The organism is Hymenobacter aquaticus, from assembly GCF_004765605.1.
GTDB classification, from domain to species: domain Bacteria; phylum Bacteroidota; class Bacteroidia; order Cytophagales; family Hymenobacteraceae; genus Hymenobacter; species Hymenobacter aquaticus.
On sequence record NZ_SRLC01000001.1, the window covers coordinates 1 to 114,674 of the forward strand.

97 protein-coding genes (1 of these 97 running past the window's edge) are annotated in these 114,674 nt (G+C 63.1%); 43 read left to right on the forward strand and 54 right to left on the reverse strand.

Features of this window, described 5'->3' with window-relative positions:
* Positions 1-265 precede the first annotated feature (265 nt).
* The 7 genes from E5K00_RS00005 to E5K00_RS00035 all read left to right on the forward strand — a co-directional run bounded on the left by E5K00_RS00005 (position 266) and on the right by E5K00_RS00035 (position 7,454).
* Positions 266-1,393, forward strand: coding sequence for an LLM class flavin-dependent oxidoreductase (locus tag E5K00_RS00005; RefSeq protein WP_394346309.1), 1,128 nt, complete (start codon positions 266-268; stop codon positions 1,391-1,393).
* Positions 1,394-1,501: 108 nt separating this feature from the next.
* On the forward strand, positions 1,502-3,562 hold the full coding sequence (locus E5K00_RS00010; protein WP_135460555.1) for a BatA domain-containing protein: 2,061 nt from the start codon (positions 1,502-1,504) through the stop codon (positions 3,560-3,562).
* An 83-nt stretch (positions 3,563-3,645) separates the two neighbouring features.
* Complete coding sequence (locus E5K00_RS22685) at positions 3,646-4,146, forward strand: DUF4199 family protein (protein ID WP_167856678.1); 501 nt, start codon at positions 3,646-3,648, stop codon at positions 4,144-4,146.
* 42 nt (positions 4,147-4,188) lie between these two features.
* Positions 4,189-4,725, forward strand: a complete 537-nt coding sequence (locus E5K00_RS00020) for a DUF4199 domain-containing protein (protein WP_135460557.1) — start codon at positions 4,189-4,191, stop codon at positions 4,723-4,725.
* Positions 4,718-5,704 (forward strand): glycosyltransferase family 2 protein, encoded by a 987-nt coding sequence (locus E5K00_RS00025; protein ID WP_135460558.1) that lies wholly within the window; start codon positions 4,718-4,720, stop codon positions 5,702-5,704. Before E5K00_RS00020 ends, E5K00_RS00025 begins: the two co-directional genes overlap by 8 nt.
* A 147-nt stretch (positions 5,705-5,851) precedes the next feature.
* Positions 5,852-6,976 carry a glycosyltransferase gene (locus tag E5K00_RS00030; RefSeq protein ID WP_135460559.1) on the forward strand — a complete coding sequence of 375 codons (1,125 nt, stop codon included), beginning with the start codon at positions 5,852-5,854 and terminating at the stop codon, positions 6,974-6,976.
* Positions 6,977-7,040: 64 nt separating this feature from the next.
* Positions 7,041-7,454 (forward strand): DUF1801 domain-containing protein, encoded by a 414-nt coding sequence (locus tag E5K00_RS00035; RefSeq protein WP_135460560.1) that lies wholly within the window; start codon positions 7,041-7,043, stop codon positions 7,452-7,454.
* Between the two features lie 77 nt (positions 7,455-7,531).
* Here the strand turns inward: E5K00_RS00035 and E5K00_RS00040 are convergent, their stop codons facing one another.
* A complete protein-coding gene (locus tag E5K00_RS00040; protein ID WP_135460561.1) occupies positions 7,532-8,629 on the reverse strand; it encodes a glycosyltransferase family 9 protein in 1,098 nt (365 codons plus the stop codon).
* Between the two features lie 177 nt (positions 8,630-8,806).
* Between E5K00_RS00040 and E5K00_RS00045 the strand changes: the two genes are divergently transcribed.
* Positions 8,807-9,385, forward strand: a complete 579-nt coding sequence (locus tag E5K00_RS00045) for a hypothetical protein (protein WP_135460562.1) — start codon at positions 8,807-8,809, stop codon at positions 9,383-9,385.
* Here the strand turns inward: E5K00_RS00045 and E5K00_RS00050 are convergent.
* From E5K00_RS00050 to purB, 4 genes are all read right to left on the reverse strand, one after another.
* The gene (locus E5K00_RS00050) at positions 9,372-10,040 is read right to left on the reverse strand and encodes a response regulator transcription factor (protein ID WP_210114261.1); all 669 of its coding nucleotides are present in this window, start codon (positions 10,038-10,040) and stop codon (positions 9,372-9,374) included. The genes E5K00_RS00045 and E5K00_RS00050 overlap by 14 nt on opposite strands.
* A gap of 205 nt (positions 10,041-10,245) precedes the next feature.
* Positions 10,246-12,000, reverse strand: a complete 1,755-nt coding sequence (locus E5K00_RS00055) for a hypothetical protein (protein ID WP_135460563.1) — start codon at positions 11,998-12,000, stop codon at positions 10,246-10,248.
* 94 nt (positions 12,001-12,094) lie between these two features.
* Positions 12,095-12,826, reverse strand: coding sequence for a response regulator transcription factor (locus E5K00_RS23240; protein WP_317128861.1), 732 nt, complete (start codon positions 12,824-12,826; stop codon positions 12,095-12,097).
* A gap of 84 nt (positions 12,827-12,910) precedes the next feature.
* Complete coding sequence (gene purB / locus E5K00_RS00065; RefSeq protein WP_135460564.1) at positions 12,911-14,275, reverse strand: adenylosuccinate lyase; 1,365 nt, start codon at positions 14,273-14,275, stop codon at positions 12,911-12,913.
* A gap of 160 nt (positions 14,276-14,435) precedes the next feature.
* Between purB and E5K00_RS00070 the strand changes: the two genes are divergently transcribed.
* Entirely contained in the window at positions 14,436-16,580 is a 2,145-nt protein-coding gene (locus tag E5K00_RS00070; protein ID WP_135460565.1) for a transglycosylase domain-containing protein, read from the forward strand.
* Between the two features lie 91 nt (positions 16,581-16,671).
* Here the strand turns inward: E5K00_RS00070 and E5K00_RS00075 are convergent, their stop codons facing one another.
* The 3 genes from E5K00_RS00075 to hemG are packed head-to-tail and all read right to left on the reverse strand — an operon-like array spanning position 16,672 to position 19,817.
* Positions 16,672-17,625, reverse strand: a complete 954-nt coding sequence (locus E5K00_RS00075) for a TerC family protein (protein WP_135460566.1) — start codon at positions 17,623-17,625, stop codon at positions 16,672-16,674.
* A 42-nt stretch (positions 17,626-17,667) separates the two neighbouring features.
* The gene (locus E5K00_RS00080; protein ID WP_135460567.1) at positions 17,668-18,465 is read right to left on the reverse strand and encodes a polyprenol monophosphomannose synthase; all 798 of its coding nucleotides are present in this window, start codon (positions 18,463-18,465) and stop codon (positions 17,668-17,670) included.
* Between the two features lie 20 nt (positions 18,466-18,485).
* Positions 18,486-19,817 carry a protoporphyrinogen oxidase gene (hemG, locus tag E5K00_RS00085; protein WP_135460568.1) on the reverse strand — a complete coding sequence of 444 codons (1,332 nt, stop codon included), beginning with the start codon at positions 19,815-19,817 and terminating at the stop codon, positions 18,486-18,488.
* Positions 19,818-19,896: 79 nt separating this feature from the next.
* On the opposite strand from hemG, the gene E5K00_RS00090 reads away from it, so the two are divergent.
* Positions 19,897-20,442 carry a D-glycero-alpha-D-manno-heptose-1,7-bisphosphate 7-phosphatase gene (locus tag E5K00_RS00090; protein ID WP_245328171.1) on the forward strand — a complete coding sequence of 182 codons (546 nt, stop codon included), beginning with the start codon at positions 19,897-19,899 and terminating at the stop codon, positions 20,440-20,442.
* A gap of 182 nt (positions 20,443-20,624) precedes the next feature.
* Here the strand turns inward: E5K00_RS00090 and E5K00_RS22690 are convergent, their stop codons facing one another.
* Entirely contained in the window at positions 20,625-20,777 is a 153-nt protein-coding gene (locus E5K00_RS22690; RefSeq protein ID WP_167856214.1) for a hypothetical protein, read from the reverse strand.
* A gap of 102 nt (positions 20,778-20,879) precedes the next feature.
* The gene (locus E5K00_RS00095; protein ID WP_135460569.1) at positions 20,880-22,280 is read right to left on the reverse strand and encodes a type III PLP-dependent enzyme domain-containing protein; all 1,401 of its coding nucleotides are present in this window, start codon (positions 22,278-22,280) and stop codon (positions 20,880-20,882) included.
* A 317-nt stretch (positions 22,281-22,597) separates the two neighbouring features.
* Here E5K00_RS00095 and E5K00_RS00100 point away from each other — a divergent pair, with 317 nt between their 5' ends.
* From E5K00_RS00100 to E5K00_RS00130, 7 genes are all read left to right on the forward strand, one after another.
* Positions 22,598-23,572, forward strand: a complete 975-nt coding sequence (locus tag E5K00_RS00100) for an arginase (RefSeq protein ID WP_135460570.1) — start codon at positions 22,598-22,600, stop codon at positions 23,570-23,572.
* Positions 23,573-24,094: 522 nt separating this feature from the next.
* Positions 24,095-25,888, forward strand: a complete 1,794-nt coding sequence (argS, locus tag E5K00_RS00105) for an arginine--tRNA ligase (protein ID WP_135460571.1) — start codon at positions 24,095-24,097, stop codon at positions 25,886-25,888.
* Between the two features lie 75 nt (positions 25,889-25,963).
* A complete protein-coding gene (locus E5K00_RS00110; RefSeq protein ID WP_135460572.1) occupies positions 25,964-26,545 on the forward strand; it encodes an LOG family protein in 582 nt (193 codons plus the stop codon).
* A 118-nt stretch (positions 26,546-26,663) separates the two neighbouring features.
* Positions 26,664-27,275, forward strand: a complete 612-nt coding sequence (locus tag E5K00_RS00115; RefSeq protein ID WP_135460573.1) for a glutathione peroxidase — start codon at positions 26,664-26,666, stop codon at positions 27,273-27,275.
* Between the two features lie 141 nt (positions 27,276-27,416).
* Positions 27,417-28,355: a 1,4-dihydroxy-2-naphthoate polyprenyltransferase gene (locus tag E5K00_RS00120; protein ID WP_135460574.1), complete on the forward strand. Its 939-nt coding sequence runs from the start codon at positions 27,417-27,419 to the stop codon at positions 28,353-28,355.
* 341 nt (positions 28,356-28,696) lie between these two features.
* Entirely contained in the window at positions 28,697-29,296 is a 600-nt protein-coding gene (locus E5K00_RS00125) for a glutathione peroxidase (RefSeq protein WP_135460575.1), read from the forward strand.
* Positions 29,297-29,774: 478 nt separating this feature from the next.
* Positions 29,775-32,297 (forward strand): DUF5686 and carboxypeptidase-like regulatory domain-containing protein, encoded by a 2,523-nt coding sequence (locus tag E5K00_RS00130; protein ID WP_135460576.1) that lies wholly within the window; start codon positions 29,775-29,777, stop codon positions 32,295-32,297.
* Positions 32,298-32,838: 541 nt separating this feature from the next.
* Here E5K00_RS00130 and E5K00_RS00135 read toward each other — a convergent pair.
* A complete protein-coding gene (locus tag E5K00_RS00135; RefSeq protein ID WP_135460577.1) occupies positions 32,839-33,948 on the reverse strand; it encodes a catalase family protein in 1,110 nt (369 codons plus the stop codon).
* A gap of 233 nt (positions 33,949-34,181) precedes the next feature.
* On the opposite strand from E5K00_RS00135, the gene E5K00_RS00140 reads away from it, so the two are divergent.
* Genes E5K00_RS00140 through E5K00_RS00150 form a run of 3 tightly spaced genes read left to right on the forward strand, consistent with a single transcriptional unit; the run spans position 34,182 to position 39,792 of the window.
* Positions 34,182-35,231, forward strand: a complete 1,050-nt coding sequence (locus E5K00_RS00140; protein WP_135460578.1) for an efflux RND transporter periplasmic adaptor subunit — start codon at positions 34,182-34,184, stop codon at positions 35,229-35,231.
* Positions 35,228-38,401, forward strand: coding sequence for an efflux RND transporter permease subunit (locus E5K00_RS00145; protein ID WP_135460579.1), 3,174 nt, complete (start codon positions 35,228-35,230; stop codon positions 38,399-38,401). The genes E5K00_RS00140 and E5K00_RS00145 overlap by 4 nt, the downstream gene beginning before the upstream one ends.
* Before the next feature lie 2 nt (positions 38,402-38,403).
* Positions 38,404-39,792, forward strand: coding sequence for a TolC family protein (locus tag E5K00_RS00150; protein WP_135460580.1), 1,389 nt, complete (start codon positions 38,404-38,406; stop codon positions 39,790-39,792).
* A gap of 317 nt (positions 39,793-40,109) precedes the next feature.
* Here E5K00_RS00150 and E5K00_RS00155 read toward each other — a convergent pair whose 3' ends face one another.
* A complete protein-coding gene (locus tag E5K00_RS00155; protein ID WP_394346322.1) occupies positions 40,110-41,663 on the reverse strand; it encodes a DEAD/DEAH box helicase in 1,554 nt (517 codons plus the stop codon).
* 276 nt (positions 41,664-41,939) lie between these two features.
* On the opposite strand from E5K00_RS00155, the gene E5K00_RS00160 reads away from it, so the two are divergent.
* Positions 41,940-43,121, forward strand: coding sequence for a CaiB/BaiF CoA transferase family protein (locus E5K00_RS00160; RefSeq protein WP_245328172.1), 1,182 nt, complete (start codon positions 41,940-41,942; stop codon positions 43,119-43,121).
* Positions 43,122-43,272: 151 nt separating this feature from the next.
* Positions 43,273-44,136: a hypothetical protein gene (locus E5K00_RS00165; RefSeq protein WP_245328173.1), complete on the forward strand. Its 864-nt coding sequence runs from the start codon at positions 43,273-43,275 to the stop codon at positions 44,134-44,136.
* Positions 44,137-44,395: 259 nt separating this feature from the next.
* Here E5K00_RS00165 and trpS read toward each other — a convergent pair whose 3' ends face one another.
* The 8 genes from trpS to E5K00_RS00205 all read right to left on the reverse strand — a co-directional run bounded on the left by trpS (position 44,396) and on the right by E5K00_RS00205 (position 53,473).
* Complete coding sequence (trpS, locus tag E5K00_RS00170) at positions 44,396-45,373, reverse strand: tryptophan--tRNA ligase (RefSeq protein WP_135460582.1); 978 nt, start codon at positions 45,371-45,373, stop codon at positions 44,396-44,398.
* Between the two features lie 14 nt (positions 45,374-45,387).
* On the reverse strand, positions 45,388-46,020 hold the full coding sequence (locus E5K00_RS00175) for a hypothetical protein (protein WP_135460583.1): 633 nt from the start codon (positions 46,018-46,020) through the stop codon (positions 45,388-45,390).
* 188 nt (positions 46,021-46,208) lie between these two features.
* Positions 46,209-46,955: a queuosine precursor transporter gene (locus tag E5K00_RS00180; RefSeq protein WP_135460584.1), complete on the reverse strand. Its 747-nt coding sequence runs from the start codon at positions 46,953-46,955 to the stop codon at positions 46,209-46,211.
* A 103-nt stretch (positions 46,956-47,058) separates the two neighbouring features.
* Complete coding sequence (locus tag E5K00_RS00185) at positions 47,059-47,976, reverse strand: ribonuclease Z (protein ID WP_135460585.1); 918 nt, start codon at positions 47,974-47,976, stop codon at positions 47,059-47,061.
* Between the two features lie 129 nt (positions 47,977-48,105).
* Positions 48,106-48,480, reverse strand: a complete 375-nt coding sequence (locus tag E5K00_RS00190) for an STAS domain-containing protein (RefSeq protein ID WP_045687338.1) — start codon at positions 48,478-48,480, stop codon at positions 48,106-48,108.
* 99 nt (positions 48,481-48,579) lie between these two features.
* Positions 48,580-49,410 (reverse strand): DUF4198 domain-containing protein, encoded by an 831-nt coding sequence (locus tag E5K00_RS00195; protein ID WP_135460586.1) that lies wholly within the window; start codon positions 49,408-49,410, stop codon positions 48,580-48,582.
* Between the two features lie 258 nt (positions 49,411-49,668).
* Positions 49,669-51,513, reverse strand: coding sequence for a glycosyltransferase (locus tag E5K00_RS00200; protein WP_135460587.1), 1,845 nt, complete (start codon positions 51,511-51,513; stop codon positions 49,669-49,671).
* A gap of 142 nt (positions 51,514-51,655) precedes the next feature.
* Positions 51,656-53,473 carry an alpha-amylase family glycosyl hydrolase gene (locus E5K00_RS00205; protein ID WP_245328174.1) on the reverse strand — a complete coding sequence of 606 codons (1,818 nt, stop codon included), beginning with the start codon at positions 53,471-53,473 and terminating at the stop codon, positions 51,656-51,658.
* 174 nt (positions 53,474-53,647) lie between these two features.
* On the opposite strand from E5K00_RS00205, the gene E5K00_RS00210 reads away from it, so the two are divergent.
* On the forward strand, positions 53,648-54,331 hold the full coding sequence (locus E5K00_RS00210) for a hypothetical protein (protein ID WP_135460588.1): 684 nt from the start codon (positions 53,648-53,650) through the stop codon (positions 54,329-54,331).
* Between the two features lie 241 nt (positions 54,332-54,572).
* On the forward strand, positions 54,573-54,974 hold the full coding sequence (locus E5K00_RS00215; protein ID WP_135460589.1) for a DUF6960 family protein: 402 nt from the start codon (positions 54,573-54,575) through the stop codon (positions 54,972-54,974).
* Between the two features lie 440 nt (positions 54,975-55,414).
* Here E5K00_RS00215 and E5K00_RS00220 read toward each other — a convergent pair whose 3' ends face one another.
* Positions 55,415-56,761 (reverse strand): YfcC family protein, encoded by a 1,347-nt coding sequence (locus E5K00_RS00220; RefSeq protein WP_135460590.1) that lies wholly within the window; start codon positions 56,759-56,761, stop codon positions 55,415-55,417.
* A 133-nt stretch (positions 56,762-56,894) separates the two neighbouring features.
* On the opposite strand from E5K00_RS00220, the gene E5K00_RS00225 reads away from it, so the two are divergent.
* Positions 56,895-57,137 (forward strand): hypothetical protein, encoded by a 243-nt coding sequence (locus tag E5K00_RS00225; protein WP_135460591.1) that lies wholly within the window; start codon positions 56,895-56,897, stop codon positions 57,135-57,137.
* A 222-nt stretch (positions 57,138-57,359) separates the two neighbouring features.
* Here the strand turns inward: E5K00_RS00225 and E5K00_RS00230 are convergent, their stop codons facing one another.
* Positions 57,360-59,033: a M28 family peptidase gene (locus E5K00_RS00230; protein ID WP_245328175.1), complete on the reverse strand. Its 1,674-nt coding sequence runs from the start codon at positions 59,031-59,033 to the stop codon at positions 57,360-57,362.
* Between the two features lie 311 nt (positions 59,034-59,344).
* Here E5K00_RS00230 and E5K00_RS00235 point away from each other — a divergent pair, with 311 nt between their 5' ends.
* Complete coding sequence (locus E5K00_RS00235; RefSeq protein ID WP_135460592.1) at positions 59,345-59,932, forward strand: GNAT family N-acetyltransferase; 588 nt, start codon at positions 59,345-59,347, stop codon at positions 59,930-59,932.
* Here E5K00_RS00235 and E5K00_RS00240 read toward each other — a convergent pair.
* From E5K00_RS00240 to E5K00_RS00265, 6 genes are all read right to left on the reverse strand, one after another.
* The gene (locus E5K00_RS00240; protein WP_135460593.1) at positions 59,917-60,732 is read right to left on the reverse strand and encodes a hypothetical protein; all 816 of its coding nucleotides are present in this window, start codon (positions 60,730-60,732) and stop codon (positions 59,917-59,919) included. The two genes, E5K00_RS00235 and E5K00_RS00240, sit on opposite strands and share 16 nt — an antisense overlap.
* Before the next feature lie 100 nt (positions 60,733-60,832).
* Positions 60,833-61,282 (reverse strand): GNAT family N-acetyltransferase, encoded by a 450-nt coding sequence (locus E5K00_RS00245; RefSeq protein ID WP_135460594.1) that lies wholly within the window; start codon positions 61,280-61,282, stop codon positions 60,833-60,835.
* A gap of 47 nt (positions 61,283-61,329) precedes the next feature.
* Positions 61,330-62,361, reverse strand: a complete 1,032-nt coding sequence (locus E5K00_RS00250) for a S41 family peptidase (protein ID WP_135460595.1) — start codon at positions 62,359-62,361, stop codon at positions 61,330-61,332.
* Between the two features lie 133 nt (positions 62,362-62,494).
* Positions 62,495-62,857: a histidine kinase gene (locus tag E5K00_RS00255; protein ID WP_135460596.1), complete on the reverse strand. Its 363-nt coding sequence runs from the start codon at positions 62,855-62,857 to the stop codon at positions 62,495-62,497.
* Between the two features lie 48 nt (positions 62,858-62,905).
* A complete protein-coding gene (locus E5K00_RS00260; protein ID WP_135460597.1) occupies positions 62,906-64,213 on the reverse strand; it encodes a PAS domain-containing protein in 1,308 nt (435 codons plus the stop codon).
* A 305-nt stretch (positions 64,214-64,518) separates the two neighbouring features.
* Positions 64,519-64,731: a hypothetical protein gene (locus E5K00_RS00265; RefSeq protein WP_135460598.1), complete on the reverse strand. Its 213-nt coding sequence runs from the start codon at positions 64,729-64,731 to the stop codon at positions 64,519-64,521.
* A 456-nt stretch (positions 64,732-65,187) separates the two neighbouring features.
* Between E5K00_RS00265 and E5K00_RS23020 the strand changes: the two genes are divergently transcribed.
* Both E5K00_RS23020 and E5K00_RS00275 read left to right on the forward strand, forming a co-directional pair.
* Positions 65,188-67,116: a tetratricopeptide repeat-containing sensor histidine kinase gene (locus E5K00_RS23020; protein ID WP_135460599.1), complete on the forward strand. Its 1,929-nt coding sequence runs from the start codon at positions 65,188-65,190 to the stop codon at positions 67,114-67,116.
* Positions 67,117-67,454: 338 nt separating this feature from the next.
* Positions 67,455-68,600 (forward strand): glycoside hydrolase family 43 protein, encoded by a 1,146-nt coding sequence (locus E5K00_RS00275; protein ID WP_135460600.1) that lies wholly within the window; start codon positions 67,455-67,457, stop codon positions 68,598-68,600.
* Between the two features lie 101 nt (positions 68,601-68,701).
* On the opposite strand, the gene E5K00_RS00280 is transcribed toward E5K00_RS00275, so the two are convergent.
* The 4 genes from E5K00_RS00280 to E5K00_RS00295 form a co-directional block, all read right to left on the reverse strand.
* On the reverse strand, positions 68,702-69,904 hold the full coding sequence (locus E5K00_RS00280) for a Gfo/Idh/MocA family protein (protein WP_135460601.1): 1,203 nt from the start codon (positions 69,902-69,904) through the stop codon (positions 68,702-68,704).
* A gap of 71 nt (positions 69,905-69,975) precedes the next feature.
* On the reverse strand, positions 69,976-70,305 hold the full coding sequence (locus tag E5K00_RS00285) for an aldo/keto reductase (RefSeq protein WP_135460602.1): 330 nt from the start codon (positions 70,303-70,305) through the stop codon (positions 69,976-69,978).
* Between the two features lie 12 nt (positions 70,306-70,317).
* A complete protein-coding gene (locus E5K00_RS00290) occupies positions 70,318-71,190 on the reverse strand; it encodes a pirin family protein (RefSeq protein ID WP_167856679.1) in 873 nt (290 codons plus the stop codon).
* A gap of 264 nt (positions 71,191-71,454) precedes the next feature.
* Complete coding sequence (locus tag E5K00_RS00295) at positions 71,455-72,753, reverse strand: PAS domain-containing protein (protein ID WP_135460604.1); 1,299 nt, start codon at positions 72,751-72,753, stop codon at positions 71,455-71,457.
* Positions 72,754-72,979: 226 nt separating this feature from the next.
* Here E5K00_RS00295 and E5K00_RS00300 point away from each other — a divergent pair, with 226 nt between their 5' ends.
* The 5 genes from E5K00_RS00300 to E5K00_RS00320 all read left to right on the forward strand — a co-directional run bounded on the left by E5K00_RS00300 (position 72,980) and on the right by E5K00_RS00320 (position 79,417).
* Complete coding sequence (locus E5K00_RS00300; RefSeq protein WP_135460605.1) at positions 72,980-73,462, forward strand: hypothetical protein; 483 nt, start codon at positions 72,980-72,982, stop codon at positions 73,460-73,462.
* 608 nt (positions 73,463-74,070) lie between these two features.
* Positions 74,071-76,320 (forward strand): TonB-dependent receptor, encoded by a 2,250-nt coding sequence (locus tag E5K00_RS00305; protein WP_135460606.1) that lies wholly within the window; start codon positions 74,071-74,073, stop codon positions 76,318-76,320.
* Positions 76,321-76,476: 156 nt separating this feature from the next.
* On the forward strand, positions 76,477-77,199 hold the full coding sequence (locus E5K00_RS00310) for a hypothetical protein (RefSeq protein WP_135460607.1): 723 nt from the start codon (positions 76,477-76,479) through the stop codon (positions 77,197-77,199).
* A 163-nt stretch (positions 77,200-77,362) separates the two neighbouring features.
* On the forward strand, positions 77,363-78,427 hold the full coding sequence (locus E5K00_RS00315; RefSeq protein WP_135460608.1) for a sensor histidine kinase: 1,065 nt from the start codon (positions 77,363-77,365) through the stop codon (positions 78,425-78,427).
* 210 nt (positions 78,428-78,637) lie between these two features.
* Positions 78,638-79,417, forward strand: coding sequence for a LytR/AlgR family response regulator transcription factor (locus E5K00_RS00320; protein ID WP_135460609.1), 780 nt, complete (start codon positions 78,638-78,640; stop codon positions 79,415-79,417).
* Positions 79,418-79,719: 302 nt separating this feature from the next.
* Here E5K00_RS00320 and E5K00_RS00325 read toward each other — a convergent pair whose 3' ends face one another.
* The 5 genes from E5K00_RS00325 to E5K00_RS00350 form a co-directional block, all read right to left on the reverse strand.
* A complete protein-coding gene (locus tag E5K00_RS00325) occupies positions 79,720-80,478 on the reverse strand; it encodes a LytR/AlgR family response regulator transcription factor (RefSeq protein WP_135460610.1) in 759 nt (252 codons plus the stop codon).
* A gap of 83 nt (positions 80,479-80,561) precedes the next feature.
* The gene (locus tag E5K00_RS00335) at positions 80,562-81,593 is read right to left on the reverse strand and encodes a sensor histidine kinase (protein ID WP_135460612.1); all 1,032 of its coding nucleotides are present in this window, start codon (positions 81,591-81,593) and stop codon (positions 80,562-80,564) included.
* A 51-nt stretch (positions 81,594-81,644) separates the two neighbouring features.
* On the reverse strand, positions 81,645-82,160 hold the full coding sequence (locus E5K00_RS00340; RefSeq protein WP_135460613.1) for a DUF2867 domain-containing protein: 516 nt from the start codon (positions 82,158-82,160) through the stop codon (positions 81,645-81,647).
* A 23-nt stretch (positions 82,161-82,183) separates the two neighbouring features.
* On the reverse strand, positions 82,184-83,056 hold the full coding sequence (locus E5K00_RS00345) for a hypothetical protein (protein WP_135460614.1): 873 nt from the start codon (positions 83,054-83,056) through the stop codon (positions 82,184-82,186).
* Between the two features lie 30 nt (positions 83,057-83,086).
* Positions 83,087-83,548, reverse strand: a complete 462-nt coding sequence (locus E5K00_RS00350; RefSeq protein ID WP_135460615.1) for an ABA4-like family protein — start codon at positions 83,546-83,548, stop codon at positions 83,087-83,089.
* Positions 83,549-83,727: 179 nt separating this feature from the next.
* Here E5K00_RS00350 and E5K00_RS00355 point away from each other — a divergent pair, with 179 nt between their 5' ends.
* A complete protein-coding gene (locus tag E5K00_RS00355) occupies positions 83,728-84,414 on the forward strand; it encodes a hypothetical protein (protein ID WP_135460616.1) in 687 nt (228 codons plus the stop codon).
* A gap of 119 nt (positions 84,415-84,533) precedes the next feature.
* Here the strand turns inward: E5K00_RS00355 and E5K00_RS00360 are convergent, their stop codons facing one another.
* From E5K00_RS00360 to E5K00_RS00375, 4 genes are all read right to left on the reverse strand, one after another.
* Positions 84,534-84,923, reverse strand: a complete 390-nt coding sequence (locus tag E5K00_RS00360) for a hypothetical protein (protein ID WP_135460617.1) — start codon at positions 84,921-84,923, stop codon at positions 84,534-84,536.
* 30 nt (positions 84,924-84,953) lie between these two features.
* Entirely contained in the window at positions 84,954-87,137 is a 2,184-nt protein-coding gene (locus tag E5K00_RS00365; protein ID WP_135460618.1) for a dipeptidyl-peptidase 3 family protein, read from the reverse strand.
* Between the two features lie 138 nt (positions 87,138-87,275).
* On the reverse strand, positions 87,276-88,427 hold the full coding sequence (locus E5K00_RS00370; RefSeq protein WP_135460619.1) for an AMP-binding protein: 1,152 nt from the start codon (positions 88,425-88,427) through the stop codon (positions 87,276-87,278).
* Positions 88,428-88,559: 132 nt separating this feature from the next.
* Positions 88,560-89,270 (reverse strand): M949_RS01915 family surface polysaccharide biosynthesis protein, encoded by a 711-nt coding sequence (locus E5K00_RS00375; RefSeq protein ID WP_135460620.1) that lies wholly within the window; start codon positions 89,268-89,270, stop codon positions 88,560-88,562.
* Positions 89,271-89,433: 163 nt separating this feature from the next.
* On the opposite strand from E5K00_RS00375, the gene E5K00_RS00380 reads away from it, so the two are divergent.
* A complete protein-coding gene (locus E5K00_RS00380; RefSeq protein WP_135460621.1) occupies positions 89,434-89,652 on the forward strand; it encodes a hypothetical protein in 219 nt (72 codons plus the stop codon).
* Positions 89,653-89,723: 71 nt separating this feature from the next.
* On the opposite strand, the gene E5K00_RS00385 is transcribed toward E5K00_RS00380, so the two are convergent.
* The 8 genes from E5K00_RS00385 to E5K00_RS00420 all read right to left on the reverse strand — a co-directional run bounded on the left by E5K00_RS00385 (position 89,724) and on the right by E5K00_RS00420 (position 98,159).
* Positions 89,724-90,731, reverse strand: coding sequence for a hypothetical protein (locus E5K00_RS00385; protein WP_135460622.1), 1,008 nt, complete (start codon positions 90,729-90,731; stop codon positions 89,724-89,726).
* Between the two features lie 78 nt (positions 90,732-90,809).
* Entirely contained in the window at positions 90,810-91,331 is a 522-nt protein-coding gene (locus tag E5K00_RS00390) for a hypothetical protein (RefSeq protein WP_135460623.1), read from the reverse strand.
* 57 nt (positions 91,332-91,388) lie between these two features.
* Positions 91,389-91,754, reverse strand: coding sequence for a DUF6370 family protein (locus E5K00_RS00395; RefSeq protein ID WP_135460624.1), 366 nt, complete (start codon positions 91,752-91,754; stop codon positions 91,389-91,391).
* A 182-nt stretch (positions 91,755-91,936) separates the two neighbouring features.
* Positions 91,937-93,427 carry a P-loop ATPase, Sll1717 family gene (locus E5K00_RS00400; protein WP_135460625.1) on the reverse strand — a complete coding sequence of 497 codons (1,491 nt, stop codon included), beginning with the start codon at positions 93,425-93,427 and terminating at the stop codon, positions 91,937-91,939.
* Positions 93,428-93,529: 102 nt separating this feature from the next.
* Positions 93,530-94,354 carry a 1,4-dihydroxy-2-naphthoyl-CoA synthase gene (gene menB / locus E5K00_RS00405; protein ID WP_135460626.1) on the reverse strand — a complete coding sequence of 275 codons (825 nt, stop codon included), beginning with the start codon at positions 94,352-94,354 and terminating at the stop codon, positions 93,530-93,532.
* A gap of 123 nt (positions 94,355-94,477) precedes the next feature.
* Positions 94,478-96,376: a 2-succinyl-5-enolpyruvyl-6-hydroxy-3-cyclohexene-1-carboxylic-acid synthase gene (gene menD, locus E5K00_RS00410; RefSeq protein WP_135460627.1), complete on the reverse strand. Its 1,899-nt coding sequence runs from the start codon at positions 96,374-96,376 to the stop codon at positions 94,478-94,480.
* A 110-nt stretch (positions 96,377-96,486) separates the two neighbouring features.
* Complete coding sequence (locus E5K00_RS00415) at positions 96,487-97,719, reverse strand: chorismate-binding protein (protein ID WP_135460628.1); 1,233 nt, start codon at positions 97,717-97,719, stop codon at positions 96,487-96,489.
* A complete protein-coding gene (locus E5K00_RS00420; RefSeq protein ID WP_135460629.1) occupies positions 97,716-98,159 on the reverse strand; it encodes a hotdog fold thioesterase in 444 nt (147 codons plus the stop codon). Before E5K00_RS00420 ends, E5K00_RS00415 begins: the two co-directional genes overlap by 4 nt.
* A gap of 77 nt (positions 98,160-98,236) precedes the next feature.
* On the opposite strand from E5K00_RS00420, the gene E5K00_RS00425 reads away from it, so the two are divergent.
* The 7 genes from E5K00_RS00425 (at position 98,237) to E5K00_RS22695 (ending at position 109,522) form a co-directional block, all read left to right on the forward strand.
* Positions 98,237-98,857 carry a histidine phosphatase family protein gene (locus E5K00_RS00425; RefSeq protein ID WP_135460630.1) on the forward strand — a complete coding sequence of 207 codons (621 nt, stop codon included), beginning with the start codon at positions 98,237-98,239 and terminating at the stop codon, positions 98,855-98,857.
* A 206-nt stretch (positions 98,858-99,063) separates the two neighbouring features.
* Positions 99,064-100,815 carry a pyruvate dehydrogenase complex dihydrolipoamide acetyltransferase gene (locus E5K00_RS00430; RefSeq protein WP_135460631.1) on the forward strand — a complete coding sequence of 584 codons (1,752 nt, stop codon included), beginning with the start codon at positions 99,064-99,066 and terminating at the stop codon, positions 100,813-100,815.
* Positions 100,816-100,974: 159 nt separating this feature from the next.
* On the forward strand, positions 100,975-103,542 hold the full coding sequence (locus E5K00_RS00435) for a TonB-dependent receptor (protein ID WP_135460632.1): 2,568 nt from the start codon (positions 100,975-100,977) through the stop codon (positions 103,540-103,542).
* A 168-nt stretch (positions 103,543-103,710) separates the two neighbouring features.
* Positions 103,711-104,247 (forward strand): ATP-dependent protease subunit HslV, encoded by a 537-nt coding sequence (gene hslV / locus E5K00_RS00440; RefSeq protein WP_135460633.1) that lies wholly within the window; start codon positions 103,711-103,713, stop codon positions 104,245-104,247.
* 150 nt (positions 104,248-104,397) lie between these two features.
* Complete coding sequence (locus E5K00_RS00445) at positions 104,398-105,369, forward strand: deoxyhypusine synthase family protein (protein WP_044016978.1); 972 nt, start codon at positions 104,398-104,400, stop codon at positions 105,367-105,369.
* 437 nt (positions 105,370-105,806) lie between these two features.
* On the forward strand, positions 105,807-109,199 hold the full coding sequence (locus E5K00_RS00450; RefSeq protein ID WP_167856680.1) for an FG-GAP-like repeat-containing protein: 3,393 nt from the start codon (positions 105,807-105,809) through the stop codon (positions 109,197-109,199).
* A 152-nt stretch (positions 109,200-109,351) separates the two neighbouring features.
* A complete protein-coding gene (locus E5K00_RS22695) occupies positions 109,352-109,522 on the forward strand; it encodes a hypothetical protein (RefSeq protein WP_167856681.1) in 171 nt (56 codons plus the stop codon).
* A gap of 91 nt (positions 109,523-109,613) precedes the next feature.
* On the opposite strand, the gene E5K00_RS00455 is transcribed toward E5K00_RS22695, so the two are convergent.
* From E5K00_RS00455 to E5K00_RS00470, 4 genes are all read right to left on the reverse strand, one after another.
* On the reverse strand, positions 109,614-110,552 hold the full coding sequence (locus E5K00_RS00455; protein ID WP_135460635.1) for a DUF3667 domain-containing protein: 939 nt from the start codon (positions 110,550-110,552) through the stop codon (positions 109,614-109,616).
* A 111-nt stretch (positions 110,553-110,663) separates the two neighbouring features.
* Positions 110,664-111,062 (reverse strand): hypothetical protein, encoded by a 399-nt coding sequence (locus E5K00_RS00460; RefSeq protein WP_135460636.1) that lies wholly within the window; start codon positions 111,060-111,062, stop codon positions 110,664-110,666.
* A 45-nt stretch (positions 111,063-111,107) separates the two neighbouring features.
* Entirely contained in the window at positions 111,108-112,418 is a 1,311-nt protein-coding gene (locus E5K00_RS00465) for a cystathionine gamma-synthase family protein (protein ID WP_135460637.1), read from the reverse strand.
* A gap of 256 nt (positions 112,419-112,674) precedes the next feature.
* Complete coding sequence (locus E5K00_RS00470) at positions 112,675-113,370, reverse strand: hypothetical protein (RefSeq protein WP_135460638.1); 696 nt, start codon at positions 113,368-113,370, stop codon at positions 112,675-112,677.
* A gap of 271 nt (positions 113,371-113,641) precedes the next feature.
* Here E5K00_RS00470 and E5K00_RS00475 point away from each other — a divergent pair, with 271 nt between their 5' ends.
* Positions 113,642-114,226, forward strand: a complete 585-nt coding sequence (locus E5K00_RS00475) for a hypothetical protein (protein WP_135460639.1) — start codon at positions 113,642-113,644, stop codon at positions 114,224-114,226.
* Positions 114,227-114,455: 229 nt separating this feature from the next.
* Here E5K00_RS00475 and E5K00_RS00480 read toward each other — a convergent pair whose 3' ends face one another.
* Positions 114,456-114,674: the 3' end of an N-acetylmuramoyl-L-alanine amidase family protein gene (locus E5K00_RS00480; protein WP_245328176.1), read on the reverse strand. Its footprint extends 849 nt past the window's final position; only the last 219 of its 1,068 coding nucleotides appear in the window; its start codon lies off the right edge, out of view; its stop codon occupies positions 114,456-114,458.

Sequence of the window (114,674 nt, forward strand, 5' to 3'; positions counted from 1 at the left end):
GAACAGAGCAGTTAAGCCCCGTAGCGCCTATGGTACTGCCTTCACCGGCGGGAGAGTCGGTCGCCGCCAACCTTTTCAAGCCCTGCCCCCCGCGACTTCGTGCTGCGGGGGGCAGTCGCGTTTTACGCCCTGCCCCCCGCCCCACCCCACCCGGATCCGGCTGGCGCCTCATACCGACGTTTTGGCCTTTAGCAAATACCTGCTATACGGTGATTTTTACAACGTTGTGAAGGGGTAGCTTAGAATTGTTCAGGCCCAAGGCTTAATGAATAAGTGGGGCATCTTATTTTTACAGCTGTATTTTTTATACCAACTGACATCTTCCCCCGCCTTAGCGCTGCTATTAAAAACTATTCGAGTTGGTGAGCTGTTGTTACTGCTTATGCAACTTGATTCAAAAATTACATCGACGGTGCCGGTTTCTGTCCTGGATCTGGCAGCAATTCTTGATGGATTCACTCCAGGAGACACTTTTCGCAATAGCCTGGACTTGGCTCAACAGGCGGAGAAGTGGGGCTACACTCGCTATTGGCTAGCTGAGCACCACAATATGGCCAGTATTGCCAGTTCGGCCACTGTGGTTTTGATTGGTCACATTGCTAATGGGACTTCTTCCATTCGAGTGGGCTCGGGGGGAATAATGCTGCCCAACCACGCGCCTTTGGTGGTAGCGGAGCAGTTTGGCACGCTGGCTTCGTTGTATCCGGGGAGAATTGATTTGGGGCTGGGCCGGGCACCGGGAACTGACCCACTAACAGCTCGTGCTTTGCGGCGGGATGGAAGCAATGGGACTGATTTTCCGCAGCAGGTGCAGGAGTTGCAGGGATATTTGTCGGCGGCAAACAGTGCGAATAAAGTGCGTGCAATACCTGGGGAAGGATTGGATATTCCTGTTTGGCTGCTGGGCTCAAGCACCTATAGCGCACAGCTGGCGGGGTACTTGGGCTTGCCATTCGCGTTTGCCAGCCACTTTGCGCCTACCTATCTGCAGGCTGCTTTAGAAATATACCGCTCCTCTTTTCGGCCGTCAGCATACTTGGATAAGCCGTACGCGGCGGCCTGCGTCAACGTTATCGCCGCCGACTCGGATGAGCAGGCTGAGCATCTGGCAACATCCTTTTACCAGTTTGCCCTGAATATCATTCGGGGCACTTCTAAGCCTTTGCAACCACCGGTGAGTAGCATGCAGGGAGTGTGGCACGAGCTGGAGGAGGAAGCAGTACGGCAGATGATGACGTATTCCTTTATCGGAGGCCCGCAGACGGTGCAGAACCAGCTGCGTTACTTTCTGCAGGTTACCCAGGTTGACGAGCTGATTGCGGTTTCCCACATCTACGACCATACCGCCCGATTACGCTCCTACGAGCTATTGGCATCGGTTAGCAAGTGGTAGGCCTGGCCTGGTTTCTCTCCGGATTCCGGCCAGACCACGCAAAATCATGCGTCTTTGAATAAGTAAGGTGTCTTTGGTTGTTACCTTCACAGACTTATTCTGTTTCAGATGACGCTGACGTATCCCTGGTTCCTGCTCGGACTGCTTGCCATAGCTATTCCCATTGCAATTCACTTTTTCGAGTTGCGCCGGCCGCAACGGTTGCTGTTTACCAACGTTGGCTTTATCCGGGAAATAAAGCTGGTCACGGCCCGGCAGCGTAAGCTCAAGCACTTATTGGTGCTGGCGGCCCGGATCGGGTTTATTGCTTTCCTGGTTTTGTTGTTCTGCCAGCCCTTCATTCCGGCTCCCGAACAAAGCCGGGCCAATGAGGGTGGAATCGTGGCCAGTGTAGTGGATTCGTCGCCCAGCATGGTAGTGGAAGGCGACAAAAACCTGCCGCTGTTCGAGCAGGCGGTGGAAGAAACCCGGGAACTGCCCTCGGCATATCCGGCTTCGGCCCGCTACATGCTGCCGACCGTATCGAATGCCGTGCTGACTCCGACGGCCTTTCAGGCGGCAGTGGAGGGGCTTGCTATTTCCGGGCGCGCCAAAAGCCTGACGACAAGCCTGGAGCGCGCGAAAAATGCCGCTAATGCCCGGCAGGTGTTTGTTTTCTCCGACTTCCAGAAAAACAGCCTGAACCCCCGGCTGCTGCGGGCCGACAGCATTACGCAGCTCTACCTGGTGCCACTGCCGGGCCGGCAAACCGCCAACGTGTATGTCGACAGCGTGCTGCTGGATGACGCCTTCGTGCGGACCGGGGCCGACCTGGGGCTGCGGGTGAGGCTGCGCAACGGCGGCGCGCTGGCGGCCCCGGATTGCCAGGTCAAGGTATTTGTCGGTAACCGGCAGGTGGCGGCGTATCGGGTGGCCGTGAATGCCCACGAAACGGCAGTTTCTGCGGTTCGGGTGCGGTTGGAGGATGGGGCCGCCCAGCAGTGTCGGGTAGAGGTGGAAGATCAGCCGGTGACGTTCGACAACACCTACTACTTCACCCTGCAGGCTTCCCCGCAGATTAGCATTCTGAACGTAACCGGCGCGCAAAGTACCGCCGTTAGCCGGGTCTACAACAACGAGTCGATGTTTGCCTACAATGGCAGCGCGGCGTCGCGGCTGGACTACAGTCGCCTTAATGCGGCCAGCCTGCTGGTGCTGGAGGAAGTGCCCAAGCTGGATAATGCCCTGCGCGAAAACCTGCGGCGGGCCGTAGCCCAGGGCGCCACGCTGGTCATCGTACCGCCGGCGGGCAATGCGGCGACGCAGGAAGAGTACGCGCGCCTGTTTCGGGAGCTGGGCCTCGGCGGAATCCAGTGGCAGGCGCAGGCCGCCGCGCCGGTATTGCAGGAGGTAGCCGCGCCCGATATGCAGAGCCCGTTTTTCCAGGACGTCTTCACGGCTTCCAACCAGCGGGCGGTGATGCCCAAGGTGGCCCCGCTGCTGCGCTGGTCCCGCTCAAGCACAGAAGTGCTCAAAATGCGCAATGGGGACGGATTCCTGGCCGGGTTTCCCAGCGGCAAAGGCATGGTCTACCTGTTTGCCGCTCCTTTCCAGCCGACGTACTCCGACTTCACGCAGCACGCCCTGTTTGTGCCCGTCATGTACCGCCTCGCCATGCTCAGCTACCAGAGCACGCAGCGCATTGCTTACCGGCTCAACCAGAATACCATTGCGCTCCGGCTGGCGGCCCAGACCAAAAACCAGCGGGATGAGCCCGTCGTCAGTCTGCGCAAAGACAGCCTGACGGTTATTCCGGCCCAGCGCTGGGAGGCCGGCACGCTGCGGCTCACGCTTCCGGCGGCCGTGCACGAGCCGGGCTTTTACCAGGTCGTTTATAACGGCAAGGCCGTGGCGACGCTGGCCCTGAACATCGACAAGGCCGAATCGGAGCTGGCTTATTACTCGGCCAACGACCTGCGCCAGCTCATTGGTCGCAACCGGCCCAACGTGCAGGTCTACGAAAGTGCGACCAACCGCTCGGTGGCGGCCCACTACAAAGCCCTGCGCGTGGGTACGCCGCTGTGGCGCTACTGCCTGCTGCTGGCCCTGGGCTGCTTACTGGCCGAAGTGCTGCTGCTACGCTTCCTGGGGCGGCCCAAGTCGGTGCCGGCCGCGGCGGTGGCGGCCTGAGTGCCTACTTTGCCCAAAGTCCTCTATCTTTCCGCTTCACTTGCCAATTATCCGTGCCCGCTGAAGTTTCCCCTGCTCCATCCGTGTTGCGTACGGCCCTGCGCTTTGGCGTCGGGGCCGGCCTGCTCTGTACCCTTTGGCTGGTTGGCCTGCTGCTGACCGGCAACGACCCGTTTGGCCCCAAGCGGCTGATGGTGATTTTCCTGCCCCCGCTGGCCGTAGTCGTCAGCCAGTGGATGCTGCGCCGCATTTCGGCCCCCGAAGGCCCGGGGCTGAAGCGGGCCTTGGCCGTCGGCGCCCTGACGGCGCTGCTGGCCGCTACTACTTCTGCTATGGGCGTGTATGGCGTGGCGCAGCTGGCCGGCGCCGAGCAGATCGAGAAAAGCAAAGCCGCCATGCTGAAAATTGCCGAAGGCTCCCGCGCCGACTACCTGCGGCAGCCGGGGGGCAAGGAGCAGTACGAGCGCACGATTGAGGGCCTGAAAAGCGTGACGGCCCAGGGGCTGGCCACCGACGACTTCGTGAAAAAGCTCCTGTTTGGCCTGTTGCTGAGTGTGCCCGGGGCAATTTTCCTGCGCCGCTAGGATTGCTTACTTTACCGCTCCACTTCTACCAACCACCAAAAAATGGAAACTTCTACTGCCCCCGCCGCTACGCCCGTCTCCGTCGGTATCCGCTACGGCCTCATCACCGGGCTCATCTGGATTGTAGTCGACTTTATTCTGCGGGCTACCGGGCTTTCCTTTAAGTATTCGGTGTACCTGAGCGCCAGCATCCTGGTGTATATCGTGGGTATCGTCATGGCCCACCGCTTCTTCAAGCAAAGCAACCAGGGCTTTATGACCTACGGGCAGGGCCTGCTGATTGTGGTGGTAATGTCCCTTATTTCGGGCCTGCTGTCGGGCATTTTCAACTACGTCTACGTCAACTTCATCGACGCCGACTACGCCCTGCGCATGCGCACCGACTTTGAAGTGTGGATGAGCTCCATGCCCGGCGTGCAGGAAGAGCAGATCGAGAAAAGCATGGCGGATATGACCGACGAGAAAATCAAGTCGCCCCTGCAAATTGGCAAAAGCCTGATGGGCGCGGCCGTGGGCGGCGTTATCACGGGCCTGATTGTCTCTATTTTCACCAAGCATAAACGACCCGAGTTTGAGTAAGCGTTTGTCGTCGCATTTCCCCGTTGAGCTGTCCATCGTAATTCCCCTGCTCAACGAAGCCGAGTCGCTGCCGGAGCTGACCCGCTGGATCAACCGGGTGCTAACCCAGCACGGGCTAACCTACGAGGTGATTCTCATTGACGACGGCTCCACGGATGCTTCCTGGGACGTCATCGAGGAGCTGGCCCAGACCGACACCCACCTGCGCGGCATCCGCTTCAACCGCAACTACGGCAAGTCGGCGGCCCTGAACACGGGCTTCCGCGAAACGACCGGCCGGGTGGTGTGCACCATGGACGCCGACTTGCAGGACTCGCCCGAGGAGTTGCCCGAACTCTACCGCATGATCGTGGAGGAGCGCTACGATTTGGTGAGCGGCTGGAAAAAGAAGCGCTACGACCCGCTGAGCAAAACCATTCCGACCAAGCTCTTCAACGGCGCGACCCGCTGGATTTCGGGCATCAGCCTCCACGACTTCAACTGCGGGCTGAAAGCCTACGACCAGCGCGTGGTGAAGGGCATTGAGGTGTACGGCGAAATGCACCGCTACATTCCCGTCATTGCCAAGTGGAACGGCTTCGGGCGCATCGGCGAAAAGGCCGTGCAGCACCAGGAGCGCAAGTACGGCGTCACCAAGTTCGGCCTGGAGCGGTTCGTCTACGGCTTCCTGGATTTGATGTCCATCACCTTCGTGAGCCGGTTCCGGCGGCGGCCCATGCACTTTTTCGGCACTCTGGGCTCGGTTTCGTTTCTGGTGGGCATGCTGATTACGCTCTGGCTGGTGGCGGAGAAAATCTACCTGGCCCACTACAACCTGCGGGCCCGCGACGTGACCGACCAGCCGCTGTTTTTCCTGGCCCTGGTGGCCGTCATCCTGGGCATGCAGCTGTTTCTGGCCGGTTTCCTGGCCGAAATGGTGCAGCTCAACGGCCCGCGCCGCAACGATTACCTGATTCGGGACAAGCTGAATATTGACTGATACTTTCCCGTTGTCATCCTGAGCCTGTGAAGGACCTTATGGGATACGAACGACTAGCTTAACAGCGTCTCGTGCTACCCTGATAAGGTCCTTCGCAGGCTCAGGATGACAGCTGGTTTTAAGAGCGCAACTGATCTGCATCTGCTTATGAAAGTCGTCATCATTGGGCCGGCTTACCCGTTGCGGGGCGGCCTGGCAACCTACAACGAACGACTGGCGCGGGCCTTCCGCGAAGCCGGCGACGAGGTGCGCATCGTCACCTTCAGCCTGCAATACCCCAACTTCCTGTTTCCGGGCCAGACCCAGTTCAGCACCGAGCCCGGCCCGACGGACCTGGATATCGAGGTCAGCATCAACTCCGTGAACCCCTGGTCGTGGTGGACGGTGGGGGAGAAGCTGCGGCGCGAAAAGCCCGACTTGGTCGTGTTCCGCTTCTGGCTGCCGTTTATGGGCCCCGCGCTGGGGTATATTGCCCGCCGCATCCGGCGCAACCGCCACACCCGCGTGGTAGCTATTACCGACAACGTCATTCCCCACGAAAAGCGGCCCGGCGACCGGCCGCTCACGCGCTACTTTCTCTCGGCCTGCCACGGCTTCGTGACGATGAGCCGCGCGGTGCTGGCCGATCTGCGCCGCCTGCACTTCAAGCAGCCGGCCCAGTACCAGCCCCACCCGCTCTACGACAACTTCGGGGCCCTCAAGGCCAAGCCGGCCGCCTTGCAGGCCCTGGGCCTCGACCCCGCGTTTGGCTACCTGCTGTTTTTCGGCTTTATCCGGGCCTACAAGGGGCTGGATATTCTGCTCGAAGCCTTTGCCGACCCGCGCCTGCGCCAGCTGCCGGTCAAGCTCATTATTGCCGGCGAGTACTACGAGGATGCCGCGCCCTACGAGGCCCTGATCCGGCAGCACGACCTGGAAAGCCGCCTGGTGCGGGCCACCGACTTCATCCCCAACGAGAAGGTAGCCGACTACTTCTGCGCCGCCGACATGGTGGTGCAGCCCTACAAGAATGCTACCCAGAGCGGCGTCTCGCAGATTGCCTACCACTTCGAGCGGCCCATGCTGGTCACCGACGTGGGCGGCCTGGCCGAGCTCATTCCCGACGGTGAAGTGGGCTACGTGGTGAAGCCCACCGCCAAAGCCATTGCCGACGCCCTGGTCGATTTCTACGAGCACCAGCGCGAGTCGGAACTGGCCGCCGGGGTGTGGGCCAAGAAAAAGGAGTTCTCCTGGAGCGAGATGGTGGCCGCGCTGAAGGCGGTGGCGGGGTAGGGCTGGTTGCTGGCAAAAAGCAGCATAACCGCTATATTCAGGCCCCGCCCCAACCTGACTGCTTATGCCCGCTACCCCTTCCTTTGCCGACTTTCTGGCGGCCCTGCCGACCGACCGCCGCCTCGCCGTCGAAACCGTTTGGAATGCGGTGCGAGAGGCCATGCCCGCCGGCTACACCGAGCAGGTGAGCCCCGGGATGCTACAGTTCGTGGCGGGCAAGGAAATGGCCGTGGCGCTGGCCAGCAAGAAAAACTACCTGAGCTTGTACTTGCAGACGCTCTACCATTTTCCCGAGCTGGCGGCCGGATTGCTAGCCGCCGCCCCGAAGCTCAAGATTGGCAAGAGCTGCCTCAATTTCCTGCGTTCCGAAGACCTGCCGCTGCCGGCCTTGCAGGAGCTGCTACAGCGCATCCCCGCTGACGCGTATCTGGCGCGCGTCGCCGCCGTCCGGCAAAACCCGTCCGCCGCTCACCGGTAGGGCCGGTTCCTGCCTGAGCGCCTGGCCCCGGCAGAAGATGCTGGTTGCATCCGGGCCAACGGAAGAAGTACTGCACCCTACGCCGGCACGCTGGCTTGCACGGCCGCGAATACCTTTTCGGCCGGCAGCTCTTCCATGCAGCTGGTGCCCAGCTTGCACGAGCCCCGGTAGAAGCACACGCAGGGCCGGTCGGGCTGCACGAGCTGGCCGCGGCCGTAGAGGTCGAATTCGTAGGGGTTGAAGATGTTGTTCATCAGCACCGTGGGCTTTTGCAGGGCAATGCTGATGTGCATGGCCATCGTTACCTGGGTCACGATGCCGTCCATCTGGTACATCAGGTTGATGAACTGCTCCAGCGGAAAGGTGCCCAGGTAGGTGGCGCCGGTAGCGGCGTGCAGGCGCTGGTTGCGCTCATCCTCGGCCGCGCCGCCCAGCAGCACCGGCGCGTAGCCGGCCGCTTGCAGCTGCCCGATTAGCGTGAGCCACTTCTCGTCGCTCCACAGGCGGGTGGTCCACCTGTCGCCGCAGCCGGTGTTCAGGCCGATGCGGGGCTGGCCCACCGGCAGGGCGTGCCAGTTGTAGCCCTTGTCCTGGTGATTGTCGAACACGTATTCCTCGTGCTGAAACTCGTAGCCGCACAGCTCGAATATTTCCTGCACGTAGGGCTTCTGGTTTTGCTGGCTCAGTTCGTCGAAGACGCCGGTCAGGAACTTGTGGTCGGCCAGGCGGTTGCCGGGCCAGGCCACGCCGTGCTGCGGGTGCAGGGTGTAGCCAAACTTCTGGGTGGCCCGAATCGTGTCGTGCAGGGCGCAGGCTTCCTTGTCCTTATCCAGGTTCAGCAGCAGGTCGAACTCGCGGGCCTGCAAGTGCAGCACGCTGGCCAGATCCAGCCGCAGAATCTCGTCGATGGCCCCGGCGGGCAGAATGGCGGGCGTGAGCGTGAGCCAGGTAATCTTGCTGCCGGGGTACTCCCGGCGCAGGCGGCGCAGCAGGGGCGTGGTCCGGATTACGTCGCCGATGGCCCCGAGCTTGATGATCAGAATCCGCTGCCGCACGGGCGCGTACTCGGGGCAGTCGGCGCACTGGTAGCCGTGCTCCTTGTTGGGGCGGCAGGGAATATCACCACGGAAGTGGCGGCAGTCGGGATGAACGGTAACGCCGTTGAGAGAAGCCATACGGGAAAGAAGTATCCGGCAAAGGTAGCCGAAGGCGGGAAGCGGCGCACAGTCGGGCGGGAAAAAGCCCGATGACAATACTGGTCCGATGCGTTGTGACGTTTGCGTCTGTGACGTTTCAAAACGTCACAGACGCAAACGTCACAACTTCCTTGGTTACTTAGTATATTCAGTACGATGAGCAAGCGCAACTTCTCCCGTCACCGTGGCCCCCGATCCTATCAAAATATTCAGCAGCTCGTGCGGGCCCACTTTGGCCTGAGCCAGCCCGACGTGGCGCGGCTGCTGCACCTGACGCGCGCCGCAGTGGCCATGGATGAGCGAGGGGAGCGTGACATGCCTACGGCGGCGTGGCTGCGTTTTCATCATCTGACGCAGGCCCTGCCCACGCCCGATGGCCCCGCACCCGTACCCGTGGCCGCTCCGGGCTGCCTGTCGGAGGACGCGCAGGCCCGGCTGCGGCTGCGGCTGCAGGGCATCCAGGTGGAAGAATACCCGTTGCGGGAAAAGCTTGCCCGTTGCCAGACGCGGCTGGCCCAGGCCCGGCTCCGCCTGCAGGCGCTGCCAGCCCTGCACCTGGCCTTTCCCGACGAGCGGGGTCAGCGGTGGCTGGCTAACTTCGAAGCCGAGGCCCACGAGATTCTGGAGATTGATGCCGGCCAGCCCGCGCTGCTGGAGCTGCGCCTGCGGGTGCTGGCCTTCGAAGCCGCCGAAATCACTCGGCTGCTGGCCGCGGCGCCCCCTATACCAAGTTGAAGGCCCGGGCGTAGAGGCCCAGCTCGGCGGCCGTTTGGGGCTGGAGCTTCTGGCGGATGTTGCGGCGGTGGGTTTCGGCCGTCTGCACCGACAGGTGGAGGGTTTCGGCAATCTGGGGGGAGCTGTGGCCCAGGGCCAGGTGGCGCAGCACTTCCCGCTCGCGGGCGGTGAGGGTGGCGAAGGTGGCGGCGTGGCGGCGCAGAAACTCGTTTTCCTCGAGCAGGCGCTGCACCCGCAGGGCAATGTGGCTGCTCGGGTCGACGGGCGAGGCCACGCAGAGCAGCAGCAGCGGGGCGCCTTGCGCGTCGTGCAGCAGCAGGCGCAGGGAGGTGAAGTACCACGACCAGGCCTCTTGCGCGTTGGCCCGCACCTGCTGGAAAAACGTCGTCACCGGCCCCAGCTCGTTGCGCTCAATCAGCTCCCAGATCTTGGGCTCGTACTCGGCCGCGTCGGCGGTATTGAAAAAGCGGGCGTGGTAGCCGGCGCCCAGCGCCCGCAGCTCCGGCAGCGTGGTCTGGAGCAGCTCCAGGCCCCACGGCGACATATACTCCACGCCCTGGGTCTGGATGTTGTTGATGATGACCACGCCCGGGTACTGGGCCGCCGTGGCGGCTATTTCTGCTACTTTGTGCGCAATGGCTTCTTCGTTGGACATGCAGTAGGAGGGTGGGAGGCAGGAAAGAAAGAACAGGGCAGCCCAAAGGCCGGCAGCTAACATAGCGAATATTCAATGGCCGTTGCCAACTACCTGGTCCAAACAGCAAAAAGCCGGGACGAACTGCCCGGGCAGTTCGTCCCGGCTGATGGGCCGAGGGGTTTTCGCACTACCTACCCCGCGCGGTGACGCGGGCCGGCGGGCGTTATTCCACTACCAGCTGGGTGCGGCTCAGGCCGGCTTCGAGCAGGTAGAGGCCGGGCGTGAGGCCGGCCGTCGGAACCAGCACCTCCTGGCGGCCGGCCGGGATGCTAACCTGGCGGGCAACGCGGCCCAGGGCATCGCGCAGCACCAGCGGTTGGGCCGTGGGCGCGGGAACTGGTAGTCGCAGCGTGACCGAGGCCCCGGCAGCAGCCGGGTTGGGGTACACGGCCAGCGGGGCTACGCCGGCGGCCTGGCGCACGCCCAGCGGCAGGCCGGCGTTGGCCAGCCGGGCTACGAAGGCGTTACTGCCGTTGGCGCCGGGGTTCGACAGCGTGGTGGAGCCGAAGGTGATGTTGCCGCGCAGGTCGCCGGTGGCTACCAGCGTGCCGGCCGCGTCCAGGGCCACGGCGTAGAACGTGTAGCTGCCGTCGGTGCTGGTGGGGGCGGGGGCCAGCTGGGCGTAGTCCCAGCTCAACGTCGTGGGGTTGAAGCGGGCCGTGAACTTGCGGCCGGCGGTAGGATTTGCCAGGGAGCGGGTCCCAAACGTGTAGGTAATGGCCGACGGCAGGTTGCCTACCATCACGGCGTTGCCCTGCCCGTCAATGCCCAGGGCTTCGGTGTTGCTGGCGTTGGTGCTGCCGCTGTGCCCGATGGTGCCCACCGCGCCCCACTGGCCGGTGGGCGAGAGGCGGGCCACAAACTCGTCCTGGTTCACCGTGGTGCTGCCCAGCTGAATGCCGGTGCCGAAGCCTTCCCCGGCCAGCCACACGTTGCCGGCCCGGTCGTATTGCAGGCCGTTGGAGGCGTAAGCCACGGAAGTAGTGCCGGGGCCGGTTGTTTCAGTGGCCCACGCCCACTGGTTGTTGGCATTGAGCTGCGCCACCACGTTCTTGGATTGCGTGGTGCTAGTGGAGGTCAGGACGTTGCTGCCCAGCGCCACGGAACCATTGCGGAAGCGAAATGCCAGAGCCACCTGGCCCTGGGGACTCACGGCGGCGCGGCTGATGACAAAGCGGCTGGCGCTGGTCGTGCCGGTAATGGTGACGCCCACGGCGCTCAGCCATTGGCCGGCGGCGCTCAGACGGGCCACAAACATGCCCCCGATGGGAGCAGCGGGCAGCGTTGTGTTGCCCAGCGTTACCGTGCCGACATATTCACCCGCTACCACAAGGTTGCCCGCGGCAGCATCCCAGCCTACGCCCAGAACCTGAGTGCCCGACACCCCCGCCAGCCACTGCGGTTGGCCGCTGGCGTTGAGACGGGTAACGAAAGAGGCGAAATCCTTGGTGGTGGTGTAGGTAAAGCTGCCGACCGTAACCACCGTGCCCCCGTTCGGCTTCATCAGCGGGTCGTCGGAGGCGAGTCCGACGGCGTAGGTGTCGCCGGCCGGGCTAACGGCGGCCTGCTCGAAGTATACGCTCTCCCCGTTGCTGGTCGCCTTGAGGGCCCAGAGCCACTGCTGCGCCGGCGAGAGTTTGGCCACAAAGCCGCTGCTGTAGCCGCCGCCACTGGTGAGGGTGGTGCTGCCAAATACGCGGGTAGCGGTAACCCCGCTGCCGGCCCCGTTCTGGAGCACGCCGGCCAGGTACTGGTTGCCGCTGGCATCAATAGCCAGCCCGCGGCCCACCGCGCCGGTATCATTGGTCGGCGTGGGGTTGGTGGGCTGAACAGCGCCGGTCCAGGCGGGGGCCTGGGCCTGGGCGGTAGAGAGGCCCAGAACCGAGGCAAAAAGAGCACAGAGATATACGTTTCGCATAAGCAGCAGCGGTTGAAGGTGAATGTCAACTGCAAAATTCCGCTGGCTCTGGCCCCGCGACAATACCCAGAAGTGGGTATTTGTGTCGTAGCCCTTATATCAGGTCGAAGGCCCGGGCATACTCGCTTAGCTCGAAGGCACTGGTCGCGCCCAGCTTCTGGCGCACGTTGCGGCGGTGGGTTTCGGCTGTTTGCACCGAAATGAACAGCTCGGCGGCTATTTCGGGCGCCGAGTGGCCCAGGGCCAGCAGGCGCAGCACCTCCCGCTCGCGCCGGGTAAGCTGGCCGAAGCGCGGGGCGTGCTGGCGCAGGAAGTTGTTTTCTTCCAGCAGCCGGCTCACCTTGTGGGTTACGTGGTGCAACGGGTCGACGGGCAGGGAGGTCGTGACCAGCAGCAGGGGCTGGCCGGTATCCTCGTCGCGCAGCAGCACGCGCGTGGCGCTCAGGTGCCACACGTAGCCCCCGTCCGGGGCAATGCGCACCTGCTGGAAGATGCTGACCACCGCCCACGGGTCGGAGCTCTGAATCATGGCGTACACCTTGGGCAGCAGGTCGGCCGAGTCGGCGGGGTTGAAGTACTTTTCCCAGTAGCCGGGGCCCAGCGCCTGGAGCGCGGGCAGCGTGGTGCGCAGCTCCCGCAGCCCGCGCTCCGACATATACTCGACCCGGTCGACGAGCAGGTTGGCAATGATGATGACGCCCGGATGCAGGTCGGCGGAGACGGCAATTTCGGCCACGGCGGCGGCCATGCGGGCCTGCTGCCGGGCGGTGGCCGGCTGCTGCTCGGTGGGAGGCACGAGCAGGGGAGTAGGGTGGGAGTCAGCCATGCAAAGGGTGGGTAGAGAACGGGAATAGGCCGCGTAATATATAGCCCATCCGGGATTCGTCCAACCGGCTCCGGCCCGCCGCGGCTAGAGGCCCACGTAGGTGTGCGGCGTAATGGCCCGCAGCTCCTGCTTCACGTCCTCACTCACCGCCAGCCCGTCGATAAACGACTGGATGCTGCCCGCGGAAATAGCCTCGCCGGTGCGGGTCAGGGCCTTGAGGGCGTTGTAGGGGTCGGGGTAATTCTCACGGCGCAGGATGGTTTGCAGGGCTTCGGCCACCACGGCCCAGTTGGCGTCCAGGTCGCGGTGCAGGGCCGCTTCGTCGAGGGCCAGCTTGTCGAGGCCGCGCTGCAGGGAGGTCAGGGCAATGAGGGTGTGGCCCAGCGGCACGCCCAGGTTGCGCAGCACCGTGGAGTCGGTCAGGTCGCGCTGCAGGCGGCTGATGGGCAGCTTGGCCGCCAGGTGCTCCAGCACGGCGTTGGCCACGCCCAGGTTGCCCTCGGCGTTTTCGAAGTCGATGGGGTTCACCTTGTGCGGCATGGCCGACGAGCCCACTTCCCCGGCCTTGATGGTCTGGCGGAAGTAGCCCAGCGAAATGTACTGCCATACGTCCCGGGCCAGGTCAATGAGAATCGTGTTCAGGCGCTTGAGCCCGTCGCAGGTGGCGGCCAGGTGGTCGTAGTGCTCAATCTGGGTGGTGGGCTGGCTGCGGTGCAGGCCCAGGCGGTTGTTCACGAACACGTCGGCAAACTGCTTCCAGTCGACCTGCGGATACGCGACCTGGTGGGCGTTGAAGTTGCCGGTGGCCCCGCCGAACTTGGCCCCGAACGGCACCTGAGCCAGCAGCTCCACCTGGGCATCGAGCCGGGCCACAAACACCTGGATTTCCTTGCCCAGGCGCGTGGGCGAGGCCGGCTGCCCGTGGGTGCGGGCCAGCATCGGCACGGCTTCCCACTCGGTGGCGCGGGTGGCCAGCTGGTTGCGCACCTGCGCGTAGGCCGGCAGCAGCACGTGCAGCAGCGCGTGCTGCAGGCTCAGGGGCACGGCCGTGTTGTTGATGTCCTGGGAAGTCAGGCCGAAGTGAATAAACTCCAGGTAGCCGCCCAGGCCCAGGGCCGCGAACTTGTCGCGCAGGAAGTATTCCACGGCCTTCACGTCGTGGTTGGTTACTTTCTCGTGGGCCTTCACCGCTTCGGCATCGGCCTGGCTGAAGGCGGTGTAGAGGCCGCGCAGCTGCGGGAATACGGCCGCGTCGACGCCCTGCAGCTGGGGCAGGGGCAGCTCACAGAGGGCAATGAAATATTCCACTTCCACCAGCACCCGGTAGCGGATCAGAGCCAGCTCGGAGAAATAGGCCGCCAGGGGCAGCGTTTGGCGGCGGTAGCGCCCGTCGAGGGGCGAAACGGCGGTGAGGGGCGAGAGGGCAGCGTAGTCGGCAGCAGCAGTCATTACGTAGAAAGAAGTTGGCCAGAGTGCGTCAAAGGTAGCAAATGAGGCGGCGCGGCTACGGCCGCGCGGCGCTTTTCGCTACCTTTGTTACCCGAGCAGCGGCAGGTCCGGCCCGGACTTGGCACAGGCCGGCCGCTTCTATCTCCCTCTTCCCGTGCGCGTGACATCAGCTACAAAGAAAAAAATAGGCATCGGCCTGGGCATCCTCGCGGTGCTGCTGGGCGTGGCCCTGGGCGTATTTTTGTTTAAGCGGCAGGAGCTGCTGGACTACGCCCTGCAACAGGTAAAAGCCAAGGTAGAGCGGAAATATCCAGTGGCCCTGACGCTGGGTGCGGCCCGCTTCACCGACCTGAACACCGTGCGCATCGACGGCATGAGCATGGTGCCGACGGCCACCCCGCAGGACACGCTGCTCCAGGCCCGGCAGATGACCGTCTCGCTCAGCGTCCGGTCGTTGTTTGCCGGCCGGCCCGTGTTCAGCAACCTCGAAATCAGCGACGCCCAGCTGACGGCCCGCAAGACTGCCCAGGCCGACAACTACTCGTTTCTGTATAAGAAAAAGGGTGCTAAGCCCACCGTGGCGCGCGACACGACCAAGGGCGTGAACTACGGCCTGCTGGCCAACCAGCTGCTCGAAGCCAGCTTCGACAACATGCCCGAGGAAGCCGACTTCCGCAACTTCCTGGTAACCTACGACAGCCCCCGGCACCGGGCCCGCATCACGATGCCCCGCCTGGCCATTGAGGACGGCGACATCAGCGGGCAGCTCACGGCCGTGGTCGACTCGGTGGAAAACCGCGTGGGGGTGCTGGGCCACATCGAGCCCGGCGACTATGCCCTGAACGCGGAAGTATTCGGCCTGAACCGCCGCCCCGTGACCTTGCCTTACGTGCTGCGCCGCTACGGGGCCCGGGTGCAGTTCGACACGCTGCGCCTGAGTTTGACCGACAAAGACCTCGACGACGAGGAGCTGACCGTGCGCGGCACGGCCTCGGCCGCCAACTTCATTGTGAATCACCCCAAGCTCTCCGACCGGGACGTGCGCTTCCCGCGCGGCGGCATCGAGTTTGTGGCCCGGCTGGGGCAGGCCTTTGCCGCCCTCGACAAAGGCACCAAGGTGACGCTGAACCGCATGCAGTTCTTTCCGGTGGTGAGCGTGCGCAAGCTGCCGGTGAACGAGCGGGTGGTGGGCAAGCTGATCAACGGCGTGCGGCGGCGCAGCGAAACCCTGGCCGGCCTGCAGGTGAAAGCCGACGTGGAATCGGCCGAAACGCCGGCCAATACGTTTTTCGAGGCCCTGCCCGAGGGCATGTTCAACACCCTGGAAGGCATGCGGGGCGAAGGCACGCTCACCTACCGCCTGCACCTGAACCTGGACATGAACCAGCTCGACAGCCTGGAGTTCAACTCCGGCCTGACGCCCAAGAACTTCCGCATCAGCCGCTTCGGCCGCGAAAATCTGAACAAGCTCAACGAGGAGTTTCCCTACACGGCCTACAACGACCAGGGCGACTCGGTGAAAACCTTCCTGGTGGGTCCGTCCAACCCCGATTTTACGCCCTACAACGAGGTGGCGGACTACCTGAAAGGGGCCATCATGACGGCCGAAGACCCGCGGTTTATGACCCACAAGGGCTTTATGGAAAAGGCTTTTGTGAAGTCGGCCATTCAGAACATCAAGGAAAAGCGCTTCGCCCGGGGCGGCAGCACGATTTCGATGCAGCTGGTGAAAAACGTATTCCTGACCCGGCAGAAAACCGTGACCCGCAAGATTGAGGAAGCCCTAATTGTGTGGCTCATCGAAAACACCCGTCTGGTGTCGAAGGAGCGCATGTTCGAGGTGTATTTGAACATCATCGAGTGGGGGCCGAAAATCTACGGCGTCCATGAAGCGTCGCGCTTTTACTTCGACAAGCAGCCCGGCAACCTGAACCTGTCGGAAAGCCTGTACTTGGCCAGCATCATCCCGCGGCCCAAGCGCTACCAAGCGTCGTTCAACCAGTACGGCGAGATGCGCAGCTCGGCGCGCTACTTCCACCGCCTCATTGCCGACCTGATGGAGCGCAAGGGCATGATTTCGGAGGGCGACCGGGAAAGCGTGACCTACAGCCTGAGCTTCCCCGGCCGGGCCCACGGCTCCATCTTCCGCGCCGTGCGCCCCGATACCACCCGCACCGTGTTTGCCGCCGACTCCTCGCAGTTTGAGCCCCTGAACCTGATTGACCTGCTCGGCGGCGAGGCCCCCGACGCCGGGGTGAACACCAACGCCACCCCGCCGGCCGGCACGACCCCGCCCAAGCCGTAACAGCACGAGTAACTAGCAAAAAGCCCCGCCGAAGAAATCCGGCGGGGCTTTTTAGTGGTAGGCGAAGCTGCGGCCGGCGCCCGCCGGGCACTTACTCCGGCGTGTCCGAAACGGGCGGCACCAGCGGCGCGTCTTTCTTGGGAAACAGCAACGACAGCAGCACCGAGCCCAGCAGCAGGCAGCCCACCACGCCGAGCGACCAGCTCATGGGCAGCTCGTAGAACTCGGCCAGCAGCAGCTTGCCGCCGATGAAAATCAGGATGAGGGAAAGGCCGTAGTGCAGGTAGTGAAACAGCTGCATGAGGCCCGCCAGCGCGAAATACAGGGCCCGCAAACCTAGCAGGGCAAACACGTTGGAAGTGTAGACGATAAACGTGTCGCGCGAAATGGCCAGAATGGCCGGAATGGAGTCGGCGGCGAAGACCACGTCGGTAGTTTCCACCATCACCAGCACCACGAACAGCGGGGTGGCAAACAGCAGCCGCTCCTTGCGCACGAAAAACTTGCCGCCTTCCAGCTTGCTGGTAATGGGCAGGTGGCGGCTCAGAAACTTCACCACCGGGTTGTCGTCGGGGTTGATTTCGGGCTCCCCGGCGCTGAGGGCCATTTTCACGCCGGTATACACCAGGAAAGCGCCCAGCACATACAGCAGGAAGTGGAACTTGGCCAGCAAGGCTGCCCCGGCCAGAATAAAGATGGCCCGCAGCACCAGCGCCCCGATGACGCCCCAGAACAAAATGCGGTGCTGATACTGCAACGGTACCTTGAAGTAGGTGAAGATCAGCAGGAACACGAACAGGTTGTCGACGCTGAGCGACTTCTCAATCAGGTAGCCGGTCAGAAACTCCAGCGCCGCCTGCTGGCCCATAGTGCGGTAGACCAGGTAGTTGAACGTCAGGGACAGCGCAATCCAGAACGCACTCCAGCCCAGTGCTTCCCGAATATGCACCACGTGCGCTTTGCGGTTGAGCACCAGCAAGTCGAGCATGAGCATGAGCAGCACGAAGGCATTGAACCCAACCCAAAACAAGGGAGTGTTTTCCATAAGTCCAGGCGACGCGGCCAACGATGCCGGCGTATGGTGGGCTTACCGGGTTTCGCCGGCCGGGGTTGCGGCCGATGCCGAAACGGCCGGCGCGGATGGGGCCGCCGGGCCACGCTCAAACGAGCGGAACAGGCTGCTGAGCTTCATCTGCACCACCCCAAAGAAGGCTTCCTGGAAAATGCCCTTGGTCATCTTGGACGTGCCCCGGGTCCGGTCGGTGAAGATAATCGGCACTTCCTTGATGCGGAAGCCGTATTTGTAAGCCAGCCACTTCATCTCAATCTGGAAGGCGTAGCCCACGAACCGGATGCGGTCCAGCGGAATGGTGCGCAGCACGCGGGCCGTGTAGCACTTAAAGCCGGCCGTGGCGTCGGCAATGGGCATGCCGGTAATCATGCGCACGTAGGCCGAGGCAAACCACGACATGAGCACCCGGTCCATGGGCCAGTTGACCACGTTTACGCCCTGAATGTAGCGCGAGCCGATGGCCAAATCGTAGCCGTCCACGGCGCAGGCCTCGTAGAGGCGCACCAGGTCGTCGGGGTTGTGCGAGAAGTCGGCGTCCATCTCAAACACGTACTGGTAGTTGCGCTGCAGGGCCCAGCGGAAGCCGTGCAGGTAGGCCGTGCCCAGGCCGAGCTTGCCGCTGCGCTCCTCCAGAAACAGGCGGTCGGGAAACTCGTGCTGCAAGCCGCGCACCACTGCGGCCGTGCCATCGGGCGAGCCGTCGTCGATGATGAGCACGTCGAAGCCTTTGGGCAGCGAAAACACCTTGCGGATAATCAGCTCCGCGTTTTCGCGCTCATTGTAGGTTGGTATCAGGACGAGCCCATCATTCATAGTCGGCCAAAGATAAAGATTCAGTTTGCGCCCTGTGCAATTTTTTCGGCCAGATTCCGGGCGTGGCGGATGCAGTCGGGGACGCCCACGCCCGTGCGCCAGTTGGCCGTGCTGTAGATTCCGTAGGCAAGTAGCTCGTCGGCAGCGGCATGGGCCGCCACGATGCGCTGGTCGAACTGCGGAATGGCCCGCTCCCAGGAGTACCGGTATTGCCAGACGGGTTGCACCGCCCGAATGCCATACAGCCGGCACAGTTCGGCGTGCACCTGCTGCTGCTGCTGCTCGGCCGACTGCCGGGCCTGCGCCTCATACTGCGTACCCCCAACAAACGTGGTGAACAAAACGTGTCCGGCCGGCACTCTATTTGGGTAGATGGAGCTGGTCCAGATGCTGCCGGCGGCGTAGGGCTGTTCCACTTTGGGGTGCAGCGCCCCGAAGCCGTCCAGCGGATGCGTAACGTCGGCACGCTGGTAGGCAGTATACACGGCCGTCATGGGCGGATAATACACCTGACCCAGCGCCGCGGCCTGGGCTGGAAACAGCGGCTGGAGCAGCGGGGCCGCCGCATAGGTCGGCAGGGCCAGCACCAGTGCGTCGTAGGGTTCGGCCTGAGGGCCGGCGGCCGTGGTGAGCCGGTACTGGCCCTCGGCCGTGCGCGTGAGGCCCGTTACGGCCGCGCCGAAGTGGGCGTGGGTGAGCTGGGCGGCCAGGGTCTGGGTCATGGTTTGCAGGCCGCCTTGCAGGGAAATGATGCGGCGGCGGGTGCCGGGCGTGCCGCCTTTGGCCAGGCCCTTGAGCACCGAGCCGTAGGTCTGCTCCATTTCCACCAGTTTGGGGAAGGTCTTGTGCACCAGCAGCTGTTCCGGGTCGCCGGCGTAGATGCCCGAGATAAACGGGTTCAGCGCGTAGTCCACGATTTCGGAGCCGAAGCGGCGGCGGAAAAAGTGCGCCAGGGTTTCGGTCGGGTCGGGCGTTTGGGCCGGGCGGCGCAGCTCGCGCAGCATGCCGAGCTTGCCCTTCAGACTAAAAAAGCCGCTGAGCAGCAGGCCGGGCGGCGAGCCGGGCAGCTTCTGGTAGCGGCCGGCGCGCAGCACGTAGCGGTTGGCACTGACGGCGGCGGTGTCCTGAATCTGGTCGGTGAGGTGCAGGTCGACCAGCAGGTCGCGCAGCTCGTCGCTGAGTTGCAGGGAGTTGGGGCCGGTTTCGAGCAGGTAGCCGGCCTGCTGCTCGGAGCGGATGTTGCCGCCGGCCACGGGGCTGGCCTCAAACAGGTCGTAGGCCACGCCGGCCCGCTGCAGGTAAAAAGCCAGGGTGAGGCCCGAAATACCGCCGCCAAGAATTGCAATCCGCATGGTGCGCTGGGTTAGAAGCAGGCAAAGGTAACGGGCGCCGCGTTACCGGTGCCCCGCCGGATTCCGTAGCTTTGGCCCCATGAACGCAGCAGCTATGGATGGGCCGGCCCGCGAAAAGGCCGTTTTTCTGGACCGCGACGGAGTATTGAACCACGAAATTGGCCACTATGTTTGGCGGCTCGACGAGTTCGTAGTGGCCCAGGGCGTACCCGAAAGCCTGGCCCGCCTCAAGGCCGCCGGCTACCGCCTGATTGTCGTCACTAACCAGGCCGGCATTGCCAAAGGCCTCTACACGGCCCAGGAGGTGCACGCCTGCCACCAGAAGCTGCAGCAGGCCTGCCACCACGCCATCGACGCGTTTTACTTCGCCAGCGGCCACCCCAGCGTGAGCGAGTCGCTGATGCGCAAGCCCGACTCCCTGATGCTGGAAAAAGCCATTGCCCGCTTCCGTCTCGACCCCAGCCAGTGCTGGATAGTCGGCGACCGGCTGCGCGACTTACAGGCCGGGGCCAAAGTGGGCGTGCGGGGCATTCTGGTGGGCGAGGGCGACGAGCCCCGACCCGAGCTGTACGCGGCCGATCTGAGCGCCGCCACGGATTTGATTTTAGCTTCCAGAACGATGTAGAGACGCATACTTGCGTCTCATCGTCCGCGCCGTCGGCCTTTGGTTGCTGATATTGCTGGACTAACCCATCGTTCAACGGCGAGACGCAAGTATGCGTCTCTACATCGTTCTACCACCGCACAAAAAAGCGCCGGCCCTCCGTGGTGCGGAAGGCCGGCGCTTACAGAATCAAGCTACCGAAACTACTGGCGCTCGGCGGGCGTGGCGGCCGAGGCGGTGATGGTCGACGACACGCGGTTAGCGGCTTTGGTGCTGCTGTAGGCGGGGCACTTCGTCTTGTTGCACGCGCTCAGACCGACGAGGGCCACGGAGGCCAATAAGAGTAGCTTTTTCATCCCGGGAAAAACCAAAAGAGTTGTAAGAGAAACTATACCAGTATCAAAAGTACAATTTCTGGCCCGGACGTTCAACTATCCGGGCCAGAAGTTTTTGCGGGATTAGTTCTGGTAGCCCAGAATGCGCATCATCGACTCGCCGGTCTGCTCTTCGGCAAACACCCGGTCGGTGAGGGTGCCGTCTTCGGCGCGGTCGAGAATCACCATTTTCGGGGCCGGAATCAGGCAGTGCTTCACGCCGCCGTAGCCCGAGAGGCTTTCCTGGTAGGCGCCCGTGTGGAAGAAGCCCACGTAGAGCGGCTGCTCGTCGGCGGGCTTGCGCTCGGGCAAGAACACCTGGTAGATGTGCTTCTCGGCGTTGTAGTAATCCTGGGAGTCGCAGGTCAGGCCGCCGAGCTGGATTTTCTTGTACTTTTTGCCCCAGCCATTGAGAGCCAGCATGATAAAGCGCTGGTTCAGGGCCCAGGTGTCGGGCAGGTTGGTGATAAACGAGCCGTCAATCATGTACCACAGCTCCTTGTCGTTCTGCAGCTTCTCGTCGAGGATGCTGTAGATGGTAGCGCCCGACTCGCCGACGGTGAAGATGCCGAACTCGGTGAAGATGTGGGGCTCGGGCACGCCTTCCTCCCCGCAGATGCGCTTGATAGTGCGCAGAATTTCCTCCACCATGTAGGGGTAGTCGTACTCCTTCTGAATGGAGGTCTGGATGGGCAGGCCGCCGCCGATGTCGATGGTGGTGAGGGTGGGGCACACCTTGCGCAGTTCGCAGTACTTGTGCACGAAGCGGCTCAGCTCCGACCAGTAATACGACGTGTCCTTGATGCCGGTATTAATGAAATAATGCAGCATCGTGAGCTCGAAGCGCGGGTCTTCCTTGATTTTCTGCTCGTAGAGCGGAATAGCGTCGGCGTAGCGGATGCCCAGGCGGGAGGTGTAGAACTGGAAGCGCGGCTCCTCGTCGGAGGCCAGGCGCATGCCCACGTTGCACTTCTCGCGCACGTTGTCGTGGTAGTAGTCTACCTCGTTGGGCGAGTCCAGAATCGGCATGCAGTTCACGAACCCGTCGTTGATCAGGCGGGTGATTTCCGACTTGTATTCCGCCGTTTTGAAGCCGTTGCAGATGATAAAGGTGTCTTTCGAGACCTTGCCCTTGGCGTGCATGGCCCGGATGATGTTGGTATCGAACCACGACGAGGTTTCGATGTGCACGTTGTTTTTCAGGGCTTCCTCGACCACGAAGCTGAAGTGCGAAGCCTTGGTGCAGTAGGCGTAGGAATACTGGCCCTGGTAGTCGGTTTTCTCGATGCCGACCCGGAACCACTCCTTGGCCCGCTGAATCTGGGACGAGATTTTGGGCAGGTAGGTGAGGCGCAGCGGCGTGCCGTGCTTTTCGACCAGGGCCATCAAATCGATGTCGTGGAAGCGCAGCTCGTTCTGCTCGACGCGAAACTCCTGGGTGGGAAAATCAAACGTCTGGGAAATCAGGTCGTGGTAGGTATCCATGTTTGGTGCTTGGTGCCTGGTGCTTGGTGCCTGGTTCGGGGCACTGGAGCTAAGGCAAAATTGTTGGTTAAACAGGGCTATTCAGGTTGTTCAGTTAGCAGATGTACTGTCAAGTGTCGGAATCTCAACACGAAGCACCAAGCACTGCCAACTAAGCACTAAATTGCGTCCGCAAAGATACCCCGCCCGCGGGGTTTTGGTTGTGCTTTGTTCGTTGGTCGCGGCGGAAGGTCCGTGCGCGCTAAGCCTGAGAGGAATTCCCACCCGCTCAATCGGCAAGCATCTAACCCTTTTACCCTTTTATTGCCCATGTAAATATGCGCCGCATCAAGCTCATCGAAGTCCGCTCCGAACTCGGGGCCGGGACTCGTGGGGCCAGTCTGGGGGTCGACGCCCTCCGGATTGCCTGCCTGAACAAAGGTTCTGACTATTTCCGCCGCTTCAACGCCGTAGCCGTGCCGGATCAGAACCACGTCTTGTTCGACAAGAACCATTTCCCTTTTGCCAAGCACATCGACTCGGTGTACACCGTGCAGAAGGCCATTGCCGGCACCGTGGAGCAGACGCTCCGGTTCGGCGAGTTTCCGGTGGTGCTGGCCGGCGACCACAGCAACGCCGCCGCCACCATTGCCGGTATCAAGGCCGCCAACCCCTACAAGACGCTCGGCGTGGTCTGGATTGACGCCCACGCCGACATTCACTCGCCCTACACCACGCCCTCGGGCAACATTCACGGCATGCCCCTGGCCATGGCCCTGAACGAGGACAACCGCGAGTGTCAGCGCAACGAGCTGGACCCGGAAACCGAGTTTTTCTGGCGCCGCCTCCAGAACCTGGGCGAGGAAGGCCCCAAGCTCAGCCCCGAGCACCTGGTGTACGTGGTGGTGCGCGACACCGAGCCCGAGGAAGACGCCGTGATGGAGCGGCTGGGCATCAAAAACTTCAAGCTGCCCGAGTTCAAGACCAAGGGCGCCCGGCAAGTAGCCCGCGAAATCTACGAGCGGCTCCGCTTCTGCGACCTGGTCTACATCAGCTTCGACGTGGATTCCCTGGATTCGCGCTTCTCGAAAGGCACCGGTACGCCCGTCGTGGATGGCCTCAACGTGCAGGAAGCCGTGCAGCTGTGCCGCGCCCTGCTGGAAAACGACCGGGTGGTGTGCTTCGAAATGGTGGAAATCAACCCCACGCTGGACAGCGAGAATACCATGGCCAAGAACGCCTTCGATATTCTCGAAGCTTCCACCGATGCCATTCTGGAGCGCCTGCGCATGGAAGACGTGACCAGCCGGTAGAATATTGCGGCCAGTTGCAAGGCGAAAAACCTGGTAATCACAAGCTGAAAAATACCGACTAAGTATACCAAGATTCTTTTGATTTTGGTATAAGCATCAAGTGAATTTTGCATTGTGTATACCAGTGCTTGGTATCGGATTTATAAAATAAAATTGATGTGTATACCAGGTAAATTTAGCGCCGATACTTCTCAATCTGACTTAATTTATCTGTCATCATGAGCTTGCGAAGGACCTTCCTCCATGTTCTGACAAGCACTATTCAGGGTACAAAGCCCTCTTTCATACTAGTGGAAGGGGGCTTTGCACGTTGGTAGAAGCAGCAGCGGGGGAGGGGAGGAAGGTCCTTCGCTGCGCTCAGGATGACAGGTGGAAGGGAGCTATATCGGAGAGCATGCAACTGCGGCCGGGGGCATTACACGTTCGTGTTTGAACCCGGCGCGGCTTCCGTTACTTTTGCGCCAGCATTTCCGCCGGATTTCCCGGAGCCCACGGCGGAGCTCCTTTTTAACAAAGCACCCCGTGCAACAACTCGAACAGGATATCAGAGCGGCGCTGAGCGCGGCCATACAGCAGGTTTTTGGCGTTACGGTTGCCCCCGACCAACTTGTGATTCAGCCCACGCGCAAGGAATTTGCGGGCTCGTTTACGCTCGTGACGTTCTCCCTGACCAAAGTCCTGGGCAAAGGCCCCGAGCAGATTGGGCAGGCCCTGGGCGAGTGGCTGACCGCACACGAAGCCCGCATCAGCGGCTTCAACGTGGTGAAGGGCTTCCTGAACCTGGAAGTAGCCGACCAGCAGTGGCTGCAGCTGTTCCAGAGCCTGGTAGAGCAGCCCGACGGCACGCCGGTGCCCACCGGCGGCCCCCAGAACGTGGTGGTGGAGTATTCCTCGCCCAACACCAACAAGCCCCTGCACCTGGGCCATTTGCGCAACAACTTCCTGGGCTACTCCGTGGCCGAGATTCTGAAGGCCACCGGCGCTACCGTCTCGAAAGTAAACCTGGTCAACGACCGGGGCATTCATATCTGCAAGTCGATGCTGGGCTACCAGCAGTTTGGCCACGGCGAAACGCCCCAGAGCGACTCTATCAAGGGTGACCATCTGGTAGGCAAGTACTACGTGCTGTTTGAGAAGCACTACCGCGAGCAGGTGCAGCAGCTGGTAGCCGAAGGCGTGGCCGAGGATACGGCCAAGGCCTCGGCCCCGCTGATGCTGGAAGCCCGCGACATGCTGCAGAAGTGGGAGGCCGGCGACGAGGAAGTGGTCAGCCTGTGGCGGCAGATGAACGGCTGGGTCTACGAAGGTCACAACGCTACTTACGCGGCCATCGGCGTCGATTTCGACAAGTTCTACTACGAGTCGGGCACTTACCTGCTGGGCAAGGAGCGGGTGCAGGAAGGCCTGGACCGGGGCCTGTTTTACCGCAAGGAAGACGGCTCAACCTGGGTGGATCTGGCCGCCGAAGGCCTCGATCAGAAGATTCTGCTCCGCTCGGACGGCACCAGCGTGTATCTGACCCAGGATCTGGGTACGGCCGAGCTGAAGTACGCCGACTTCCACTACGACTCGAGCATCTACGTCATTGCCGACGAGCAGAACTACCACATGCAGGTGCTGCAGGCTACGCTCCAGAAGCTGGAAAAGCCCTACGCCGCCGCCATTCACCACCTCAGCTACGGCATGGTGGACTTGCCCACCGGCAAGATGAAAACCCGGGAAGGCACCGTAGTGGATGCCGACGAGCTAGTGCGCGAGGTGGTGGAAGCCGCCAAAGCCGCCACCCTGGAAAAAGGTAAAATCGAGGGCCTGACCGACGACGAGCAGGCCCAGCTGTTCAACACCCTGGGCTTGGGCGCTTTGAAATACTACCTGCTGAAAGTCGACCCCAAGAAGCGGATGCTCTTCAACCCCGAGGAGTCGGTGAGCCTGGAAGGCCATACGGGGCCGTTCATTCAGTATTCCCACGCCCGCATTGCCCAGCTCCGCCGCAAAGCCGAGCAAATGGGTATCAACGCAACAGCTGACTTTCTGAATATCGGCGACTTGCAGAAGTCGGAGCGGGAAATGATTGAGGAGCTGGGCCGCTACGCCACCGTAGTGACCGAAGCCGCCCGCACGTTCTCGCCCGCCATTGTGGCCCAGTACGCCTACGACCTGGCCAAGGCCTACAACCGCTTCTACGCCGAGGTGCAGGTGCTACAGGAGCCCGACGAGGCCAAGCGGGCTTTCCGCGTGGCGCTGTCGGTGCAGACGGGCCGCGCCATCAAGGCCAGCATGCAGCTGCTCGGCATTGCGGTGCCCGAGCGGATGTAACTCTTTAGAAACGCCCTTCTTTTCGCCGAGAGGGGCGTTTTTATTTGCCTCTATTTCAACCACACGATTACCGATATGAAAAGCGTTGCTGTTTACTGCGGGGCCAGCCCCGGATTCAATGAAGTGTACCGTCAGCAGGCCGACCTGATGGGGCAGGAGCTGGTGAAGCGCGGCCTGACGCTGGTGTACGGCGGGGGCCGGGTGGGCCTGATGGGCGCCGTGGCCGACAGCGTGATGCGCCACGGCGGCCGGAGCATCGGCGTGATTCCCGACTTTCTGGCCGACAAGGAACTGGCCCACACCGGCCTGACGGAGCTGCACGTGGTGAAAAGCATGCACGAGCGGAAGCTGCTGATGGCCGACCTGGCCGAGGGCTTCATTGCCATGCCCGGCGGTTTCGGTACCCTGGAAGAGCTGTTTGAGGTCCTGACCTGGGGGCAGCTGGGGCTGCACAAAAAGCCCAGCGGCGTGTTCAACGTGCAGGGTTTTTACGACCACCAGCTCCAGTTTCTGGACAAGATGGTGGAGGAAGGCTTTCTGCGGCCCGAAAACCGCGCCCAACTCCAGCAGGACGCCACGCCCGCCGGCCTCATCGACAAAATGCTGGCCTACGTGCCCACCGACCTGGAAAAGTGGCTCACGGTGCCCCGCACCTAGCTGCCCGCCCACCGGCTCGGGCAAAAGACTACCTTGCTGGCCCGCAACAATGCCGCCGGGCCGATAGTTACCTGGACACTGCCCGGTTTCGTCCTTCCACCGTTCTTCCTTTCATCCGATGAAAGCTGCTTGTACTCTTCTGCTGGGGGCCTTGGCCGCCTGTGGCTTATCTTCCAACACCACCGATTCTTCCACGGCTGCTACTGCCACTGCTACCACGACCATGACGACTCCCGCCTCCGAAACGGCCGCCCGCGGCTCCGTATACGACTTCACGGTGAAAACCATTGACGGCAAAGACGTAAAGCTCAGCCAGTTTAAGGGTAAAAAGCTGCTGCTGGTCAACGTGGCCTCGGAGTGCGGCTACACGCCCCAGTACAAGGAACTGGAGGAGCTCTACAAAAAGCACGGCGACCGGGTGATGGTGCTGGGCTTTCCGGCCAACAACTTCGGCGGGCAGGAGCCGGGCACCAACGAGCAGATTGCCACCTTCTGCGAGAAAAACTACGGCGTGACCTTTCCCATGTTCGCCAAGATTTCGGTGAAGGGCGACGACACCGACCCGCTCTACCAGTTTCTGGCCGACAAAACCCGCAACGGGGCCGTGAGCGACGCGCCCAACTGGAACTTCTGCAAGTACCTGGTCGATGAGCAGGGCCACGTGGTGAGCTTCTACCCCTCGAAAGTGAAGCCCATGAGCGACGAGCTGGTAGCGGCTATTCTGAAGTAATTTCTTTGCGCTTTTTTTCTGTCTGTTAGAGCGTCATGTCGAACGCAGTGAGACATCTCGCGTGCTGACGTTGGGTTAGTAATCCTGCATCAGCACGCGAGACGTCTCACTGCGTTCGACATGACGTCCTGGTCTGTTGCCATGACTTCTTCCACACCCGCTTCTGCTTCCCCCGTCACTAGCCCGGCCAAGGCCTGGATTTCGGCCTTTCGGCCCCGCACCCTGCCCCTGGCCCTGGCCAGTATTATGATGGGCGGCTTTCTGGCCGCGGCCCACGCCGGGTTCCGGGGGGCGGTAGTGGGCCTGGCGGCCCTCACCACCATCCTGCTCCAGATTCTGAGCAACCTGGCCAACGACTACGGCGACTCTCAGAACGGGGCCGACAGCGTGCACCGCGAGGGGCCGCAGCGGGCCGTGCAGTCGGGCGCCATTACGCCGGCCCAGATGAAAAAGGGCATGGTCGTGTTCGGGGCGCTGTCGTTTCTGGCGGGCATCAGTCTGCTGTGGGTGGCGTTGGGCCTTTCGGGCCTGTGGGTGTTTCTCACCTTCCTGGTGCTGGGCCTCTCGGCCATCTGGGCGGCCGTCAACTACACGGCCGGCTCGAAGCCCTACGGCTACGCGGGCCTCGGCGACTTGTCAGTGTTCATCTTTTTCGGCCTGGTGGGCGTGTGCGGCACTTATTACCTGCAAACCCGGCAGCTGCCGCTACTCGTGCTGCTGCCCGCCGCCGCGCTGGGCTGCTTCGCCACGGCCGTGCTGAACGTAAACAACATCCGCGACATCCGCTCCGACGAGTTGGCCGGCAAAATCACGATTCCGGTGCGGCTGGGGCCGGTGCGGGCCCGGCGCTACCACTGGCTGCTGCTGCTGCTGGGCTTCGGCGCGGCCATCGTATATGTGGCTCTGGCCTACCATTCGCCCTGGCAATGGCTGTTTCTGCTCTCGGCCCCGCTGTTCGTGTTCAACGGCCGGCAGGTAAGCCAACGCCAGGAATCCATGCAGCTCGACCCGCTGCTCAAGCAGATGGCCATGAGTACCCTGGCGTTTACGCTGCTGTTCGGGCTGGGGCAGGTGCTGTAGGGCGCAATACTACTCGTTGTGCAAAGGGCCCATTACCACGCTGCTATTCCTGATTCTATTAGTCAAGAAACCAATTCTGGTAAACTTTAAAGTAAACCCGCCGCTCATCCGTCAGCCCTAAAGCAACCCGCTTCCGCGACAAAATGAGCCCGACAGTTTCACCGCCTGCTACCACCCGATGCCCGCCAGGCCCGGGGCCGGCCGCGCGGAGAAATCTTTGGACCACACTAAACAAGGCGGGCCCGGGCTGGTTGTAGCAGCAGCCCAGACAAAATAGCCCAACGCAAGCCGGTGTTCCTTTTCTATGAGGCCCCGGCTCTATCCTACTTATAGCCCAGTCAATGGCTTCCTTCCGTCAGAAAGTACTAAAATCCCTCTACCCGCTCATCATGCGCCTGACCAAATCGGGCAACCGGGGCAAGGTGTTGGAAAACAAGCAGCCCAAGCCGGCCCCGGTGTCGTTCTACGCGCTGGAAACCAAGCTGAACACGGGCCAGGAATTGGATTTTCAGCAGCTCAAAGGCAAGAAGGTATTGCTGGTGAACACCGCTTCCAACTGCGGCTACACCAATCAGTACGAAGAGTTGCAACAGCTTTCCGAGCAGTTTGCCGACGAGCTGGTGATTCTGGGCTTTCCGGCCAACGACTTCGCCGAGCAGGAAAAAGCCGACGACCACGCCATTCAGCAATTTTGCCAGGTCAATTTCGGCGTGTCTTTTCCCCTGATGAAAAAGAGCGTCGTGGTGAAGCAGCCGGCCCAGAACCCGGTGTACCGCTGGCTCTCGGAAGCCCGGCAGAACGGCTGGAACGAGCAGGCCCCGGATTGGAATTTTGCCAAGTACCTCGTCAGTGAAGAAGGCCACCTGACCCACTACTTCGGGCCGGCCGTGTCGCCCCTGAGTTCTACCATTACCAGCCGCATTCAGCCGTCCAAGGCGTAGCATTGCCTACCTTTGGGCCCGCTGTTCTGCGGTTCCGCTCCCCAAATCCCACCTCAGTTTCTTCTTGCTGGCCGGCTGCCCGCCGGCCGCCAGAACGTCTATTGCCCGCGCCGTAGCTGCTGAAGCTGCCGCGAAATTGTGTTTTCCCGCTGCCCGTACCCAACGGACCGGCGGGAAATCGTAGCTGTTTCCTTTTCCGAGCTGTGCCATGCGCCGCGCTATCCACTCTCCCTCCGATTCCCACTCCACCACTTTCTACACGGTGCTTTTTTACGGCGGCCTGGTGGGGTTCGTCGTCCTGACTAGCTTTTTTACTCCCCTGATTGAGCTTTTGGCTGATTAGCTGATCCAACCCGTGGGCGCGAGTTGGTGCCCCCCACTTTATGCCCCTGGCCGGCCCTGCCCGCCCGCTGTATTCCGTCTCCCCGGCTGCCGGGGAGTTCCGCCGGGCTCGGCAGCCCCGTTTCTGCGTTAGTTTATGAAATCCTCTTTCTCGCTGCTTCTGCTGGCGCTGAGCCTACTGCTGGGCCCCGTGCCCGCCGTAGCCCAGCGCCTGGTGTTTACCGGGCGCATCACTGAAGCCGCCACCGGCCAGCCGGTGCCCTTCGCGTCGGTGTTTGTAAAAGGCTCCACTTTCGGCACCACCGCCGACGATAACGGCCGCTACGAGCTGGCCGTCACGCATCCCGTTGATTCGCTTTCGGCCTCGGGCATGGGCTACCGGCCCAAAAGCGCCGCCGTGGGCCGCCAGCCCCAGCAAACGGTGAACCTGGCCCTGGCCTCGGCCGCCGTGTCGCTGAGCGAAGTCGTGATTCGGCCCACCGAAAACCCGGCCTTCGCCATTCTGCGCAAGGTGCAGCAGCACAAGCGGCAAAACGACAAGGGCCGCCTCGAGGCCTTCGAGTTCGACAGCTACAACCGCATCGAGGCCTCCCTGTCCGACATCACCGACCGGCTGGCCCGCCGCAAGGTCATTCGGGACATGACGGCCCTGGCTGGCTCGGTGGGGGAGATGGAGCGCAACGCGGCCGGCAAGCCCACCGTGCCGGTGTTCGGCTCCGAAGTCGTGTCGCGCTACTACGTGCGGCACCGGCCCAACCGGGAGCGGGAGGAAATCCGTCACTCCCAGCTCTACGGCGCGGCCCCGCGCGACGGCACGGTGTTGTCGCAGCTGCTGGGCTCCTCGTTTCAGGACTACGATTTCTACCCCAACTGGCAGGTGGTGATGGGCAAGGACTTCATTTCGCCCATTGCCGACGGCTGGCGCATCACCTACGACTACGACCTGGAAGACTCGGTGCTGGTGGGGCAGGATTTCTGCTACCAGCTCAAGGTGTTTCCGCGCCGGGCCCAGGATCTGGCTTTCACCGGCCGCATCTGGATTACCACTGCCGGCTACGCCCTGCGCAAGCTGGATCTGACCGTGGACCCCAAGGCCAACATCAACTTCGTGGATCAGATCCGGATTCAGCAGGAGCTGGCCCCAACGCCGGCCGGGCCGTGGCTGCCGAGCCGCACGCAGGTGGTGGTGGGCCTCAAGCCCACGCCCAAGCAAACCGGCCTGCTGGTCCGCTTCACCACGATTAACTCGGGCTTCGTGGCCCAGCGGCCCCACGAGCTGGCCTTCTACGACCAGCCCCTGGCCATCGCCGCCGACGCCCTGAAAGTACCCGCCGGCTTCTGGGCCGAGCATCGCCCCGATACGCTCACGGCCCAGGAAGCCCGCACCCTTACCGTGCTCGACTCGGTGGGCAAGCTGCCCTCGGTGCGCACGTTTCTGGAAGTGGCCGACTTGGTCGTGAACGGCTACCAGCCCCTGGGCCGGCGCGAGCTGGTGGAGCTGGGGCCCGTGCTCTATACCTACAACTGGAACAACGTGGAAGGCAACCGCCTGCGCGTGGGTTTGCGCAGCACCCCGGCCCTCAGCCCCGACTGGCTGGCGCAGGGCTACCTGGCCTACGGCACCCGCGACGGGGAATTTAAGTACGGCGTCTCGGCCGACCGGATCGTGAACCGCGCCAACTGGACCGTGCTCAGCCTCCGGCACACCCGCGACCTGGACTTGGTGGCCCTGCTCGACAACGACATGGCCCTGGAAAGCCCGCTGTTTGAGGTGGCCGCCCGCTTCGGCAACATCAAGCCGCTGCTGCCGCTGTGGCGCGAAGTAACCAGCGTGGGCGCCCAGACTGACCTGTTTCACAACTTCACCCAGAAGCTGACTTTGCGCCACCAGCGCTTCGACCCGCTCTACAATTTCGCCTACTACACCAGCGCGGTGCAGGCCCCGGAAGGCCCGACGGCGCACCGGTTTCAGCTGTCGGAGGCCGTGTTCGAGTCGCGCTACGCCCCGGATGAGGTGCTGGTGCAGAACCAGAACCACCGCACGACCGTGGGCGTGCGCAAGTGGCCCGTGTTTACCTTCCGCTATACCCTGGGGCTGAATGGGGTGCTGGGCAGCGACTTTGCCTACCACAAATTCAACCTGGCCGTGGCCCAAAGCGTGCAGCTGGGCCAGCTGGGCCGCACCGAGTACATCCTCGACGCGGGCTACATCCCGAGCACGGTGCCGTATCCGGTGCTCAAGGCCCACCTGGGTAACGAGTCGCCGATTTACACGTCCAACGCCTATAACCTGATGCGCTACTTCGAGTTCGTCAGCGACCGGTACGTGTCGTTGCACGCCGAGCACTACTTCGAAGGCTTGCTGGTGAATGCCGTGCCGCTGCTCAAGAAGCTGGATTGGCGCCTCGTGGCCTCGGGCAACGTGCTGCAAGGCAGCCTGCGCGACGCCAACCGCCACGCCACGCCCCTGGCCGATGCCACCGGGGTGCCGCAGCCCGAGTTCCATTCCCTGGGCCGCACGCCCTACGTGGAAATGGGCTACGGCGTGGAGAATATCCTCAAGTTCATCCGCGTCGACTTCCTGCACCGCCTCACCTACCGCGACCTGCCCGGCACCCGCACCTTCGGCGTGAAAGTCTGCGCCCAGTTCAAGCTCTGATTACCGCTGCCCGATATTTCGGAACGTCCGCCGGAGTCTTCCGATGGACGTTCCGAAATGCCGGGCAGAAGCTCTGGCCGTCGTGCCCGGAAAAGACCTTGCTTGCCTCTGGTCCTTGCCTAAATTTTCCGAAGAGCATAGGCATGCACAAAGCTGATTGTCAACCTTGGTTTCGGAGCCCGGGAAAGGTGAACCAGCTGCTTAGCCTCGGCCGAGCATGGCCTGGCTCAGCTACCAGGTGCCCAGAAAAAGCAGCTCAGGAATAGGAGAATTTCGACATACGGCTTTGTGGCCCACCCGCGTGAGCAGCTGGGGAAGGTAAGGGCGACTCTGGGCTGCACACAGCAACGACAAAAGCCGGGTCGACAGGCTGGCCGCCCGCTGCTGTCTGACGTAGCCAGGCGCGCAGCTGAGGTTATCCGCAGCCCTGGCCGATGACGCCAGGGCACAGTTGCCTGATGGCCGCATCCATTGCCTGGGTTACGGGAGTGCTGTGCTGCGGGCGCGTGGTAAAGCGGCTCTTGACGGGTGCCAGCGCGGCTTAGTCGGGCAGCTCGCTGATGTCGCGCGGTTCGCGGCGGGGCTGCGCGTTCTGCTCGTGGCGGAACCGGGAGGAGGAGGGATACGCCAGCCGGCGCACCCGGTTGATGCTGCCCAGGGGCTGGTGGGCCGGCAGGCAGTGGAACGGACTGAATGAAAGTACGTCGTCGCCGAACACGCGGCGGGCCGGGCTGTAGCTTTCCTGCGCAGTAATAACCAGGCGGCCGATGGGCTGGAACGGGCTGTCGGCCGCGGGCCACTCCACCGAGCCGTCCTCCACGGGCATGGTGTCGAGGTTGGTGCAGAGCTGGGCGCGCAGCTCGTATTCGGCCCCCTGCTCCCGGAAAAACGCGCCCAGAATATCCCGCCAAGCCGAATCGGCCTCGATGGACTGCACCTGTCCGGTGAGGGCGCGCACATTCTCCGAGAGCGGGGCCACGCTGATTTTGGCCAGGTAGTCGCCGTAGCGGAAGGTCCCCATTGAATGGAAGGTCTCGCCCAGAATATGATTTTGGGGCTGGTCCAGACCCAGGGGCAGCAAATCCTTCTGCACGCCCACTGCCGCCAGGCCTTTGTGCACGGCCTGCCCCACCACGGAAGCCACCGTCCGCACCTCCTCGGGCAGACCGGCCGTTTTCTCCGCCTTCAGCACGGCATCGTGGTACTGCTGAACGGTACCGGTTGCAATGGCCGGGTGGTTTACCAGCAGCCAGTCCTGGGTCAGGGCATCCAGGTCTTCGGGGCCCAGCTTGGGGCCCGGCACATTGAGCACCTTGAGGGCAAAGCCCCGGAAGCCGCTCACCTTATCGGGCAGCAGCTGGCCCGCCGCCGTGGATAGACGGATGATAACCGGATAGGTGCCCGGCAAGGCAAACAAACCCTGCGCCAGGTGGGGCGGCAGGTCGGCCGGGATGTGCAGCTCGCCCCGCACAATGGCGTGGCTCTTGGCGTGGGCGTCGCGGTTGGCGTGGCGGTGCTGGTCGAACTGGCTTTGGGCCATGCGCCTCATGGCGGCCACGGTTTCTTCCATCAGCTGCTGCTCGTTGGGCTGCGGCTGCTCAATGGCCGGCGAAAAGGGAACGTAGGGAAGGGAGGCGAAGTCAGCACGCATACACGTCGGGTAAAGTCAGGGAAGGAAAAATCGGAGTAGGGCCGGGCTGAGGGGACGTGCATCGACGTCTCAGCCGAATAGTGCAACGACTGAACAGTAAGGAGAGTTGAGCGGGCAACTTTAAAACATGCAGAATAGTATATAAATTATATAAAAACGGTTTTACGCCGCCCCTCGGGGGACGTGCCGTGCTGCGTGGCTCTCAGTTTCTCCCTGCTTTAGCTCCCTGCCTCATGCAACCACACCTACTTCTTGTCGCCGGGCTGCTGGTGGCGTTCAGCCTGAGCGGCTGCGGCTCCAAAACCGAATCGGCAGCCCCGGCCCCCGCGCCGCCCGTCCCGGTTGTTGCCCGACCCGTTCAGAGCCTGGCGCAGAGCCGGACGGTAGCCGTGAGCGGGGCCCTCGAAGCCGATAAAACCGTGGAAGTAGGATTTCTGATTGGGGGGCGGGTAAGCCAGGTCAGCGTGGAAGAAGGCGGGCGGGTGCGCGCCGGGCAGGTGCTGGCCAGCCTTGACGTGGGCAGCTACCGGTACGCGCTGGGCGCGGCCAATGCCACGCTGGCCCGGGCCCAGGACGAGTACGGACGGCTCAAGCTCATGTTTGACCGCGGCAGCCTCACGGCCAGCGACCTGGAAGCGGCTGCCACGGCCGTGGCCCAGGCCCGCGCCCAGCAGCAGCAGGCCGCCAAAAACGTGCGCGACGGGCAGGTGCTGGCCCCCATTTCGGGCCGCCTGGCCCGGCGCGGTACCGACCCCGGCGAAATTGTGGGGCCGGGCACCCCGCAGTTTACCATCGTCAGCGAGGGGCCGATTCTGATGCGGGCCGCCGTACCCGAGGCCGAGGTCAGTGAGCTGCGGCCCGGCCTGCGCACCCGCGTTACGGTGCCGGCCCTGGACTCCACGTTCACGGGCACCATTGAGGCGGTGGGTACGGTGGCCGACCCGGCCTCCCGCACCTACGCGGTGAAAATTACCCTGCCCAACCCCGGCGGGCGGCTGCGCCCGGGCATGGTGGCCGAAGCGGCCATTGCCACCACCCAGAAAGTTCAGGTGCTGTCGGTGCCCGGGGAGGCCATTGTGCGGGATGCCGATCAGCTGACGTACGTGTACGTGGCGGACGCGCAGCGCCGGCAAGCCTACCGGCAGCGGGTGCAGGTGGGCGGCGTAACCGACCAGGGTGTGCAGCTTACGGCCGGCGTGCGCGCGGGCCAGCTGGTGGTAGTGGGCGGGCAGCAGCGCCTGCGCGACGGGGCATCCATTCACCTTACTTCCCCGGCCCAATGAACCTCGTGAAATCCTCCCTGCGCTACCCGCAGGTGACGCTGGCCGTGCTGCTCATGGCCTTTCTGGCCGGGATATACTCCCTGCTGACCATGCCCCGCCGCGAGGACCCCAAGATTACCATCCGGGTGGGGTTGGTGGTGGCCTATTTCCCCGGCGCTACGGCCGAGCAGGTGGAGGCCCAGGTAACCCAGAAGCTGGAGGAATATCTGTTCCGCTTCTCGGAGGTGCGCAAGGAGAAAACCTACTCCACCACCCGCGACGGACAGGTAATCATCAACGTGGAGCTGAACGAGAACGTGGCCCGGCCCGACGAGTTCTGGTCGAAGCTGCGCCACGAGCTGAACGTGGCCAAGGCCGTGGACCTGCCCCCGGGCGTGCGCGGGCCGGTGGTGAACACCGACTTCGGCGACACGGTGGCTATGCTCATCGCCGTGGAATCGGACCGGCTGTCGTACGGTGACCTGCGGGCGGCCCTGCGCCGGCTGGAGGACCAGCTGCGCACGGTGAAGGGCATTTCCAAAATTAAGCGTTACGGTGAGCAGCCCGAGCAGATTTACCTGACGGCCAACTCCGAGCGCCTAGCCCAGTACGGGCTCAAGCTCCCCCAAGTGGTGCAGGTGCTACAGTCCCAGAACAGCATCAGCGCCACCGGCAACGTGAAAGTGGGCTCCGCCGACGTGCCCCTGCACACCTCCGGCTACTTCAGCTCCGAGCAGCAGATTGCCAACCAGATTATCGGTTCCGCGCCTACGGGGCAGGTTATCCGGGTGGGCGACGTGGCCGCCGTCACGCGCCGCTACGCCGAGCCCACGGCCCTGATCCGGGTGGACGGCCGCCGGGCCCTGCTGCTGTCGGTGGAGATGCTCGAGGGCAACAACATTGTGGATTTCGGCGAGGCCATTCAGGCCAAGCTGGCGGAAAGCCGGCCGCTGCTGCCCGCCGATCTGCGCGTGCACACCATCGTCGATCAGCCCGAGCTGGTGGACCACAGCATCAGCCACTTCATCCGGGAGTTTTTCCTGGCCATTGTGGCTGTAGTGGTGGTGTGCATGCTGCTGCTGCCCTTCAGCATTGCCTCGGTGGCGGCCATGGCCATTCCCGTAACGGTGGCCGTCACGTTTGCCGTGATGAACCTGATGGGCATCGAGCTGCACCAGGTGTCGCTGGCGGCGCTCATCGTGGTACTGGGCATGGTAGTGGACGACGCCATCGTGATTGCCGACAACTACGTGGAACTGCTGGACGAGGGCATGGACCGCTGGGAAGCAGCTTGGCGCAGCGCCAGCAACCTGGTCATTCCGGTGCTCACGGCCACGCTCACCATCATTGCCTCTTTTCTGCCGATGGTGCTGCTCACCGGCTCGGTGGGCGAGTTTATCCGGGCCCTGCCCGTGACCATTGCCGTGGCCCTGGCCAGCTCGTTCGTGGTGGCCATGCTCCTGACGCCCATTCTGTGCTACACCTTTATAAAGAAGGGCCTGCACGCGGTGGCACCCGGAACGGCACCCGCGACTGCGCCTGACGGGGAAGCGCCGGCTCCTAAGAAAAAGAAGTTCTCGCTGCTGGATCTGATGCAGGCCGGCTACGACCGGCTGCTGACCCTGTGCATGCGCCTGCCGGGCCTGACCATTGGGGTGGGGGTGCTGTCCATTGTGGCCGGGGTGCTGCTGTACCGGACCGTGAAGCAACGGTTTTTTCCGGCGGCCGAGCGCAACCAGTTTGCGGTAGAAATCTGGATGCCGATGGGCACCCGGCTGGAAACCACCGACCAAGCCGTGCGCGCCGTGGAGCAGGAGCTGCGCCGCGACAAGCGCGTGACCGACGTGGCCAGCTTCACCGGCACCAGCGCCCCCCGGTTCTACTACAACTTCAGCCCCGAGCCCCCGGCCAGCAACTACGGCCAACTGCTGGTCAATACCCACTCGGAGGAGGAAACCACCGAGCTGGCCGCGGCCCTGAGCCGGCGCATTGACGCGCTGGTGCCCAACGGCCGCCCCCAGGTGAAGCTCATGCAGCAGGGCTCGCCCACGAAAGCCCCGGTGGAAGTGCGCCTGATCGGCGACGATTTACCCCAGCTCAAGCAGCTGGGCGAGCAGGTGCAGGCCATCATCCGCCAGAGTGCGGGCAGCTACCTGGTGCGCACCGACTTTGAAAACGACTACTACGGCCTGACGGTGCGGCTGCGGCCCGAGGCCAACCGCCTGGGCTTCACTACCGGCAGCATCGCCCAAACCATCGGAACGGGCTTTGCCGGCGCGCCGGTATCCACCTGGTACGAGGGCGACACGCCCCTGAGCGTGGTGCTGCGGCTGGACTCCACCCAGCGCGCCGGCTTCCAGAACCTGGCCAACACCTACATCACCTCGCCCGCCACCGGGGCCCGCGTGCCGTTGCGGCAGGTGGCCGACCTGGTGCCGCAGTGGCAAACCGGCCGCCTCATGCACCGCAACGGCGTGCGCACGCTCACGGTGCAGAGCGAAACCACCGGCGACGTGCTGCCCTCCCAGCTGCTCAAGGAAATTCAGCCCAAGATTGCCGCCCTGCGGCTGCCGCCCGGCTACCGCGTGGAGTACGGGGGCGAAGTGGAAAACCAGAAAACCACCTTCGCCCAGATGATGATGGCCCTGGGCGTGAGCATGGTGCTCATCTTCCTGATCCTGCTTTTCCAGTTCCGCAACCTCAAGGAAACCCTGCTGGTGATGGCCAGCATTCCGCTGAGCTTGTTCGGGGCCATTCTGGGGCTGGTGGTTACCCACAATCCCTTCGGGTTTACGGCCTTTCTGGGGCTGATCAGCCTGTCGGGCATCGTGGTGCGCAATTCTATTATTCTGGTTGATTTTGCCAATGAGCTGATTGTCAAGCAGGGCATGAGTATACCGGAGGCGGCCATGGAAGCGGGCAAGCGCCGGCTACGGCCCATCTTCCTCACCACCATGGCCGCTGCCATCGGGGTGCTGCCCATGATTCTGTCGGGCTCACCCATGTGGAGCCCGCTGGCCAGCGTCATTGCCGTGGGCCTCATCTTCTCCATGTTCATGGCCCTGCTCGTGACGCCGGTGCTGTTTTCACGGGTGGTGAAGCCCCAGGACAAGCTCGTTTCGGTGGAAGGCGACGGGCCGCTGCCTACCGCGCCCCTGCCCGCGCATCCTGCCACCTTACACGCCTCCTGACCATGCGCCGACTTCCCCTACTGTATTCCCGACTGCGCCGGGTGGCCGCGCTGCTGCTGGCCGCCGGCTGCCTGGGCCAGCCCGCGCAGGCGCAGCAACCTGCCCCGGCTGCCCCGACTTCGGCTGCTGCCCGCACCATCTCGCTGGAAGAGGCCACCACGCTGGCCCTCACCCAAAACCGCCGCCTCGCTATTGCCCGCGAGCAGGTGGCGGAGGCGCAGTATAAGGAGGCGGAGGTGCACGCCAAGCGCTTTCCCAAGCTCACGGCCCTGGCCAACGCCGGCTACAACACCAATAAGCTCGACATTACCGTGCCGCGCGGGTCGCTGGGCGTGTACCCGGCCACCGGCCCCATTCCCGCCGCCGACATTCCCATCAGCGAAGGCAGCCACACCCTGGTGCTGGGCACGGTGCAGGCCGCCCAGCCGCTGACGCAGCTGCTGAAAATCCGGACCGGCGAGCAGGTGGCCCGGCAGGAGGTGGCCCTGGCCCGCACCAGCGTGCGCCAGGCCGAGTGGCAGGTGCGCCAGGGCGTGGAGAAGCTGTACTACGGCCTGCTCATTGCCCAGCAGCAGCAGCAACAGGCCGAGCTAAGTCTGCAGGCCGCCCGCAAGCAGCGCTACGACGTGGAAAGTGCCCAACTGGCCGGTAAGGCCCTGCCCGCCCAGGTGCTGGGGGCCGAGGCCAACATTGCCGACCAGGAGCAGAAGCTGCTGGCCGTGCAGAATCAGCGGGCCGACTACGCCGCCGACCTCAACCTTCTGCTGGGTTTGCCGGCCGATACGCCGCTGCAGCTGCTCCCGCCCCCCAGCCCGGAGGAAGCCCTGCAGCCCCTGCAAACCTACCTCAGCCGGGCCGATACCGCCAACCTCACCAACCGGCAAGCGGCCCAGACCCGGGAAAAAGCCGCCCTGGGTGTGAAGGCTGCCCGCCAGCAGTACCTGCCCGACGTGTCGCTCACGGCCAACTACATCCGTATTCAGGGCTCCCCCATTCTGCCCCGCAACAGCCTGCTGGTGGGCGGGCTGCTGAACTGGAACATCTACGACTTTGGCGAGCGGCAGGCAGTGGTGGAGCAGCGCAAGTCGCAGCAGCGGCAGGCCCGGGAAAATGAGTTGTATACCCGCGAGGAAGTAGCCGGCGCGGTGCAGAAAGCCTACCGTCAGCTCGGCCAGGCCGCCGCCCTGGTCGCCGCCGCCCGCAAAGCCACTGACCTACGCGCCGCCGAATTAAAGATCAAGCAGGATGCCCTGGCCGCCGGCAAGGTGCTGCCCGTGGAAGTGCTCAGCACCCAGGCCACCCTCGCCAAAGCCCAGGCTGACTTGCTTGCGGCGCAGCTAAACCACCGCCTGGCCCTCTCGGAGCTGCTGCACGTAAGCGGCCAGCAGTAGGCGGCGCGGGAAGCGGTTGAAAACCCGGCGTGGTGTTCTGCCGGGCCCAACCAGAAAATGTGTTTCCCCACTTGTCTTGCCGTACAGAGCCTCAGTGGACGTCTCCCTGCGGCAGTAAACCTGCTTCGCCCCTGATTTTTAGCTTCGGCTTATAATAAGGCTTACGTACATGCTAAGCCCAGTTGAAACCCGGTTCTTCGTGGTGAATAGTTGTGCGGCAGGGGCAGCCAGACGAAAAAGCCTTCCGGCCATAGGCCGGAAGGCTTTTTAAAATTTAGGCAGGGGCAAGGCTTGCCCAAAGGCTTTTGGGTCAAACTCTACTCCGCGCTGGGCGCGGGTGAGGCCTGCGGCGTGGCTTCAGTAGAGCCTTCGGGGCGCGGGCCCCGGCCACTGCGGTTGCGGCCACCCCGCTTGCGGCGTTTGGGCTTTTCTCCGTTTTCACCCTCCGCGCGGGGTTCCCGGGGCGGGCGGGCCTCGCCTTCGGGGCGCGGGGCGCGCGGTTCGCGCGCCGGCCGGGCTTCCCCTTCGGGGCGGGGCGGGCGCTGATACGGCACGGCCGGGGCCTGGCCCGCATCAATGGCCGCCAGCGCCGCCTGGGCATTGGCAATCCGCTCTTTGTGGCGCGGGTCTTTCGGGTCGGCGTCGCGGCGGGGTGGGCGGCCACCTTCGCCGCGGGGCTGTCCGCCCTCGGGGCGCGGGCCCCGGCCCCCGCCGGAACGGCCGCCCCGTTCGGGCCGGCCGCCTATTTTGCCGCCCAGGCCGCTAAAGCGCTTGGGGTCAAACTCGGGCGCTTCGCCCAGGCCCAGGGCCTCGGTAATGTTCTGCTTCTCGATTTCGCGCTCGATCAGCTTTTCAATCTTCACCACGCGGTCCTGGTCCTGGTCGCTGATGAAGGTGATGGCCGTGCCCTTGGTGGCGGCTCTAGCGGTACGACCAATGCGGTGCACGTAGTCCTCGGCGGCGCGCGGAATATCATAATTGACCACGTGGCTCAGCGAGTCGATGTCGATGCCGCGGCTGAGCACGTCGGTGGCCACCAGAATGGGGAACTGCTTGTTCTTGAACTCGCGCATGATCTGCTCGCGCTCCTCCTGGGTCCGGTCCGAGCTGATGCCCTGGGCCACGTAGCCCAGCTTGTTGATGGCCCGCACGATGCCGGCCACGGCCGCTTTCTGGCTCGTAAACAGCACCATGCTCTGCACTTCCTGGGTTTTGAGCAGGTGCTCGAGCAAATAGATCTTCTGGCGGTCGAAGGCCATGTAGAACTGCTGGTCGATGCCGGCGGCGGGCTTGGATACGGCCAAGCGGATTTCCTCGGGCTCGTTGAGAATCTGCTTCGAGAAGTCCCGGATTTTGTTGGGCATGGTGGCCGAGAACAAGAGCGTCTGCCGCTGCTTGGGCAGCTGGCGCACGATGTTCAGAATGTCGTCCGAGAAGCCCATGTCCATCATCTTGTCGGCCTCGTCGAGCACCAGGTACTTGATCTGGTCAAACTTGACGTAGCCCATCTGCAAATGCGCAATCAGGCGGCCGGGGGTGGCAATGATGATGTCGGCCCCGCTGGTCAGGGCGCGCTTCTGCTGCTCCCAGTTCTCGCTTTTGCCGCCGCCGTAGATGGCAATGCTGCTGGCCTCGACGAAGTAGCCGAAGCCCGTCACCTGCTCGTCGATCTGGGTGGCCAGCTCGCGCGTGGGCACCAGAATCAGGGTGGAGGTATTGCCGTGCTTGGCGTGGGAAATCTTATCGAGCAGGGGCAGCAGGTAGGCGGCCGTTTTGCCGGTGCCGGTCTGGGCGCAGGCAATCAGGTCTTTGCCTTCGATAATTTTGGGAATGGCCTGCTCCTGAATGGGCGTGGCGTTCAGGTAATTCATGGCATCTACACCGGCCAGCAGGTCGTCGTGCAGATTGAAATCAGTAAACTTCAAGGTTCAGCGTGAGTATAGTGAGAAAAGGCTGACCCTGTTTTTCGGCCAGCGAACCGCTTGATTTGGGAGTAAATATACAGGTTTTCCTAGCTGGGCTAGTGCGGCAGCGTTGGCCCCGCGTGCGGCCCCGAAAACCCGGTACCTTTGGCGGCTGGTGCCCAACGTGCCCTCCAAGAGGACTGGCAGCACCGGTACACCGCTTTATTTAACGCTCAACACCCGATGCCCTTTTCCAGTTCTGTCGATTCCGATGCCGCGCCCTTGCCCTTTGCCGAGCTGCTGGTGCTGGAGCTGGCCAGCGTGCTGGCCGGCCCCCAGGTCGGGCAGTTTTTTGCCGAGCTGGGCGCCACGGTGCTCAAGGTGGAAGCCCCGGCCGGCGACGTGACCCGCACCTGGAAAACCAGCGCCGAACCGGCCGCCACCGACGTGTCGGCCTATTTCAGCTGCGCCAACTGGGGCAAGCAGTCCATCGTCGCGGACCTGACCACGGCCGCGGGCCTGGCCCGGGTGCGGGAGCTGGCCGCCCGCGCCGACGTGGTCATTGCCAGCTACAAGCCCGGCGACGCGGAAAAGCTCGGTGTCGACTACGACCAGCTGCGCACGTTGAACCCGCGGCTGATCTACGCCCACCTGACCGGCTACGGCCCCGAGTCGGCCCGGGCCGGCTACGACGCGGTGCTGCAGGCCGAAGCCGGGTTTATGTACCTGAATGCCCAGCCCGGCCAGGAACCGCAGAAAATGCCCGTCGCCCTGATTGACCTGCTGGCCGCCCACCAGCTCAAGGAAGGCCTGCTGACGGCTCTCTACCACCGGGCCTGCACCGGCCAGGGCAGCCTGCTGCGGGTGTCGCTGCTGGATAGCGCCTTGGCGTCGTTGGCCAACCAGGCCGCCACCTGGCTCGTGACCAGCCACGACCCCAAGCCCCTGGGCTCGGGCCACCCCAGCATTGTGCCCTACGGCACGGTGTACCGGGCCGGCAACGGCCGCAGCCTGGTGCTGGCCGTCGGGGCCGACCGGCAGTTTCGGCACCTCTGTGCCGCCCTGGAGCGGCCGGAGTGGGCAGCGGATGCGCGGTTCGGGACCAACGAGGCCCGGGTAGCGCACCGTGCCGCGCTGGAAACCCTGTTGCAGCAGCGCATCGGGGAAGTGGACGGCGATACGCTGCTGCGGGAGCTGGAGCAGCTGGGCGTGCCGGCCGGGGCGGTGCGCACGGTGGGGGAGGCTCTGACGCTGGAATCGGGGCGGCAGATGCTGCTGCCGGCGGCGGGCGGCGGCTTCGCGGGGCTGCGCACGGTGGCTTTCCGGAGCAGCGCCTGGCCGCTGGCGCCGACGTTGTCGCCTCCGCCGCATTTGGGCGAGCAGCCGGGCGACGGGGGCGTGGCGGGCAAGGAATTAGGCCGGTAGATACAACTATGAAACGTAGTTGTTGCGTAGATAAAAGCGGCTAAGAACCCGTTTGCGCCTTGCACGCCAAGGTGGCGGGTTGCTTTATTGCAAGTGGTTTGCTCCGGACTTAGGCCAGGCAATCCGCTTTTACTCACCGATTTTCTTTGCCATGCCCCACACGACCCCGCCCCCTGCAACGCCTCCCGTCGAGAACCTGGTAGCCTCGGCTGAAACGGCGGCCCCGGCCCCCAACGCCACGCCGGCCACCGACAACCCCAACGCCGGCGCCACGGCTACCAACAACCTGCCCACGGCCGCGCCCGGCTCGCCCACCGAAGCCCCCGCCGACCGCCTGGACCAGATTTTTGAGGGCCTGCAGCAGAAGTCCATTGCCAAGCAGGCCATTTTCCGCAACACCCGCGCCGCCTTCGATACGCTGCGCCTCGTGTCGCAGGAGCTGGTGGTGGAGCTCAGCCGCAAGATTACCCCCGTCGACTCGAACGTGCTGATTGAGTACCGGCCCGTCAACGACATGGAGTTTCACATCAAGTTCAGCGGCGACCTGCTCATCTTCGTGATGCACTCCAACATTGTCACCTTCCCCGACGACTACGGCCCGATGCCCTCCAAATACGTGGAGGCAGACTTCCGGCGGCGGTTTTTCGGCCACATCATGGCCTACAACTTCATGGCCGACAGCATCAAGTACCAGCGCATGAACGACCCGGGCTACCTGGTGGGCCGCCTGCTGATCAACATCGAAAACCACTACTTCTTGGAAGGCGTGCAGCAGCTGGAATTGCCCGACAACGACATGGCCGATAATCTGGTTACGCCCGACATGATGCGCCTGTTCGTGGAAAGCGCCATGATTGCGGCCGTCAACAACGACCTGGTGGCCCCGCCCATGCAGGATATCCAGAAAATCACCGTCAAGCAGAAAGTCGAAAACCAGCAGGTCAGCCGCGGTAGCAAGGTCGGCTTCAGCTTCTCCAGCGAGCAGCACCACAGCGTCGACGGACTTCTGTATTAATGTGGGTAATGTGAGAAATGTGCTAATGTGGGGAATGTGCTGATGTGCTAATTCATCTGTCATTGCGAGGCCGAAGGCTGAAGCAACCCGTCCGCTGCGCAGCACGACCTGATCTTTTACATTAGCAGGCGCAGCACGTTTCAGAGGATGGATGGCCGCCGCTTGAGGCGCGAAATATCATTCTTCCGCGCAATGACACCGGAATTCATTTCACACATTCTCCACATCAGCACATTTCCCACATTAGCACCTGAGCACATTACCTTTTCCCGTAGCCTACTTTTTCGCGGACTTTGTTCAGGACTTCGCTGCCGTAGGCCTGGGCTTTGCGGGCGCCTTCGGCCAGGCGCTTGTCTATTTCGGGCAGGTTGTTGATGTAGAAGTTGAACTGCTCCCGCTCCTGGGCGAAATGGGTGCGGATAACCTCGTAGAGGGCCGTTTTGGCGTGGCCGTAGCCGTAGCCGCCGCGCAGGTAGTTCTGGCGCATTTCTTCCACCTCAGCCGGGGAAGCCAGCAACGAGAACAGCTTGAACGTGGTGTCGGTATCGGGGTTTTTGGGCTCCTCCAGCGGGGTGCTGTCCGAGATGATGCCGCGGATGGTTTTGAGCAGGGCCTTGTCGTCCTGGAAGATGTCGATGATGTTGCCGTAGCTCTTGCTCATCTTCTGCCCGTCGAGGCCGGGAATGGTCATCAGCTGCTCATCGACGCGGGCCTGGGGCAGCACGAAGGTTTCGCCGTAGCGGTTGTTGAAGGTGCTGGCAATGTCGCGGGCAATTTCCAGGTGCTGAATCTGGTCTTTGCCCACCGGTACGATGTCGGCGTCGTAGAGCAGAATGTCGGCCGCCATGAGCACGGGGTAGGTAAACAAACCCGCATTCACGTCCGAGAGCCGGTCCGACTTGTCTTTGAACGAGTGGGCGTTGGCCAGCATCGGGTAGGGCGTGAAGCACGACAGATACCAGGTCAGCTCCGTCACCTGCGGCACGTCCGACTGGCGGTAGAACAGGTTTTTCTCCGTGTCGAAGCCGCAGGCCAGCCAGGCGGCGGCCACCGCGTAGGTGTTCTGGCGCAGCAGCTCGGCGTCGCGCACGGTGGTCAGGGAGTGCAGGTCGGCAATGAAGTAGAGCGACTCATTGGCCGCCGATTTCGACAGCTCGATGGCGGGCAGAATAGCGCCGAGCAGGTTGCCCAGGTGGGGCCGGCCGGTGCTCTGAATGCCGGTAAGAATGCGGGACATTGGGGAAAGAAAAATCAGTTGTTGGAATCGTGGGGGGCCGTTACGGCGTACGGCTGCCCGGTATTCAGGGCGTGAACAATGCCGATGATGTTGTCTAAGGTGACAGTTTTTTCTTCGACGAGCTTCCTCAAATCGGGACGCTGAGTCAGGTAGGGCAGGATGGCGTCCCGAAACTTCGACCCGCCGCCCGTCAGGCGGTTGCCCGAAATATGCGTGACGGGCCGCTCATTGGCGCGGCGCAGCAGAAAGACGCCGTATCGGACGGTACCGCTACCGGCACCCATCGTCATCGGGCGGTTCATGGATTCCTCGCAGCGCATCAGCATGACGTCGCCACTGTCGAGCACCTGCACAAAAGCCTTGTCCGACAAGTCGCCGCCCAACCATAGTGAATATTCGAAGCTGCTGACACTAACGTACTTCTGCTGGCCCAGCCGAAATGAGGAGACATCGGAGGGCGAGAACTGGGCCGTTTGGCCCGCCGCATTTTTGGCTACCAGCTCGGTGGCGCCGCGCAGCTTGAGTTTGACCCCGGTATAAACCGTTGGGTCGCCACTGAGCACGTAGGAGCCCGGCTCAAAGGAATTGAACTGCGCCCGTACCAAGTGCGAAAAAAGCAGGAGGGCAAGCAGGAGGAAAAAGCGCATCAGCAATACGGATAAGCAAATAAAGACAGTAGCTATTCGCGCCGCGAAAGACGCGTCTTGGGTCAGTGCGAGGCATAAGCGCAACGCCAGCAGCACACCCGTACGGCGGGCCGCCGCGAAGGTAAGCCAGTAAATCCGGACTTAGCTGTGCGCCGGACCGGGCCGGAGGCAAAAGCCGGCCAAGCGCCTTACACGCTGACGTCGGCGGCGGCTTCCTGCTGCAGCTCCACGGTTTCTTCCGGGCCCAGGTACCGGTCGATCAGGAAGTGGGCCAGGTAGAGCACGGGGGTGAGCAGAATGGCGGCGGCGAATTTGTACCAGTAGTTGGTGTTGGCCACGTCCAGCACCTGGTCGAAGCTCCAGTTGCCGAACACGTAAAATGCCACGAACAACACCACGAAGCTGTCGACGAGCTGCGAGACGAGGGTCGAGCCAGTGGCGCGCAGCCACACGTAGCGGCCTTTGGTGGCGCGGCGCAGCACCTGAAACACGGTGGCATCGAGCACCTGCCCGATGGCAAAGGCCGTGAGCGAGCCGGCAATGATGCCCAGGCCCTGCCGGAAAATCATCTGGTAGGCAAAGTCGATGTTGATGGGCTGGCCCTGGGGGTCCTGGCCGTTCACCTCGAGCCAGAAAGCCGCCGGGGGCAGCTTGGTAGTGGCGTAAATGACCAGGAAAGCAAACAGAATCAGGCCGGCCGTGAGGTAGCTCACCCGCAGCACGCCTTCCTTGCCGAAGTATTCGTTGATGATGTCCGTGGTGACGAATACCACCGGCCAGATCAGCACGCCCGCCGTCAGGTTATCGGGGCGGCCAATGAGGGGCTCCAGCGAAAAGATCTTGACCCCGATAATTTCGGCCAGCAGGGCATTGACAATAAAAATGCCGCTCAGTACCAGGTAGAGCTGCGTTTTCTTGTGGGCGAAAGTATTCAAAGGGCAGAAGTGTTAGGTTGGAGCCAGAGCGCCAAGCCAGATCGGGTGGTCGTGCCGCAGCCACTCAACCGCCCGATCCGGCCCGACGACCAAAAGTAACACCCTACTCCGGAATACTGATGGTTTTGCCCTCGGTAGCCAGCTCCACCGGCTCAAACACGGCCTGGGCTTCGCGCAGCAGCGGCTCCAGGTCGCGGTAGCGCGAGGAGAAGTGCCCGATCAGCAGGCGGCGGGCCTGGGCCTTGCTTGCAAACAGGCCCGCCTGCCGGGCCGTGGAGTGGTGGGTGGTAGCGGCCCGCTCGCGCATGTCGTCCAGAAAGGTGGCTTCGTGGTAGAGCAGGTCCACGTCGTGCACCAGCTCGGCCAGGCTTTCGGTGTAGAGCGTATCCGAGCAGAAGGCGTAGCTGCGCGAGTGGTTGGGGGCGGTGGTAACGTCGGTGTTGCTGAGCAGCAGGGTGCCGGCGTCGTCTACCAGGTCTTCGCCCTGGGCCAGGCCGCTGAGCTGAGCGGGCGTGAGGCCTTCGGGCAGACGGCTTTTGTCGAGGTGGCGGCGCTTGGGCTTTTCCCGGAACAGGTAGCCGCAGCACGGAATGCGGTGCCGCATGGGCAGCGTATGCACCGTCAGCAGGCGGTCTTCATACACCAGGGCATGCTGGTCGGGGTCGACGGCGGTAAACTGCAAGTCGAACGACAGCTGGGTGTGGGAATAGCGAAACTGCGTGGTCAGAATCTCGTCGAGGCCGGCGGGGCCGAAGAGCTGCACCGGCTCGGTGCGGCCCTGCAGGTGCATGGTGCTCAAGAGCCCAAACAGCCCGAAGAAATGGTCGCCGTGCAGGTGGGAAATAAAAATGGTGTGCAGGCGCTGGTGCCGCACCTTGTATTCCACCAGGCGGCGCTGGGTGCCTTCGCCGCAGTCAATCAGGTACGACTGGTTGCCCACCGTGAGCACCTGCGCGGTGTGGTGCCGATTGAGGAAGGGCGTGGCCGAGGCACTCCCCAGGATTTTCAACTCAAACTCCAAAATTCGCTGGTAGCTAGTAGCGGTGGGCCGTTCGCTTTACAAGATGGAAAAAGAAAAAGCTGTTGACCGTTAGTCGCTAGTTCAGAAAACTAACAGCTAACCGCCAACAGCTCACAGCTTCTAGTTAAACTATTCTTTGCTGGTCAGGTCCCGCTCGATGGCGTGCAGGAAGATCCGGTCAATGCCTTCTTCCACGGTGGGCAGAATGTGCAGCACCGACTCGAGCTTGGAGATGGTAATGAGCTTCATCACGTGGTCTTGCAGGCCGGTGAGCACCAGCAGGCCGCCGGTCGAGTTGCACAGACGGTTGGCAATCAGGATGGAGCTGAGGCCCGACGAGTCGGTGTACTTTACGTTGCCCAGATCCAGGATCAGGTTATTGATGCCTTCAGCATTCAGCTTCACGAATTCCGATTTCAGATCCGGAGCTACAGTGGTGTCGAGCTTCTTCTCGTCAATGGTGATAATCGTGTAAGTTTCCTTTTTATCAATCGAGTACTTCATGCCGTCGGTGGTTCGAGTTTAATAGAGTTGCGAAGGTAAGAAAAAAATGTTCCAGTACGGAGCGTCCGCAGGGCACTCAAGGTAGGCAAAATATAGAAATTATTTCAGGCGCCGGCCAGCTATTCCAAAGGTGAGCGTGGCCCAGGTACTTTGCCAATCGGCCGCTTTGTGGTCGGCCGCCGGCTCCATATACACCGAACTTACCATGTAGTTGCCCGGCGTGTTAAGGCGAAACAGCACCCGGCCGTTTTTGTTGGCGTGCAGCTGGCTTAGGCGCGTGGGCTGGCCGGGGGCGCGCTGCCACACCTGCACCAGCGCAGCCGGCAGGGGCTGGCCCCGGTACAGAATCAGGCAGGTGAGGGCGGCATCGGCGGGCAGGGAATACGGGTTTTGTTCGGGAACAATTTCCAGCGGCTGCCCGGTATGCCAGGCGTAGGCGGGCAGGGCGCCGGTGCTGCCCGAGCCCACCTGCACCAGCGTTTTGGCGCAGCGCCGGTAGGCCTCCCGGCCGGGCTTGTCGGCTTCGCCGCGCTGCTGGCGCAGGGCAGCAATTCGCTCTAAGCCATTCTCTTGCAGGTAGGCGTTGAACTTGGGCGCGTCCAGTTCCAGAAAAGCGTTGTTGGTACTGAAAGCCAGCAGGTGCACCCCGGGCTGGAGCAGCTCGACGCTGGTGCTTAGCGTGTCGGCGCGGGTAGCCAGGGCGGTTAAGTCGGTGGTGTCGGTGGGGGAGTAGTGCACAAAGCTGGTCAGGCGGCTGGACTTGCCCAGCCAACGGGTTCCGGTAAAATTTCCGCCCACAAAAACGTGCAGGTTGATTTTTTCGCCCGGCGTGACAAAAAAACGAGCCGGCAACAACCAAAATTCGTGGGCCCAGGCATTGCCCGTAAATAACAGCAGTGCCAGAGCCACCAATTGCAGGACGCGTATCACAGGCTAAAATGCAAAAGGGATAATTAAGAAATAATGAAGCCCTGATAATTGACGTAGGGGCTGGGCTATTCTAAAAATTAAGCAGGCTGCTTCCGGTAATTAATACGGAGTGCTAATTACGTACTAATCCGGGTAAGAAGTACTGGGGCCGCCGTGCTCAGCTCCGCAAAGTAAACCCCTACACTAACATACCAAAGCCTAGCTTCGAGAGAGGCCAGGCTTTGGGGAAAGAATCGACGGCCGCGCCCGGGCGCGGCGTTACTGCCGTTCCAGGGCCAGGGCGTAGGCCCGGTCGTAGTGCACGCGCAGGTTTTTCCAGTCGTAGAGCTCGGCCGAGCTTTCCACGTTGTTGCGCTGCATGATTCGCTCCCGGCGGTTGAGCTGCACGAAGTTCCAGAGCATGTCGGTCAACTCCTCGGCCGACTCGTCGAAGCTCTTTTCCTGGCGCTTGACCACGTAAATACCCTTGGCCTCGTGGTCGGGCACGGTTTCCATCACGTAGTCGCCGAAGCCCGACAGATCGGAGGTAATGGCCGGCACCCCCCGGGCCACGCACTCGAGCGGAGTGTAGCCCCAGGGCTCGTAGTAGCTCGGGAAAATGCCCAGGTGACAGCCGCGCACGAACTGCCCGTACTCCATGCCGAACAGGGGCGAGGTGGGCGACACGAAGTCGGGGTGGTACACGATTTTGACCCGGTCGTGCTGGTTGTTGACCAGGTTGGCGCGGCGCAGAAAGTTCAGGATGTCGTCGCCCGCGTCGTCCACCAGGTTGTGGGTGATGACCGGGGGCAGGTTCGTCGTTTTCCAGCTTTGCAAGGTGCGGCGGTAGCGCAGCTTCCAGTAGTCATCGACTAGGGCGTCGAGGTCGGGCAGGCGGTGGTCGGTGCTGGCGGCGGCGGCGTAGAACAGCCGCTCGCCCACCTGCCGCTCGATGGCCTCGCAGGTTTCCTGCACCTCATCCAGAATGGCCCGGCTCTGCAGCACCTGCGGATTGATGCTGTGGAAGGGGCGCTTGGTGATGAAAAACATGACCACCTGGCCTTCCAGTCCGCTTTGTTGCAGGCGGTAATTCAGCCGGGCCAGGGCCTCCAGGGTCAGGTCGAAGCCCTTGTTGTGGTACTCGTAGCGGCCCGAGGTGAAGAGGTAGAGCGTGTTGTCCAGATCAAACGAGTAGCTCTGGAAGAAATGGGCCATCACGAACTCGTGAATCTTGGACTTATACTGCTGGTGCAGGTTCTGAAACTCGTGCAAGGCCACAAACCGCTCGATATTCAGGCCGTTGGGCAGCACCGCGTCCGGAATCCGGTCGAGCAGGTAGATGCACTCGCGCACGGTCAGCTCGCTCACGGTGGTAAACACGTGGGAGCCGTGGGCGGCGGCCCGCTCGATGCGCACGGCGGTTTCGATGTTGAAATGCACGGCTTCCGCGGCCCAGTTCACCTGCATCAGGTGGTCGTAGAAGTTGGGGTCATTCATGGCCAGGTAGCGGCCCAGCAGCGTGGCGTGCGTGGTAAACACGATGTGCAAGGGCACCTGCTCGCGCCGCAGATCCGGAATGGCCACGCCGGTCATCCACTCGTGAAAGTGGGCAATGACGCGCTTGGGCGGCACCACGGCCTCGGCCAGCAGCTGCAGAAAGTGCTTGGCCTGGTGGCCAAAGGCCTCCACCTGGTGGAGCAGGTCGTCATTGTCGGGCGTCGGGATGCCGTGGTGGTTCCACAGGTCGGCCTTGATCTGGCCCAGCCGGTCGTAGGCCTGGTAGGGGTTGATGAGCACCACCCGGGGCTTGCCCGTCACGAGCCAGTGGCCGTAGTGCACCTCGTAGCCCTGGGCCCGCATCTGGCGCACGGCGGCGGCAAACGGGTCGTCGGTGGGCAGCCGCTCGAAGGCGTAGTCTTCCAGGGGCTCAAACTCGCTCTGGGCCTGAGCGGCAAAGTAGGGGCCCAGCAGGCAATACCGGTCGTCCCAGCCCAGCACCGTAGCCGGCACTTTCGAGCGAATCACGGTGTAGATGCCGCCGACCTGATTGCAGACTTCCCAGGCAACTTCCACGAGCAGCGCGTCGGGCGAAATGGCTTCGGGGGTGGGGAGCGGAACTTGCATGCGGTGGGTTTTGGCGTGGACTGGCAAGATATGGGCCCTATCGACATTTCCCGCAGAGGAGCGCAGAGTTTTCGCTGAGGTCCGCAGAAGAAAACCCTGCGCGCACCTCCGCAAAATCTCTACGCTCCTCTGCGGGAACGAACTACTGAGCTTCCTGCGAAATAATCAGCACCGAATACGGGGCCAGGCCAAACGTGGCGTGGAAGGGCAGCCCGTCGTATTCGCCCTCGGTGGCCTCGGTATCCAGGCTTTCGAAGTTGCCGAACTCCTCGTCGTAGCCTTCCCAGTCGCTGTTGAAGCGCACCCGCCAGTGGCCGCCGGCCGGCAGGCCCACGGCGTAGGCCGGGTGGGTCTGGTCGGCGAAGTTGGCCACGATGATAGTTTCGTCGCCGGCCCCGCCCTGGTCCCAGCGGCGGAAAGCCAGGATTTTGTCGGCCTCATTCACGTGGAATACCTCCGTGTGCTGGCCCAGCAGGCCGCGGGTATGGCCGTCGAGGTTGCGGCGCAGCCGGATCAGGTCGCGGTAGAGGTGCACCAGGCCGGCGTGCTGCTCGGCGTGCGCCCACTCCAGGGGCTGGTCGTCGGAGAAGTAGCCGTCGGCCAGCATTTCCTGGCCCTGAAACATCATCGGGATGCCGGGCGCGGTAAAGACCAGGGCCGCCCCGAGGGTGGCGCGCTTCTTCGGAAACCAGCTGTGGGCGTCGCCGGGCATGATTTCCTCGGTTACCCGCGACTTGCCGTTGGCTACCTCATCGTGCGACTCGGTGTAGATGATGCGCTGGAAGGCGTCGCCGTTATAGGTCTGGGCCAAGGTTTCGGCCACGGCCGCGAGGTTGCGGTCCGCGTCGTGGGGCGTGGTCAGGGCGTCGCGCAGGATGTTGACGAAGGCGGCATCCCACTGGGCCGAAAAGCCCTGGCCCTCGTCGGTGGTGGCCCGGGTGATGTAGGGGTTGCCCTGCAAGTCCTCGGCAATGGTGATTTTCCAGGGCATTTTCTCCTGGATTTCCTCATTGATCCACTTCATCAGGCTCCAGCCCTCGGGCAGGTCGCGGGCGGGGTCGTTGGAGCCGTCCACGTTGCGGATGTGGGAGATGGAGTCGCAGCGCAGGCCGTCCACGCGGTAGTCTTCGAGCCACATCAGGGCATTGTCGCGAATGTAGCGGCGCACTTCGGGGCGGCCGTAGTCGGGGCGGTTGTGGCCCCAGGGCGTTTCGGCGCGCCAGTCGTTGTAGAAGTAAATGCCGCCGCCGTCGTTTTCCTGCCAGCCGTCGAACTGCCAGAGGTCCAGGTCGCCGGGGCCGAAGTGGTTGTACACCACGTCCAGAATGACGGCAATGCCGTGGCGGTGGGCCTGCTTGACCAGCTCCTTGAACGCCTGCGGTCCGCCGTAGTCGGTTTCCAGGGCAAAGGGGTGGGCCGGGTTGTAGCCCCAGCTGCGGCCACCGGGAAACTCGGTGGGCGGCATAATCTCAATGGCGTTGATGCCCAGTCCGCGCAGGTAGTCGAGCTTTTCCACCACGTCGAGGAAGGTGCCGGGGCGGCTGGGGTCGGGGGCGTTGAAGGTGCCCACGTGCAGCTCGTAAATCACCAGCTCGTTCCAGGCCGGCATCTGAAACTGGTCGTCGGCCCAGTCGAAGGCGTGGTTGGGCACCACCGAGTTGCCGGCCGAGTGGGTTACTTCCCGGGCGTAGGGGTCGTGGCGGGTTAGCTCACCGTCGCCGGCGCGGAGCCAGAATTTGTACTCGGTGCCGGGCGCAAGGTCGGCAATGTCGGTGGCCCAGTAGCCGTCGGCTTCGTGGGTCAGGGGGTGTTGCTTGGGGTTCCAGTCGTTGAAGGGGCCCACGACGGCAACGGCATCGGCGTTGGGCGCCCAGACGCGGAAGGTAGTGCCGCTGGTGTGTGGAATGGCGCCCATGCCGGCTTGCAGCGCGGGAGCGGAGGGTAGGTCAGTTTCGGGCATTGGAAGCAAAAGATAACACGGCCCATAGAGCGGGCCGCTGTAGGTATCTAACTGCTTTTCTAGTGTTGAGGTTATTCGCCGCGTTTCAACGGGTTGAGGCTGAAGTAAAAAAACCGGCCCGGCCCGGCGGCAAGGCCCGTTGTGGAAAAACGGAAAAATACCGTGCTTGACCCCATGAATGCTCCCGACGCCCCTGTCTTCGAACGGATTACGCTCTACGACCACCGGCACGTCCGGCGGCAGCGGGGCAAGGCCCTCTCGCACATCGTGCCGGCCTTTGTGCTGCTGACCACCGCCCTGGCTACCCTGTCGGGCGCGGAGCAGCTGAGCGCCGTGACCATGCTGGAGTTTGTGGTGGGCGCTGCCTACGTGCTGCTGATGGTGCGGGAAATGCGCCACCTCAAACAGCACCCGCACCACACCGAGAAGGTCGCCTGGCTGGAGCTGGCCGCCGCCGGTATTCTGGCCCTGGAGGGCTACCACATCTGGCACCGGCACCACGAGGCCGACCTGCGGCGCGGCACGCCCACGTTTCACCTCCTGCCCTACCTGTACTATGCCGTGGCGGGCTTTTTTATTTTTCTGGCGTTTACTGTTTCCCGCATCCACCAGCGGCGGCACCTGCATCTGCACGCCGACGGCTTTGGCGGCCGGCTGCGGCTGTGGGGCCCGGCTTTCGGCTTCAAGTGGGCCGACGTGGCCACGGTGGAGCCCAGCGGCCCGGCCGACGTGGTGGTGCACCGCACCGACGGCACGCGCCAGCAGTTTTCCTTTGCCCATCTGCACGATGGAGCCGCCCACCGCGACCGGCTCGTGGCGCACGCCCGGCGGCGGCAGCAGGAAGGTGGCCCGGCGTAGCGGCAGGCCCGGCTAACCGGCCTCGCGGCCGCCCCAGGCGGGCAAAGTCCCGGCGGATTACGAGGAAAATCCGCCGGGATTTACGGCAAAGTCCGCCGGGATTTTGCCGTAAATCCCGGCGGTAAGATTGCCGGCCGGGAATAAATAGCGGAATTTTGGTGTTGTAATTAGATGCCGACTGCTGCCGCAAAACGCGGTTCAGCACCTGGCTCGGCGCTTTCTAATCCGTATTTCTGCTTTCATGCCCCGTCCCAAACCCGTCACCTACGGCCTGTATTCCTGGACGCCCGATTTCGGCTTCCGCTACATTCACCCCGCCAACCGCCGCACCTTCGAGTGGCTGGAGCCGATGGGTAAGCTGTTCGAGAAAATCGACGAAACCGACGACTGGATTCTGCTGCGCTACGACGAGCAGCAGTTTAAAGTCAGCGGCGAACTGTTCAACGAGTTGCACGACAAGCCCCCGTTCAGCTTCGGCGACCTGGTGGAGGAAACCAACCCCGAGCCCGGCCGGCCCCCGCACCGCGGCCTGATTTCGGACGTGTACTGGGACGAGGCCCAGCACCGCGCCCGGTTTCAGCTGGTCGAGAAAAAGCGCAAAGTAAAACGCGTGTTCGAAGCCGAGGAGCTGCGGCTGAGTTAATGTGCTAATGTGGGAGAATGTGCTCAGGTGCTAATGTGAGTTGAATGTGCTGAATGTGGGGAATGTGTCCTTGCGAGCCACGCGAAGCACCCGAAGGACAGCGTAGCTAATCCGTCCTCTGCGCAGTATGCCCCATCCTTTTACCAGAAAGCCCTTTCCTGCTCGCGCGGGAAAGGGCTTTTGCTTGTAACGCAAAGTTCCACTTCGCGAGGCGTTGGAGCCGGCCGAACGACCGTCGTGCAACGCCTCGCGAAGTGAAACTTCACGTTACACGGTTCAGGCGTCAGAGCTTTTGACACTAGCAGGTGCAGTACGTTTCAGCGGACAGATTAGCTATGCTGTCCTTCGGGTACTTCGCGTGGCTCGCAAGGACACATTCCCCACATTCCTCCCATTCAGCTCACATTAGCACCTGAGCACATTCAACTCACATTAGCACATTAAGAAAGCCCGATGGCGACGCCGATGATGATGGCTACGGCGGCCAGGGCTAGTAGGGCGAAGTAGAGCGGCAGCACGAATTTCCACCACGCGTCGAACCGCGCGCCGCAGGCGGCCACAATGGCGACCAGGGCCCCGTTGGTGGGCGTGATGATTTCGCACAGGCCCGCCCCGTACTGGAAGGCCAGCACCGTGACCTGGCGCGGCAAACCCAGCAGGTCGGAGAGGGGCGTGAGGATGGGCATGGTGAGCACGGCCTGCCCGCTTACGCTGGGCACGGGCAGGTGCAGGGCCGTGTGCACGCCAATCATGCTCAGGGCCGAGAGCGTGACGGGCAGCTGCGCCAGCGGGGCCGACAGGCCGTTGACGATGGTATCGACGATGTGGCCCTGCTCGAGCACCACGAAAATGGCGCGGGCAAAGCCGATGAGCAGGGCCGAAAACGCCAGGTCGCGGAAGCCCACGATGAAGGCCTCGGCCGTGCCATTGACGCCCAGTCCGCCCACCAGGCCGGCCAGCACGCCCAGCACGAAAAACAGGGCGGCCATCTGCTCAAAGCCCCATTCCAGCTTCAGCACGCCGTAGGTGAACACGGCAAAGGTGGTCAGCAGCAGCAGCAGCACCAGGCCCTGCCGGCCCGCGCCGGCCGTGGGGGCTTCCTCTTCCGGCAAGAGCTCGGGCGCTACCCGGTGGTTGGCCGCGTAGCGCATCGTGCCCCCAATCCAGATGAGCAGGGCCAGGGCCAGAAATGCCAGCCGGAACCCCGCGCCCGAGAGCAGCGGCAGCTGGGCCAGCTTCTGGGCAATGCCGACCTGGAACGGGTTCAGCGGACTAAACGAGGCACCCACGGCGGCGGCCCCGATGCTCACGGCCGCCGCCGTAATGACGGGGTAGCCCAGGCGGCGCATCAGCACCAGCAGCACGGGTATCAGCGGAATGATTTCCTCCTGCATGTTTTCCAGCACCCCCATCGTGGCAAACAGCAGGGAAACAATGGGAATGACCAGCACCTGCCGGCTACGCAATTTGCTCAGCAGCCAGTCGACGCCGCGGTGCAGGGCCCCGGTCTGGTCGACGACGGTGAACGTGCCGCCGGCCAGAAACACGAAGAAGATGACGGCGGCGGCATCGGCCATGCCCTTGGGAATGGCCACCATGGCCTCGGCCAGCGAAACCGGCGTGGCGGGTACGGCGTGGTAGGAGCCGGGTACCACCACGTCGCGGCCGGTGGCGGCATCGGCGTGGCGGGCAAATTCGCCGGCGGGCAGCACGTAGCTCAGCAGCGTGGCCAGCAGGATAAACCCGAGCAGCAGCACGAGCGGGTGGGGGAAGCGCAGGGTCTTCATCAGGGAGGCAAAGGTGAAAGAGCGGGCAATAATCCGCGAAAAATAGGAGGAATCCGCCAGCTGCTACCGAACTTGCCAGGGAAGGGCCCGGGGCCGGAACCCGCGCCCGGCCGGGTCGGTTGTGTCTGCTCGTATGCGTTTAGTCTCCTTCAAACAGTTGCCCATGGGCCAGCAGGCCGACGTGCTGCATCGGTGCGGCCACTTCCTGTCCGACCGTACCGAGGACAGCTTCGAGCTGCGCCTCTACGCGCTGGGCGACTTTTACGCCGAGGTGTGGCGCAGCAAAGGCGAGGAGCACATCCTGTTCATTCACCTCTTCCAGCACTCCCACGGCCTGACGGCCTACCTGGAAAAAATCCGCCTGCCGGAGGTGTAGCGGAAGTTTTTTGCCGGTCATCCTGAGCCTTGCGAAGGACCTTCCTTATCTGAGTGACAAGTCCCGAGTAAATGTAAAAAAGCCCTTTACCGTGCCGATGGTAAAGGGCTTTTGCGCGTTGAAGAACGTTTGTCACTTATCAGAGGAAGGTCCTTCGTCGCCGCTTAATGCGCGGAATGCTCAGGATGACAACTCTAACAACTGTCAACTGCCAACGAACAACTAAAACTGCTTGCCGCCAAACCACACCCCGAAAAAGTCGCCGGGGTTCCAGGTGGGGCGCGCCTCTGCCTGGGCCACCTGGTAGCCGATCAGGAAGTTGAGCTGCACGTACTTTTTGCCGGCCTCGAAGTCGAACGTGCCGCTCATGTCGTCCTGGGGCTTGTGGTAGGTGGCGGCCCGCCAGGCCTGCACGGTCTTGCTCAGGTCGTTTTTGCCGTCGGCGGTTTTGTTGCCGTACTTGATGTGCAGCGCCGGAATGCCCTGCATCACGAAGCTGTACTGGTCGGAGCGAATAAAGCGGTTTTGCTCGGGCTCGGGGTCGGCTTCCACGCTCAGTTGCAAGTATTCAGCGGCTTTGTTCACCGGCTCGGCCAGGCTGGAATGCTGGGCCCCCAGCGCCACCACCGACAGCAGCGGGGCAATGATGGTGGGCATGTCGGTGTTGATGTCGGCCACGAGCTGCTTTTTCGGCACGGTGGGCCGGGCCGCGAAATAGGCCGAGCCCAGCAGCCCCAGCTCCTCGCCGGTTTGGAGCACGAACAGCACCGAGCGGCGGGGTTTCTGGGGCAAATGGCTGTAGAGGCGGGCAATTTCCAGCACGCTGGCCACGCCCGAGGCGTTGTCGTGGGCCCCGTTGTAGATCGAGTCGCCCTTCACCGGGGCCCCCACGCCCAGGTGGTCGAGGTGGGCGCTGTGCACCACGTACTCGTCGCGCAGCCTAGCGTCGGAGCCGGTGAGCTTGCCCACCACGTTGTAGCTGTCCAGGTCCTGATAGGTGGAGATGTTCGTGAGCTTAGCCGCGCTGCGCAACGCTACCGACGCGGGCCGGCCGGCACCCAGGGCGGAAAAGACGGCCGAGGTATCGGTGGTGGCCTGCCGTAGCAGGGTTTGCAGCGTGCCGGCACCCACGGCGCCCAGCACCTTCAGGCCCGTGCCCGGCGCGTAGCTGCGCGAGGCCGCCACCTTGCCATCGGGGTCCAGCACGCTGTATACGCCCTGCCGGAAGCTGGGCAGGCCCGCCTTGGGGTTGCGCGCGGCCAGCAGCACGCCCACGGCCCCGTGGCGGGTAGCATTCTGCAGAATAGCCAGCACGTCCTGGCTGGCGGCCGCTACCGTCGAGGGAAAGGCCTGGGGCGCCCCGCGCACCACCACCACGATTTTGCCCTGCACGTCGAGGCCGGCGTAGTCGTCGTAGTGTAGCTCGGGGGCACTGATGCCGTAGCCGGCAAACACCAGCGGGGCATCGACGGCAACGCTGGGCAGCTCGGGGTGGGGGTAGAGCACAAACTCCTGGGCCGGGGCCAGCGGCACGGGCGCGGCGGAGCCGAGGCGCAGCACCAGCGCCGAGGTGGCCGGGTTGCTGAAGGCCCGCCGCAGCCGCACGCGCTGCACGAAGCTGCCTTCGTCGCCGGCCGGCTCCACGCCCAGGCTCCGGAGCCGCGCCGTCACGTAGTCGACGGCCAGCTGGTAGCCGGGCGTGCCGGGGCGGCGGCCCAGCAGCCGGTCGTCGGCCAGGTACTGAACGTGGGCTTTGAGGTCGTCGGGCTGCACTTTCTGCAGCGCCTTGGTGGTTTTCTTATCGAGAGTAAGCCGCTGGGCCTGCGCCGTAGCGCCGGCCAGGGCGAGGCTGCCGAACGCCAGCAGGGCTGCGCGCGAAAAAGGAAGAAGCATCATCAGATCCGGAACGGAAAAGTACTGTTACTCAGGAAGCGCCGCCCGCGGGTGGCACCGCCAAAAAGAGTATTCAACGGGGGAAAGGCGGCCGGTGGCGGAATTTTTTCCGGAGTAGACGAAAATCCGTCGGCGCAGAGGTGGGATATACTGCTCAGCTGCACCCAAATGCGTATCTTGCGGCCCGGTAAGCCTGGTCCGGCTCATCCTGCCTCTTTCTGGTTTGTTCGTGGTGGCGCGCCGGCCCTGGCCTCGCTGGAAGCTCAACTGTGCTTAAAACAGTCTACTTGGAAAAATTCAAAAAACGTGTTATAATGATCAGACTGGAGCCATTCACCCAAGCCGATTTTTCCCAGCTCATCGAATGGATTAAAGATGAGGAGCTGCTGATGAGCTGGTCGGGCTCCCTGTTTTCGTTTCCCCTGACCCAGGAAAGCCTGGCCTGGTACATCGAAGACACCAACGACCCGCTCACCTCCGACGCTTTCGTGTACCGGGCCGTCGACAGCAAAACCAACGAGGTGGTGGGCCATATTTCCCTGGGCGGCATCAGCCGCAAAAACCGCTCGGGCCGCATCAGCCGGGTGCTGGTGGGCAGCCACCAGGAGCGGGGCCGCGGCATTTGCCAGGGCATGATCAAGGCCATCCTGAAAATCGGCTTCGAGCAGCTGGGCCTGCACCGCATCGACCTGGGCGTGTACGACTTCAACAAGGGCGCCATTGGCTGCTACACCAAGGCCGGCATGGTGCTGGAAGGCACCTCGCGCGAGAGTCTGTACTTCAACGGGGCCTACTGGAGCCTGACGGAGATGAGCATGCTGGAAGCCGAGTGGGACAAGCTCTACGGCAAGGCCAAGCCCACGCTGACGCCGGCGCCGCTGCCGGCTCAGGACGTTTTGTAGAGGTACCAGCCCTGGCCCAGGGGCTTCACCACAATCAGGGACTCGGGGTTCATCGGGGGCACTTTGCGGGCGTCTGGCTCGTAGAGCAGCCCCACGGTATTGTCAATCAGGCCGCCGATTACGAATGCCACGCAGGCGTCGCAGTCGGCGGCCTTGCGCGTTACCCGGCTGATGTAGAGTGACTTGAGCAGGCGGTTGATAACCGGGTCGGCGTTGGCCGCGTCCTCATCAGCGGCCGGGGCCTGAAAGTCGGGGCGGCGTTGCAGCAGCTGCACGGCTTTGTTGAAATCGGCCTGCCGCCGGGTGAAGTGGGCCTCGATGTCGGCGTCGGAGCCAATCCAGAGGCGGATGTTGTTGACGGTGAAGTCGTACTCGGCCTGGGGGTGGGTCTGGTTGTAGCGGGCCCGCTCGGCGGCGGGCAGGCTTTCAAGCACCGTGAGCATCTGCCGGCCGAAGTTGGTCATGGCCAGGCCGCGCACGGCTTGCAGCTTCCAGGTGGCCTGCTTCACGAAGTGCAGGTAGAAGTCGTTGCCGCCGGTGGAGTCGCGCAGCTCCACGGCCACCACCGCCGTGCTGTCGGTTTGCTGCACCACCTCGCAGGCCCGGGCCATGCGGGCCGGAATCTGCTGGCCCAGGGTTTGGCGCCGGGCCTGCTGCTCGGCTTCGCAGCACAGGTAGTCGCGCATGGCCGGCCAGCCTTCCCGGGCCACGAAGCGCTCCGCAATGTGCAGGGGCGGCAGGGGCGAGTGGAGAGTAGCGCCGAGTAAGCCGAGCAGTAAAAACAGGTAGCGGTATTTCATCAGGAGGAAGCCAAACCCGCGCACCTCCACCGGGTTAGGGCACCGTTTAACTCCTAAATTTACCCGAAAGCCCGCACATTACCGCCGGCCGCCGCCAACTTTAAGGCCGCAGCATGTAGATATGCGGAATCCCATCTTCCAGGTACATGTCGCCAATCTGCCCGAAGCCGAAGCCCTGGTAAAACCGCTCCAGGTACTGCTGGGCCCCGATTTTGATGGGCTGGGGGCCGAATAGCTGCGCGCAGTGGGCAATGGCCTGCCGCATCAGCTCCTGGCCCAGGCCGAAGCGCCGCAGCGCCGGCGACACCACCACCCGCCCGATGCTGACCTGCGCGTAGCACTGGCCCGCGTCGAAGAGGCGGGCGCCGGCGGCCAGCTTGCCCTCGGCGGTGTAGCCCAGCAGGTGAACCGCGGCGGCGTCCAGCCCGTCGATGTCCTGAAACGGGCAGTTCTGCTCCACCACGAACACTTCCATGCGCAGCTGTAGCGCGTCGTAGAGTTCGGTGAGGGTGAGGGCGGCGAAGGGCTTGCTGATCCAGGTGAGCTGCATGGGCGTGGGGGCAATGGGTGAAGGGTAGAAACCAAAGCGCCGGCGCGCTACCGGGCCTTCTTCAGCCACCGCAGCGCCGCCCGGATCTTCTGGTCATCGGCAAAAGTAGTGAAGTTGTCACCCCCGATAATTTCCACGTCGGGCAATACCTTGTCGATGTAGGCCCTGCTGTTGCGGTCTACCTCGTAGGTGCCGGCCAGGGTGAGGCCCGCCCCGCCGGGCAGCTTGTGGCCGTCGTTGGCGGTGGTATAGCCCGCGCTGGGCTCGCCGAAGCTGCGGGCGTTGGGCCGCCCCGCGAAGCTGATGGCCACGACTTCGCCGGCGCTGGCCGTACGGCCGCTGAGCAGCACCGCCACCGGCACGTTTTTCTTCGGGCTTGGGCACCGGTCCAGCACCCGCGTCACGCGGTTGGTATCCACGTACATGTCGCCCTTTCGGATAATCCACTGGCCGCTGCTCTCACCCCGGGGTTCCACGAAGCCGCCGAGCAGACCGTCGCCGAGCAGGCTGCCCAGCCCGGCCAGCATGGGGTACATGTTGCCCCCGTCGTTGAGGCGCAAATCCACAATCCAGCCCTTGAGGCGGCGGCCCTGCTGCACCCGGCAGATTGAGTCGCGGATGGCCTGGGCGTTGGCCGTGACGTTGCTCATGCCAAAGTCCGAGTTGCCCGGAATCAGCAGGTAGCCCACGTTCTTGTTGAGGATCCGCACCCGCACGCCGGGCTTCTTTTTCAGCTCGTCGAGCACGGCCGCGTTGGCGTAGGGCGGGGTCGGCTTGCTCCAGCCGTACTTTTTGCCCCGGAAGCTGTACCAGCCGTGGTGGTCCTGCACCTGCTCGAACAGGAAGGGGTAGAGGGGCGTCAGGGCCTCGTAGGTGGTGGCCCCGGCGGCCTTGGCGTAGGCCGTTTCGCGCAGCCGGGGCCAGTCGACCTCGGCGCGGTGCAGGGCGTAGGTCTGAAACACGTCCAGGCTCTTATCCAGGTAGGTTTTGACGCTGTCGGTAATGCCGTAGGAATTGTGCTGGGCCTGGGCGGCGGTTGCAAGGCTCAGGAACAGCGGGACGAAGAACAGCTTGCGCATCGGCTGGCGGAGTAGGTGGGAAAGAGCCGCAAGCTACGCCGAATTCCGGCCCGCCACCAACCCCGCCAAAACAGCGCAAGGCCCTGATTCCGGGCGGAACCAGGGCCTTGGCAAGCTACGGGGCTGGCGGCGGCTACAACCCGGCCGTGCTGCCCTGTTCCAGTTTTTGCAGCAGCTTTTCGATGCGGTCCGAGTACACGTCGACCTGCTCGAGGCCGCTGCGCGACTCCTCGATGTGGCCGCGCTGGTACTGGGTCACGAGCTTCTGGCTGGTGTCGAGCATGCTTTGAATGGCCCGCTCAATTTCGAGTACTTCCGGGCGGCCGCCGTAGCGGGGCTTCACCACGGTTTGCAGCCACTGGGCCAGCGGGTTTTCGCGCAGCGAAAACAGGGCCGCGTCGGCCTCGCGCACCCCGTAGAGCACCGAGCGCAACCGCGACTTGAACAGGACCTGCTTGATGCGGGCCTGCTGAAAATCCAGGGTGGTTATGTCCATCGCAGGAGGTGGGCCAAGCCCGGAAGGATGAGAAACAGAACCATCATATTAGGACGCATCAGCGGCGGAGCTTTGATTTTTTTCGAGGCCTTTGCGGGCCTGCACCAGGGCGGTTACGTCGTAGGCAAACACCGAAATACCGGCTTTGGCGCCGTGCTCGTAGTAGAGCTGGTAGGTGAAGTTCAGGTAGAGCTGGCGCGGCGCCGTGCCAGCCGGGCCGTCCAGCATAATGGAAATTTCGTTGCCGTAGAACGTTTCGCCCGTGTTGTAGACGTTGTCGAGCAGCCCCACGAACCCTTGCTCGATTACCTCGGGCAGGGCTTCCTCCACCGTTTTGCCCACCAGCTGCCGCTCCTGGAACAGCTCCTGGTAGCGCGGGTTCACAAACTCGAAGCGGTGCTCGGGGCCCGTCAGAATGCAGATCAGGGCCGGGGCCTGCTGAAACAGGTTGTAGAACATTTCCTTCTGGCTCTGGGCCAGCTGGTAGGCTTGGTAAGCCTGGTCGGACAGCGTCGACTGCTGCTCGTTGGCTTCCAGCAGCTCTTCCACCAATTGCTTCTGGTCGTGAATGTCGGTACCGCAGCCGACCCACATGGTAATGTCGCCGGCGGCGTTGCGGCGGGGCGTGGCCCGCACCAGCACCCAGCGGTATTGCCCGTCGTGGCGGCGCAGGCGGTACTCCACCTGGTAGATAACGCCCTGCGTCACGGACTCCTGCCACACGCGCTCCACGGTGGGCCGGTCGGCGGGGTGCACCGAGTCCAGCCACCGCATGCCCATTACCTCGTCGTTTTCCTTGCCGGTCATCGAGAGCCAGCGCTGGTTGAAAAAGTCGCGCTGCCCGTCGGGCGTGGCCGTCCAGATCAGCACCGGCAGCGACTCCAGGATAAAGCGGGTGCGCTCCTGATTTTCGGCCAGCTCCCGCTGCATGGCCTGGTTGCGGCGCTCGGCCTGGTACTGCTCCGTAATATCCTGGGTGCGCTGCAGAATGTAGAGCAGCTCGCCCTGCTCGTTCAGAATGGGGTAGTGCGTGGCCTGCCAATACAGCTCCTCGAAGCCCCCGCCGCGCTCGGCCGGCACCTCCAAGTCGTAGCGAATAACGGGCATGGTGTGGGGCTGCCGGTGCTGGCGCACGTACTCCTGCGACTGGAAAATGATGTCGCCCTGGTTTTTATCGACCGACGGGAAGGCGTCGAACATGTTGCGGCCAATCACCTCCTCCCGCTTTTTCAGCGACACCTGCTCGTGCCCATCGGTGTTGTCGATGATGGTCGCGTCGGGGGCCATCAGCATCAGGTTTTCGGGCAGGGAGCGGAATAAGTGTTGGTAATCGACCGGAGTTGCAGAGGGGGCCATGAACGGGGTAAGGTCTGGATAGGGGAAGGAAGGCGCCAAAAAGCAGGGCGTTTCGGCGAGGCGGGGCGCAAATCTACCACTCCGCCGCCTATTGCCTATCGTTGCGGATAAAATGAAAGGGCTTCTTGGCAGAAAAGTAGGTTCCGCTTGTACTTGCCCGACAAAAAAGGCTCGGCCGCGGCCGTAGCGGCAAGCGGAGCAGACGGGTGAGCTAGGGTAGTAACACGGCGCAGCAGTAGATAGTGACGGGGTACATAAGGTACGGAATTACACCCGCGTCGGGATGTAGCATCTGGGCCAAGCCCTTAGCGGCCGGCGTCCGTTTGCAGCAGCCGTAGGGTTTGGGCCAGCCAGTCCTCATCGTCGCGCAGGCGGTAGTGCGGGGCCACCCCGATTGCCTCGCGCGGCAGCTGGTGGCGAAACGGCAGGGTCGTGGCGGTGAGCGTAAACCCGTAGCAGGGCGTCCGGACCGGCGGCGCGTTGGCGTAACCGACGCAGCCGGCGGAGTTTTCGCCCACCAGCACGGCTTTCGAAGGCTGCCGGGCCCAGAACAGCAGCGTTTCGCAGGCACTGGCACGGCCCCGGTCGGAGAGGGTGCCGCACCGTAAAGTCGAACTCCTGGGAGCCGCCGCAGCCCTGGCCGTAAGCCGGGGCCGGTCCGAAAAGCAGCAAGAGGCCCAGAAGGCACGAGTAAAGCCAGGTCATCTTCGCTACGGCACTCCGGTTTCGGTCTGTAAGTTCCCCGGAAGCTCAACCGGAAGTTGGTGCCGAACGGCCCTGGCCCGGATAGCCGGGCCGGCTCCCATGGCCCGCTTTGGGCTCAATAACAATTGGTAAGCGAATTAGCCGGATATTCACCGGTCGAAATACTGCCTGCCCGCCGGCGTTGGTATTTCAGCCGTGCTATATTGCCCTGGTCCTGTTTCTGCCCACACATGTTTGCCCTTTTTCGCTTCTGCGGGACGCTTGTTTTCTTGTTTCTAGTTTTCCTGACTGCCCCTGGCGCAGCCCTTGCCCAGAGCCCGGCGCTCGACAGCCTGCGCGAGCTGGCCCGGCAGCCCCAGTCCGACAGCAGCCGGGTGCTGTTGCTGTGCAGCATCAGCGACCAGTACTGGGCCCGGCGCACCGACTCGGCCGAGGTTTACGCGCGGCGGGCCCTGGCCCTGGCGCGGCGCACCGGCTACCAGCACGGCGAAGGCGAGGCCCTGAACCGGCTGGGCGCGGCCCTGCGCGAGCGAAACCTGGCCCGGGCCCTGGAGCTGTTCCAACAATCCCTACGCATCGCCGAGGTGCGCCACGACGTGCCGCTACAGGCCCAGAACCTGCGCAGCATCGGCATTATCTACGTGTACCTGCGCGACCAGCAGCAGGGCTTGTCCTACTACTTCCGGGCGCTGCGCCTGGGCCGGCAGCTCCACGACCAGCGCCGCGTGGTGCTGGAGCTTAGCAACATCGGGCTGGCCTACGACCTGTTCAATCAGCTCGACTCGGCCCAGTATTATCAGCAGCAAGCCTACGCGCTGGCCCGGCAGCTGCACACTCCCACCAACTACATTCTCTACGGGCTGGGGCAGGTGGCCCGCAAGCGGGGCCGCCTGGCGGAGGCCCGCGGCTACTACCGGCGCAGCATCGCCGAGTCGAAGGCGCTGGGCCACGAGCGGAGCACCAACTTCGCCTACGTGGGCCTGGCCACGCTCTTTCAGCAGCAGGGCCGCCTCGATTCCAGCATCTACTACGCCCGCCTGGGTTGCCAGGCGGCCCAGCACAACGGCTTTCTACGGGGCGTGCTCAATGCCAGCACCCTGCTCACCCATGATTTCAAGCGGCGCGGCCCCGCCGACAGCGCCCTGAAGTACCAGAGCCTGCTGCTGACGATGAAGGACACGCTCTTTGGCCAGGAAAAGGTGATGCGCCTGCAAAACATCAACTACCAGGAGCAGGAGCGGGCCCGGCAGGCCGCCGCCGACCAGGCCGCCCTGAAAACCCGCTACCGCACCTACGCCCTGGTGGCGGGCCTGGTGGGGCTGCTGGCGCTGGTGTTGCTGCTGGTGCGGCACCGGCGGCAGCAGCAGCGGGCCAACGCGGCCCTGCAAACGTCGTTGGCCGAGCTGAAAAGCACCCAGTTTCAGCTGGTGCAGCGCGAGAAAATGGCGTTTCTGGGCGAGCTGACCGCCGGCGTGGCCCACGAGCTGCAAAACCCGCTGAGCTTCGTGAAAAAGTTTGCCGAAGTCAGCACCGACCTGGTGGATGAGATAAACGGGGCCCAGCGCCTGGCCCGCGACGGGCGGCTGGAGCGCGAAATCCTGGACGGACTCAAGCAGAACATCCTGAACATCAGCCAGCACGGGCAGCGCGCCACGGCCATCATCAAGGGCATGCTGGAACACGCCCGCACCGGCAGCGCCCCGCGCGAGGCCACCGACCTGAACGCTCTGGTGGCGGAAAACCTGCGGCTGGCGTACGCGGGCATCCGGCATCAGGACCCGGATTTTCAGGCCACGCTCAGCACGCACCTGGCGCCGGGGCTGCCCGCCGTAGCCGTCATTGCCCCCGACCTGGGCCGGGTGCTGCTGAATTTGTGCACCAACGCGTTTTATGCCGTGCGCCAGCGCCAGCTCGCCCAGCCCGCCCCCGGATACCAGCCGGAAGTGGCCGTCACGACCCGCCTGCTGGCCGAGGCCGCCGAAATAAGGGTGCGCGACAACGGAACCGGTATTGCGGAGGCGCTGAAGACCAAAGTGTTTCAGCCCTTTTTCACCACCAAGCCCGTGGGAGAAGGCACCGGACTGGGGCTTTCCCTGAGCCACGACATCATCAGCAGCGGGCACGGCGGCACGCTGGCAATGGAGTCGGAAGAAGGGCAGGGCACCGAGTTTATCATCACCCTGCCCCTGCGCAGTTGAGGAACTTGACTTCTGTCCGCCCAAAGCCCGCGTCTAGCCCACGCGGGCTTTGTGTTTAGGTGAAGCAGAGACGCTGCGTAAGGCCAAAGCTGCGGCGGGGCTGGCAGAGTGGCCAAGGCAGAAAACCGGGGCCAAAGGCTGCAAACGCGGAGTTGCTACCGCAAACGATTAGATAGTTTATCTGCGTCTGCGGCCGCTGCGGCGGGTAGCAGGGAGCAGGGTGGGAGCCTATATTTGGCCGCCGCCGCGGCTGGCTGGCTGCCAGTTTTGGGTGGCCCGGCCGGCGGTTCGTCCGACGCTTCGCCTTTTCCAGTGCCCCACCTTCGCTCTTGAAAAACATGCCCCAATTCCCCCAAACTGCTTTTTCTACCCTAGCTCTGCTCGTGCCCTTCGCGCTGCTGAGCGCCTGCCAGAGCAACCCGGCCACCACCGAAGCCCCCACTACCACCGCCGCGGCTCCCGACTCGGCCGCTACTGCCGCCCCGGCCGCCGCGGCTCCCGACTCGGCCAGCAAGAAGTACCTGGCCCAGCCCCTGGTGAAAGACATCTACACGGCCGACCCCTCGGCCCACGTCTTCAACGGCCGCATCTACATCTACCCCTCGCACGACATCGAGACGGGCATGCCCGAGAACGACAACGGCGACCATTTCGCCATGCGCGACTACCACATCCTGAGCATGGACAGCATCGGGGGCCAGGTGACGGACCACGGCGTAGCCCTGGATCTGAAGGATATTCCCTGGGCCGGCCGCCAGCTCTGGGCCCCGGATGCGGCGTATAAAAACGGCACCTACTACCTCTATTTCCCGGTGAAGGACAAGCAGGATGTGTTCCGCATCGGGGTTGCTACCAGCAAGTTGCCCACCGGACCGTTCAAAGCCGAGCCCAAGCCGATGGCCGGCACGCTGAGCATCGACCCGGCCGTGTTTACCGACACCGACGGCAAAACCTACATGTACATGGGCGGCATCTGGGGCGGACAGCTGCAGCGCTGGCGCACGGGTAAGTACGACGCCAGCAAGCCCAAGGAGCAGGAGCCGGCGGCTACCGAGCCCTCGGTGGGGCCGCGTGTCGCCCGGCTGAGCGCCGACATGAAGCAGCTTGCCGAGCCCGTGCGCGAAGTCAAAATCGTGGATAAGGATGGCAAGGTGCTGCTCTCCGGCGACAACAACCGCCGCTTCTTCGAGGGCGCCTGGATGCACAAGTACCAGGGCAAGTACTACTTCACCTATTCCACCGGCGACACCCACTTTCTGGCCTACGCCACCGGTACTTCGCCCTATGGCCCCTTCACCTACCAGGGCACTTTCATGAACCCCGTGCAGGGCTGGACCACCCACCACAGCATCGTCGAAATCAAGGGCAAGTGGTACATTTTCTACCACGACACCCAGCTTTCCAACAAGACCTGGCTGCGCAACGTGAAAGTCACCGAGCTGAAGCGCGGCGCCGATGGCAGCCTGGCGCTGATTAATCCGTAAGCCTTGCTCTTTAGAGCAGAGAAAAGTCGCCTGGACGCTAGTTCAGGCGGCTTTTTTAATTTAGGCAAACCAGTCCGTCATGTCGACCAGGCTGCGGGTAGCTACCGGCGGTTGGTTTTGTCCAGCACCTGCTGCACCTCCCGGGTCGAGACTTTCTGGCCGGTTTCGGCGGCGCGGTAAATGGCTTGCAGCAGCTGCACGTCGCGCAGGCCCATTTCGCCCGGTACGCGGGTGGGCTTGTCGTTGAGGATGCAGTCGGCGAAGTCGTCCAGCTGCCGGGCCTGCTGGGGCACGTTGGGCAGATTCAGCGGCCCCTGGCTGGTGCGCCCCTCGATGCCGCCGTAGCCGAAGGCGGGCTGCAACTCCAGGAAGCCCTTGGTGGTTTCGGCCCGCAGGCGGCTGTTCATGTTTTCGGCGTAGCTGGTGCGGCAGTCGGCCACCGAGCCGTCGGCAAACTGCAGCTGCCAGCTCATGCCGGCTTCTACTTCTTTGAACAGGCCCTTGGGGTCGGGGTTGGGGGCCAGCCTGGCCGTGACGGACACCGGAATTTCACCCTTGGTATAGATGGCGCCTTGCAGGCAATAGATGCCCATATCCATCAGCGGGCCGCCGCCGGCCAGCTTCTTGTTCACGCGCCAGGGCGTGTCGTTGTTGAAGCGGAAGCCGTTGTCGGCCACCAGGCTTTTGATGGGGCCGAGTGTCTGCTGCTGCCCCAGCCGCATCATTTCCTGGTGGTGGGGCTCAAAGTGCAGGCGGTAGCCGATGCTGAATTTCTTGCCGGCTTTCTGCATGGCCGTAATCATGCGGCGGCACTCGTCGGCCGTGGGAGCCATGGGCTTTTCGCAGATAACGTGCTTGCCCGCCCGGGCGGCCCGCTCCACGTACTCGGCGTGCAGGCCCACGGGCAGCACCACGTAGACGATGTCGATGGCGGGGTTGTCGATGATCCGGTCGAAGGTCTGGTAGTCGTAGACGTTCTGGTCGGGCAGGCCGTACTGCTTTTTCCACTGCGCGGCCTTGGCCGGCGTGCCCGTCACGATGCCGGCCAGCTTGCAGAGCTTGGTTTGCTGCAAGGCCGGCGCCAGCTGCCCGGTGCTGTATTTGCCCAGTCCCACCAGCGCCACGCCCAGTTGCCGGCCGGTTTGCAGCGCGCCCAGGCTAGCGGGGCCGTACGAGAGGTCTTCGAGCCAACTCAGGGGCCCGCCCAGCGCCGAGGAGCCCACGAGCGTAGCACCCAGGCCCAACGACAAGCGGCGGACAAACTCGCGGCGCGAGGCCGCCGATAACAGGTCGAAAGGGTTCATAGCGCAGGTAGCTTGGTGGTTAGCTACATACCGCGCGGCCGGCTCCGGGGTTGCGCCCCGGTGAGCGGCGGCTACAGGCGGCGCACGTAGGCGGCCATTTTCTCCCGCAACGCCGCGTCGGGCAGCGGGCCGGTGCCGGCCCGCAGGTTGTCGGCCAGGTGCGCGGGGCGGCTGGTGCCGGGAATTACGCAGGTCACGGCGGGGTGCGAAAGGATAAACTTCAGCAGCAACCCGGGCCAACTCCGGCAGTCGATTTCCTCGGCCCAGGCGGGCAGGGGCTGGCCCCGCAGCTGGCCCCGCAGCTGGCCTTCGGTAAAAGGCCGGTTGATGAGCGTAGCCACGCCCAGGTCGGCGGCGACGGGCAGCGGCTCCTGGGACGAAGGAATCAGGCGGGTGAGCATCGGGGCGGAGCGTTATTCGTCTTCGGGAAACGTACCCATGCCGCCGCTTTCGAAGTCGGCAATGGCCTGCACCAGCTCCTGGTTGGTGTTCATCACAAAGGGGCCGTAGGTGGCCAGGGGCTCCTCAATCGGCTCGCCGGCCAGCACCAGCAACACCGTGTCTTCGGTGGCCGAAAGCTGCACGTCGGGCGAATCCCAGCCGAACACCACCAGCTGCTTGGTCGTGGCGGGGCGGTTGTCGGGCAAACGGATGCTGCCCTTCACCAGGTAGAGGCCCACGTTGTAGGCGGCGGGCAGGCTCAGGGTAAGGTCGGTGCCGGCCGGCAGGTGCACGTCGAGCAGGGTGATGGGCGAGAAGGTTTCGGCCGGCCCCACCACGTCGGCGTAGCTGCCCGCCACGACCCGAATCGTGCCCTGGCCGCCGGCTACCGGCACCGCGGGAATAGCCGCCGCCCGGATGTTCTGGTAGCGCGGCGGGGCCATTTTGTCGCGCCGGGGCACGTTCACCCATAGTTGCAGCAGCTCCAGGGTGCCGCCCTGCCGGGCAAACTCGGGCGCGTGGCGCTCCTCGTGGAGCAGGCCCGCGCCGGCCGTCATCCACTGCACGTCGCCGGGCCCGAGCGTGCCGCGGTGGCCGGCCGTGTCGCGGTGGGCCAGGGCGCCCTGGTATACTACCGTCACGGTTTCGAAGCCGCGGTGGGGGTGGGGCGGGGTGCCCAGGGGTTGCTCGGTGGGCGCTACCGGCATGGGCCCGGTGTGGTCGATAAGCAGGTAGGGGCTGAGCTGGCGGATGCGCGGCCCGGGCATGGGGCTGGTCACGTCGAACCCGTCGCCGACCTGCTTCTTATTGCCGTCGATAATCTGAAATATTCTGCGCGAGGACATGGCGAGGGTAGGAGGGTAGGAGGGTAGGAAGTTATTCGGGCGGTATTTCCCGTCTGTCATCCTGAAAGGAGCGAAGCGGAGTGAAGGACCTTTCTTCTCTAAGTGCCAAGCCCTGATAAATGTTAAAAAGCCCTGTACCGATAGTTCGATACAGGGCTTTGTGCGTTGGTAAAAACGGTGGTGGGGTATGTGAGGAAGGTCCTTCGCGGAGGCTCAGGATGACAGACGAAACAACACCCTTACCCCCCATACCCTCACACCCTCCTACCCTCCTGCCCCGTCCCGCAGGGCTTCGAGGGCTTTGCGGGCCAGTACCAGGTCGGTTACGTCGAAGGCAAATACCGTGATGCCGGCTTTCTGCTGATCTTCCTCGAACAGCTGGTAGGTGAAGTTGAAGTACGCGTCCTGGAGCTGCCCGTCGCCGTTTCGGTCGAGGCGCACCAGCAGCTCGTTGCCGTAGAACGGCTCCCCGGTGCTATACACCCGGTCGAGCAGCGTGATGAAGCCCTGCTCCACCAGCTCGGGCAGGGCCTCGGCCACGGGCAGGCCCACCAGCGGCCGGCCGGGGAAGATGGACTGGTACACGGGGTTCACGAACTCGTAGCGGTGCTCGGGGCCGCGCAGGATGCAGATCAGGGCCGGGGCCTGCTGAAACAGGGCGTAGAAGGCGGCCTTCTGGCTTTGCACCAGCTGGTAGGCCCGGTAGGCCTGGTCGGAGAGCTGGGCCTGCTGCTCGTTGGCCAGCAGCATTTCCTGCACCAGCTCCCGCTGCTCATGGATGTCGGTGCCGCCGCCCACCCAGGAGGCGGGGCGGCCTTCCTCGGCCACGCGGGGCACGCCGCGCACCAGCACCCAGCGGTAGTGGGCGTCGTGGCGGCGCAGGCGAAACTCTACTTGAAACTCCTGGCCCGCGGCCACGGCCTGCTGCCAGCGCCGCACCACCTCGGCCCGCTCCTCGGGGTGAATATCCTGGGCCCAGCCCCAGCCCAACGATTCCTGCTTGCCGCGCCCGGTGAAGGCCAGCCAGCGCTGGTTGAAGGCCGTCATGCCGCCATCGGCCTGGCTGGTCCAGATCATCACGGGCAGGGCTTCGAGCACGAAGCGGGCCTGGTCCTGGCTTTCGGCCAGCGCCTGGGCTATTTCCTGGCTGCGCAGCTCGGCCAGGTGCTTTTCGGTCACGTCCTGGGGGCGCTGCAGAATGTATTGCAGCTCGCCCCGGGCGTCGAGCAGGGGGTAGTGGGTAATCTGCCAGTAGCGCTCCTCGGTGCCGCCGCCCAGCTCGGCGGGCCGCGCCAGGTCGTAGCGCGTCAGGGGCATGGTGTGGGGCTGCCGGTGGCGGCGCACGTACTCGTGCGACTCGTGGAGCACCCGCTGGCTTTCGGGGGCCGAGGGGTAGGCCTCGAAGATGTTGCGCCCCACGGCCTTTTCGCGCGGCAGCAGCGACACGGCCACGTGCTGGTCGCTGTTGGTCACGATGGTGCCGTCGGGGGCCAGCAGCAGGTAGGCGTCGGGCAGGTTCTGAAACAGGCTGACGTAGTCGAGCGGGGGCAAAGCAGTGGTCATAGCAGTAGGGTGGGCAGTGGGGCGGGCAGGCAGGGTGGAGGCAGAAAGTAGCCGGTATACGGCAAACCCCGGCGGCCGGACGCCGCCCCGGCCGGGCCTACCGAAACTCTTTGCATAGCTGGGCTTTTTGCGGCATCTTTCCTTCCCGTTCTATCCTATCCGAATATCCCGGCTGGCGCACCCCGGCGGGGCAGTCTATTTCTCCATCTTTTATCTTCTTTTTCGCATGCTTAACCGCATCTCCGTTATCCTGCCCGCCGACGTCAAAAGCAAAGTCGAGGCGGCCCTGGCCACTATGCAGCGCGAGCTGGCCCCCTACCTGCACCCGCTCACGGCCGAGCAGCGCCAGGAAATCACCAAAATGGGCGACCGGTCGGTGGCCTTCATGCAGAAAATCGAGGAGTACGCCACGGCCACGCCCAGCTTCGTGCCCTCCTTCGTGAGCCTGTCCGACCTGCGCGACGACGTGCAAGCCACCGCCGACCTGGGCAGCGTGCTGCGCCCCCTGCAACAGCTGACCACCGACCTGGAAAGCACCATGATGCAAACCGGCGGCGAGGCCTACTCCGACGCCCTGGCCGTGTACCGCAACATCCAGAGCGCGGCCAAAGCCAATGCCCCCGGCGCCCAGGCCGCCCACGACGAGCTGAAGCAGCGCTTCGCCAGCCAGGGCAAGAAAGCGGCTCCGCCCGCCAAGCCCGGCGCCTAAGCCGCCCGGCAGCCCAAGCCACCCGGCCCCGTTCGGTACTCCCGGGCGGGGCCGGGTAGCTTCCGAACCTACCCGGGTAGGTTCGGAAGGTACCCGGGTATCTTCCGAACCTACCCGTGTACCTTCGGAAGGTACACCGGTAGGTTCGGAAGGTACCGGGGTAGGTTCAGAAGGTAACTGAGTACCTTCGGAAGGTAGTTGGGTACCTTCCGAAGGTACACGGGTAGGTTCGGAAGGTAGCGGGGTAGGTTGGGAAGATACCCGGGTAGGTTCGGCGCAGTCACTCGGCACAGCCGAGCGACTGCGCCGACTGCGCCTTGGAAAAGGAAGATTTTGAGCGGTACGAAATAGACGCGGCCGAATTTGAGCAAGTGTGGGCCGCCGTGCAGCACTATCCGGCGCAGGACAATCAGTAGCGCGAACTGTGTAGTTCGCGTGTCAGAACGACCCAGGCGGCGCGGGGTGCGCGAACTGCACAGTTCGCGCTACTGGTCGGGTACTGAACCCCGCCGCGACGCTTCATCCTTCTGATCCGACGCTTCAGCAACCTTTAGTTTCCCCGGGGCCGGCGGCCGCTCACCTTTGAGCATCACTTCGCCGCTACCCCGATGAAACGACTGCTACCCCTTCTGCTGCTGCTGCTGACCACGGCCTTCCGCCTGGCCGCCCAAACGCCCACCACGCTCACGGGCACCGTGCGCGACGCCCAGGGCCAGCCCCTGCCGGGCGTCAACGTGTTTCTGAAAACCACCTTCGACGGGGCCAGCACCGACTCGCTGGGCCGCTTCCGCTTCAGTAGCCGCAGCACCGGCACGTTGCCCCTGGTGGTTACGCTGCTCGGCTACCAGCCCCAGGAGCAGCCCGTGCTGCTCGACGGCACTGCCCACCGCCTCACGTTCACCCTGAAAGCGGTGCGCAACCAGCTCGGCGACGTGGTCATCACCTCCGGCACCTTCGAGGCCAGCGACACCAAGCGCAACACCACCTTCTCGGCCCGCGACGTGGTGACGACGGCCGGGGCCTCGGCCGACGTGGCCGGCGCCCTGAACACGATGCCCGGCACCACCCGCAACGGGGAGGAAGGCAAGCTGTTCGTGCGCGGCGGGGCGGCTGGCGAAACCCGGCAGTACCTGGACGGCGTGCCCCTGCAAAGCCCCTACAACGCGGCCGTGTCGGGCATGCCGGCCCGGGGGCGCTTCTCGCCGATGCTGTTTAAGGGCATGGCCTTCAGCACCGGTGGCTACTCGGCTGAGTACGGCCAAGCCCTGTCGGCGGTGGTGGCCCTAACCTCGGAAGACCTGGCCCCGGAAACCCAGACCGGCATCTCGCTGATTTCCCTGGGCAGCCTGAGCCTCTCGCACCAGCAGCGCTACGCGCGGGCCTCGGTGGCCGTGACCGGCGACTACCTGAACATGCGGCCCTACTTCGGGCTGGTGCCCCAGCGCATGCTCCGGGCCTATGAGTCGGGGGGCGGCTCGGTGGCGTTGCGGCAGAAAACCGGCGAGATGGGCATGCTGAAAGTGTACGGGGCCTACACCCAGCAGCGCATCGGGGCCAGCCAGCCCAATGCCGAGTGGGAGGGCGGCCAGCCCGTAAATCTGAGCTCGAACAACACCTACCTGAACACCACGTTCCGCAGCCCGCTGGCCCGGGGCTGGTCGGTGCAAACCGGCGTGGCCGCCACCCGCGACAACCAAACGTCGAGCATTACGGTGAAGGACGCCGCCACCGCCGCTACCCGCGAGCAGAGCATGCAGGAGCTGGAGCAAAGCCTGGTGGGCCGCCTGGTGCTCACCAACGACTCGGCCAGCGCCTACTGGAATCTGAAGCTGGGCGTGGAAGGCCTGGTGCAGCGCAACGAGCTGGGCTTTCGGGCTGCGCCTTACGGCACTACCCTGGGCCTGAGCGAGCAGCGCGTGGCCGGTTTCGCCGAGTCCGACGTGGCCTTCAGCAACAAGCTGGTGGGCCGCGTCGGGGGGCGGGGCGAATACTCGCGGGTGCTGGGCCGCTGGAACGCCGCGCCCCGCCTGGCCCTGGCCTACCAGCTAAGCGACAAAGCCCAGCTCTCGGGGGCCTGGGGCTACTTTTTCCAGAACCCCGGCACCGATTTGCTGCTGCGCTGTGCCGACCCCGCCGCCCTGCGCTTCGAGCGGGCCCAGCACCTGCAAGTCACGTATCTGCGCAGCTACCAGAGCCGCACCCTGCGCCTGGAAGCGTATGCCAAAACCTACGCCCACCTGGTGCGCTACGACCTGAACGGGGGCGTGTACAACCCCCAGCAGTGGCAGCCCGCCGACCCCAGCAGCTACCGCAGCACCGGCACCGGCTACGCCCGCGGCCTGGATGTGCTGTGGCGCGACAAGAAAACCGTAAAAAACGCCGATTACTGGGTGAGCTACGGCCTGATTGACACCCGCCGCCAGCAGCGCTTCGACCCCGTGCTGGCCGTGCCCACCTTCGCCGCCCGCCACAACCTGAACGTGGTGGGGAAGTACTGGGTCGGCAAAATCCACACGCAGTTTGGGGCCACCTACACCTACAACAGCCCCCGGACCTACTACAACCCCAACCGCACCGACGGCTACAACCAGGACCGCCTGCCCAGCTTCCAGGACTTCAGCCTGAACGCCAGCTACCTGACCAAGCTCTGGCATAACTTCACCATCGTGCACGTGAGCTGCACCAACGTGCTGGGCCGGCAGAACGTGTTCGGCTACCGCTACAGCGCCACCAAGGACGCCAGCGGCCAGTACGCCAGCACGGCGGTGCTGCCCTCGGCCCCGCGCATGGTGTTCGTGGCCCTGCTGATTTCCATCAACAAGAAAAACCCGGCCGATACCAACACCGCGCCCGAGTAGCCGGGGGCCAAAACGGTCGGGGCCCGGTTCCGACGGTTCATCCCCACTATCCGACGCTTCGGCAACCTTTAGTTTTCCGGCGGCCCGCTGCCGGCCACCTTTGAAGCATCATCCTTCACTTCCCCCGAAACCTTTCATCCTCACTGCTTTTTTGCCATGAAAAACACGCTCCTGCTCCTCGCCCTCACCGCCGCTTCCTTCTCGGCCGCCGCCCAGCAAACGGCCCCCAAAGCGGCTGCCGCTACCACCCTGGCCACCGCCCCGGCCGGCTACGCCGACCTGATGGCCGCTACCATCACGGAGCTCAATAGCACCGGCGACCCGGCCCGGCTCAAGGAAATCGTGAGCAAGTTTGAGCGCGCCGCCGCCGCCGCGCCCACCGACTGGCTGCCCCAGTACTACCAGGCCTACGGCCGCCTGCTGACGGCTTTCCAGAGCAAGGAAGACGGCGACGTGAAAGACAAGTACCTCGACCAGGCCGAAGCCTCCCTGGCCCAGGCCCGCCAGCTGGGCGGCGACGAATCGGAGCTGCTGGTGGTGCAGGCCTACATTCACCAGGCCCGGCTGGGCATCGCGCCCATGATGCGCTCCATGAAGTACTCGGGCCTGGTGAACGAGGCCCTGGCGCAGGCCAAGAAGCTGAATCCGGCCAACCCGCGCATCTACCTGGTGCAGGGCAACAACCTCTACTTCACGCCCAAGATGTTTGGCGGCGGGGCCGACGTGGCCAAGCCCGTCTACGAAGAAGCCCAGGCCCGCTACGCCGCCTTCCGGCCCGCCAGCCCGCTAATGCCCAGCTGGGGCGAGCGGCAGCTGCAAAGCCGGCTGAAAGCTTACGCCGCCCAGCCCGCCGCGGCCCCGGTGCAGGCAGCGAAGTAAGGCCGGCCGTGCCAGCCGGGAGCCGGGAGCAGGCCCCCGGCTCCCGGCCGGCAGCTACCCATTATCTATATTTGGCAGCTGTTATTGAGGGGTGCCTCTACCGCGTGCCACGAGCGGAAAAAGGCAGCCCGAACTGCTTCCTGGCCCTTGCCTTACTTGCCGTATGTCCTCCCATGCCCCCACCGTTTCGCCCTTGCAGGCCCCGCGCCCGTGGCTGCGCCTGCTGCTCACGCTGCTGGGCGTGTCGGCGGGCATCAGCCTGTTTACTTGCCTGCGCTGCCTGGATAATCCCCGGGAAATGCTGGTCAACTTCCTGCTGACCGCGCTGTACACGGTGGGGCTGTGGCTGGCCAACGGCTACTCCGTCGACTGGCTGGATAAGTACGTGGGCTGGAAACAGGCGCCGGCCAAGCGCCTGGTGCTCACGCTGGTGGTATCGTTGGTGGGGTCATTGGCGGTGATTATGGTGGTGCGGCTGGGCTACATTCTGTACCGGGGCCAGAATCCGGCGCTGCTGTTCTCGGAGCAGTATTTCAACGGCTACATCTTCCCGCTGGTCATCACCGTCATCTGCTCCTTGTTTATGCACAGCCGCTCGTTTCTGCTGGGCTGGCGCGAGGCCCTGGTGCGCAACGAGCGGCTGCAAAAGGAAATGGCCCAGGCCGAGGCCGAGTCGCTGCGCCAGCAGCTCGACCCGCACTTCATGTTCAACGCCCTGAACGCGCTGACCAGCCTGGTGGAGGAGGAGCCCAAGCTGGCCGTGCGCTTTATCCGGCAGCTTTCCCAGGTCTACCGCTACGTGCTCGATGCCCGGCAGCGCGAGGTGGTGCCCCTGGCCGATGAGCTGGAGTTTGCCAAGTCCTTCCTGTTTTTGCAGAACATCCGCTACGGCGAGGCCCTGCAGGTAGAGCTGCCCGCCGCCGGCGAGGTGCCCGCCCACTTCGTGGTGCCCCCGCTGAGCTTGCAGCTGTTGCTGGAAAACGCCCTGAAGCACAACGCGGCCAGCGCCAGTCAGCCCCTGCACCTGCGCATCGCCCTCGACGGCGCCGGCAAGTGCCTGACGGTGCGCAACACCCTGCGCCCCCGCCGCCTCGGTCCCGACGAGTCGATGGGCATCGGGCTGCCCAACCTGACGGCCCGCTACGCCCACCTCACCGCCGAGCCCGTGCTGATTGAGCGCACCGAGCAGGAGTTCATCGTGACCCTGCCCATCTTGTTAATGTGCTAATGATTAATGTGCTCAGGTGCTAATGTGGTTTGAATGTGGGAAATGTGCTTGAATGTGGAAAATGTGTCATTCTTCCTCGCAATGACACATTTCTCACATTCAAGCACATTCGAACACATTAGCACTTGAGCACATTAACACATTAGCACCTGAGCACATTTCCCCACATTAGCACATTCAAAACCCATTAGCACCTGAGCACATTAAAAAATGAATGCCTTTGTGATTGAAGACGAGCCGCTGGCGGCCAAGCGCCTGACCGACCTGCTGCGCCGCCAGAACCCGCCGGTGGAGGTGCGCGCCACCGCCGACTCGGTGGAGGCGGCCGTGGTGCTGCTGCAAACCGCCGCCACGCCGCCCGACGTGCTGTTTCTGGACATTCACCTTTCCGATGGGCTGAGCTTCGAGCTGTTCGAGAAAGCCGACGTGCGCTGCCCGGTCATCTTCACCACGGCCTACGATGCCTATGCGCTGCGGGCCTTCAAAGTGAACAGCATCGACTACCTGCTCAAGCCCATTGACGAGGAGGAATTGCAGGCGGCCCTGACCAAGCTGCACAAGCTGCGCGGGGTAGCCGCCGCGCCCACCCCGTCGTTCGACCCGGCCCTGCTCACGCAGGTGTTGCAGCAGCTGCAGCCCCAGAGCCAGTACAAAAAGCAGTTTGTGGTGAAGGTAGGGGAGCATCTGAAGGTGATTCCGGTGGAGAATATCAGCTACTTTTTCAGCCTGGAAAAGGCCACCTTCCTGCAAACCCGCGAAAACCGCCGCTTCGTCGTCGACCAGACCCTGGAGCAACTGGAGAAGCTGCTCGACCCGCGCCAGTTCTTCCGCCTCAACCGCGCCTACTACGCGCAGCACGACGCCATCCAGGACATTATCCACTACACCAACAGCCGCCTGAAAACCGTGCTGACCCCCGCCGCCCCCGACGGCGACGTGCTCATCAGCCGCGAGCGGGTCCCCGCGTTTCGAGCGTGGCTCGAACGGTGAATGAGTGAAGTGGTGAATGAGTGAGTTTGTTGTTCGGCTGGCGCGAATGGCGCGGTCTGTGTCCTTGCGAGGTATAAGCCATTCCGCGCATCAAGCGGCGTCAGTGCGTCCTCTGCTGGTGACCAATGACCTTCTATTAGAAAGCCCTTTCCCGTTAGCTACGATAAAGGGCTTTTCACGTTAGAAGGCTCCGCACATTTCAGCGGGCGGATGGCTTCGCAAGCTCGCAATGACACGGGTTGTTGAACGAAAACTCACTCATTCACCACTTCACTCATTCACCACTTCACTCATTCACCGCTTCACCCTTCCAGCCAACTCTTAAACGCGGGGGCTTTTTCCTTGCTGACCATGACTTCCTCCGCTGGGGCGGGCGTCAGGTCCAGTTTTAGCTTGCCGTTGAAGTGGGGGTGCAGGCGCTGCACGGCTTGCAGGTGGGCAATGAACTGGCGGTTGAGGCGGAAAAACTGCCCGGGCTCCAGCAGGCTTTCCAGCTGTTCCAGCGTGTAGTCGACCACGTAGCGGCGGCCGTCGGTGGCCACCAGGGTCGTGACTTCGTGGCGGCTTTGAAACCAGGCCACCGCGCCTACCGGCAGGGGCAACAGCTGCTCGCCGCTGCGCACCAGAAAGCGGGTTTTGTACTGGCGCTCGGGCCGGGGCAGACTGTCGCGCAGGCTCTCCAGCTGCCGGGCCGGGGCCGTGGGCACGCGCCACTCGCGCAGCTTGAGCAGGGCCGCCTGCAGCTCGGCCAACTTGATGGGCTTGAGCAGGTAATCGACGCTGTTGGCCTTGAACGCCCGCAGCGCGTAGGCATCGTAGGCCGTGGCGAAAATGACCGGGCTGCGCACGATGAGCTGGTCGAACACGTCGAGGCTGAGCCCGTCGGCCAACTGAATGTCGGAGATAATCAGGTCGGGGGCAGGGTGCTCCGTGAGCCAGCTTACGGCCCCGGCCACGGTGTCGAGCACGGCGGCCACCTGGGCCTCGGGCGCGGCCTGCAACAGCAGGCGCTGCAGCCGCTCGGCGGCCGGGTACTCGTCTTCGAGCAGCAGTACGGTCATTTTGCTGGTTGTTAATTGCTGGTTGTTAATTGCTGGTTGTTGGTTGGCCATTGTTCAGCGCGTAACTGCCCTACAACTAGCAACTAACAACTCGCCTCCAGCAGGGGCAGATACACGGTAAAGGTAGCGTCGGTGGCCTCGATGCGCACCGGGAGCGGAGCTTGCAGCAGCTCGTAGCGGTGCACGGTGTTTTGCAGCCCCAGGCCGGTGCTGGGCCCCAGGCCCGCTGCGCGGGGCCGAAACGTGTTTTGCACCCGCACGTAGCCGCTGCCCACCTCGGCGCTGATGCTGACGGTCAGGGGATGCTCCCGGCTCACCACGTTGTGCTTCAGGGCATTTTCGACCAGCAGCTGCACGCTCAGGGGGGCCACATGCTGGCTGAGCAGCTCCGGCGAAAGGTGCTGAGTGACGAGCAGGTTGTCGCGGAAGCGGGTTTTTTGCAGGGCCACGTAGGTTTCCACGAAGGCCAGCTCCTCGCCGAGCGGCACGGTGGCTTTTTCCCGGCTCAGCAGCACGTAGCGGTACACGTCGGCCAGCTGCTCCACAAACTGCTGAGCCGGCTGGTTGGCCTCGTCGATGAGGGCTGCCAGGGTGTTGAGGCTATTGAAGAGGAAGTGCGGGTCGAGCTGGTTCTGGAGGGCTTCGAGCTGGCTCTGCACCCCGGCCTGGGTGAGCTGCTCGGCCCGGCGCACGTTGTGCTCCCACTGCTCAAAGAAATGCAGGCTTTCGTAGAGCAGCATCACCAGCACCGTCGGAATCAGGTTAAACTCAATCTGCCGGAGCAGACTCAGGGGCTGCAGGGAAAAGTACGGGGGCAGCAGCAGGTGCAGAAACGCCACGATGGCCACCGTGGCGGCGGCGGTATACAGCAGGCACAGGCCCGCCAGCCGCCAGAGTCGCCGCCGCGTCTGCCCCACGGCGGGGTAGCGCCGCAGCAATCCCCGCCACAAAGCGCTGGTGCCCAGCCACAGCACCGTGGTAAACAGCAGCGCAATGCCCAGGTGCACCGCCAGCAGGCCCACCGACGGGCCTTCGGGCAGGTCATCCAGCGTGAGCAGGCAAATCAGGGTGGCCAGCACCGGAATGCCTTGCCAGCGCAAACGGCGGTCAGTCATAGACGTAAAGATGATGGTGCCGCCGGAAAAAGCAGTGCGCTGCCGGCTAATTTACACGCCAGGCTTTTGGGCCGCCCGGCGCAGCAGGGCGGGCACTACCAGGTGGTGAAAGGGCTTGATGAGCGTGAAGTAAGCGCGCCCAAACCAGTTGTGAAACTGCACCACCGTCGTCACCACGGCGGCCGGCCCCGCCGGCGCCTCCACCAGCACCGACACCCGAAAATCGAGGTGCCGGTCGTCCTGGCCCAGAATCACTTCCCGGGGGCCCACGGCAAATACCCGGAAGGGCCCTAGCCGGCCGCCGACCTCTAGCGTGGCTCCCTGGGGCGGGCGGGCGGCAGCGGGGAACGTCCGCAAACCGAAGGGACGCACCAGCCAGTCGCGCAGCTTCATCAGGTAGCCCACCCAGGCCGGGCCCGGCCCAAACAGCCACTGCGCTACGGCTGCCGCCCCGTGGGGCGCGTGGGCGGGCAGGGGCAGGCGGTAGGCGTCGGTGTAGTGGGCCGGGGTAGCGGCCAGAGCACTGTGGCGGGGCAGGGGCACGAGGTCAACGGTAATGCGGGACATAGCTTGGGCGAGGGTAAACGATGCTAACTCAGTTTCCAGAAGGGCAAACCCTGCAAGGCGTGAACATAAAGCCAGGCAATGGCGGCCGTATACAGCAGGGTGAATAGCGCAATACCCGCGCCCTGCCCCCGGGCCTGCAGCCGGGGCACGTAGCGGGCCAGCAGCCAGCCAAACAAGGGCAGGGCTTGCAGGGCGTGCAGCCCCAGGAAGTGGGCGGCCCGCAAATCGCCGTGGCGGGTGCTCCAGCCCAGGCCCGGCAGGCCCGGTCCGCCGTCGGCAGCGCCAATGGTGTGGCCCAGGTGGTGAATCATGCTGCCGCCAATAGCGCTGCCCACCAGAAACACCACCAGCCCCAGGCGCAGGCCCCACACGTAGGCCGTGGGGCCGAAGGGCCGGTAGCGCAGCGTGAGCACCAGGGCCCAGACCAGCAGCCCGGTGTTCAGCATAATGAAAACACCCATGATGCTGAACAGCAGTCCATCCAGTGGCGCGGCCACGTTGAAGTGGGAGGTGGTACCGCGCGCGGCCTGCCCGAAGACAATCAGGATTTCCATCACCATGCTCAGGGCCACACCCCCGCTGATGCGGCGCACCGCGCACTGGGCCGGGGCGGGCAAGTCGGCCAGCAGCCAGCCCAGCGTCCAGAGGTAAATCAGGCCCGAAAGCGCAAACTTCAGCGGCTTAAACCACACGTGCAGGCCCAGCACCATCCGGTCGTCGAGGGGCAGCAGCAGCAGGGCGGCCAGGCCCAGCACCAGGTGCACCCACCCGCCCACCGACAAAGCCGGGTTGCACTGGTGCAGCACCCGCAGGAACTGGCGCACCGCGCCCATCGATTCCGGAGCAGTGGCAGTGGGCTGGGCCAGCGTACGGCCCGGGAAAGCAAGCGTTTTCATAGCGAAGAAGAAAGATGGAAGTGGTAGAAATCAGGCCAGGGCCGCCGGAGGCAGCGCGGGGGAGGCCAGCGGGTAAAACCGGCGTAGCGCGTGGTAGAGCAGAAAGCCCACCGGCCCGAGCAGAAACGTAAGCACCAGCACCGGCACCAGCAGCAGGTGGGGCACGCCCCGGCGCTGGGCGTCGCGGCTCGCCCAGGCGCCCACCGCCAGGTCGAAGCAGAGGTAGTGCACCCAGCCGGCCAGCAGCGCCCACGGGTCCTGAAACAGGGCGGCCACCTCGACCAGGGAGCCAAAGCCGCCCTGACTGCCCTGGCCGCCCAGGTAGTGCCAGCCGATGCAGCCAGCGTAGAGTACGGCCAGCACCAGGGGCAGGGCCCCGCTGCCCACTACCCAGCGCGTGACGCGCCAGCGTGGGGCAAACACGAGCAGCAGCCAGCCCGGCAGCACGATATTGCCGGCTATCTGGAACAGGGATTCGGGAGAAAGAGCCATCTTCGTAGTGCGGTTGAGTACCCAAACTTCCGGAAAGCCGCGCGGTTGTGTAGCTGCAAAAGGGGTGAAACCGCCCGGAGCCGGGGTGAACCGGCCAACTAAATCTGGTGAGCCGCGCGGAACGACTTTTCTTCTCCAAGAGAAAAACTCCCCCGGCCGCCGCTCGTACTGTGGGGCACGTGAATCGAATAGTGAAGAAATGGCTGGGCCTGAGCCTGCTGCTCGGGGGCCTGCCGCTGCTGGCCCGGGCCGGGGCCGCCGAAGACTCCTCGCGCGTGCGGCCGGCGCACCGGCGCATCGTGTTTCAGTTTGATAACCGCTACTCCGTCATCGATGGTAAGCTTGTGGGCATCAATGGGCTGAAGCTGGCCGTGGAGTGGCGCGGGCGGCTGCGGGCCGGGGCCGGGGGCTACCTGCTCAGCAACGGCATCCCCTCGCAGGAGGTGCTGCCCACCGGCATGCCCGCCGGTACCAAGGCCGAGCTGCGCTTCCGCTACGTGGCCGCCTACGCCGAGTACCTGTTTATCCGCTCGAACCGCTGGGAGCTGAGCGCGCCCCTGCAGTTTGGGGGCGGCCGTTTTTTTACCAGCTTCGAGCAGCCCGACGGCACCAAAAGCAAGGATGCCAAATCGACGGTGTGGCTGCTGGAGCCGTCCGCGTCGGGCCACTTCCGGGTGTTTCCCTGGTTTGGCATCGGGGCGGGAGCCGGCTGGCGCGAAACCCTGTTCGTGGAACCCAGCCTCGACGAAGCCCTCGACGGCCCCATCTTCTACGGCCGCGTCAAGCTGTTTCTGGGGGATTTATACAAGACGGCCCGCTTCAAGCGCAAGCTCTTTTCCCAGCAGCATTTCCGCTACGCGGACTAGCTGCGGCCTGCTCGTCGGGCCGGGTAAAACCCTTCCTGCAAAGCACACAAAAAAGCCTGCCTCCCGATGGGGGAAGCAGGCTTTTCCTGTTCAGAATGGCCTAAATGCTGGCTTGTGGGCTATTTCGGGCCCGAGGAGGTCGTCATGCGGCGCAGCAGAATGTGGGTGGCCTGCTGGTTTTTCTGGCCGTTGGGCAAGGAGTACACCTGCACCACTTCCCAGCCCAGCTTACCCATGTAGTTGAGCGTGCTCAAGGGCGTGGAAAACACTTCCAGCTTGCCCACTTCCCGCTTGGCCATGTCACTGTCGCCGAGCTTTTCGTAGCCGAAGCCGAAGTCCACGAAGATGTCGCCGCCCTTGGTTTTGGTGGGCTCGTTCAGAAACTCGGTTTTCAGTAGCTCGCAGTACTCGTAGCGGGCCGCGTTCAGGTTGGTGGTTTGCGCCCGGGAGGTGGTAGCGCGGCCGGCCAGCAACGAGAGCAGCAGGGCCGGGAAGAGCAGTTTTTTCATGGCAGTCGGAAAAGAGGCGGGGCTGAAACCTTAGTTGTAGTTGGGCAGAAACTTGTACTTGCGGCCGTAATCAAGCATTTGCTGGGCAAAATCGGAAGGATATTCCACCTTCACGTCCACGATTTTGCCGCCCTGCTCCACCGGCACCAGCTTGGGCTGGATAAAGCCGGCGTAGGGCGCGATGTTGAGCTTCTCGTAGCGGGCCAGCACTTCCTTGTGCAGCACCGGGTCCACCTTCACGCCGTAGGTTTCAATCAGGTTTTTGGCCGCCGCGTAGTCGCCCTCGCTGGTCAGGCGCTGCAGCTCGCGCAGGAGCTGGCCAAACAGGCCCCGCAGCTTCTGGTAGTCGTTGATTTTGAAGTAGGTCTTGCCATTCTTGGTCACCTTCTCAATGACGTTGTTCTTTTTGCCCTTCTCGTAGGCCCATTTGGCCACCATCTGGCGGTTGCGCATGTGGGCTTCCTCCACGGTTTCGCCCAGGGGCAGGCGCACCAGCTGGCCCATCAGGCCGTTGCGGATGTAGTTGTCGTACTCGGCCTTGCCCACTTCCAGGCTCGGCACCACGCCCAGCTGCACCAGCTTGTTGTCCATCAGGTAGTACAGGGCCACCAGGTCGGCGCGGCCTTCCTCGATGGCCGAGGCGTAGCTTTTCAGGGTTTCCTTGGGCGTGCCCACGCCGGGGTTGATCTGGCCCGAGGCGTGGCCGATGACCTCGTGCATGTCGGTGTGGAGCTTACCGGCCAGGCCGGCAAACTTGCGGGCCCGGGCTTTTTCCTCGTCGGAGTAGGCAAACTCGTCGAGCGAGCCGCCGGCGTCGGCCATGCCGTAGGCGTCCACGATGTTGCCCAGGTTCACCGACTTGGAGCCGTGCTCCTTGCGAATCCAGGTGGCGTTGGGCAGGTTGATGCCGATGGGCGTGGCCGGGGCCGCGTCGCCGCTTTCCACCACCGTGGTAATCACCTTGGCCGTGATGCCCACCACGTTCTTTTTCTTGTGCTTGGGCAGAATCGGCGAGTTGTCCTCAAACCACTGGGCCTGGTCGCCGATGGCCTTGATGCGCTTGGTGGCCTCCAGATCCTTGAACGACACCACCGACTCGTAGCTGGCGCGGTAGCCCAGCGGGTCGCCGTACACCTCGATAAAGCCGTTCACTACGTCGGTGCGGCTCTTCGTGTCGCGCACCCAGGCAATGTTGTAGTCGTCCCAGGTTTTCAGGTCGCCGGTGGTGTAGTACTGCACCAGGCGCTGCAACGCCAGCTTCTGCTCGGGGTTTTCGGCCACGTCCACGGCCTTGCCCAGCCAGTACACCACCTGGGTCAGGGCCTCGCCGTACATGCCGCCCACCTTCCAAGTGCGCTCCACGATCTGGCCCTGGGCATCCTTGGTGAGCTTCGAATTCAGGCCGTAGGAAACGGGCCGCTGGTCCTTTTTGTCGATTTTCTGGGCGTAGAAGTCCTCTGCTTCCTTCTGGGTCACGCCCTCGTAGAAGTTGTTGGCCGAGGTAGCCACCAGGTCGGCGTCCTTTTCCTGATTGACGCGCTTGGCGTTCAGGTTAGCGTCGAAGATGATGGGGGTGATGGTGGCCAGGAACTGGTCCACGGTTTCGCCTTTTTCCAGGGGCAGGGTGCCGGCGTCCACGCTTTTCACCAGCTGGACGAAGTAGGCCGCCGAGCATTCGGGCACGAACTTGCGGGTGGAGTAGTGGTGGTGAATGCCGTTGCTGAACCACACCCGCTTGGTATAGATGTTCAGCTTGTTGGCCTCGTCTACGCGCTGGGTGTTGGTGGTGCTCGAAATCTGCTGCTGGTTGGCGGGCCAGATGGCCTCCAGCGCGCGGCGCACGCGCAGGTTGTGCTTGTAGTTCTGGTCGTAGGAAATTTCCCGGCCGCAGAGCGCGGCTTCGTAGAGGTAATACAGCAGCTCTTTCTGTTGGGGCGCCAGCTCCTCAAAGCCCGGCACTTGGTAGCGCAGCACGCGCAAATCGGCAAACTGCTCACTGACCACCTGGAAGGCGGCCACGGGCTTGTCGAGCAGGGCGTCGGAAGTGCTGACGGAAGAGGCTTCCAGCGTGCGGGTGGTAACCTTAGCGAGGTCCGAGCCAGTGTCGGAAGCAGGAGAAGTGGTGGAGGCGGTGGTGGCCGTGGTGCTGGCGCAGCCACCACCCAACTGAGCGGCCAGCAGCAGGGCTGCAACCGAAATATGGGTACGCTTCATTGCGAAAATTGCGGATGGAAAGTTGTACAAATCAACGTCTTTTTTCACATAGTTAAGACGCCCGGTCCGCGCGCAATACGCCCGGGCCGAAAAGCCGGGCTGCCAGGGGCCGGTGGTTCAGCGGAGGCCGCCGCAAACCTAGCGGTGGGGTTCGTCGGGGCGCCGGGGGGCGGTGGCGGCGCGCAGCGTGTTCAGCCGGTCGAGCTTACCCGAGGCCGTGGTGCGAAACTGCGGCACGTACACCAGCTCCCGGGGCCGCTCGTAGCGCTCCAGCCGCTCGGCCAGCAACGCCAGCAGCCGCGCGGCCTGGGCCTCCGACAGCGGCGTGCCCTCCAGAAAAGCCGTGACCTGCTCGCCCAGGCGGGCATCGGGGCGGCCGGCCACGAAGGCGCGGCGCGTGGGCAGGTTCAGCTCGACCAAGGCCACTTCCAGCACTTTTTCCACCTTCTCGGCCTGCACTTTCACCCCGCCGGAGTTGATGACGAAGTCGGCGCGGCCCAGCCACTCGAAGGTGTGCTCATCCAGCAGCGTTACCCGGTCGTTGGTCGTAATCAGGCGGTCATCCGTCACGTCGGCGCGCACCGTCAGGCAGCCGCGCCCGTCCTGCCCGATGTGGATGCCGGGCAGGGCGCGGTACGTATGCGTGGCCGTGGGGCCGTTGAGGCGACGCAGGGCAATGTGGGAGGCCGTTTCGGTCATGCCATACGTCAGGTACACCGGCACTTTCAGCGGCTGCAGGGCTTTTTCCAGGCTGCTTTCCACCGTGGCCCCGCCCACCAGAATGGCTTTCAGGCGGTTGAGCCGGGGCAGGTACGCCGGCGTGAGCACCTCGCGCATCTGCAACGGCACGAAGGAGGCGAAGTCGAACTCGGCCGTGGGCGGCACCAGGGCCAGCGGGTCGGCGTGGGGCTCCACGATGGTCAGGTGCAGGTTCAGCTCTAGGCCGCGCACCAGCATCATCATGCCGCCCACAAACTCGCAGTTCAAGCACACCAGCATCCGGTCGCCGGGGCCCAGGTCGAAGTAGTCGCCGGTGCGGCGGGCCGAGGCCGCCAGCTGCCGCCGCCGCATCGTCACGAGCTGCGGCTTGCCGGTGGAGCCGGAGGTGCGCAGGCCAAACTCCTGGGCCCCGTTCAGCCACTGCCGGCAGAAATCCAGCACCTTGGCCTCGTAGCCGTTCAGGTCGACGGGGCTGCCTGCGGGGTACTGCTTGATGTCGGCGTAGCGAAATTCGCGGCCGTTGAGCAGCAGGGAGTCGGGCAGGAGCGGGGTAGAGGAGGCAGCAGACATGGGCAAAAACGGGAAAGCGCGGAGGGCAAAGATTCACGGAATACAACTACTTCCGCATACGAAGCTCCCGCCGGAAAGCTCCCGGAGTTTGTTTGGCGCTAACACTCAGCGACATGAATTTCGGTTCGGCGGCTACTTGGTGGAGTAATACGAGTCGTTGATAACGGTGGCTTTCCGGCGCATGGCTTCCGGCCAGCCGTGGGGCAGGATGGTCAGGTTGTCTTTCTCCAGCAGGGCCAGCTTGTGGCGCACCGCCGCCTGCATGGCCGCGGGCAGCGCGTAAAACGCCTTCTCCACCTGAATGGAGCGTTGAATATCCAGCACGCCGGCTTGGTGGCGCAGGGCTATTTTCCGGCCCCGGTAATACAGAATAAGCTTGATGCGGCCCTCATCGTCCCCGGCCGAGGTGCCGTATACCAGTATAGGGTCAATTTCCCCGTCCCGGTCGTAGTCCTGGAAAGCGCAGTACTTGGTCCAGAACCATATCGACTTTTCCTCGCGGGCCTGGTCCACGAAGTCGTTGACTTCCCAGCTGCGGGTCAGCTTGCCGCCCGGGGCGGTCAGCACCACGGCCTGGATGCGGCGGTTGAGCGTGTCGTTGCCCTCTGCTACCACGTCGCGGCTTTCCGTCAGGACGTAGTAGCGAAGCCCGGTTTTGTCGGGGCACTTGTACACCCGGAACACCGGGTAGGTGATGCGCAGCTCCCGCTTCACCGCGTCGGGCAGCAGGGCCCGGGCCTGGCCGGTGGTCAGCACCACGCTGGTGGTGGGCGGGGTTTGGGCCCCGCAGGGCGCCGCGGAAAACGCTGAAAGCAGCAGTAGAAACAGGGCGGTACGTAGCATGGGAAACAGGCGGAAGATAAATGGACCCCGGTCCGGGAGCCGGCGCGGAAAGGAGCTGCAAGCTGCTGAATTGGGCGCGCACTACCGCCGCCCCCGCCCGCTGCGGCTTGACTTTAACGCCGATAAATGTCTATCTTAGGTTCCCTACCAGCTCCCCGTCGCCATGTCTGCTACCAGCTTGCCCTCGTTTGCACTAGCGCGCACCTTTGTGTTTCGGCGCTACCTCACCTTGCGCACCCACCTGGCGGCCCCCGCGCCCGACCTGGCGGCGGAAGCGGCCCGCAAAGCCCGCAAGCGGCGGAAGAAACAGGCTAAGCACGAGCGGCTGCGCAACTTTTTCGGCTGGTGGGAAGGCTGCGCCGCCTACGCCTCAATATTTTAGACTGTTGAACGTACCACCTGGCCCGGCCTTGTCCTCCGCTTACGGGGGCCCCGGCCGGGCTTGCTGTTTGCCTACTGCACGTACAGCAGCACCGACGAATACGGCCGGGCCGGGGTGTACTTGTCGTTGAGCAGGAAATAGCCGTTTTGGTAGGCCGCAATACCTTCCCAGTTGTAATTCATGTAGCGCGGGGGCAAGTCGGCCAGGGGCTGCCAGCGGAAGTGCCGGCCCCGCCGCCGAAGCGTAACCAGGCGGCAGTAGCTTTGGTACGTGGTGCCGCTTTTGATGAGCCCCGTATTGGCCGGGTCGGTGTCGGGCGTGCGGTACACCGCTTCTTCGCCCCCGCCTTGGAAAAAGTAGTTGATGGCCGTGAAGCGCCGCCGCCCGGTGCGGGTGATGTCGGTGAGGCGGAACGGCAGCGGCTCGATGGGCAAGGCCTTGCCGGCCCCGGGGCCGCCCTTCACCGGCAACTGGTACGCGTAGCTGCCGCCGGCGAAATAGTTGTACTCGAAAAAACCGAACAGCCGGCCCCGGTCGGTGGTCAGGGCCTCGAAGCCGGCGTTGTAGACGTGGGTGCCGTCGGCAAACGTGGGCTTGGGAATGGGTTGCAGAAAGGTTGTGTCCAGCACCACGGCGGTGCCCGTGAGCGTGCCTCGCAGCAGGTAGCAGTTGGTAGACGGCGTGGTGGTTTCCACCGACAGGTAGAGCGTGCTGCCCACCATCGTCAGGGCCTCCAGGCCTTCGTACACCTGGTGTTGCCCGTTGATTTTGCCGCGCAGAATTTCCAGGTTGCGAATCGGGAAGGTGCGGTGGGGCAGCGCGTAGGCCGTATCCGTGAGCTGGCGGCTCAGGTCGCTCAGCTTCAGGCCGTAGAGCTTGGCTTCGGCACGGTCCTGCAGCCGACTTTCCGACAGCAGAAGCAGCTGCTGATCCACGATATAGAGGCCCGAAAACTGGTTGTCCGGATCGGCCAGCTCCCGGGGTAGGGTGAGGCGCCGCACCCGCAGCTCGGGCCGCTGCTGCGCCTGGCTGCCGGCCGCCACTAGCACGAGCAGCGCCGCCGCAAGGCCGGACTTCAACGGAAGGGAGAAAGAAGGAAAAAAGCCACGGAGCGCCACGCGGGAAGAAACTAAGAAGCCGGAGGAAAAAAGCTGGCGTTAGATGGTCGTGGCAATAACGGTCGTCATCAGGGACGACATCATCGTCATGTAGTAGTTGGCGCAGTGAATGGCGGTCAGCACCAGGGCGTCCTTATCCGCCAACGCCTCAAACAGCTCGGTGCTGCTGACCGTGTAGTCGTGGTTGGTTTTGTTCCACTGATAATCGGGCTCAATAACGAGCAGCTCCCGCTTGTCTTTGTCGAGCAGCACGTACCGGGTCTTGGCCACCCCCTGGCTCTTTAGCACGAAAGCCCGGTTTTCTCCCCCCAGGCGCGACTTCAGCACGATACTGCCCTCCCAGTGCATCCGGAAGCTGAGCACCACGCTTTCCCCGTTCTTCACCTCAATGGTGGTACCCCACCGCCCCCGGGGCTCAATGCGGAACGTTGGGCCTTCGGCCAGCGCCAGCACGGCCTTAAAAGAAAACCACTTAGTGTATTTCAGCTCCCCGCGCACGGCGGCCCCGGCCAGCAGCGTAAACGTGCGCTTGTCGGTCGACTTAATGAGGTACTGAGCCATGAGAATGAGACAAACGATAAGAATGAATCAGGGCCGTGGCCCCCAAGCGGCACCGGCTTATTTGCTTTTGGCGGCTTCGGGCAGCAGCTGGAAATACGTGGCTTTGAAGCGGCCATCGACCACCGCGCCCTGCACCTGCGCCTGCCGGATGGCCTGGCAGAAGCCATCTTTGGCGTGCGCGTCGCCGTGCGAGTCGATGGTGGTGCCATCCACGAAGTAGGCCTTGCCGTCGGCCAAGCGCACGGCCAGGTCGCAGCCTTTACCCGGCAGGCCCAGCCGGCACTGCCCGCAGGAGGCCTCCACCAGCAACGTTTGCTTGGCTTTATCAGGCTCCGGTGCGGCGCTAACGGCGGGCTTGGCGGTTTGGGCTTGGGCCGTCAGTTGGGTGGCAACAAGAAAAAGCAGCAGGAAAAACGGCTTCATGGTGCGGCAAGTAAGGCGGGGAGAAACAATAAGCGGCAAGATACCCAGGCCGGCGGAAGTCCCCGACAAAAAAACGGCCCGCACCCTAAGGTACGAGCCGTTGGCAATAGCGGCGGATAAGTTGCCGCTACGGAAACTTCGGGAACTTCGAGAAGTCGGGCTTGCGCTCAATTAAGCGTGTTTTATTCCTCATTTTGTCCTGGTCTGCTTTCAGTTAGTTGAAGCCGATACTTGAGCGACTGATGTGTTCTAAAAGGCTTTTCTATATTTAATTTCAAGTTGGGTAAACTTGATAAGTATTCCCAACGACCTTGTTTCTTCTGTCCAATAATAGAATTGTCGAAGAGAAAATTCAGATGTTTTCTTATATCTCCTTCAGTAGAGTTTGTAAACTCAGATCTGTGTTTTTTCTCGAACTCATTATATGTAAATGTTTCTACTTGTATTGTCTGCAATATGGAAAACAGGCTTTCTATCTCTGGAAATTGGTTTGCCCATTCGTCTATAATTTCATTGTATACACTTACAGAGGCGTCGTATGCTGCGTCGTAAAGTTCGTTTGTTGTGTATAGTCCTGTTTTATTTTCCTTATGCTGTTTGCGAATATTGTTGAAGTATATGATGACATCTCTTGGTCTGAAAAAAGACCTGCGAGTTATATATTTAAATGGAGGAGTGCCCTGTCTAACGAATGATGCTTCGAATAATGAGTCGCTTTTTTTTGTCGTATCTAATGTAACATCACTGGGTTTGTATTTTTTTATTCGTTCAAAAAACATAGTATCTAGGGAGTCATTGTCCCATGAAATGACAATTGCGCTATCTTGATACAGTTTATTTTTGTCATTAAATCTTAATGTTTCATAGATGTCAGTTCTCAAAAAGGGTATAACCTTTAGATTGTTTTTTAACGAACCATCTATTGCTATGTTGCGACAAACATTTATTAGATTTATTAAAACTTTGCTATATTCTTCTATTTCACCATTGAGCCAATTTTCGTCCAATTGATCGAGAATTATAAGAAATTTTTTATTTTCAACATTATTTTTAAAAATTGTTTCAAAGTAAGATAATAAAGTAAAAGCGTTGGATCTTAGTGTGGTTTGTAATTGCTTATTATCAGCAACCTCGTCGAATGATACTTCACCGACATTGAAACTGGCATCATCTATATCCATGCCAGGTAAACTTAGTTTATTAAGTCTAGCTAATTTGGAAAATAGTACTTCCATTATAGTAGGGTCTGGGTTGCCAAAAATTTTATCTATATATTTTTTTGCCCATATTAACTCTTTAGATAATTTTTCACGGTTGGTTTCTTTTATTTCTATTAGCTTCGATATTAGTTTAACGAAAAAAAGAAAACGCCAGCTTTTTTGATATGCGCTAAGCTCGCCTGCTATAGATTCTTTGTAGAGTTTATGGGCGGGCCATGGGTAGTCTTTGAAATTGAGTGATACAACAATGTTATTATTTATATCAATAGGTTTAGCTCTTTCTAAATATTTGTAAATTGCAGTTTTGCCGGTTCCTTTTCTTCCTAGTAACAGCCAATACTTGCTGTTTACTATTTTTTCAAGTTCGGGGGTCAATAAGAAATACTCTTGTAGTTCTGTGTCGGTTTCTGCTGAAACTTCAAATTCTGGGAGCCAATTCTTTATGTCTGTCATAATTGGTTAGTTTAAAAAAAACAATCAGGAGAAAAAGGTATTTATAACTATAAAACAGAACAGCCTACTCACCAAGGGTAGACTGTTCTGTTCTATATGCCGCTACGGAAATTTCGGGAACTTCGAGAAGTCGGGCTTGCGCTTCTCGATAAAGGCGTTTTTGCCTTCCTTGGCTTCCTCGGAGAGGTAATACAGCAGCGTGGCGTTGCCGGCCAGCTCCTGAATACCCGCCTGCCCGTCGAGCTCCGCGTTGAACGAGGACTTGAGCATGCGCAACGCCAAAGGGCTTTTCTCCAGAATCTTCTTGCACCAGGCCACCGTGGTTTCCTCCAGCTTGTCCAGCGGCACCACTTTGTTCACCAGGCCCATGTCGAGGGCTTCCTGGGCGTCGTACTGGTCGCAGAGAAACCAGATTTCGCGGGCCTTTTTCTGCCCTACCACCCGGGCCAGGTAGGAAGCGCCGAAGCCGCCGTCGAACGAGCCCACGTTGGGGCCGGTCTGGCCGAAGCGGGCGTTGTCGGCCGCGATGCTCAGGTCGCAGACCACGTGCAGCACGTGGCCGCCCCCAATGGCCCAGCCGGCCACCATCGCCACCACGGGCTTCGGAATCGAGCGGATCATTTTCTGCAGGTCCAGCACGTTCAGGCGCGGTACCGTGTCTTCGCCCACGTAGCCGCCGTGGCCCCGCACGCTCTGGTCGCCGCCCGAGCAGAAGGCCTTGCCGCCTTCACCGGTGAGCACCACCACGCCGATGTCGGTGCGGTTGCGGCAGATGTCCATGGCCTCAATCATTTCCTGCACCGTGAGCGGGGTGAAGGCATTGTGGACCTGGGGGCGGTTGATGCTGATTTTGGCGATACCCTCGTGGAAGGTGAAGAGGATTTCGCGGAACTCCTTAATCGGAGTCCAGGTAATTTGTTCGGCCATAGTTGTTCGGGTTTTCCACTGCGTACCTCAGCGTTTTCTTCTGCGCTCCTCTGCGGGAAATATCGTTGAACGACGGGTTCCCGCAGAGGAGCGCAGAGGAAACGCTGAGGTACGCAGAACTATTCAAGAGAAAGAAGTTCGGACTGCTTTTCGGTATTCTTCAAAGAAAGCGGCGTTGGTAGCGCTGTCGGTGGTTATTTCGAGCAGGGCCGCGCCACTTACGGGTGCAAAGAAAGCGGATAGCGCCAACTTCAGCTCGGGGAAGGTGTCGGCCGTGAAATAGCGCATGCCGAAGTCGCGGGCGGTATTCTCGGCCGTCAGGGGCTGGCGGGTTTCGAATAGCTCCTCCAGCTCGGGCTGCTGGCGGGGCCCGTCGATGAGCCGGAAAATGCCGCCCGCGTGGTTGTTAAAGAGCACTACCCGCAGGTTGGGCGTGGGGTAATTCTGCCAAAAGGCGTTGCGGTCGTAGAAAAACGCCACGTCGCCGGTGAGCAGCACCACGGGCCGCTCGGGCCGGGCCAGGGCCGCACCCACGGCCGTGCTGGTGCAGCCGTCGATGCCGCTGGTGCCTCGGTTAGCAAACACCTCCACCCGGCGGTTGTCCGGAATGCCCAGAATGTTGGCGTAGCGCACGGCCATGCTGTTGGCCAGATGCAGGGCCGTGCCGTCCGGGAGGTGGCGCAGGGTGTGGTAAAAGGCCGTAAACTCGTTGAAAGGCTGGTCTTCCTGGCTCAAAAAGTCGTGCAGAAAATCCTGGGCCCAGCTTTCGGCTTTGTGCCAGGGCGTGCTATACGCCGCTTTGGCCGCCGCGTCGGCTTCCGTCAGGGCCCAGCCGCTGGTGGGCCACACCAGGCGCGGCGGGGTCGCGCCTGGAATCGAACCTGGTTCAGCAGCTTCGGTGCCTGTTATACTGTCCGTTTTACCCGCTTCTTTCGCCGCCGCCGTATCTTCCGCCGACGTCAGGCCGCCGAACAGGGAGTAGTCGGTAGCCACCAGCTGCTCGAAAAAGGTGAGCGGCTCCAGCCGAATGATGCGGGTCAGGGACTTAAACGTATCGGCCACCGGGCCAGCCGCCTGCACGTGCCAGTGCTGGGCCGGCCGCGAGTCGCGCAGGTAGAGCTTCAGGGCTTTGGAAATCAGGGACTGGCCGAAGGTAATCAGCAGGTCGGGCCGCAGGGCTTCCTTCAGGCCCCGCTCGGGCACGGCCATAAACACGTCCTGCTTGCCGAGTGGCGCCGTGCGCAGGTCGTAGGTGGCCCCCACGGGCTGGTGCAGGTTGGAAATAACGTCGCCCACGACTGGCACCTGGTAGGCGGCCGTAAACCGGCGCAGGGCCAGCAGCAGCGCGTCGTCGGGGTGGTGCTGGCCGGCCACTACCAGCACCCGGGGCGTCTGGCGCAGCGCGTGCCGCAGGGCCACCAGCTCGGGGCCGGGCAGGGCCAGGCGGGCCGGCGTCTCCCGGATGACGCGCACGGCTTCAAACTGCAGCTCTTCCCCGGCTTTGGGGTAGAACGGCTCCCGCAGCGGCACGTTCACCTGCACGGGCCCGGCCGGAAACTGCTGGGCCAGGTTAATGGCTTCCGACACCAGGCGAGCCGAGTGCCACTTGGCGTCGGGGTGGGTCGTATCGGCCGGAAACGAGAAGGTGCCTTTGGCGTGGACCCCGTACAGATCGGCCTGCCGGATGGTCTGCCCGTCGAGCTGATCAATCCACTCCGGGGGCCGGTCGGCGGTAAACACCACCAGCGGAATCTGTTGGAAATAGGCCTCGGCCACGGCCGGCGCGTAGTTCAGGCCCGCCGTGCCGGAGGTGCATACCAGCGCCACGGCCCGCTTCTGGCTTTGAGCCAGCCCCAGCCCGATAAAGGCCGCGGCCCGCTCGTCGGGCACGGTGCGCACCCTGATGCCGGGGTGGCGGGCAAAGGCAATGGTGAGCGGCGCGCACCGGGAGCCCGGCGACAACACCACGTCCGTAATGCCCATCTGCGCGCAGATTTCCGCAATATTATAAACAGCCTGCATCGGTGAAGTGGTGAATGAGTGAATGAGTGAAGTGGGCAAAGAGAAGAGGTGGTTCTGGGCTGATCTGCGCCGATAAAACGAAAAACTCACTCATTCACCATTTCACTCATTCACCGCAAGATGGCTCCTATGGTACTGAGTTTCATTTCCGTTTCCTGCCACTCGCGCTCCGGGTCGGAGTCGACGGTAAGGCCGGTGCCCGCGTACAGAACGGCTTCGTGGGAGCGAAGTTGCAGGCAGCGCAGATTCACGAACAGCCGGGAAACGCCGCTGCTAGGCAGGTTTACCGGGCCCAGAAAGCCGCTGTAGTAGGCCCGGTCGTAGCCTTCGTGCTCCTGTAAAAACGTCAGGGCCGCCTGCTTGGGCATGCCGCCCACGGCCGAGGTGGGGTGCAGCAGGCGCAGCATGTCGGTGCCCAGGGTGGGGAAGGGCACCTGGCGCAGGTGCACGGCAAAATCGGTGCGCAGGTGCAGCAGCTGGCCCGCCACCACCGTACGGGGGCCGGTTTCCTCGTACTCGCGCAGGCGCAGCTGCTTAAAGCAGCTCACGATGTAGCGCGCCACCAGGGCCTGCTCCTCAATTTCCTTCTGCCGCCAGATGGCGTGGTGGGGCAGGGCGCCGGGCGCCAGGGCCTGGGTGCCGGCCAGGGCCATCGTCCGGAAAATGCCCTGCTCGTCGATTTCGGCCAGCACCTCGGGCGACGCGCCCAGCCAGGTGCCCGCCCCCGGCGCGCTGACCAGCGACACGAAGGCGCGGGGGTAGCGCGCGCACAAATCCCGGAAGGCCCGCAGCACGTCGAAGCCCGCGGGCAGGGGCCGCCGCGCCGCCCGCGACGACACCACTTTCACTACCTGTCCGCTTCGAATGGCCGCCACCCCGGTTTCTACCAGGTGGTGATATTCTTCGGGCGTAGCCGTGTGGGGCGCGGGCTGGGCGCTCTGGTGCCAGGGCAGGGGCTGAGGCACTGCGGCGTGCTCGGTGGCCACGAAAGCCAGCAGCTGACTGGCCCGGTTATCAGTCGAGTCGAGGTGGAGCTGATTGGGCAGCTCGGCGTTCCAGTAAATGTCGGCGGGCAGAAACAGCGCCGGGTTGTGGTCGGAGTCGCGGAACGGAAAAAAGGCGAAGCCCGCCGGAGCCTCGGGCGTGAGGGCCGGGGGCAGGCCCGTCAGGGCCGCGTCGGCCGACCGGCTGATGCACACCTGGGCGTGCTCGGTCCCGGGCAGGCGCCAGGCGGCTACCGGCAGCTGCTGCTCCAGGGCAAAGGCAAACAGCTGCCGTTGCTGCTCCGGCAGCTCGGGCACCGGGCCGGGCCAGGGTACTATCCGGGGAAGCGGCTGGCTCATGCCCGGGGCTCGGCGCCGGCCGGCAGGTCGATGACGGCCATCGTGATGCGGCTGACGCACACCAGCACGCCGGTTTCTTCGTGGGTAATGCGGATTTCCCACACCTGGGTGCTGCGGCCCACGTGCAGGGCCGTGGCCCGGCCCACCACCCAGCCCGAGTGCACACCCTTGAGATGATTCGCGTTGATTTCCAGCCCCACGCAGGCCTTTTTGCGTACGTCTACCTGTAGGGCCGCGCCAATGCTGCCCAGCGTTTCGGCCAGTGCTACCGAGGCGCCGCCGTGCAGCAGGCCCATGGGCTGGTGCGTGCGGCGGTCCACGGGCATGCGGCCCACCAGCAGCCGGTCGCCAACTTCAGTGATTTCAATACCAAGGTGTTCGCCCAGCGTATTGCGGCACCAGGCGTTGAGCTGGGCCAGGTCGGCGGTAGGATATGCCATGCAGTAGAAGCGGAATTAAACGGATTCAGGGCCGGAAAGCAGTACTTTCGGGGCCAAACAACAAAGCTAGCGGGAAAGTGAGCGTCAAAAAAATATACCTCATCCGGCACGGGCAAACCGACTTCAACGTGGCCGGTATCGTGCAGGGCTCCGGCGTCGACTCGGACCTGAACGAGGCCGGCCATCGGCAGGCGGCCCGCTTTTTCGCGGTCTACCAGCAGCTGCCCTTCGACAAGGTGTATACCTCTACGCTAAAACGCACCCATCAGTCGGTGCAGGGCTTTCTGGACCTGCACTTGCCCCACGAGGAGCACAGCGGCCTCAACGAGATTAGCTGGGGCGTGCGCGAGGGTCTGCGCATCACCCCCGACGAAGACGAAGAGTACCACGGCGTGCTGCAGCAGTGGCAGCGGGGCGAAACCCACGCCCGCCTGCTGGGCGGCGAAAGTCCGGATGAAGTGGCGGCCCGGCAGCGCCCGTTCATTGAGCTGCTGCGCAGCCGCCCCGAGGAAGAAACCGTGCTGGTGTGCATGCACGGCCGGGCCATGCGCGTGCTGCTGTGCCAGCTGCTGAACTACCCGCTCCGCTGCATGGACTCGTTCGAGCACCGCAACCTGTGCCTGTATAAGCTGCACTACACGGGCAGCATGTTTTCCGTCAACAGCTTTCTGGATGTAACCCACCTGAACGAATGTTAGCCGCGTTTGGGGCAATCCGGAGGCTGGTAGTAAAGGGAGTGGTGTAATCCGGAACGCCGGCTCCTACCAATTTGCTAATAGTCTGACGGCTACTGCGCGGGGCGAAAATTCGCTACGCGGCCGGGCCGGGTTGCCGCAACGTTATAGTTTGCACCCGAAGATTTTCGGGCTAATTTTGACCCTACACAACACAATCGAAGACGCAGATGGCCGAAATCATAAAAATGCCCAAAATGAGCGACACCATGACCGAGGGGGTCATTGCGTCGTGGCTCAAAAAGGTGGGTGATAAAGTCAAATCCGGGGACGTCCTGGCCGAAGTAGAAACCGACAAGGCCACGATGGAGTTGGAAAACTACGAGGACGGCACCCTGCTCTACATTGGTCCTAAAGAAACCGAATCGGTGCCCGTGGATGGCGTGTTGGCCATCGTCGGCAAAGAAGGCGAAGATATTTCCGCCCTGCTCAGCCAGATTCAGGGTGGCGGCGCGCCGGCCGCGGCAGCTCCGGCTCCGGAAGCGGCACCCGCTCCGGCTCCTGCCGCTGCTCCGGCCCCTGCCGCTGCTCCCGCTCCCGCTCCTGCTCCAGTAGCCGCTGCGCCGGCAGCTCCCGCCGGCAACGGCAAGAAGGCTACCGTTATCCGGATGCCGAAAATGAGCGACACGATGACGGAAGGCACCATTGCCTCCTGGCAGAAAAAAGTAGGCGACAAAGTGAAGTCCGGCGACGTGCTGGCCGAAGTCGAAACCGACAAGGCGACGATGGAGCTGGAAAACTACGACGACGGTACGCTGCTCTACATCGGCCCCAAAGAAGGCGAAGCCGTAGCCGTGGATGGCATTCTGGCCATCATCGGCGAAGAAGGCGCCGACATTCAAAGCCTACTCGGCGGGCAGTCGGGTGGTGCGGCACCGGCCCCGGCGGCCGCTCCCGCCGCTGAAGCTGCTCCGGCTGCGTCGGCTCCGGCGCCGGCTGCTCCGGTAGCGGCCGCGGCGGCCGCGCCGCAGGCGGCTACTACCACTGGTGGCCGGCTGTTTGCCTCGCCATTGGCTAAGAGCATTGCCCGCGAGAAAGGCATCGACCTGAACACCATCAAAGGCTCGGGCGAAAACGGCCGCATCGTGTCGCGCGACCTGGAAAGCGCCCAGCCCGGCGCGGCCCCGGCCGCTGCTCCGCAAGCTGCTCCGGCCGCCGCGCCGCAGGCGGCCCCCGCTGCTGCTGCGCCCCAGGCTGCCGCACCAGCTCCGGCTGCTGCCCCCGCCGCTCAGCCCGCCGACGGCACCTACACCGACACGCCCGTGTCGCAGATGCGTAAAGTCATTGCCCGCCGCCTCTCGGAAAGCCTGTTCACGGCCCCGCATTTCTATCTGACGATGGAAATCCTGATGGACCGGGCTATGGAAGTCCGTACCCAGCTCAACACCCTCTCGCCGGTGAAGCTCAGCTTCAACGACCTGGTTATCAAGGCGGCCGCCGTGGCCCTGAAGCAGCACCCGGCCGTTAACTCGTCGTGGCTCGGCGACAAAATCCGCCAGAACAAGGTGGTCAACATCGGCGTGGCCGTAGCCGTGGACGAAGGTCTGCTGGTGCCCGTGGTGCGCAACGCCGACGGCAAAGGCCTCGCGACTATTGCCACGGAAGTGAAAGAGCTGGCCGGCAAAGCCAAATCGAAGAAGCTGCAGCCCGCCGAGTGGGAGGGCAGCACCTTCACCATCTCCAACCTGGGCATGTTCGGCATCGAGGAGTTCACGGCCATCATCAACCCGCCGGATGCCTGCATCCTGGCCGTGGGCGGCATCAAGCAGACCGCCGTGGTACGCGACGGGCAGCTGGCCATTGGCAACGTCATGAAAGTAACCCTCTCGTGCGACCACCGCGTGGTGGACGGCGCGACCGGGGCGGCTTTCCTGCAGACGCTCAAGGCCCTGCTGGAAGACCCGATGAAAATGCTGATCTGATAGCCAGAGCGCAGCTTTATTGCCAGTAACAGAAAAACCAGCCCCATCCGGCTGGTTTTTTTGCTGAAGGACCTACTTCATTGCAAAACCCCTATACTTGCCGGTGAGGGAGGCATTGAGGCCAATGCTGCCCGGTTATTCACCAATTCAACTCTGAGTATGCGGAAAAGTATAGCTGTAGTAGCCCTGTGCATGGCCAGTGCCACGGCCTGGGGGCAGAGTCAGACGCTCAGTGGCCGGGTGCTGGATGCTGCCGGCCGGCCCGTCATCGGGGCCACCGTGGTGGAGAAAGGCACCAACAACGGTACGGCCACCGACAACGCGGGCCGCTTCACCTTATCGTCGCGGACCAGCAGCCCGCGCCTGCTCATCAGCTCCATCGGCTTTGCCCCGCAGGAGGTGACGGCCGGCAGCGGCGAAATCAGCGTGAGCCTGGCCGAGGCCACCACCAGCCTGGGCACCGTGCAGGTGGTCGGCTCGCGCAGCCAGAACCGCTCCGTGACCGACTCGCCCTCGCCAGTGGACATTATCGACCTGCGCGAGGTGACCACCAAAACCGGCCAACTCGACGTGAACCAGCTGCTGCAATTTGTGGCGCCTTCCTTCAACTCCAACCGCCAGACCGGCTCCGACGGGGCCGACCACGTGGACCCGGCCTCCCTGCGCGGCCTGGGCCCCGACCAGACCCTGGTGCTGGTAAACGGCAAGCGCCAGCACCAGTCGGCCCTGGTGAACCTGTTTGGCTCGCGGGGCCGCGGCAATACCGGCACCGACCTGAACGTCATTCCGGCCGCCAGCATCGAGCGAATCGAGATTCTGCGCGACGGGGCGGCGGCCCAGTACGGCTCCGACGCCATTGCCGGTGTGATTAACATCGTGCTGAAAAGCTCCGTCGATGAGCTGACGGCCAGCGTGAACTACGGCGCCTACGAGGCCAAATACCGCCGCGACGACCAGAAGTTTGACGGCGGCAACTTCAACGCCAACGTCAACTACGGTCTGGGGCTGGGGGAGCGGGGCAGCTTTATCAACGCCACGCTCGACTTCAACCAGCGCCAGCACACCCAGCGGGCCGATGTGCCCTCACCCGACGGGCTGGCCCGGCGCGAGTACGGCGACCCGAAGGTATCGAACGTGTCGGCGTACCTGAACTCCAAGTTTGCCGTCAGCGACCAGACCTACGTGTACGCTTTCGGCGGGGCTAACAAGCGCCAGGGTGACGCCTACGCCTGGACGCGCTTTGCCGACGACGACCGGAACGTGCCCGCCATTTACCCCAACGGCTTCGACCCCATCATTACCAGCGACATCTGGGACGCGTCGGCCGTGCTGGGTTTGCGCACTAAGCTCGGCGAGTGGGATTTGGACCTGAGCAACAACTTCGGGTCCAACCGCTTCGAGTACGGCGTGCGCAACTCCCTGAATGCCTCGCTGGGCGCCAGTTCACCCACCAGCTTCAGGGCCGGCGGCTTCCAGTTGCAGCAGCAGGTGCAAAGCGTGGGCCTCACGCGCAACTACAAAACCGTATTGCAGGGCCTGAACCTGGCGGCCGGGGCCGAGTGGCGGCACGAGTGGTACACCTTGTTTGCGGGTGAGGAAAAGTCGTACCGCAACTACAACGCCGACTTTACCGGCGGCTCCCAGGGCTTCCCCGGCTTCCAGCCCAGTGACGAAATAAAGGCCCAGCGCGACAACCTGGGCCTGTACGTGGATGCTGAGCTGAGCGTGACGGCCCAGTGGCTGGTGGCTGCCGCGCTGCGCTACGAGCACTACACCGACTTCGGCAGCACGCTCACCTACAAGGCATCCACGCGCTACAACCTGACCGAATTTCTGACCCTGCGGGGTACTTACAGCACCGGCTTCCGGGCCCCGTCTTTGGCCCAGATCAACTTCAACTCCACTTTTACCAACTTCATCGGCGGCGACCCGGTGGAAGTGCTGCTGGCCCGTAACAACAGCGCCGTAACCCAGAAGCTGGGCATTCCGAGCCTGCGCCAGGAAACCTCCAACAGCGCCAACATCGGCCTGACCAGCCGCATCGGCTCGTCCTTGAGCCTGACGCTGGATGGCTACTACATCAAGGTAAAGGACCGCGTGGTGCTCACCAGCCAGTTTAGTGCCCGCGACGGGGATGATAACCTGGACCCCGTTATCGGGGCCGACCTGGAGGCGCTGGGCGTGGGGCAGGCGCAGTTTTTTGCCAATGCCGCCGATACCCGCTCTTTGGGTCTGGATGTGGTGCTGAACCACACCGCTACGTTGGGCACCGGCCGGCTAAGCTCCACGTTGGCCGCCAACTTCAACCGCCTGCGCATCGAGCGGGTGCAGACCTCGGGCCGCCTGGCCGGGCGGGAGGAGGAGTTCTTTGGAGCCCGGGAGCAGGCCTTCGTGAAAGCCTCGGCGCCGCCCTCCAAAATCAACCTGACCTTCGACTACAAAGTCAGCAAGTGGGGCGCGCTGCTGCGCTTCGTGCGCTTCGATAAGGTGCAGCTTATCGACTGGGACGGGGCTCCGATGAACTATAAGGCCCGCATCACCACCGACCTGACCGTGAGCTACTCACTCAACGACCATTTGCAGCTGGCCGTGGGCAGCACTAATCTGGGCAACGTGTATCCCACGCTGTTCAACCCTCAGTTGACCGAAACCGGCGGCGCCTGGGACCCGGTGCAGATGGGGGCCAACGGTCGGTTTTACTTTGCTAAATTGCAGGCCCGTTTCTAAGCAGGTGCCAGCTACGCGTTAACTGTCATCCTGGCGAAGGAAGGACCTTATCCGGATAGAACGAATCGTAACACCGATTCTCGTTTCATCCGGATAAGGTCCTTCGCTTTACTCAGGATGACAAGCGTTTTTCGGCCCCTGCCAACCAACACCTGACAACTACCCAACATGAGAATCCGCTCTACTACCGTGCTTGGCGTGCGCCACAACGGCGAAATTGCCCTCGGCGCCGACGGCCAGGCGACTATGGATAAGCACGTGGCCAAGAGCAACGTGCGCAAGGTGCGCAAGCTCCAGGACGGCAAGGTCGTCACGGGCTTTGCCGGCTCCACGGCCGATGCCTTCATGCTGCTCGATAAGTTCGAGGAAAAGCTCGGCGGCTACGGCGGGCAGCTGCGCCGCGCCGCCATCGAGTTGGCCAAGGAGTGGCGCAAAGACCAGTACCTGCGCAAGCTCGAAGCCATGATGGTGGTCTGCGACAAGGACGAGCTGCTCATCATTGCCGGCACCGGCGACGTGCTGGAGCCTGACTCCGACGTGGCCGCCATCGGCTCGGGGGCCATGTACGCCCAGGCCGCCGCCCTGGCCCTGAAAAAGCATGCGCCCCACCTCACGGCCCGCCAGATGGTGGAAGAAGCCCTGCACATTGCCGCCGACATCTGCATCTACACCAACCACAACCTGATGATTGAGCAGCCGGTATAGGTTGTTATTGCTTGGTGCCTGATGCTTGGTGCTTAGTTGCACGGAGCGTTAGGTAGCGGGCACAGTTTCTTAATTTCTGTCTTTTTTTACCGCTGAAGCTGTCAGTAGTAACTGCTACTAAGCACTAGGCACTAAGCACCAAGCACTAACATGCAAATCACCAACTTCCTCAAGCACCACTACCGCCACTTCAACGCTGCTGCCCTGATTGATGCCGCCGAAGGCTACAACAAGCACCTGGCCGAAGGCGGTAAGATGATGATTACCCTGGCCGGCGCCATGAGCACCGCCGAAATGGGCATCCAGCTGGCCGAATTGATTCGCCAGGACAAGGTCCAGATCATCAGCTGCACCGGTGCCAACCTGGAAGAGGATATCTTCAACCTGGTAGCCCACGACTTCTACGAGCGGGTGCCCAACTACCGCGACCTGACGCCCGCCGACGAGCAGGCCCTGCTGGAGCGCCACATGAACCGCGTAACCGACACCTGCATTCCCGAGGAAGAAGCCATGCGCCGCCTCGAGCACTCGGTACTGAAGTTCTGGGAGAAGGCCGATAAGGCCGGCGAGCAGTACTTTCCCCACGAGTTCTTCTACCAGATCCTGAAGTCGGGCGAGCTGGAGCAGTACTACCAGATTGACCCCAAGGACAGTTGGATGCTGGCCGCCGCCGAGAAAAACCTGCCCATCATCTGCCCCGGTTGGGAAGACAGCACGCTGGGCAACATCTTCGCCGGCCACGTTATCAGCGGCGACATCAAGAACGTGCACACCGTGCGCACCGGTATCGAGTACATGATTTACCTGGCCGACTGGTACACCCAGCAGGCCACCGAGGAAAGCAAAGTGGGCTTCTTCCAGATTGGCGGCGGCATTGCCGGCGACTTCCCCATCTGCGTAGTACCCATGCTGCACCAGGACCTGGGCCGCACCAGCGTGCCGCTGTGGGGCTACTTCTGCCAGATTTCGGACTCGACCACCTCGTACGGCTCCTACTCCGGTGCCGTGCCGAACGAGAAAATCACCTGGGGCAAGCTGGGCCAGGACACGCCCAAGTTCATCATCGAGTCGGACGCGACCATCGTGGCCCCGCTGGTGTTTGCTATGGTGCTGGGGCAATAGTTCAGCCCTGTAATAGTTGATTTTGGAAAACGGACTGGCGCGCTGCCAGTCCGTTTTCTTGTTTTCGGGGCCTGCTGGTTGGCGTCCTTAGGTTGCCGGCCGCTGCTTAGGCTACGGTTAGCAGCAATGAAGCTGGGCAGCAGAATAGACCATCGAAAGCGCTTGGCTCTGCCGCCGCCAGCTGACCGAACTGAGTTGAGCAACTTGCAGAATGGCGCGTTTAACAATATAGAGTATTGAAGATTAATATATTCTTGCGAATGTTCTAATCATATTGAGTAAAGAAACATTTATACTTGTATTCGCTTAGATCTTATTTCCCTCACACTTATTGTTTTTGAATGAAACACTTTTCCGCAACCGGATCTGCCAGAGGGGCGTGCCCGCTACGAAGCTTAGGGCTTCTGACAGGAGTGTGGCTGTTTGCCCTCCCAGGATTGGCACAGTCCTTCTCCAGCAGCGTGCCGCCGGCACGCGCTACCACGGCTCCGCTCCCCAGCCTCGTGCTGCCGTCGCCGCTGCCCGGCAAGGTTGTCGGCACGGGTAGCAGCAGCCGGTTGCTGGCGGTGTCGCCGACGGTCACCAGCGTGTCGCCGATGCCCAACAAGGCCAGTGCCCCGCGCGCCAGCAACGTCACCTTTACGCTCTCGCAGGCGCTCAACGCGGGCTCCGCCAACGCCGTGCGCGTGTTTGGCAGCCGGCGCGGCGGGCTGCTGGCCGGCGCGGGCTCGGTGAGCGGCAGCACCGTCACCTTCAACCCGACCCTCGACTTCCAGCCCGGCGAAACGGTACAGGCTACCCTCACCACCGCGGCCCAGAGCACCAGCGGCATCCCCGTGGACCGGGGCTACGTCACGTCGTTTGTGGCGGCGGTCAGCAACGGTGCCGGCACCTACACGGCCGCCCCCAACCTCACCATTCCCGGCAACGGTCAGGGAGTTGCAATAGGCGACGTGAACGGTGATGGTATTATGGATGTCGTCATCGGGACGGGCAATAGCACCCTGCTCACGTACATTGGCACGGGCGGCGGCAGCTTCGCCGCGCCGGTGAGCACTGCCACCGGGTCTGGCCCCAGTCAGGTGGTGTTGGCCGACGTGGACAACGACGGCGACCTGGATGCCGTGACACCCAGCTTCGGGGCGGGCGGCACCTCGGTGCACCGCAACGTGGGCGGCGTGCTGGGCGCGGCTACCCTGCTCCCCACTGGCCCCAGTCCGCGGAATGTGGCCGTGGTAGATGTGGACGGCGACGGCGACCTGGATATTCTGACCAATAGCGTCGGCAACAGTAACGTGACGCTGAACCTGAACAACGCCGGCACGTTTGCCGCTGCCACGCAGGTTGCTACTACGGGCGCCAGTCCCTACGGGATAGCGGCCGCCGACTTCAACGGCGACGGTATCATGGACTTTGCCACGGCCGACGCTAATGGTAATACCTTGAGCATCAGGCTGGGCGTGGGCAATGGTACGTTCACCGCCGCTGCCAACGTTAACCCCGGCCTCACCCCCTTTGGCCTGGTCGCCGGCGACCTGAACGGTGACAATATCGCCGACCTGGTCACCTGCAACCGCAACGGTACGACCGTGGTAGTAGCTTTGGGCGTGGGCAACGGCACTTTTGGTACTCCTACCACCGTTACGGTTGGCTCGCAGCCCATCGACGTGAGCCTGGCCGACGTGGATGCCGATGGCGACCTGGACCTGCTGGTAGCCAATTTCAACGGCGCCAACGTGAGCGTGTGCCGCAACAGCGGCGCGGGCACGTTTGCCGCCGCGGCCACCTACGCTGCCAACACCCAGCCTTTCGTCATCATGCCGGGCGACGTGAACGGCGACGGGGCCCTGGACCTGGTAACCGCTAATCTTGCCAGCACTGCCACCACGGTGCTGTATAACGGGACCAGCCTGACGGATCTGACGGTGAGCACCACGGCCAACATCCCGGGCGGTGCCTACAACAACATCACCGTGACGGGCACGGGCGTGGGCACCGTTACGGGCTCAGTGTCGGTGGCCGGGGCCTTCGTGGTGCAGCCCGGCGGCGTGCTCAATACTAACTGCCAGGCCATCAGCGGCAGCGGCACCTTCACGCTCCAGGCCGGTGCCGAACTGCAGATCTGCGACCCGGCCGGCATCAGCAGCACCGGGGCTACCGGCGCGGTGCAGGTAATCGGGGCGCGCACCTTCAGCTTCTCGGGCCGCTACACTTACAACGGCACGGCGGCGCAAGTGACGGGCAACGCCCTGCCCAGCCGCGTGCGCGACCTGGCCGTAAGCAATGGCACCGGCGTGACGCTGAGCGCGGCCACCAGCGTGGCCCAGGTGCTGCGCCTGACCAGCGGCGTGCTGAACACCAACGGCCAGCCCCTGACGCTGCTCTCCACCGACTCGACCGGTACGGCCCTGGCCGTGAACACCAACGGCAGCGTGACGGGCAACGTGACGGTGCAGCGCTACATCAACCCCAGCCTGAACGCCGGGCCGGGCTACCGCCACTACGCCGCGCCCGTGACCAACACCACCGTGGCCGACCTGGCTACCGGTGGCCCCAACCCGTTTTCGCCCACGCTCAACGCGGCTTACAATACCTCGGCTACGCCCAACCTGATTACGCCTTTCCCCACGGTGTTTGGCTACGATGAGAGCCGCGTGCTGACCAGCCCCGCTACCACCTACTCGGGTTTCGACAAGGGCTGGTTTTCGCCCGCTGCCGCCACCGATCCGCTGACTCCGGGCCTGGGCTACACCGTTAATATTGCCGGCAGTGAGAAAGTTGACTTCGTGGGCACGCTCGGTAACGGCCCCGTCTCGCGCACGCTCAACCGGGCCGGTGGCTCCGAAGGCGGCCTGCACCTGGTGGGCAACCCGTACCCCGCCCCGCTGGACTGGAGCAAAGTCACCATTCCCGCCGGCCTCGACAATGCCATGTACGTGTACCAGAGCACCGCGCAGTACGCCGGTGGCTACCGCAGCTACGTGGGCGGCATCGGCGACCCGCTGGTGAGCAGCGGCCAGGGCTTCTTCGTCCGCGTGACGCCGGGTAGCTCGTCCGCCACGCTGACCTTCACCAACACGGCCCGCGTGACGACTTACGCCACCCAGCCGGCCTTCAACCGCTCGGCCGAAACCCGGCCCCTGGTGCAGCTGCGCTTGCAGGGCCAGGGCAGCCCCCTCACCGATGATGCCTACGTGTATCAGCAGGCCGATGCCACCGCCGGCATCGACGCGGCCTACGACGCGGTGAAGCTCTCCAACCCCCACGGCCTGAACGTGGCCTCTGTGGCCGCCGGCCAGGAAGTAGCCATCAACGGCCTGCCCGTGCTGACGGCGGCTACCGTGGTGCCCCTGCGCCTGACCGTGCCCCAAGCCGGCACTTACTCCCTCAGCGCCCAACAGCTGTTGAACACGGCGCCCGGCACCGTATTCCTGCACGACGACGTAACGGGCCGCGACGTGAACCTGAGCCAGCAGGCAGTGTATAGCTTTGAGCTGAGCAGCCTGACGGCCGCCAACCGCTTCTCGCTGCGCTTCGAGCCTTCCCGGCCATTGGCTGCCCAAGCCAGCCCATTGGCGGCCGCTACGGGCGTATATCCCAACCCGGCGCACGGCAGCTTCCTGGTGCAGCTCCCCAAAGTGGCCCAGGGCGGCACGGCCGAGCTGGTGCTGCTGAATGCCCTCGGGCAGCAGGTGCATCAGCAGGCCGCCGCACTGTCGGCGGTAGGCAGCAGCGCTACCGTACGGGTGCCGGCGCTGGCGGCTGGAGTCTACGTTCTGCAGGTGCGCCTGGGAACGGAAGTCATCAGCAAGCGCATCGTACTCAATTAATCGGAGAGCCGCAGGCAGGCCCGCTTTGCTTGCTTCTGCCGCTCTAATTGATGGGTAGTCCCGCTGCTGTCGGCCGGAAGGGCTACGGCAAAAAAAACACCCCGCGCTTCATAGTGCGGGGTGTTTTTATGTTGGGCTAGCCAATCTTGCCGATGCTGCGCCAGCGCCTGGAGTACTGCCACCATATTTCCGAATGTTCTACCCGTTGCGGCTCGTACTGCGGGGCCGTGCCGAACGAGAAAATCACCTGGGGCAAGCTGGGCCAGGACCCGCCCGGGCTCATCACCGGGTCGGACGCGGCCATCGTGGCCCGCTGGTGTTGAGTGTGACGCTGGGGCGCCTGCTACGTTGTAAAAAGCCCGCCGCTGAGGTTCAGCGGCGGGCTTTTTTGTGTGTTATTCCAGAAAACCGCGCTTAGTGAGCAGGGGCCACCGGGCGGGCCGGCGCGGGGGCTGCCGTGGTCTGGGCCTGCCGCTGGCGGCGCTGCTGCTCGATAATCTGCTTTTTCACCGCATCGGGCTGCAGGCTCATCCAGAGGATACCAATCAGAAGGGGCGGCAGGAAAATACCCAGCACGAAGGGGAAAAAGCCTCGTAGCAGCCGGCCCGCGAGGCTCAGGCCGGTGTGGGCCAGCATCGAGCCGTAGGCCCAGGTGGCGTAGCCCAGGCTCAGGGCCGATACCGCGAAGCTGACCTGCTGGATCTGGGGCGTGCCGGAGAAAACGTACGTGAGGGGCATAGCCAGCAAGGTCAGGAAATTGCAGGCGCCCGTAACGAAGGCTACCATGACCAGGCACTCGGCGTAGTTGTAGCCCCCAAGGCGCAAAAACAGGCGGGCAAAAGCGGCTATGATGGGCACCAGAGCCACGTAGTACCAGCTCAGGTACTTGGCCAGCAGGGCCGTGGACGTCTTCTGCATCTGCCACACGGCCTCGGGCACGGCCGGGTCGCGGGGCGGGGTCAGATCGATGTGCAGCACGGCGGACAAAAAGGCGTAGATACCGGTCACGAGCAGCAGCAGGGACAGGGGCGGGAAGTGGGGCTTGCGCTGCCCGGCCAGGTAGCCCCGGATGGTGGCGCCGGGGCGCAGCAGAAGGTTCCGCAGGGAGTACACAATGCCCTTGTCTACGTGCCAGATGCTGTGCGGAACCTCGTGGAGCATGTGGGCCATTGTGAGGCGGTGGGTGTGGTGGGCATCCTGCCCGCAGTGCCCGCAAAACCGCTCGGGCACCAGCGTGCCGCAGTTCAGGCAGGTGGCGGGGCCGGGCCCGGAGGCATGGCCCCCCGTGGCCCCGTGCCCGGAGCCGACCAGGGCCAGGTCGATAGCCAGCGTGGGAGGAGAGGTGATTTCCATGTAGGGTAGAGAGGATATTTTTGAAAGAAAGCCACTTGTTCTAAAAATTGCAAGCAAAAAAGCCCGCCGCTGATATTCAGCGGCGAGCTTTTTTGCAAACGTTTGGCCCTCTTAGGCCGGGATAATCGTGGTGAAGTCAGCATCGTAGGTGCGCCGTGACTCCCCCAGCTTAACCAACAACTCCTCCGCCGCTAGCCGGATTGCGGCCCAAGTGCTGTGGACGACAATAGACTCCCACCGCCAAAGCGAAGCTGGCACCGCGTCGACCTGGCTTTTGAAAGCCAGCAAGTCGTTTCTTAGAGCTTTGCTGACCTTACCGTGTCTGAAATTGGCCTCGAAGACCGGCTCGTTAAAAGCATATTCGTATTCCGATTCCAATTCGAAGACCGGGTCGAATACCGGCCCCGCCAAGCTATGCAGGTAGCTGGGAGAGGCGGCGAACAGTGCCAGCGAGTTGTAGAGGCAGCTGTAATAATAGGCAGCTTGAAACGCGTCTTCTGGGGTGCTCATGCTGCTGGAAAGTGCGTTTTGGGAGCAGTAACTACGGATTGTGCCCTACGCCAGCTCGGCCACCCGCACCTCCTGCGGCACGCCCACGGCCTCGAAGGCCTGGCTCAGGTCCAGCATCAGATCCTGAGCATCTTCCACCCCGATGCTGAGGCGAATCATCTGGGAGGTGATGCCCATTTCGAGCTGGTCGGCGGGGGTAATGTCGGAGTGGGTCATGGTGGCCGGGTGCTCGGCCAGGCTTTCGGTGCCGCCCAGGCTCACGGCCAGCTTGATGAGCTTCAGGGCGTTGAGGAAGCGGAAGGCTTCGGCCTCGCCGCCCCGGATGTCGAACGAAATCATGGAGCCGGGCGAGAGGCAGTGGCGGCGGTAGATGTCCTGCTGCTTGGGGCAGTGCTCCAGGTGGGTCAGGTAATAGGTGCGGGCCACCAGGGGGTGCTGCCGCAGCCAATCGGCAATAACCTGGGCCGAGGCGGCGGCGCGCTCCATGCGCAGCTTCAGGGTTTCGAGGCTACGCATCAGCATCCAGCCGGTGTTCGGGTCGCACATGGTGCCCATGAAGGTGCGCATTGCCTTGATTTCCTTCATCAGGCTTTTGCTGCTGAGGGCCGCGCCGGCAATCAGGTCGGAGTGGCCGCCCAGGAACTTGGTGGCCGAGTACAGCACCACGTCGGCGCCGTGCTTCAAGGGGTGCTGGAACACGGGGCCCAGGAAGGTATTATCCACCACCAGGCGCACGGGTTTCTCGGCCGAGCCGTAGCGGCGGGCCAGGGCGGCGCAGGCTTCCAGGTCGACGAGGTGGTTGGTGGGGTTGGCGGGCGTTTCCACGAAAATCATGGCCAGGCGGCCGGGGGCAATGGCCGCGGCCTGGGCTTCGAGCTGCTCGGGCGTGGCGGTGGGCAAAAAGCCCTGGGCCTCGATGCCGAACTTGCGCAGCACGTTCTTGAGGAAGAAGTCGGAGCCGCCGTACACGGGCTCGGAGTGCAGCACTACGTCGCCGGGCTGCAAGAGGGCCAGCAGGGTGGTGCTGATGGCGGCCATGCCCGAGGCAAAGGAGGCGGCTTCCTCGGCCCCGTCCCAGAGCGTGAGCCGGTGCTCCAGGATTTCGAGGCTGGGGTTGTTGAGGCGGGAGTAAATCAGGCCCATTTCCTCGTCGGGATTGGCCTGGCGCAGGCCGTAGGCCAATTCAAAAAAGGCTTTGCCTTCCTCGGCGTTCTTAAAAACGAAGGTCGAGGTCTGGAAAATGGGCGGTTTGATGGCGCCTTCGCTCCAGGCCGGGGTGTAGCCGTAGCTCATCATCAAACTCTCGGGGTGGAGCTGCTGCCCGTTGATGTGGGCGTGGTCTTGACGGTTGGTCATGACGGAAAAATGTTGGGTGGGTGGGAAGATTGGGTTCTGCGAAGGTAGCTTTTTCGGAGAAGTAGGGGGGCGCTCCGGCCGGGCGGGCCTTGCGCGCACAAAAAAAAGGCCGCCGCTGAATCCAGCGGCGGCCTTTTTGTATCCAGAACGGGGTAGAGACGCAATATTTTGCGTCTCATCGTTGAACGACCGTAACCGCGTAACACGGCGGATACGAAACAACATCAGCAACGACGAGACGCAAAATATTGCGTCTCTACATCTTTGACTTCACGTCGCCCTTGGCCGGCTTCGTGAACCACTTCGCATCGTAGAGGGCCAGCACGGCCTCGGGCTCATCGATGTGGAGCTTCACCTGGTCGAGCAGGTTGAGCTTGAGCTGGCGGGCGGCGGCTTTGCGCAGCTTTTTCTCTTCCTTGGAGTTGCCCTGCACGTCGCCCTTGGCCTCGCCCTGGGTTTCGCGGGCGGTGGTGTAGGCCGCTTGCAGGTCGGTGGCTTTGGTCGCCAGGTCGGCACCGAGTTCCGCCTTATAGGTCTGGGTCAGGTCGGCCACGCGCTGGAGCAGGGTGGGCAGCGTGAGCAGGGTGGCCTGGCTGTACTCCTTGCGGCCTTTGGGTAGAAACGCCGTCAGGGCCTCGGCATTGGGCTTCTTGCGTTTAAACTGGTACTCGGCCTCCACCAGCAGCTCGTCTTTGGCAAACTGCTTAAACTCGGCCAGCAGCTCCTCCACGGTGTCGGTTTTGCCCAGGCGCTGGCCCAGGTTCTGGTCTTGCTCGCCGAGCAGGGCGTGGTAGGCGGCCTGGTGGGGCTCCAGGCTGGCAATCATGGCCGCGTAGCGCCCGGCCTTGTTCTGGCTGGCGAGGCGGCTGAGGTGGCCATCCATCAGGTCGCGGAAATCATCCCGCGCCATTTTTTTGGAGGCAAACGGGTTCTTGAGAAATGGTAAGAACATAATAATGAGGGGTTAATTGTACTGGGATAAGATATAGAAATACGTAGATAAACCAATGACGCGGAAAAGATATCCTTGCCCATCGTTGGTAAGGCCACCCTACGCCCGGAAACCAGCCTTACCATCGTTGGTAATGCTCCTCTACGGCCGAAAGGTTGTCTTACCAACGATGGTAATGCTACCTTACGACCGAAAACCGGCGTTACCATCGTTGGTAACGGCATCCTACGCCCGAAAACCTGCCTTACCAATAGGGGCAGGACGTAGCCCTATGCAAAAGCTCTTCCTTCTTTTTCTGGCGACGCTCTTGCGGCTGGCCTTCGTGCCCCAGGCTATAGCCCAAAACTCGCCTGGCAAGCCCAAACCCAGCCTGACCCTCGCAATTGTCCCCACCTCGTATGCCGGCCCTGTCGCCAACAGCCCGATGATTGTGCTGAACTCCGCTGACGACCGTTTTTACGTGTTGCTTACCAATACTTCCGACCAGCCAGTCAAGCTATTCGAAGAATGGAACAGTTGGGGCTATTTCGGACTGTCCTTTGAAATAACGTATCCTAACGGTCAAAAAGTACGGTCAAGTAAAGAAGAGCGGGGATGGGATAAGAATGTGCCTACCACAGTCACCATTGCGCCCCACGGCTTTTACGTCTTCGCAGTGACCATGAATAATAATCCCAAGAACGGCGCTGTCTGGGAAAACTCGGTGCTCAATTATGAAAGCAAAAGTGACCGGGCCTATATAAGCTGCCGGATGCGGGCCATTTATTCCATTCAAAGGGACAAGGAAGCCATTGAAGAAAAGGCCTGGACCGGTACTGTTAGCTCGCCAGAGGGAAGTTACATCGTATGGCCCTAAGCCAGCACCGGGCCACCACTGGCGCCACTGGCGCGAGTTTAGGCGCAGCCGTAACTCGTGCCCAGCCATCAGGTGGAGGTTGTACCTCCACTGCCGCAACGCGGCAAGTCGGTACCGCGCCGCTTGGAGAAATCCGGGCGTTGTCGTTCGAACGGGGGAGGCACAGCCTCCCATAACTGATTGGCACGAGTTACGGCTGCGCCTAAACTCGCGCCAGGACAAAACCACGCTACTGCTTCCCCCGATAATCGGCAATGATGCCCTCGGCAATCCAGTTGGCTAGGGCCTGGCGGTTGTCGGCCACCACGAAGCGGCGCTGGTCTTTCTGGTTGCGGATGTTGCCCAGCTCCATGAATACGGCCGGGGCGTGGCTGTTGCGCACCTCGTACAGGGTGCCCCGCTCCGACACGTTGCCGGAGTAGGGGCGGTTGGGCTGGGCGCGCTTGTA

Bases quoted from the DNA above. Each gene is read 5' to 3' on its own strand.
- E5K00_RS00475 (WP_135460639.1), top strand. From the start codon at position 113,642: ATGCAAAAGCTCTTCCTTCTTTTTCTGGCGACGCTCTTGCGGCTGGCC.
- E5K00_RS00225 (WP_135460591.1), top strand. From the start codon at position 56,895: ATGCGTTTAGTCTCCTTCAAACAGTTGCCCATGGGCCAGCAGGCCGAC.
- E5K00_RS00455 (WP_135460635.1), bottom strand. From the start codon at position 110,552: ATGGAAATCACCTCTCCTCCCACGCTGGCTATCGACCTGGCCCTGGTC.
- E5K00_RS00280 (WP_135460601.1), bottom strand. From the start codon at position 69,904: ATGAACCCTTTCGACCTGTTATCGGCGGCCTCGCGCCGCGAGTTTGTC.
- E5K00_RS00235 (WP_135460592.1), top strand. From the start codon at position 59,345: ATGATCAGACTGGAGCCATTCACCCAAGCCGATTTTTCCCAGCTCATC.
- E5K00_RS00115 (WP_135460573.1), top strand. From the start codon at position 26,664: ATGAAAGCTGCTTGTACTCTTCTGCTGGGGGCCTTGGCCGCCTGTGGC.
- E5K00_RS00420 (WP_135460629.1), bottom strand. From the start codon at position 98,159: ATGGCATATCCTACCGCCGACCTGGCCCAGCTCAACGCCTGGTGCCGC.
- E5K00_RS00370 (WP_135460619.1), bottom strand. From the start codon at position 88,427: ATGTCTGCTGCCTCCTCTACCCCGCTCCTGCCCGACTCCCTGCTGCTC.
- E5K00_RS00095 (WP_135460569.1), bottom strand. From the start codon at position 22,280: ATGGATACCTACCACGACCTGATTTCCCAGACGTTTGATTTTCCCACC.
- hemG (WP_135460568.1), bottom strand. From the start codon at position 19,817: ATGCGGATTGCAATTCTTGGCGGCGGTATTTCGGGCCTCACCCTGGCT.
- E5K00_RS00165 (WP_245328173.1), top strand. From the start codon at position 43,273: ATGCCCCACACGACCCCGCCCCCTGCAACGCCTCCCGTCGAGAACCTG.
- E5K00_RS00255 (WP_135460596.1), bottom strand. From the start codon at position 62,857: ATGGACATAACCACCCTGGATTTTCAGCAGGCCCGCATCAAGCAGGTC.
- E5K00_RS00035 (WP_135460560.1), top strand. From the start codon at position 7,041: ATGCCCGCTACCCCTTCCTTTGCCGACTTTCTGGCGGCCCTGCCGACC.
- E5K00_RS00110 (WP_135460572.1), top strand. From the start codon at position 25,964: ATGAAAAGCGTTGCTGTTTACTGCGGGGCCAGCCCCGGATTCAATGAA.
- E5K00_RS00090 (WP_245328171.1), top strand. From the start codon at position 19,897: ATGAACGCAGCAGCTATGGATGGGCCGGCCCGCGAAAAGGCCGTTTTT.
- E5K00_RS00350 (WP_135460615.1), bottom strand. From the start codon at position 83,548: ATGGCTCTTTCTCCCGAATCCCTGTTCCAGATAGCCGGCAATATCGTG.
- E5K00_RS00315 (WP_135460608.1), top strand. From the start codon at position 77,363: ATGTCCTCCCATGCCCCCACCGTTTCGCCCTTGCAGGCCCCGCGCCCG.
- E5K00_RS00360 (WP_135460617.1), bottom strand. From the start codon at position 84,923: ATGAAAAAACTGCTCTTCCCGGCCCTGCTGCTCTCGTTGCTGGCCGGC.
- E5K00_RS00200 (WP_135460587.1), bottom strand. From the start codon at position 51,513: ATGCAAGTTCCGCTCCCCACCCCCGAAGCCATTTCGCCCGACGCGCTG.
- E5K00_RS22695 (WP_167856681.1), top strand. From the start codon at position 109,352: ATGCTGCGCCAGCGCCTGGAGTACTGCCACCATATTTCCGAATGTTCT.
- E5K00_RS00445 (WP_044016978.1), top strand. From the start codon at position 104,398: ATGCAAATCACCAACTTCCTCAAGCACCACTACCGCCACTTCAACGCT.
- E5K00_RS00040 (WP_135460561.1), bottom strand. From the start codon at position 8,629: ATGGCTTCTCTCAACGGCGTTACCGTTCATCCCGACTGCCGCCACTTC.
- E5K00_RS00320 (WP_135460609.1), top strand. From the start codon at position 78,638: ATGAATGCCTTTGTGATTGAAGACGAGCCGCTGGCGGCCAAGCGCCTG.
- E5K00_RS00375 (WP_135460620.1), bottom strand. From the start codon at position 89,270: ATGCTACGTACCGCCCTGTTTCTACTGCTGCTTTCAGCGTTTTCCGCG.
- E5K00_RS00470 (WP_135460638.1), bottom strand. From the start codon at position 113,370: ATGTTCTTACCATTTCTCAAGAACCCGTTTGCCTCCAAAAAAATGGCG.
- E5K00_RS00050 (WP_210114261.1), bottom strand. From the start codon at position 10,040: ATGTCCAACGAAGAAGCCATTGCGCACAAAGTAGCAGAAATAGCCGCC.
- E5K00_RS00145 (WP_135460579.1), top strand. From the start codon at position 35,228: ATGAACCTCGTGAAATCCTCCCTGCGCTACCCGCAGGTGACGCTGGCC.
- E5K00_RS00120 (WP_135460574.1), top strand. From the start codon at position 27,417: ATGACTTCTTCCACACCCGCTTCTGCTTCCCCCGTCACTAGCCCGGCC.
- E5K00_RS00345 (WP_135460614.1), bottom strand. From the start codon at position 83,056: ATGAAAACGCTTGCTTTCCCGGGCCGTACGCTGGCCCAGCCCACTGCC.
- E5K00_RS00460 (WP_135460636.1), bottom strand. From the start codon at position 111,062: ATGAGCACCCCAGAAGACGCGTTTCAAGCTGCCTATTATTACAGCTGC.
- purB (WP_135460564.1), bottom strand. From the start codon at position 14,275: ATGACTGCTGCTGCCGACTACGCTGCCCTCTCGCCCCTCACCGCCGTT.
- E5K00_RS00395 (WP_135460624.1), bottom strand. From the start codon at position 91,754: ATGAAGCCGTTTTTCCTGCTGCTTTTTCTTGTTGCCACCCAACTGACG.
- E5K00_RS00075 (WP_135460566.1), bottom strand. From the start codon at position 17,625: ATGGAAAACACTCCCTTGTTTTGGGTTGGGTTCAATGCCTTCGTGCTG.
- E5K00_RS00125 (WP_135460575.1), top strand. From the start codon at position 28,697: ATGGCTTCCTTCCGTCAGAAAGTACTAAAATCCCTCTACCCGCTCATC.
- E5K00_RS00465 (WP_135460637.1), bottom strand. From the start codon at position 112,418: ATGACCAACCGTCAAGACCACGCCCACATCAACGGGCAGCAGCTCCAC.
- E5K00_RS00100 (WP_135460570.1), top strand. From the start codon at position 22,598: ATGCGCCGCATCAAGCTCATCGAAGTCCGCTCCGAACTCGGGGCCGGG.
- E5K00_RS00210 (WP_135460588.1), top strand. From the start codon at position 53,648: ATGAATGCTCCCGACGCCCCTGTCTTCGAACGGATTACGCTCTACGAC.
- trpS (WP_135460582.1), bottom strand. From the start codon at position 45,373: ATGTCCCGCATTCTTACCGGCATTCAGAGCACCGGCCGGCCCCACCTG.
- E5K00_RS00205 (WP_245328174.1), bottom strand. From the start codon at position 53,473: ATGCCCGAAACTGACCTACCCTCCGCTCCCGCGCTGCAAGCCGGCATG.
- E5K00_RS00290 (WP_167856679.1), bottom strand. From the start codon at position 71,190: ATGTCCTCGCGCAGAATATTTCAGATTATCGACGGCAATAAGAAGCAG.
- E5K00_RS23240 (WP_317128861.1), bottom strand. From the start codon at position 12,826: ATGGCTGACTCCCACCCTACTCCCCTGCTCGTGCCTCCCACCGAGCAG.
- E5K00_RS00250 (WP_135460595.1), bottom strand. From the start codon at position 62,361: ATGCGCAAGCTGTTCTTCGTCCCGCTGTTCCTGAGCCTTGCAACCGCC.
- E5K00_RS00160 (WP_245328172.1), top strand. From the start codon at position 41,940: ATGCCCTTTTCCAGTTCTGTCGATTCCGATGCCGCGCCCTTGCCCTTT.
- E5K00_RS00305 (WP_135460606.1), top strand. From the start codon at position 74,071: ATGAAACGACTGCTACCCCTTCTGCTGCTGCTGCTGACCACGGCCTTC.
- E5K00_RS00045 (WP_135460562.1), top strand. From the start codon at position 8,807: ATGAGCAAGCGCAACTTCTCCCGTCACCGTGGCCCCCGATCCTATCAA.
- E5K00_RS00215 (WP_135460589.1), top strand. From the start codon at position 54,573: ATGCCCCGTCCCAAACCCGTCACCTACGGCCTGTATTCCTGGACGCCC.
- E5K00_RS00380 (WP_135460621.1), top strand. From the start codon at position 89,434: ATGTCTGCTACCAGCTTGCCCTCGTTTGCACTAGCGCGCACCTTTGTG.
- menB (WP_135460626.1), bottom strand. From the start codon at position 94,354: ATGGCCGAACAAATTACCTGGACTCCGATTAAGGAGTTCCGCGAAATC.
- E5K00_RS22690 (WP_167856214.1), bottom strand. From the start codon at position 20,777: ATGAAAAAGCTACTCTTATTGGCCTCCGTGGCCCTCGTCGGTCTGAGC.
- E5K00_RS00175 (WP_135460583.1), bottom strand. From the start codon at position 46,020: ATGCGCTTTTTCCTCCTGCTTGCCCTCCTGCTTTTTTCGCACTTGGTA.
- E5K00_RS00240 (WP_135460593.1), bottom strand. From the start codon at position 60,732: ATGAAATACCGCTACCTGTTTTTACTGCTCGGCTTACTCGGCGCTACT.
- E5K00_RS00430 (WP_135460631.1), top strand. From the start codon at position 99,064: ATGGCCGAAATCATAAAAATGCCCAAAATGAGCGACACCATGACCGAG.
- E5K00_RS00335 (WP_135460612.1), bottom strand. From the start codon at position 81,593: ATGACTGACCGCCGTTTGCGCTGGCAAGGCATTCCGGTGCTGGCCACC.
- E5K00_RS00260 (WP_135460597.1), bottom strand. From the start codon at position 64,213: ATGGCCCCCTCTGCAACTCCGGTCGATTACCAACACTTATTCCGCTCC.
- E5K00_RS00005 (WP_394346309.1), top strand. From the start codon at position 266: ATGAATAAGTGGGGCATCTTATTTTTACAGCTGTATTTTTTATACCAA.
- E5K00_RS00245 (WP_135460594.1), bottom strand. From the start codon at position 61,282: ATGCAGCTCACCTGGATCAGCAAGCCCTTCGCCGCCCTCACCCTCACC.
- E5K00_RS00055 (WP_135460563.1), bottom strand. From the start codon at position 12,000: ATGCGAAACGTATATCTCTGTGCTCTTTTTGCCTCGGTTCTGGGCCTC.
- E5K00_RS00400 (WP_135460625.1), bottom strand. From the start codon at position 93,427: ATGACAGACATAAAGAATTGGCTCCCAGAATTTGAAGTTTCAGCAGAA.
- E5K00_RS00415 (WP_135460628.1), bottom strand. From the start codon at position 97,719: ATGAGCCAGCCGCTTCCCCGGATAGTACCCTGGCCCGGCCCGGTGCCC.
- E5K00_RS00155 (WP_394346322.1), bottom strand. From the start codon at position 41,663: ATGAATTACCTGAACGCCACGCCCATTCAGGAGCAGGCCATTCCCAAA.
- E5K00_RS00295 (WP_135460604.1), bottom strand. From the start codon at position 72,753: ATGACCACTGCTTTGCCCCCGCTCGACTACGTCAGCCTGTTTCAGAAC.
- E5K00_RS00310 (WP_135460607.1), top strand. From the start codon at position 76,477: ATGAAAAACACGCTCCTGCTCCTCGCCCTCACCGCCGCTTCCTTCTCG.
- E5K00_RS00130 (WP_135460576.1), top strand. From the start codon at position 29,775: ATGAAATCCTCTTTCTCGCTGCTTCTGCTGGCGCTGAGCCTACTGCTG.
- E5K00_RS00435 (WP_135460632.1), top strand. From the start codon at position 100,975: ATGCGGAAAAGTATAGCTGTAGTAGCCCTGTGCATGGCCAGTGCCACG.
- hslV (WP_135460633.1), top strand. From the start codon at position 103,711: ATGAGAATCCGCTCTACTACCGTGCTTGGCGTGCGCCACAACGGCGAA.
- E5K00_RS00300 (WP_135460605.1), top strand. From the start codon at position 72,980: ATGCTTAACCGCATCTCCGTTATCCTGCCCGCCGACGTCAAAAGCAAA.
- E5K00_RS00230 (WP_245328175.1), bottom strand. From the start codon at position 59,033: ATGATGCTTCTTCCTTTTTCGCGCGCAGCCCTGCTGGCGTTCGGCAGC.
- E5K00_RS00340 (WP_135460613.1), bottom strand. From the start codon at position 82,160: ATGTCCCGCATTACCGTTGACCTCGTGCCCCTGCCCCGCCACAGTGCT.
- E5K00_RS00135 (WP_135460577.1), bottom strand. From the start codon at position 33,948: ATGCGTGCTGACTTCGCCTCCCTTCCCTACGTTCCCTTTTCGCCGGCC.
- E5K00_RS00140 (WP_135460578.1), top strand. From the start codon at position 34,182: ATGCAACCACACCTACTTCTTGTCGCCGGGCTGCTGGTGGCGTTCAGC.
- E5K00_RS00010 (WP_135460555.1), top strand. From the start codon at position 1,502: ATGACGCTGACGTATCCCTGGTTCCTGCTCGGACTGCTTGCCATAGCT.
- E5K00_RS00325 (WP_135460610.1), bottom strand. From the start codon at position 80,478: ATGACCGTACTGCTGCTCGAAGACGAGTACCCGGCCGCCGAGCGGCTG.
- E5K00_RS00220 (WP_135460590.1), bottom strand. From the start codon at position 56,761: ATGAAGACCCTGCGCTTCCCCCACCCGCTCGTGCTGCTGCTCGGGTTT.
- E5K00_RS00030 (WP_135460559.1), top strand. From the start codon at position 5,852: ATGAAAGTCGTCATCATTGGGCCGGCTTACCCGTTGCGGGGCGGCCTG.
- E5K00_RS00150 (WP_135460580.1), top strand. From the start codon at position 38,404: ATGCGCCGACTTCCCCTACTGTATTCCCGACTGCGCCGGGTGGCCGCG.
- menD (WP_135460627.1), bottom strand. From the start codon at position 96,376: ATGCAGGCTGTTTATAATATTGCGGAAATCTGCGCGCAGATGGGCATT.
- E5K00_RS00080 (WP_135460567.1), bottom strand. From the start codon at position 18,465: ATGAATGATGGGCTCGTCCTGATACCAACCTACAATGAGCGCGAAAAC.
- E5K00_RS00190 (WP_045687338.1), bottom strand. From the start codon at position 48,480: ATGAAGTACTCGATTGATAAAAAGGAAACTTACACGATTATCACCATT.
- E5K00_RS00275 (WP_135460600.1), top strand. From the start codon at position 67,455: ATGCCCCAATTCCCCCAAACTGCTTTTTCTACCCTAGCTCTGCTCGTG.
- E5K00_RS00285 (WP_135460602.1), bottom strand. From the start codon at position 70,305: ATGCTCACCCGCCTGATTCCTTCGTCCCAGGAGCCGCTGCCCGTCGCC.
- E5K00_RS00365 (WP_135460618.1), bottom strand. From the start codon at position 87,137: ATGAAGCGTACCCATATTTCGGTTGCAGCCCTGCTGCTGGCCGCTCAG.
- E5K00_RS00020 (WP_135460557.1), top strand. From the start codon at position 4,189: ATGGAAACTTCTACTGCCCCCGCCGCTACGCCCGTCTCCGTCGGTATC.
- E5K00_RS00390 (WP_135460623.1), bottom strand. From the start codon at position 91,331: ATGGCTCAGTACCTCATTAAGTCGACCGACAAGCGCACGTTTACGCTG.